Source organism: Kitasatospora sp. NPDC086009 (assembly GCF_044540385.1).
Lineage (GTDB): Bacteria > Actinomycetota > Actinomycetes > Streptomycetales > Streptomycetaceae > Kitasatospora.
The window spans coordinates 965-116307 of the sequence record NZ_JBITSA010000011.1; the positions used below are offsets into that span (position 1 = coordinate 965).

The 115343-nt window shown below is 73.9% G+C and carries 91 protein-coding genes, 1 tRNA gene and 2 pseudogenes (1 of these 94 cut by a window edge); 50 read left to right on the top strand and 44 right to left on the bottom strand.

What is annotated here, in order from left to right; translation table 11 throughout:
* Positions 1-977: 977 nt before the first annotated feature.
* Positions 978-1865 carry a tetratricopeptide repeat protein gene (locus tag ACIF6L_RS24360; RefSeq protein ID WP_352296141.1) on the top strand — a complete coding sequence of 296 codons (888 nt, stop codon included), beginning with the start codon at positions 978-980 and terminating at the stop codon, positions 1863-1865.
* Positions 1866-1973: 108 nt separating this feature from the next.
* Here ACIF6L_RS24360 and ACIF6L_RS24365 read toward each other — a convergent pair whose 3' ends face one another.
* The gene (locus ACIF6L_RS24365; protein ID WP_329490156.1) at positions 1974-3344 is read right to left on the bottom strand and encodes a DUF1015 domain-containing protein; all 1371 of its coding nucleotides are present in this window, start codon (positions 3342-3344) and stop codon (positions 1974-1976) included.
* A 172-nt stretch (positions 3345-3516) separates the two neighbouring features.
* Here ACIF6L_RS24365 and ACIF6L_RS24370 point away from each other — a divergent pair, with 172 nt between their 5' ends.
* Positions 3517-4194 carry a tetratricopeptide repeat protein gene (locus ACIF6L_RS24370; RefSeq protein ID WP_396491133.1) on the top strand — a complete coding sequence of 226 codons (678 nt, stop codon included), beginning with the start codon at positions 3517-3519 and terminating at the stop codon, positions 4192-4194.
* A 16-nt stretch (positions 4195-4210) separates the two neighbouring features.
* Complete coding sequence (locus ACIF6L_RS24375) at positions 4211-5254, top strand: HAD-IIA family hydrolase (protein ID WP_359808231.1); 1044 nt, start codon at positions 4211-4213, stop codon at positions 5252-5254.
* A 78-nt stretch (positions 5255-5332) separates the two neighbouring features.
* On the opposite strand, the gene ACIF6L_RS24380 is transcribed toward ACIF6L_RS24375, so the two are convergent.
* Positions 5333-5680 (bottom strand): alkyl sulfatase C-terminal domain-containing protein, encoded by a 348-nt coding sequence (locus ACIF6L_RS24380; protein WP_352296101.1) that lies wholly within the window; start codon positions 5678-5680, stop codon positions 5333-5335.
* 157 nt (positions 5681-5837) lie between these two features.
* Between ACIF6L_RS24380 and ACIF6L_RS24385 the strand changes: the two genes are divergently transcribed.
* The 4 genes from ACIF6L_RS24385 to ACIF6L_RS24400 all read left to right on the top strand — a co-directional run bounded on the left by ACIF6L_RS24385 (position 5838) and on the right by ACIF6L_RS24400 (position 9073).
* Positions 5838-6800, top strand: a complete 963-nt coding sequence (locus tag ACIF6L_RS24385; protein WP_396491134.1) for a histone H1-like repetitive region-containing protein — start codon at positions 5838-5840, stop codon at positions 6798-6800.
* On the top strand, positions 6793-7110 hold the full coding sequence (locus ACIF6L_RS24390) for a hypothetical protein (RefSeq protein WP_396491135.1): 318 nt from the start codon (positions 6793-6795) through the stop codon (positions 7108-7110). Before ACIF6L_RS24385 ends, ACIF6L_RS24390 begins: the two co-directional genes overlap by 8 nt.
* 27 nt (positions 7111-7137) lie before the next feature.
* On the top strand, positions 7138-7944 hold the full coding sequence (locus ACIF6L_RS24395; RefSeq protein ID WP_396491198.1) for a TlyA family RNA methyltransferase: 807 nt from the start codon (positions 7138-7140) through the stop codon (positions 7942-7944).
* A 226-nt stretch (positions 7945-8170) separates the two neighbouring features.
* Entirely contained in the window at positions 8171-9073 is a 903-nt protein-coding gene (locus ACIF6L_RS24400; protein WP_352296109.1) for an NAD kinase, read from the top strand.
* Between the two features lie 62 nt (positions 9074-9135).
* On the opposite strand, the gene ACIF6L_RS24405 is transcribed toward ACIF6L_RS24400, so the two are convergent.
* Positions 9136-10647, bottom strand: a complete 1512-nt coding sequence (locus ACIF6L_RS24405; protein ID WP_396491136.1) for a PLP-dependent aminotransferase family protein — start codon at positions 10645-10647, stop codon at positions 9136-9138.
* A 137-nt stretch (positions 10648-10784) separates the two neighbouring features.
* On the opposite strand from ACIF6L_RS24405, the gene ACIF6L_RS24410 reads away from it, so the two are divergent.
* The 3 genes from ACIF6L_RS24410 (at position 10785) to ACIF6L_RS24420 (ending at position 14645) form a co-directional block, all read left to right on the top strand.
* Entirely contained in the window at positions 10785-11480 is a 696-nt protein-coding gene (locus ACIF6L_RS24410; protein ID WP_396491137.1) for a YitT family protein, read from the top strand.
* Between the two features lie 76 nt (positions 11481-11556).
* Positions 11557-13290: a DNA repair protein RecN gene (gene recN / locus ACIF6L_RS24415; RefSeq protein WP_352296144.1), complete on the top strand. Its 1734-nt coding sequence runs from the start codon at positions 11557-11559 to the stop codon at positions 13288-13290.
* A gap of 185 nt (positions 13291-13475) precedes the next feature.
* Positions 13476-14645: a glycosyltransferase family 4 protein gene (locus ACIF6L_RS24420; RefSeq protein ID WP_359808221.1), complete on the top strand. Its 1170-nt coding sequence runs from the start codon at positions 13476-13478 to the stop codon at positions 14643-14645.
* Between the two features lie 78 nt (positions 14646-14723).
* Here the strand turns inward: ACIF6L_RS24420 and ACIF6L_RS24425 are convergent, their stop codons facing one another.
* A complete protein-coding gene (locus ACIF6L_RS24425) occupies positions 14724-16718 on the bottom strand; it encodes a glycoside hydrolase family 15 protein (RefSeq protein WP_359808220.1) in 1995 nt (664 codons plus the stop codon).
* A 725-nt stretch (positions 16719-17443) separates the two neighbouring features.
* Here ACIF6L_RS24425 and ACIF6L_RS24430 point away from each other — a divergent pair.
* The 10 genes from ACIF6L_RS24430 to ACIF6L_RS24475 all read left to right on the top strand — a co-directional run bounded on the left by ACIF6L_RS24430 (position 17444) and on the right by ACIF6L_RS24475 (position 31668).
* Positions 17444-19120, top strand: coding sequence for a CTP synthase (locus ACIF6L_RS24430; protein ID WP_329490166.1), 1677 nt, complete (start codon positions 17444-17446; stop codon positions 19118-19120).
* Positions 19121-19288: 168 nt separating this feature from the next.
* Complete coding sequence (locus ACIF6L_RS24435; protein ID WP_396491138.1) at positions 19289-19927, top strand: NUDIX domain-containing protein; 639 nt, start codon at positions 19289-19291, stop codon at positions 19925-19927.
* A gap of 356 nt (positions 19928-20283) precedes the next feature.
* Entirely contained in the window at positions 20284-22695 is a 2412-nt protein-coding gene (locus ACIF6L_RS24440) for a tetratricopeptide repeat protein (protein ID WP_396491139.1), read from the top strand.
* 261 nt (positions 22696-22956) lie between these two features.
* A complete protein-coding gene (gene ald / locus ACIF6L_RS24445; protein ID WP_329490170.1) occupies positions 22957-24072 on the top strand; it encodes an alanine dehydrogenase in 1116 nt (371 codons plus the stop codon).
* Positions 24073-24698: 626 nt separating this feature from the next.
* Complete coding sequence (locus ACIF6L_RS24450; protein WP_380392235.1) at positions 24699-25766, top strand: ParA family protein; 1068 nt, start codon at positions 24699-24701, stop codon at positions 25764-25766.
* Entirely contained in the window at positions 25763-26446 is a 684-nt protein-coding gene (locus ACIF6L_RS24455; protein ID WP_352296123.1) for a hypothetical protein, read from the top strand. The genes ACIF6L_RS24450 and ACIF6L_RS24455 overlap by 4 nt, the downstream gene beginning before the upstream one ends.
* Positions 26447-26631: 185 nt before the next feature.
* Entirely contained in the window at positions 26632-27657 is a 1026-nt protein-coding gene (locus ACIF6L_RS24460; RefSeq protein WP_396491140.1) for a segregation and condensation protein A, read from the top strand.
* A gap of 425 nt (positions 27658-28082) precedes the next feature.
* Entirely contained in the window at positions 28083-28676 is a 594-nt protein-coding gene (gene scpB, locus ACIF6L_RS24465; protein WP_380392224.1) for an SMC-Scp complex subunit ScpB, read from the top strand.
* A gap of 69 nt (positions 28677-28745) precedes the next feature.
* Complete coding sequence (locus ACIF6L_RS24470) at positions 28746-30251, top strand: pseudouridine synthase (RefSeq protein WP_396491141.1); 1506 nt, start codon at positions 28746-28748, stop codon at positions 30249-30251.
* Between the two features lie 433 nt (positions 30252-30684).
* A complete protein-coding gene (locus tag ACIF6L_RS24475; protein ID WP_329490175.1) occupies positions 30685-31668 on the top strand; it encodes a helix-turn-helix domain-containing protein in 984 nt (327 codons plus the stop codon).
* A 16-nt stretch (positions 31669-31684) separates the two neighbouring features.
* On the opposite strand, the gene ACIF6L_RS24480 is transcribed toward ACIF6L_RS24475, so the two are convergent.
* The 3 genes from ACIF6L_RS24480 to ACIF6L_RS24490 form a co-directional block, all read right to left on the bottom strand.
* Positions 31685-32047: a DUF952 domain-containing protein gene (locus tag ACIF6L_RS24480; protein ID WP_329490176.1), complete on the bottom strand. Its 363-nt coding sequence runs from the start codon at positions 32045-32047 to the stop codon at positions 31685-31687.
* Positions 32048-32156: 109 nt separating this feature from the next.
* A complete protein-coding gene (locus ACIF6L_RS24485; RefSeq protein ID WP_396491142.1) occupies positions 32157-33737 on the bottom strand; it encodes a mucoidy inhibitor MuiA family protein in 1581 nt (526 codons plus the stop codon).
* A gap of 3 nt (positions 33738-33740) precedes the next feature.
* The gene (locus ACIF6L_RS24490) at positions 33741-35915 is read right to left on the bottom strand and encodes a DUF4139 domain-containing protein (protein ID WP_396491143.1); all 2175 of its coding nucleotides are present in this window, start codon (positions 35913-35915) and stop codon (positions 33741-33743) included.
* A 402-nt stretch (positions 35916-36317) separates the two neighbouring features.
* Here ACIF6L_RS24490 and ACIF6L_RS24495 point away from each other — a divergent pair, with 402 nt between their 5' ends.
* From ACIF6L_RS24495 to der, 3 genes are all read left to right on the top strand, one after another.
* Positions 36318-37403 (top strand): prephenate dehydrogenase, encoded by a 1086-nt coding sequence (locus ACIF6L_RS24495; RefSeq protein ID WP_329490179.1) that lies wholly within the window; start codon positions 36318-36320, stop codon positions 37401-37403.
* 300 nt (positions 37404-37703) lie between these two features.
* Complete coding sequence (gene cmk, locus ACIF6L_RS24500; RefSeq protein ID WP_329490180.1) at positions 37704-38417, top strand: (d)CMP kinase; 714 nt, start codon at positions 37704-37706, stop codon at positions 38415-38417.
* A gap of 260 nt (positions 38418-38677) precedes the next feature.
* Positions 38678-40129, top strand: coding sequence for a ribosome biogenesis GTPase Der (gene der, locus ACIF6L_RS24505; protein ID WP_329490181.1), 1452 nt, complete (start codon positions 38678-38680; stop codon positions 40127-40129).
* A gap of 200 nt (positions 40130-40329) precedes the next feature.
* On the opposite strand, the gene ACIF6L_RS24510 is transcribed toward der, so the two are convergent.
* Both ACIF6L_RS24510 and ACIF6L_RS24515 read right to left on the bottom strand, forming a co-directional pair.
* Positions 40330-40992, bottom strand: a complete 663-nt coding sequence (locus ACIF6L_RS24510; protein ID WP_396491144.1) for a hypothetical protein — start codon at positions 40990-40992, stop codon at positions 40330-40332.
* A gap of 260 nt (positions 40993-41252) precedes the next feature.
* On the bottom strand, positions 41253-42095 hold the full coding sequence (locus ACIF6L_RS24515) for a hypothetical protein (RefSeq protein ID WP_329490182.1): 843 nt from the start codon (positions 42093-42095) through the stop codon (positions 41253-41255).
* 793 nt (positions 42096-42888) lie between these two features.
* Between ACIF6L_RS24515 and ACIF6L_RS24520 the strand changes: the two genes are divergently transcribed.
* The 7 genes from ACIF6L_RS24520 (at position 42889) to ACIF6L_RS24550 (ending at position 49256) form a co-directional block, all read left to right on the top strand.
* Entirely contained in the window at positions 42889-43680 is a 792-nt protein-coding gene (locus tag ACIF6L_RS24520) for a transglycosylase family protein (protein ID WP_396491145.1), read from the top strand.
* Positions 43681-44037: 357 nt separating this feature from the next.
* Positions 44038-44439, top strand: a complete 402-nt coding sequence (locus tag ACIF6L_RS24525) for a transglycosylase family protein (protein WP_396491146.1) — start codon at positions 44038-44040, stop codon at positions 44437-44439.
* 204 nt (positions 44440-44643) lie between these two features.
* Positions 44644-45285: an alpha-ketoglutarate-dependent dioxygenase AlkB family protein gene (locus ACIF6L_RS24530; protein WP_396491147.1), complete on the top strand. Its 642-nt coding sequence runs from the start codon at positions 44644-44646 to the stop codon at positions 45283-45285.
* 323 nt (positions 45286-45608) lie between these two features.
* The gene (locus tag ACIF6L_RS24535) at positions 45609-46469 is read left to right on the top strand and encodes an acyl-CoA thioesterase II (protein ID WP_352297673.1); all 861 of its coding nucleotides are present in this window, start codon (positions 45609-45611) and stop codon (positions 46467-46469) included.
* 183 nt (positions 46470-46652) lie between these two features.
* The gene (locus ACIF6L_RS24540; protein ID WP_396491148.1) at positions 46653-47441 is read left to right on the top strand and encodes a DUF1684 domain-containing protein; all 789 of its coding nucleotides are present in this window, start codon (positions 46653-46655) and stop codon (positions 47439-47441) included.
* A 310-nt stretch (positions 47442-47751) separates the two neighbouring features.
* The gene (locus ACIF6L_RS24545; RefSeq protein WP_396491149.1) at positions 47752-49050 is read left to right on the top strand and encodes an MFS transporter; all 1299 of its coding nucleotides are present in this window, start codon (positions 47752-47754) and stop codon (positions 49048-49050) included.
* Positions 49051-49182: 132 nt separating this feature from the next.
* Positions 49183-49256: transfer RNA gene (locus ACIF6L_RS24550), tRNA-Pro, on the top strand.
* 282 nt (positions 49257-49538) lie between these two features.
* Here the strand turns inward: ACIF6L_RS24550 and ACIF6L_RS24555 are convergent.
* Positions 49539-49730, bottom strand: a complete 192-nt coding sequence (locus tag ACIF6L_RS24555; protein WP_396491199.1) for a hypothetical protein — start codon at positions 49728-49730, stop codon at positions 49539-49541.
* On the opposite strand from ACIF6L_RS24555, the gene ACIF6L_RS24560 reads away from it, so the two are divergent.
* Positions 49644-49841 (top strand): hypothetical protein, encoded by a 198-nt coding sequence (locus ACIF6L_RS24560; protein ID WP_396491150.1) that lies wholly within the window; start codon positions 49644-49646, stop codon positions 49839-49841. The two genes, ACIF6L_RS24555 and ACIF6L_RS24560, sit on opposite strands and share 87 nt — an antisense overlap.
* A gap of 141 nt (positions 49842-49982) precedes the next feature.
* Here the strand turns inward: ACIF6L_RS24560 and ACIF6L_RS24565 are convergent.
* Positions 49983-50030: pseudogene (locus ACIF6L_RS24565) on the bottom strand (hypothetical protein); the annotation flags it as partial.
* A 266-nt stretch (positions 50031-50296) separates the two neighbouring features.
* Positions 50297-51241 (bottom strand): alpha/beta fold hydrolase, encoded by a 945-nt coding sequence (locus ACIF6L_RS24570; RefSeq protein ID WP_396491151.1) that lies wholly within the window; start codon positions 51239-51241, stop codon positions 50297-50299.
* 86 nt (positions 51242-51327) lie between these two features.
* Here ACIF6L_RS24570 and ACIF6L_RS24575 point away from each other — a divergent pair, with 86 nt between their 5' ends.
* Both ACIF6L_RS24575 and ACIF6L_RS24580 read left to right on the top strand, forming a co-directional pair.
* On the top strand, positions 51328-52110 hold the full coding sequence (locus ACIF6L_RS24575; protein WP_396491152.1) for a TetR/AcrR family transcriptional regulator: 783 nt from the start codon (positions 51328-51330) through the stop codon (positions 52108-52110).
* A 113-nt stretch (positions 52111-52223) separates the two neighbouring features.
* Positions 52224-52428, top strand: a pseudogene (locus ACIF6L_RS24580) (serine/threonine-protein phosphatase); the annotation flags it as partial.
* 95 nt (positions 52429-52523) lie between these two features.
* Here the strand turns inward: ACIF6L_RS24580 and ACIF6L_RS24585 are convergent.
* The 6 genes from ACIF6L_RS24585 to ACIF6L_RS24610 all read right to left on the bottom strand — a co-directional run bounded on the left by ACIF6L_RS24585 (position 52524) and on the right by ACIF6L_RS24610 (position 60452).
* Entirely contained in the window at positions 52524-53108 is a 585-nt protein-coding gene (locus ACIF6L_RS24585) for an SRPBCC family protein (protein ID WP_396491153.1), read from the bottom strand.
* A gap of 74 nt (positions 53109-53182) precedes the next feature.
* The gene (locus ACIF6L_RS24590; protein ID WP_396491154.1) at positions 53183-54529 is read right to left on the bottom strand and encodes a carotenoid oxygenase family protein; all 1347 of its coding nucleotides are present in this window, start codon (positions 54527-54529) and stop codon (positions 53183-53185) included.
* A 69-nt stretch (positions 54530-54598) separates the two neighbouring features.
* Positions 54599-55039: an SRPBCC family protein gene (locus tag ACIF6L_RS24595; protein ID WP_396491155.1), complete on the bottom strand. Its 441-nt coding sequence runs from the start codon at positions 55037-55039 to the stop codon at positions 54599-54601.
* 48 nt (positions 55040-55087) lie between these two features.
* Complete coding sequence (locus ACIF6L_RS24600) at positions 55088-56530, bottom strand: MFS transporter (RefSeq protein WP_396491156.1); 1443 nt, start codon at positions 56528-56530, stop codon at positions 55088-55090.
* Positions 56531-56575: 45 nt separating this feature from the next.
* The gene (locus ACIF6L_RS24605; RefSeq protein ID WP_396491157.1) at positions 56576-57031 is read right to left on the bottom strand and encodes an SRPBCC family protein; all 456 of its coding nucleotides are present in this window, start codon (positions 57029-57031) and stop codon (positions 56576-56578) included.
* Between the two features lie 715 nt (positions 57032-57746).
* Positions 57747-60452, bottom strand: coding sequence for an AAA family ATPase (locus ACIF6L_RS24610; protein ID WP_396491158.1), 2706 nt, complete (start codon positions 60450-60452; stop codon positions 57747-57749).
* 768 nt (positions 60453-61220) lie between these two features.
* Here ACIF6L_RS24610 and ACIF6L_RS24615 point away from each other — a divergent pair.
* The 3 genes from ACIF6L_RS24615 (at position 61221) to ACIF6L_RS24625 (ending at position 65426) form a co-directional block, all read left to right on the top strand.
* Positions 61221-62150 carry an alpha/beta hydrolase gene (locus ACIF6L_RS24615; RefSeq protein WP_396491159.1) on the top strand — a complete coding sequence of 310 codons (930 nt, stop codon included), beginning with the start codon at positions 61221-61223 and terminating at the stop codon, positions 62148-62150.
* 559 nt (positions 62151-62709) lie between these two features.
* Entirely contained in the window at positions 62710-63030 is a 321-nt protein-coding gene (locus ACIF6L_RS24620; RefSeq protein ID WP_396491160.1) for a hypothetical protein, read from the top strand.
* Between the two features lie 1115 nt (positions 63031-64145).
* Positions 64146-65426, top strand: a complete 1281-nt coding sequence (locus ACIF6L_RS24625; RefSeq protein WP_396491161.1) for an RICIN domain-containing protein — start codon at positions 64146-64148, stop codon at positions 65424-65426.
* Between the two features lie 363 nt (positions 65427-65789).
* On the opposite strand, the gene ACIF6L_RS24630 is transcribed toward ACIF6L_RS24625, so the two are convergent.
* The 6 genes from ACIF6L_RS24630 to ACIF6L_RS24655 form a co-directional block, all read right to left on the bottom strand.
* Positions 65790-66062 (bottom strand): hypothetical protein, encoded by a 273-nt coding sequence (locus ACIF6L_RS24630; RefSeq protein WP_396491162.1) that lies wholly within the window; start codon positions 66060-66062, stop codon positions 65790-65792.
* A gap of 378 nt (positions 66063-66440) precedes the next feature.
* Positions 66441-67103 (bottom strand): hypothetical protein, encoded by a 663-nt coding sequence (locus ACIF6L_RS24635; RefSeq protein ID WP_396491163.1) that lies wholly within the window; start codon positions 67101-67103, stop codon positions 66441-66443.
* A gap of 494 nt (positions 67104-67597) precedes the next feature.
* A complete protein-coding gene (locus ACIF6L_RS24640; RefSeq protein ID WP_396491164.1) occupies positions 67598-68035 on the bottom strand; it encodes a PPOX class F420-dependent oxidoreductase in 438 nt (145 codons plus the stop codon).
* 203 nt (positions 68036-68238) lie between these two features.
* Positions 68239-68412, bottom strand: a complete 174-nt coding sequence (locus ACIF6L_RS24645; protein WP_396491165.1) for an RICIN domain-containing protein — start codon at positions 68410-68412, stop codon at positions 68239-68241.
* Positions 68413-68759: 347 nt separating this feature from the next.
* On the bottom strand, positions 68760-69164 hold the full coding sequence (locus ACIF6L_RS24650) for a hypothetical protein (RefSeq protein ID WP_396491166.1): 405 nt from the start codon (positions 69162-69164) through the stop codon (positions 68760-68762).
* 212 nt (positions 69165-69376) lie between these two features.
* On the bottom strand, positions 69377-69604 hold the full coding sequence (locus tag ACIF6L_RS24655) for a hypothetical protein (RefSeq protein ID WP_328954395.1): 228 nt from the start codon (positions 69602-69604) through the stop codon (positions 69377-69379).
* Between the two features lie 517 nt (positions 69605-70121).
* On the opposite strand from ACIF6L_RS24655, the gene ACIF6L_RS24660 reads away from it, so the two are divergent.
* The 3 genes from ACIF6L_RS24660 (at position 70122) to ACIF6L_RS24670 (ending at position 72741) form a co-directional block, all read left to right on the top strand.
* Positions 70122-70325 carry a cold-shock protein gene (locus tag ACIF6L_RS24660; protein WP_030918248.1) on the top strand — a complete coding sequence of 68 codons (204 nt, stop codon included), beginning with the start codon at positions 70122-70124 and terminating at the stop codon, positions 70323-70325.
* A gap of 365 nt (positions 70326-70690) precedes the next feature.
* A complete protein-coding gene (locus ACIF6L_RS24665) occupies positions 70691-72229 on the top strand; it encodes a DEAD/DEAH box helicase (RefSeq protein ID WP_396491167.1) in 1539 nt (512 codons plus the stop codon).
* A gap of 131 nt (positions 72230-72360) precedes the next feature.
* On the top strand, positions 72361-72741 hold the full coding sequence (locus tag ACIF6L_RS24670) for a CBS domain-containing protein (RefSeq protein ID WP_396491168.1): 381 nt from the start codon (positions 72361-72363) through the stop codon (positions 72739-72741).
* An 824-nt stretch (positions 72742-73565) separates the two neighbouring features.
* On the opposite strand, the gene ACIF6L_RS24675 is transcribed toward ACIF6L_RS24670, so the two are convergent.
* The 3 genes from ACIF6L_RS24675 to ACIF6L_RS24685 form a co-directional block, all read right to left on the bottom strand.
* Complete coding sequence (locus ACIF6L_RS24675; protein ID WP_396491200.1) at positions 73566-73844, bottom strand: MerR family transcriptional regulator; 279 nt, start codon at positions 73842-73844, stop codon at positions 73566-73568.
* Between the two features lie 1366 nt (positions 73845-75210).
* A complete protein-coding gene (locus tag ACIF6L_RS24680) occupies positions 75211-75642 on the bottom strand; it encodes an Hsp20/alpha crystallin family protein (RefSeq protein ID WP_396492576.1) in 432 nt (143 codons plus the stop codon).
* 351 nt (positions 75643-75993) lie between these two features.
* Complete coding sequence (locus ACIF6L_RS24685; protein WP_396491170.1) at positions 75994-76386, bottom strand: winged helix-turn-helix transcriptional regulator; 393 nt, start codon at positions 76384-76386, stop codon at positions 75994-75996.
* 110 nt (positions 76387-76496) lie between these two features.
* Between ACIF6L_RS24685 and ACIF6L_RS24690 the strand changes: the two genes are divergently transcribed.
* The gene (locus tag ACIF6L_RS24690; RefSeq protein WP_396491171.1) at positions 76497-77327 is read left to right on the top strand and encodes an enoyl-CoA hydratase/isomerase family protein; all 831 of its coding nucleotides are present in this window, start codon (positions 76497-76499) and stop codon (positions 77325-77327) included.
* Positions 77328-77362: 35 nt separating this feature from the next.
* On the opposite strand, the gene ACIF6L_RS24695 is transcribed toward ACIF6L_RS24690, so the two are convergent.
* Positions 77363-78634: an FAD-dependent monooxygenase gene (locus tag ACIF6L_RS24695; RefSeq protein ID WP_396491172.1), complete on the bottom strand. Its 1272-nt coding sequence runs from the start codon at positions 78632-78634 to the stop codon at positions 77363-77365.
* A gap of 221 nt (positions 78635-78855) precedes the next feature.
* Here ACIF6L_RS24695 and ACIF6L_RS24700 point away from each other — a divergent pair, with 221 nt between their 5' ends.
* A complete protein-coding gene (locus tag ACIF6L_RS24700; protein ID WP_396491173.1) occupies positions 78856-79746 on the top strand; it encodes a LysR family transcriptional regulator in 891 nt (296 codons plus the stop codon).
* A 102-nt stretch (positions 79747-79848) separates the two neighbouring features.
* On the opposite strand, the gene ACIF6L_RS24705 is transcribed toward ACIF6L_RS24700, so the two are convergent.
* On the bottom strand, positions 79849-80838 hold the full coding sequence (locus ACIF6L_RS24705; RefSeq protein ID WP_396491174.1) for an AraC family transcriptional regulator: 990 nt from the start codon (positions 80836-80838) through the stop codon (positions 79849-79851).
* A 424-nt stretch (positions 80839-81262) separates the two neighbouring features.
* Here ACIF6L_RS24705 and ACIF6L_RS24710 point away from each other — a divergent pair, with 424 nt between their 5' ends.
* From ACIF6L_RS24710 to ACIF6L_RS24725, 4 genes are all read left to right on the top strand, one after another.
* Positions 81263-81394, top strand: a complete 132-nt coding sequence (locus ACIF6L_RS24710; protein ID WP_396491175.1) for a hypothetical protein — start codon at positions 81263-81265, stop codon at positions 81392-81394.
* A 97-nt stretch (positions 81395-81491) separates the two neighbouring features.
* The gene (locus tag ACIF6L_RS24715; protein WP_396491176.1) at positions 81492-82760 is read left to right on the top strand and encodes a YcaO-like family protein; all 1269 of its coding nucleotides are present in this window, start codon (positions 81492-81494) and stop codon (positions 82758-82760) included.
* Complete coding sequence (locus tag ACIF6L_RS24720) at positions 82753-83811, top strand: GNAT family N-acetyltransferase (protein ID WP_396491177.1); 1059 nt, start codon at positions 82753-82755, stop codon at positions 83809-83811. The genes ACIF6L_RS24715 and ACIF6L_RS24720 overlap by 8 nt, the downstream gene beginning before the upstream one ends.
* 208 nt (positions 83812-84019) lie before the next feature.
* Positions 84020-84379 (top strand): UBP-type zinc finger domain-containing protein, encoded by a 360-nt coding sequence (locus tag ACIF6L_RS24725; protein ID WP_396491178.1) that lies wholly within the window; start codon positions 84020-84022, stop codon positions 84377-84379.
* 5 nt (positions 84380-84384) lie between these two features.
* Here the strand turns inward: ACIF6L_RS24725 and ACIF6L_RS24730 are convergent, their stop codons facing one another.
* The gene (locus ACIF6L_RS24730; protein WP_396491179.1) at positions 84385-85329 is read right to left on the bottom strand and encodes a DUF5996 family protein; all 945 of its coding nucleotides are present in this window, start codon (positions 85327-85329) and stop codon (positions 84385-84387) included.
* Positions 85330-85481: 152 nt separating this feature from the next.
* Positions 85482-86369, bottom strand: coding sequence for an NAD(P)-dependent oxidoreductase (locus ACIF6L_RS24735; protein WP_396491180.1), 888 nt, complete (start codon positions 86367-86369; stop codon positions 85482-85484).
* A gap of 53 nt (positions 86370-86422) precedes the next feature.
* Between ACIF6L_RS24735 and ACIF6L_RS24740 the strand changes: the two genes are divergently transcribed.
* A complete protein-coding gene (locus tag ACIF6L_RS24740; protein ID WP_396491181.1) occupies positions 86423-86809 on the top strand; it encodes a winged helix-turn-helix transcriptional regulator in 387 nt (128 codons plus the stop codon).
* A 187-nt stretch (positions 86810-86996) separates the two neighbouring features.
* Here ACIF6L_RS24740 and ACIF6L_RS24745 read toward each other — a convergent pair whose 3' ends face one another.
* The 10 genes from ACIF6L_RS24745 to ACIF6L_RS24790 form a co-directional block, all read right to left on the bottom strand.
* Positions 86997-88778: a hypothetical protein gene (locus ACIF6L_RS24745; protein WP_396491182.1), complete on the bottom strand. Its 1782-nt coding sequence runs from the start codon at positions 88776-88778 to the stop codon at positions 86997-86999.
* Positions 88775-90904: a hypothetical protein gene (locus ACIF6L_RS24750; RefSeq protein WP_396491183.1), complete on the bottom strand. Its 2130-nt coding sequence runs from the start codon at positions 90902-90904 to the stop codon at positions 88775-88777. Before ACIF6L_RS24750 ends, ACIF6L_RS24745 begins: the two co-directional genes overlap by 4 nt.
* Positions 90901-93441 carry a hypothetical protein gene (locus tag ACIF6L_RS24755; RefSeq protein ID WP_396491184.1) on the bottom strand — a complete coding sequence of 847 codons (2541 nt, stop codon included), beginning with the start codon at positions 93439-93441 and terminating at the stop codon, positions 90901-90903. Before ACIF6L_RS24755 ends, ACIF6L_RS24750 begins: the two co-directional genes overlap by 4 nt.
* On the bottom strand, positions 93438-97184 hold the full coding sequence (locus ACIF6L_RS24760; protein ID WP_396491185.1) for a tubulin-like doman-containing protein: 3747 nt from the start codon (positions 97182-97184) through the stop codon (positions 93438-93440). The genes ACIF6L_RS24755 and ACIF6L_RS24760 overlap by 4 nt, the downstream gene beginning before the upstream one ends.
* A 117-nt stretch (positions 97185-97301) precedes the next feature.
* Positions 97302-99665, bottom strand: coding sequence for a VWA domain-containing protein (locus tag ACIF6L_RS24765; protein WP_396491186.1), 2364 nt, complete (start codon positions 99663-99665; stop codon positions 97302-97304).
* 87 nt (positions 99666-99752) lie between these two features.
* The gene (locus ACIF6L_RS24770; protein ID WP_396491187.1) at positions 99753-100334 is read right to left on the bottom strand and encodes a Pycsar system effector family protein; all 582 of its coding nucleotides are present in this window, start codon (positions 100332-100334) and stop codon (positions 99753-99755) included.
* A 3-nt stretch (positions 100335-100337) separates the two neighbouring features.
* Positions 100338-102008: a hypothetical protein gene (locus tag ACIF6L_RS24775; protein ID WP_396491188.1), complete on the bottom strand. Its 1671-nt coding sequence runs from the start codon at positions 102006-102008 to the stop codon at positions 100338-100340.
* Entirely contained in the window at positions 102005-104905 is a 2901-nt protein-coding gene (locus ACIF6L_RS24780; protein WP_396491189.1) for a hypothetical protein, read from the bottom strand. Before ACIF6L_RS24780 ends, ACIF6L_RS24775 begins: the two co-directional genes overlap by 4 nt.
* The gene (locus tag ACIF6L_RS24785; RefSeq protein WP_359837068.1) at positions 104898-105803 is read right to left on the bottom strand and encodes a hypothetical protein; all 906 of its coding nucleotides are present in this window, start codon (positions 105801-105803) and stop codon (positions 104898-104900) included. The genes ACIF6L_RS24780 and ACIF6L_RS24785 overlap by 8 nt, the downstream gene beginning before the upstream one ends.
* A gap of 77 nt (positions 105804-105880) precedes the next feature.
* On the bottom strand, positions 105881-106603 hold the full coding sequence (locus ACIF6L_RS24790; RefSeq protein ID WP_329490224.1) for a Crp/Fnr family transcriptional regulator: 723 nt from the start codon (positions 106601-106603) through the stop codon (positions 105881-105883).
* A 771-nt stretch (positions 106604-107374) separates the two neighbouring features.
* Here ACIF6L_RS24790 and ACIF6L_RS24795 point away from each other — a divergent pair.
* Positions 107375-108592 carry a hypothetical protein gene (locus ACIF6L_RS24795; protein ID WP_396491190.1) on the top strand — a complete coding sequence of 406 codons (1218 nt, stop codon included), beginning with the start codon at positions 107375-107377 and terminating at the stop codon, positions 108590-108592.
* A 93-nt stretch (positions 108593-108685) separates the two neighbouring features.
* Complete coding sequence (locus ACIF6L_RS24800; RefSeq protein WP_396491191.1) at positions 108686-110950, top strand: tetratricopeptide repeat protein; 2265 nt, start codon at positions 108686-108688, stop codon at positions 110948-110950.
* A 167-nt stretch (positions 110951-111117) separates the two neighbouring features.
* Here ACIF6L_RS24800 and ACIF6L_RS24805 read toward each other — a convergent pair whose 3' ends face one another.
* The 3 genes from ACIF6L_RS24805 to ACIF6L_RS24815 all read right to left on the bottom strand — a co-directional run bounded on the left by ACIF6L_RS24805 (position 111118) and on the right by ACIF6L_RS24815 (position 113401).
* Positions 111118-112347 carry an MAB_1171c family putative transporter gene (locus tag ACIF6L_RS24805; RefSeq protein WP_396491192.1) on the bottom strand — a complete coding sequence of 410 codons (1230 nt, stop codon included), beginning with the start codon at positions 112345-112347 and terminating at the stop codon, positions 111118-111120.
* Complete coding sequence (locus ACIF6L_RS24810) at positions 112340-112747, bottom strand: ParH-like protein (protein ID WP_380382303.1); 408 nt, start codon at positions 112745-112747, stop codon at positions 112340-112342. The genes ACIF6L_RS24805 and ACIF6L_RS24810 overlap by 8 nt, the downstream gene beginning before the upstream one ends.
* A 234-nt stretch (positions 112748-112981) precedes the next feature.
* Complete coding sequence (locus ACIF6L_RS24815; RefSeq protein ID WP_329490229.1) at positions 112982-113401, bottom strand: XRE family transcriptional regulator; 420 nt, start codon at positions 113399-113401, stop codon at positions 112982-112984.
* Between the two features lie 539 nt (positions 113402-113940).
* Between ACIF6L_RS24815 and ACIF6L_RS24820 the strand changes: the two genes are divergently transcribed.
* Positions 113941-114354: a hypothetical protein gene (locus ACIF6L_RS24820; protein WP_396491193.1), complete on the top strand. Its 414-nt coding sequence runs from the start codon at positions 113941-113943 to the stop codon at positions 114352-114354.
* Between the two features lie 12 nt (positions 114355-114366).
* Positions 114367-115343: the 5' portion of a KGGVGR-motif variant AAA ATPase gene (locus ACIF6L_RS24825; RefSeq protein WP_396491194.1), read on the top strand. The gene runs 1774 nt beyond the window's last position; 977 of the gene's 2751 nt are visible here — the first part of the coding sequence; it begins with the start codon at positions 114367-114369; its stop codon lies off the right edge, out of view.

The window sequence follows — 115343 nt, forward strand, 5'->3', positions numbered from 1 at the left end:
GTGACGACCGCCCCTCCGGCGGCGGTTTCCGCCGTGACGACCGCCCCTCGGGTGGTGGCTTCAACCGCGACCGTGACGACCGTGGCGGTTTCCGCCGCGACGACCGTCCGTCCGGCGGTGGCTTCAACCGTGACCGTGACGACCGTCCGCGTCGTGACGACCGCCCCTCCGGCGGCGGTTTCCGCCGTGACGACCGTCCCTCGGGTGGCGGTTTCAACCGCGACCGTGACGACCGTCCGTCCGGCGGTGGCTTCCGCCGTGACGACCGCCCCTCGGGTGGTGGTTTCCGCCGCGATGACCGTCCGTCCGGTGGTGGTTTCAACCGTGACCGCGATGACCGTCCGCGTCGTGACGACCGTCCGTCCGGTGGTGGCTTCCGTCGTGACGACCGTCCCTCGGGTGGCGGTTTCAACCGTGACCGTGACGACCGGCCTTCCGGTGGCGGTTTCCGTCGTGACGACCGCCCGAGCGGCTTCAACCGCGACCGTGACGACCGTCCGCGTCGTGACGACCGCCCCTCGGGTGGTGGCTTCCGCCGTGACGACCGTCCCTCGGGTGGCGGTTTCAACCGCGACCGTGACGACCGTCCGTCCGGCGGTGGCTTCCGTCGTGACGACCGCCCGAGCGGCTTCAACCGCGACCGTGACGACCGTCCGCGCCGTGACGACCGCCCCTCCGGCGGTGGCTTCAACCGTGACCGTGACGACCGTGGCGGTTTCCGTCGCGATGACCGTCCGTCCGGTGGCGGCGGTTTCCGTCGTGACGACCGCCCGAGCGGCTTCAACCGTGACCGTGACGACCGTCCGCGCCGCGACGACCGTCCGTCCGGTGGTGGCTTCCGCCGCGACGATCGCCCCTCCGGCGGCGGTGGCTACCGCCGTGACGACCGTCCCTCCGGCGGCTACAACCGCGACCGCGACGACCGCGGCGGCCGGGACTACGACGACCGCCGGGGCAACTTCGAGCCCGTCAAGCGGCTGCCGATCCCGGAGGACGTCACCGGCTTCGAGCTGGACGCGGATGTCCGCCAGGAGCTCAAGAGCCTGCCCAAGACGCTCGCCGACGATGTCGCCCGCAACCTGGTGATGGTCGCCCGCCTGCTCGACACCGAGCCGGAGGAGGCCTACCAGTACTCGCGCGTCGCGCTGCGGCTCGCGTCCCGCGTGCCCGCCGTCCGTGAGGCGGCCGGCTTCGCGTCGTACATGACCCAGCGCTACTCCGAGGCGCTGACCGAGTTCCGCGCCGCCCGTCGGATGACCGGTCGGGCGGACCTGTGGCCGGTGATGGCGGACTGCGAGCGCGGTCTGGGCCGCCCGGAGCGGGCGCTGGCGATGGCCGGCGAGGCCGAGGTCAAGCAGCTGGACAAGGCCGGTCAGGTCGAGATGCGCCTGGTCGCGGCGGGTGCCCGCGGCGACATGGAGCAGTTCGAGGCGGCGGTGGTCACCCTGCAGAGCCCGGAGCTGGCCTCCAGCGCCGTGCACCCGTGGACCGCGCGCCTGCGGTACGCGTACGCCGAGGCCCTGATCGCGGCCGGCCGGGGCGACGAGGCCCGCGACTGGTTCGCCAAGGCCGCCGAGGCCGACACCGACGGTGCCACCAACGCGTCCGAGCGGCTGGCCGAGATCGACGGCCTGGAGTTCGTCGACGCGCTCGACCCCGAGATCGAGGACGAGGTCGCGCGGGACGAGGCCGAGGACGAGGCTCCGGCCCCGGCTCCGGCGAAGTCGCGCGGCGGCGTGCCGGACGAGCGGGAGATCTTCGAGGACGAGGAAGACGTCGAGGAGTTCTACGACGAGGACGACCTGGAGATCGACGAGGACTTCGACGGCGTGGTGCCGGAGCGGTCCACCGACGCCAAGGGCTGACGCGCGGCCAGTAGGTGAGTGAGGCCCTGCCTCACCCCGGGAAACTCCGGGGTGCGGCAGGGCCTCACTGCTGTCCGGGCGCGACCGGACGGCCCGGCCGCAGGACGCTCAGCCCAGTTCGAGACTGCGTAGGACCAGCCCGGTGGCCGGCTTCGGGCCGAAGGACGTGGACTTGCGGGGCATGGTGACGCCCTGCTCGGCGAGCCGGCGGACCACGCTCTCGCGCACCGGGTGGAGCAGCACCGCCGTGCCGCCGGTTCGAGCGGCCTCGCGCTCGGCGGACACGGCGGTGTGCAGGTAGCCGATGTCGTCCGGGCCGTCGGGGACCCGCCAGGTGTGGTCGAGCAGGGCGGCGTGCAGCACGGTCGCGTCCAGGTGGCGCCACTCCTCCGGCCGGTCGTGGGGCACGCTGGCGTCGAGCAGGGCCTCCTCGGGCTCGCCGATCAGCCAGTAGACGCCGTCGCCGCCGGTCAGCACGAACCCGTTGCCGCCCTGCCGCTTCTGCTCGGCGAGGGCCTGGAGGGCGGTGGCGAGCGGGCCGGGTACCTCCTTGATCCGCCACTGGTCGCCCAGCTTCTCCAGGGCCGCGGCGATCGGCAGCCGGTACAGCACCCGATGGATCGCGCGGACCCGCAGCGGGTAGCGGGCGGTGTCGACCAGCAGCACCAGGCCCCGGTCCCAGGGGCTGCGCGGCAGGTGGCGGTGCTCCCGCTGGAGCCGCAGGTACATCTCCCAGCGGTGGTGGCCGTCGGCGATCAGCGCCCGGCAGGTGGCCAGGTCGCGGCTGATCTCGGCGATCCCGGCGGGGTCGGTCACGGCCCACAGCCTGTGGTGGGTGCCGTCGGTGGTGGTCGTGGTGAGCAGCGGGTCGTCCTCGACGGCCCGTTCGATCACCCCGGCGGCGCCCCCGTTGCCCCGGTAGGTGAGCAGCAGCGGTTCGAGATTGGCGCGGGTGGTGCGCATCAGACCGACCCGGTCCGCCACCGGCCGGGGCATCACGTCCTCGTGGGGGAGGACGACGCCGGCCTCGCTGCCGCTGACGGCGAGGGCGCCGATCAGGCCGCGTTGGAGCAGCTCCGGGGAGTCGCCGGTGGCGGGGACCCGCTGCTCGTAGACGTACAGCGCCGGCTCCGGGTCGGCGGCCAGGACCCCCTCGCGCTGCCAGGCGCGCAGCAGCCGGGCGGCGTGCCGGTAGCGGGTGTCGCGGTCGGGCCGGTCGCCGGCGTCCTCGGGTTCGGGGCGCGGCAGGATCAGCCGGACCACGTTGTGCGGGTCGGCGGTCTCCAGATCGAGCCGGCGGCCGGGGTCGACGACGTCGTACGGCGGTGAGGTGACCGCGGCCAGGGCGCCGACCCGGTCGGGGACGTAGCGGAGGCCGCGGAAGGGGGAGAGGGACAGACCTGCGGTGGCGACGTGGCCGGGGTTACCGGGGCCGCCCTGCGGAGACTCCGCTCCGCTTTCTGCACTGGGTGTGCTCATTCTGGGCATCGTAATCGGGTACGCGTTGTTCAGAGATCGGAACACCCGTGCCGGTCCGGAGCGGGCGGGTGTCGTGACCGAGGGCGAGGTACGGCGTGAGAGAGCGCAGTGGGCGGTCGACGCAGCGTTGTGCGTCCCGCGAGGCGGTCGGCGCGGGCGGCGAGGTGGGCGCATGAGTGGTGGGCAGGAGCGGTTGGACGGCGGCGGCGGGGCGGACGGCTCCGCGGACGGTGTGATGAACGGGTCGGCGGGCGCCGGGAGTTCGGGCGAGGGCTTCGACGGCCCCGGGGGCGGGGCGGAGCAGGGCCGGGCCGGGGAGCCCGCGGGGGACGTCTACGAGTGGTTCCGCCGGGGCGGGAAGCTGCTGGCCCAGGGGCATCCGGCGGCGGCCGAGCAGTTGCTGGCGCGGGCGGCCGCGGCGGAGCCGCACTCGCGCAGCATCCGGGAGATGCTGGCGCGGGCGCAGTTCGACGCCGGTTCGTACGCGGCGGCGCTGGAGAACTTCCGGGCGGTGGCCCTGGCCGATCCGTCCGACGACTACGCTCAGTTCGGGTGGGGCGTCTCGGCGGCCCGGCTGGGCGACTTCGAGACGTCCGCCGAGCACCTGGCCCTGGCCGTCGCGATGCGGCCGGACACCGACCACTACCGGTCCGCGCTGCGGCAGACCCGGGCGACCCTGGCGGCCCGCGCCGGGGCGTTCGGCCCGCTGCTCCCGGGGGCGCCGGGGTACACCGGACCCCGGCCGTCACCCGGCGGGCTGCCGGCGGCCGCCGACCGGGGCGCGGGGGACGACGAAGTCCCCGGCGGCCGGGCCCGGGACGAGACGGATGACGGGAAATCGACGCAGTGAATGAGGTAGCGAAGGCATGACCGAGACGGCCACCACCGAGCGACGGACCGCCCCCGGCGGCAGTGAGCGCCCGCTCACCGAGGCGTACGACACGGCACTGCTGGATCTCGACGGCGTGGTCTACGCCGGGCCCGACGCGATCGACCACGCGGCGGACTCGCTGGCGTCGGCGCGTTCGGCCGGGATGCGGTTGGCGTACGTGACCAACAATGCCTCCCGCCCGCCGCGGGTGGTGGCCGCGCACCTGACCGAGCTGGGGGTGCCGGCCGAGCCGGACGACGTGATCAACTCGGCGCAGGCGGCCGCCCGGGTCGTCGCCGAGAAGGTGCCGGCCGGGTCGAAGGTCCTGGTGGTCGGCGGCCTGGGCCTGGAGGAGGCGCTGGCCGAGCGCGGCCTGGTGGCCGTCCGCACGCTGGCCGAGGAGCCGCTCGCGGTGGTGCAGGGCTTCGACGCCTCGGTGGGCTGGACGCACCTGGCGGAGGCCTCCTACGCGGTGCGGAGCGGGCTGCCGTGGGTGGCCTCCAACACCGATCTGACGGTGCCGACCGCGCGCGGGATCGCGCCGGGCAACGGCGCGCTGGTGGCGGCCGTGCGCGCGGCGACGGGTGTGGAGCCCGAGGTGGCGGGCAAGCCGCTGCCGCCGATGCACCGGGAGACCGTCCTGCGGACCGGTGCCGAGCGGCCGCTGGTGGTCGGGGACCGGCTGGACACCGACATCGAGGGCGCGTTCAACGGCGGCGTCGACAGCCTGCTGGTGTTCACCGGGGTCACCACGGCGGCGCAACTGCTCTCGGCGCCGGTGGAGCACCGGCCGACGTACCTCGCGGAGGACCTGCGGGGGCTGCTGGTGGCGCACCCGCCGGTCGCCGTGCAGCCGGGCGGCGGGTTCGGCTGTGGCGGCTGGGTCGTGGTGGCGCAGGACGGGGTGCTGAAGCTGGAGAGCACCGGTTCGGACCGCTGGGACGGCCTGCGGGCGCTCTGCGCGGCGGCCTGGACGGCACTGGACGCGGACGGCGGTCCGTCGGACGGGCGCAAGGCGCTGGCCGAGCTGGGGTTCTGAGCCCCGGGGCCGGCCGGGCGGTCCGGGCGGCCGGCCCCACGAACGGCTGCCGGGGCGCGGGCCGGTCGAGCCGCCCGGTCAGAGCAGTGTGCGCAGCCGCAGCAGGTCGCGGAAGCCGGCCTCCAGCCGGACCCGGCCACTGGCCCAGGCCGCCGCGAAGTTGAGCGTGCCGCCGACCAGGGCGACCAGGTCGTCGCTGCTCATGGTGAGCCGGATCTCGGCCTTCGTGGCGGGCGGGCCGGGTGCCTCGGTGACGTCCTCGATCCGGCCGTCGCGCAGCCGGCCGGTGAAGGTCAGGTCGAGGTCGGTGATCCGGCAGGTGAGGGAGCGGTCGAGGTCGGCCGCCTTGCGGACGTTGCCGGTGGACTTCGCCAGGTTCCGGCTGAGCTGCTCCAGTGCCGTCCGGCACTCCTCGGCGTTGGCCATGGCGGCTGGTCCACTCCCTGTGCGACGGCGGCGGTCACTGCGGGGCCACGGTACCGCAGGCGGGTTTTGGCGGTAGCGTCGTCGGTGGGGTGCCCGGAACCGGTCCGGGTACCGACGGCGACGGAGCGATGCGCGCAGGCGCTAAGGAGGCACCCGGATGCTGCCGAAGACGGTGCGGGGAGCGGTGGAGGTCGCCGCCGGGCTGGTGGAGGAGGTCGGCAAGCGGGTCGTCGGGACGGCGGCCGGGCTGCTGGAGATGAGCGGGGTCGACGTCGCCGAGGTGGAGCGGCGGTTGGGCGGGCCGTTCCCGCCGTCCGCGAAGTCGCTGCAGACCCTGGCCGAGGAGGCGGTGACCGCCGGCCGGGCCGGGGTGGACCTGGCGGTCGGCGTGGCGCGCAGCGAGGTGGAGAAGGCCTTCGAGAAAGTCGGCGACCAGGTGACCAAGGTCGGCGTGGTGCTCGCCTACCTGGAGAGCAAGCTGCGCGAGGTCGAGGAGGAGGCCGTTCCGGCCGCGTCGCCGCAGGAGGAGGAGCCCGGCACGGCGGCGCCGGCGCCCCGCGCCGACGCCCTGTTCGGGCACGGCTGGGAGCTGGACGACGAGCCGGCGGCACCCGCGGCGCGGGTGGGCGGCGAGCCGATAATGGCCGAGCGGGTCGAGGTCGACGAGCCGGTGGAGACCGATCCGCCGGTGCCGCCGGCGGTGGCGACGAAGCCGGCGGCCGAGAAGCCCGCCGAGCGGAAGCCCGCGGCGAAGAAGCCGGTGGCGAAGAAGGCCGCCGCGCAGAAGCCCGCCGCGCAGGTACCTGCCGCGCAGAAGCCCGCAGCGCAGAAGCCCGCAGCCCAGGCGCCCGCCGTGAAGAAGGCTGCCGCGAAGAAGGCTGGCACCAAGAAGCCCGCCGAGCAGCAGCCCGCCGAGCGGCAGCCCGCCGCCAAGCAGGCCGCGGCGAAGAAGGCTCCCGCGAAGCGGACCGCCGTCAAGAAGACCGCCGCCGCGACCACCGAGCGGGTCGCCGCGAAGAAGGCGGCGCAGGCCGCCGGCCAGGAGCCGCCCGCCAAGAAGCGGACCGCGACCAGGAAGACCACCGTCCGCAAGAGCAGCACCAGGAAGCCCGATGCCTGATCCCGGCCCGGGCACCGCCCCCGCGCCCGTCATCCGCCCGGCGGACCCGGCCCGGGACCTCGCCGCGGACTCAGCCGCGGGCGCCGTCCCGGACGCCTTCCTCGGCATCGATGAGCCGCTGCCGCTGGGCGTCGAGCAGACTCCCACCGGCCACCCGGCCGTCGACGCCGCGCTGGCCCGGCTGGAGGCGTTGGACGGGGTGCCGACCGAGGCACACGTCGCGGTGTACGAAGATGTTCACCAGCGGCTGACCGACACGCTGGCCGCGCTCGACCAGGATCGACCCGCTGGGTCCGACCGTTCGCGATGACCCGTAGGAGCTGAAACACCAGTGGCAGTGGCACGACGCCGTCTCGACGCGGAGCTGGTCCGCCGCAAGCTGGCCCGGTCGCGCGAGCACGCGTCCGAGCTGATCGCGGCCGGCCGGGTGACCGTCGGCGGCACCACCGCGACCAAGCCGGCCACCCAGGTGGAGACCGCGGCGGCGGTCGTGGTGGCGAACGACGAGAACGACCCCGACTACGTCTCGCGCGGCGGGCACAAGCTCGCCGGGGCGTTCGCGGCCTTCGTCCCGCAGGGCCTGGTGGTCGAGGGCCGCCGGGCGCTGGACGCGGGCGCCTCCACCGGCGGCTTCACCGACGTGCTGCTGCGCGCCGGGGCGGCCGGCGTGCTGGCGGTGGACGTCGGCTACGGACAGCTCGCGTGGTCGCTGCAGAGCGACGAGCGGGTGACGGTGATGGACCGCACCAACGTGCGCGAGCTGACCCGGGAGCTGATCGGCGGTTCGCCGGTCGACCTGGTGGTCGGCGACCTCTCGTTCATCTCGCTCGGCCTGGTGCTGCCCGCGCTGGCCGGCTGCGCCGCCGAGGACGCGGACCTGGTGCTGATGGTCAAGCCGCAGTTCGAGATCGGCAAGGAGCGGCTGGGCAGCGGCGGCGTGGTGCGCAGCCCGCAGCTGCGCGCCGAGATGATCCGGCAGGTGGCCGGGAAGGCGTTGGAGCAGGGGCTGGGCGTGCGGGCGGTCACCGCGAGCCCGCTGCCGGGGCCGTCGGGGAACGTCGAGTACTTCCTCTGGCTGCGCCGGGACGCCCCGCCGTTGGACCCGGCGGAGGCGGACCGGGCCGTCGCCGAAGGCCCCCGGTAGGGTGCTCTGCGGACGTCCGGTCCGTCATGCTGAGTGACGCGGCCGCACCGGGCCGAGGGCGACCCGGCCGACGTAGGGAGAGGGCAGCGGGCATGAGCGAGCGAACCGTGGGGGTAATCCCGGCCGAGATCCGGGGGAGAGCTGTCGAGGGGTACGCGTCGCCCGCGGCTACCGTGGGGAGACGGGGGCACCTCGGAGCTGTCGGGACGGGCGGAGAGGGGCGCGCATGAGTGAGGGACGTACGGTCTTCCTGATCGCGCACACCGGCCGGGAGGCCGCGCTGCGCAGCGTCGAGGGCCTGGTGCACGGCCTGCTGAAGGCGGGCATCCGGATCAGGCTGCTCGCGGCCGAGGCGGTCGACCTGGACCTGCCCGACGGCATCGAGCGGGTGGCCGGCGGGCCCGGCGCGGCGGACGGCTGCGAGCTGATCCTGGTCGCCGGCGGGGACGGGACGCTGCTGCGCGGGGCCGAGCTGGCCCGTGAGCACGGGCTGCCGATGCTCGGCATCAACCTGGGCCGGGTGGGCTTCCTCGCGGAGGCCGAGCGGGACGATCTCGCGGTCGTGGTGGAGCGGGTCGTCGACGCCGAATACGAGGTCGAGGAAAGGATGACGCTCGACGTGATCGTCCGGACCAACGGCGATGTGGTCCACCAGGACTGGGCGTTGAACGAGGCCTCGATCGAGAAGGCGTCCCGGGAGCGGATGCTGGAGGTGGTGACCGAGGTGGACGGCCGTCCGGTCTCCAACTTCGGCTGCGACGGGGTGGTCTGTGCGACGCCGACCGGTTCGACGGCGTACGCGTTCTCCGGCGGCGGCCCGGTGGTCTGGCCCGAGGTGGAGGCCCTGCTGATGGTGCCGATCAGCGCGCACGCGCTGTTCGCCCGGCCGCTGGTGGCCTCGCCGGACTCGGTGCTGGCGGTCGAGGTGCAGCCGAAGACCCCGCACGGCGTGCTCTGGTGCGACGGGCGGCGCTCGGTGGAGCTGCCGGCCGGGGCCCGGGTGGAGGTCCGCCGGGGGCAGACGCCGGTGCGGCTGGCGCGACTGCACCGCGCGCCGTTCACCGACCGGCTGGTGGCGAAGTTCGCGCTGCCGGTGACGGGTTGGCGCGGCCGGGCCGAAACGCACTGACGGAGGGGCCCGGGCCGCCGGTTTCGATCACCGGCGGCCCGGGCCTTCGCCGTGGGCGGCCCTCAGACCGCCAGCGGCTGGCTGTCGTCGCCCGCGCTCCAGCGGCCGCCGACGGCGGCCCGGGCGGCGACCTCCGCGAGGCGTTCGACGGCGGCGGGCACGGCCGCGGCGGGGAGGGTGAGCGGGATCCGGATGTGGTGCTCGAAGGCCCCGTCCGAGCCGAAGCGGTTGCCCGCCGCGATCCGTACGCCGCCCTGCTCCCCGGCCTGGGCCAGTGCCGCGCCGGACAGGCCCCCGGTGGAGACCCAGAGCGCGAGCCCGCCGGGCGGAGCGGCGTAGTGCCAGGCGGGCAGCCGCTCGCGCAGCGCGCGGGCGAAGGCCTCGGCGGTGGAGCGCAGCCGGTCCAGCTGGTGGGCGCGGACGGCCGCCAGCGGCTCGCCGAGCAGCTCGGCGGCGATCAGCTGGTCCAGCACCGGGGCGCCGACGTCGCTGTAGACCCGGGCGGTGGCCAGCCGGCGCACCAGCGCGGGGGCCGCCCGGACCCAGCCGATCCGCAGGCCGCCCCAGAGCAGTTTGCCCGCCGAGCCGACGGTGACCACCTGGGCGGACCGGTCCAGTGCGGCCATCGGGCGGGGGAGCACGGCGTCCGGCGCGAGGCCCCAGCCGAGCTCGGCGGTGGTCTCGTCGGCCAGCACGATCGTGCCGGCGGCCCGCGCGGCGGCCAGCAGTTCGCGGCGCTGCTCCTCGGGGACGAGGGCGCCGGTGGGGTTGTGGAAGTCCGGGATCACGTAGGCGGCCCTGGGCGTGGCGCCGCGCAGCACCCGGCGCCACTCGGCGAGGTCCCAGGAGGGCTGCCGGGACGGCCCGCCGGGCCAGCCGTAGGGGACGGGCACCAGGCGCGCCTCGCCCAGGCGCAGGGCCTGCAGCGTGTGCGCGTAGCTGGGCGCCTCGACGGCGACCCGGTCGCCGCGGGAGATCAGCGCCTGCCGCACCAGGTGCAGCCCGCCCATCGCGCCGATCGTGATCAGGATCTGGTCGGGGGTGGTCGGCAGGCCGCGCTCGGTGTAGCGCCGGGCCACCGCCTCGCGCAGCACCGGGACGCCGGTGGGGTAGTTGCCGTGCCCGGCGGCGTACGCGGGGAGCTGTTCGACGGCCCGGGCGGCCGCCGCGCCGAGGAAGGGCTGCGGGGCGGGCAGCGCGGCGACCCCGAGGTCCAGCGTGCGGCCCTGCTCGTCCGGCGGCACCGGGTGCAGCGCGTCGCCGGGCGGCGGGGCGCCCTCGGGCAGGGCGGTCCAGCTGCCGGATCCGCGCCGGCTGTGCAGGTACCCCTCGGCGCGCAGCGCCTCGTATGCGGTGGCCACGGTGGTGCGGCTGAGCCGCAGCGCCAGGGCCAGCTCGCGCTCGGCGGGGAGCCGGGCCCCGACCGGCAGCCGGCCCTCGGTGACCAGCAGCCGGACCTGCCCGGCCAGCGTCCGGTAGGCGGGGCGGCGGGCGGCGGCCGGCTCGGGCAGCCGGGCCGCGTCGAGCAGCCGGGCCAGTGCGGCGGCGGTGACGGTGCTGTGCCAGTCGGCCATGGCTGATCAGTCCACTTGCTCGGAATTGGCCCTGGAAGGGGTCGCTTTGGCCTGCCCATCATGGCAGGGCGGCCATCGAGTCCGCCACCGTCGCGGGCCGGGCCCGTACGGTGCAGCACCACCTGCGGGAGAGCCCGATGGCCACCACGACCACGCGACCGACCACCCCCGCGCCCGCCGTCACGGCGCGGCGCCCCTCCCTCGCCGTCCGCCTGCTCGGCGACACCCACGCACTGGGCCGCCGCCTCCCGCAGCTGCTGGTCGGGCTCTCCCTCTACGGGGCGAGCATGGGGCTGATGCTGCGCTCCGGGCTCGGCCTCGACCCGTGGGACGTCTTCCACCAGGGCCTGCAGCGCACCGCCGGCCTCTCGGTGGGCGCCTGGGTGACCATCTGCGGCGCGCTGGTGCTGCTGCTCTGGATCCCGCTGCGCCAGCGCCCCGGGCTCGGGACCGTGGCCAATGTGCTGATGATCGGCGCGGCGATGGACCTCACCCTCCGGGTGACCGGCACGCCCGGACCGCTGCCGGCCCGGATCGCGCTGATGGTCGGCGCGATCGTGCTGAACGGCCTGGCCACCGGCCTCTACATCGGCGCGCGCTTCGGCCCGGGCCCGCGCGACGGCCTGATGACCGGCCTGCACCGGCGCACCGGCCGGTCGCTGCGGCTGATCCGGACCGGAATCGAACTCACCGTGCTGGCCGCCGGAGTCCTGCTCGGTGGTACCGCGGGCGTCGGCACCGTCGCATACGCGCTGGCCATCGGCCCGCTCGCGCAGATCTTCCTGCCCTGGTGCACCGTGTCCGGCCCCGCCGAAACGCCCCGGAAGGGATGAACTTGAGGGGCGTGGAGTTGCCGCTCGTCGCGCGCCGGGGCCGGAACCTCGTAAGGTCGTCACCGTGTTGGACGAGATGCGGATACGGGATCTAGGGGTCATCGACGATGCGGTGGTCGAACTGGCCCCCGGCTTCACCGCCGTGACCGGTGAGACCGGTGCCGGCAAGACCATGGTGGTGACCAGCCTCGGCCTGTTGCTCGGTGGCCGGGCCGACCCCGCTCTGGTGCGCAACGGCGCCGGACGAGCGGTCGTCGAGGGCCGCCTCGAACTGCCCGAGGGCTCCCCGGCGGCGGTCCGCGCGGTGGAGGCCGGCGCCGAACTCGACGACGGCGCGCTGCTGATCAGCCGGACCGTCTCGGCCGAGGGCCGCTCCCGGGCGTACGTCGGCGGCCGGGCCGTGCCGGTCGGGCTGCTGGCCGAGCTCGGCGAGGACCTGATCGCCGTGCACGGCCAGACCGACCAGCAGCGGCTGCTCCGGCCGGCGCGCCAGCGCGGCGCCCTGGACCGGTACGCGGGCGAGGCGGTGGCCGAGCCGCTGGCCCGCTACCGCGAGGTCTACCGCCGGCTGCGGGAGGTCTCGGCCACCCTGGAGGAGCTGACCACCCGGGCCCGCGAGCGCGCCCAGGAGGCCGACCTGCTGCGCTTCGGCCTGGACGAGGTGGCCGCCGCCGAGCCCGTCGCCGACGAGGACGTCGAACTGGGCGCCGAGGCCGAGCGGCTCGGCCACGCCGACGCGCTCTCCTCCGCCGCCACCCTGGCCCACGCCGCGCTGGCCGGCGACCCCGCCGACCCGGAGGCGCTGGACGCCGGCACCCTGCTGGCCCAGGCCCGCCGCGCCCTGGACGCCGTCCGCCACCACGACGAGCGCCTCGCCGGCCTCGCCGACCGGCTGAACGAGGTCGGCTACCTGCTGGCCGACGTCGCCGGTGACCTGGCCGGCTACGCCGACGACCTGGACGCCGACCCGGTCCGGCTGGCCGCCGTCGAGGACCGCCGGGCCGTCCTGGCCCAGCTGCTGCGCAAGTACGGCGGCCCGGAGAACTCCCTCGCCGAGGTGCTCGCCTGGGCCGACAACGGCTCCGCCCGGCTCGCCGAGCTCGACGGCGACGACGAGCGGATCGACGAACTCGGCGCCCAGGAGACCGCGCTGCGCGCCGAGTTGGCCGAGCTCGCGGGCGAGGTCTCGACCGCCCGGCAGGCCGCCGCCGGCCGCTTCGCCGAGGCCGTCTCCGCCGAGCTCGCCGAACTCGCGATGCCGCACGCCCGGGTGACCTTCGCGATCGCCCAGGTCGACGACCTCTCCGGCATCGAGGTCGACGGCCGCACCGTCGCCTACGGCCCGCACGGCGTGGACGAGGTCGAGGTCCTGCTCGCCCCGCACCCCGGGGCGCAGCCCCGCCCGATCGCCAAGGGCGCCTCCGGCGGTGAGCTGTCCCGGGTGATGCTCGCCGTCGAGGTGGTCTTCGCCGGCGCCGATCCCGTCCCCACGTACCTGTTCGACGAGGTGGACGCCGGCGTCGGCGGCAAGGCCGCGGTCGAGATCGGCCGCCGGCTGGCCAAGTTGGCCGAGTCGGCCCAGGTCGTGGTGGTCACCCACCTGCCGCAGGTCGCCGCCTTCGCCGACCGCCACCTGGTGGTGGTGAAGACCAACGACGGCACCGTGACCCGCAGCGGCGTCAAGGTGCTCAACGACGAGGAGCGGGTGCGCGAGCTCTCCCGGATGCTCGCCGGCCTGGAGGACTCGGAGTTGGGCCGCGCCCACGCCGAGGAACTGCTGGCCGCTGCCCGGGCTCCGCGCCACCGTTAGCCTCCGCCGCCCGCCCGGCGGCCCTCCGGCGGACCGCGACGCGCCCCCCGTGGCGCCGACTGTCCAAGAGGGCCGCCGACCTGGCATGGTGGCGGCTGGACACTGGCTTTCCAGTCCCGAGCGCCGTCGGCGGGCAATCCTCGCGACGCGGCGCGCGAACCTGATCGAGTCGGATGCGAGACGACGTGGACCATTCCGCCGCCCGGGCCACCGCGGCCGCCCCAGAACCGGGTCAGCTGCACGTGGTGCTCGTCCTGGCCGCCAGTACCGGCGGCATCGGTGCGCACGTGCGCTCCCTGGCACAGGGCCTGGTCGCGCACGGAGTGACCGTCACGGTCTGCGCGCCCGCCGGTACGGACGCGTTGTTCGGCTTCTCCCGCACCGGAGCCAGGTTCCACCTGGTCGACATCACCCCCACGGCGGGCGCCCGCAGCGACGCCACCGCGATCGGCGAGCTGCGCCGTGCCTTCACCGGCGCCGACGTGGTGCACGCCCACGGCCTGCGCGCCGGGCTGCTGTCGGACCTGGCGCTGCGCACCGCCGGCCGCTTCCCGGGACTGCGCCCGGAGACCCCGCTGGTGGTCACCTCGCACCACGCGCTGCTGGCCACCGGCATGGAGCGGCGGCTCCAGCGGCTGATGGAGCGCCGGGTGGCCCGGGCCGCCGACCTGGTGCTCGGCGCCTCCTCCGACCTGGTGGCCCGGGCCCGCGAGCTGGGCGCCACCGACGCCCGGCTCGGCCCGGTGGCCGCCCCGCCGGTGCCCGAGGGCCGGCTGGAGCGGGCCGAGGCCCGGGCGGCGCTGCTCGGCGACGGCCCGGACCGTCCGCTGCTGCTGGCGGTCGGCGGACTCGTCCCGCAGAAGGCCTTCGGGGTGCTGCTGGACGCCACCCGCGAGCTGGCCGGGCTCGATCCACGGCCGCTGCTGCTGATCGCCGGCGACGGCCCCGAGGCCGCCGGGCTGCGTGAGCGGGCGGCCGCGGAGAAGGCCGAGGTCCGGCTGCTCGGCTACCGCACCGACGTGCCGGACCTGCTGGCGGCGGCCGACGTGCTGGTGGTCTCCAGCCGCTGGGAGGCCCGTTCGCTGGCGGTCCAGGAGGCGATGCGGGCCGGCGTCCCGGTGGTGGCCACCGCCGTCGGCGGCATCCCCGAGCTGGTCGGCGACGCCGCCGTGCTGGTCCCGCCCGGCGACGCGGCGGCGCTCGGCCGGGCGGTGCGCGAGCTGCTGGCCGACCCGGAGCGCCGCCGGCGCCTGGTGGCCGCCGGCCGGCAGCAGGCCGAGACCTGGCCGGACGAGGCCGCCACGGTGGCCCAGGTGCTCAGCACCTACGACGAGCTGGTGCAGCGCACCCCGTAGCCGGGCCGAGCGGCCGGTCCGAACCGCGACGGGCGGGACCGGGCCTGCCCGGGCCGTGGCCGCCCGGGCAGGCACCGCTCAGACCGTGGCCTGCTCGGCCCGGTCGACGGCCGGGGCGTCCGGCTGGGCGGAGAGGTAGGCCCCGCCGCAGGCGGTCAGCCGCAGCGCGGTGTCGATCAGCGGGACGTGGCTGAAGGCCTGCGGGAAGTTGCCGACCTGGCGCTTCTCCCGCGGGTCCCACTCCTCGGCGAGCAGGCCGAGGTCGTTGCGCAGCGACAGCAGCTTGTCGAACAGCTCGCGGGCCTCCTGCACCCGGCCGATCATGGCGAGGTCGTCGGCCAGCCAGAACGAGCAGGCCAGGAACGCGCCCTCGTGGCCGGAGAGGCCGTCCACGTTGTTGCCGCTCTCGTCGTGCGTCGGGTAGCGCAGCACGAAGCCGTCCTCGGTGGAGAGCTCGCGCTGGATCGCCTCGATGGTGCCGATCACCCGCTTGTCGTCCGGCGGGAGGAAGCCGACCTGCGGGATCAGCAGCAGCGAGGCGTCCAGCTCCTTGCCGCCGTAGTACTGGGTGAAGGTGTTGCGCTCCGGGTCGTAGCCCTTCTCGCAGACGTCGCGGTGGATGGTCGCCCGCAGCGTGCGCCAGCGCTCCAGGTGGCCGTCGGAGGGGGCGTCCTCGGGGTTCTGCTCCAGCAGCTTGATGGTCCGGTCGACCGCCACCCACGCCATCACCTTGGAGTGGACGAAGTGCCGGCGCGGGCCGCGGACCTCCCAGATGCCCTCGTCCGGCTCGGTCCAGTGGTCCTCCAGGTAGTCGATGAGCCGCAGCTGGAGGTGGTGGGCGTGGTCGTTGCGGACCAGCCCGGTCATGTGGGCCAGGTGCAGGGCCTCGACGACCTCGCCGTAGACGTCCAGCTGCAGCTGGCCGGCGGCGCCGTTGCCGACCCGGACGGGCTGGGAGCCCTCGTAGCCGGGCAGCCAGTCCAGCGAGGACTCGGTGAGCTCGCGCTCGCCGGCGATGCCGTACATGATCTGCAGGTTCTCCGGGTCCCCGGCGACGGCGCGCAGCAGCCACTCGCGCCAGGCCCGGGCCTCGTCGCGGTAGCCGGTGCGCAGCAGCGAGGAGAGGGTGATGGCGGCGTCGCGGAGCCAGGTGTAGCGGTAGTCCCAGTTCCGCTCGCCGCCGATGTCCTCGGGCAGGGAGGTGGTGGGGGCGGCGACGATGCCGCCGGTGGGGGCGTAGGTGAGGCCCTTGAGGGTGATCAGGGAGCGGATCACCGCCTCGCGGTAGGGGCCCTGGTAGGTGCACTGGCCGGCCCACTCGTGCCAGAAGTCCGCGGTGGCGTCGAGCATCTCCTCGGCGTCCGGGGCCTTGGGCGCGTCCAGGTGCGAGGCCTGCCAGGTGAGCGCGAAGGCGATCCGCTCGCCGGCCTGGACGGTGAAGTCCGCGTAGGTGGTGAGGTTGCGCCCGTAGGTGTCGGCCTCGCCGTCCAGCCAGACCGAGTCGGGGCCGGCCACGGCCACCGTCCGGTGGCCGCCGTCGGCCTGCTCGACGCGGTGCACCCAGGGCACGACGCGCCCGTAGCTGAACCGCATCCGCACCGCCGAGCGCATCCGGACGGTGCCGGACAGGCCCTCGACGATCCGGATCATCTGCGGGACGGAGTCCCGGCCGGCCAGTGGGCGCGGGGGCATGAAGTCGATCACCCGGACGCTGCCGCCCCGGGAGTCCCACTCCTGTTCCAGGATCAGTGAGTCGCCCCGGTAGCGGCGCCGGTCGGCGGGGACGGCCGGCGCGGCCGCGGTGGGCGGGGGGACCCGCAGGTCGCCGGTGTCGGTGTACCGGACGTGTGGGGTGTCGGGGGCCGGCGCGGGGGTGGCCGGCAGCTCGGCGGCCATCACCTCGGCCGGGCCGATCCGCCAGAAGCCGTGTTCATCGGTGCCCAGCAGGCCGGCGAACACCGCCGGCGAGTCGAAGCGGGGCAGGCACAGCCAGTCGACCGCTCCGTCCCTGCTGACCAGGGCAGCGGTCTGCATGTCCCCGATGAGTGCGTAGTCCTCGATACGGCCGGCCACGTGGATCTCCAGTTCGCAATGTGGTCACGACGCATCGGCGATCCGGGGAGAGCCAGCGGGTCTGCGGGGCCGGGGGTCACCCCGGGACGTCCGGCCTGCCGGGGGTGGTGGCAGGCCTTGCTGGAGTGTCCGCGCGGGGCTCGGTCGAGCCCCAGGGTGGGTGGGGGGGTGCTGGATAACGGGGAGGTCCGGTCGCGCATCGGGGACCGAGAGGTGTCCTTGCCCTCCCACGCCCTCCGCTTGCTCGTGCTGTCGGCGATGCGTCCGTGCAGCTTACGACGGACGAAAGGGGCGAAGCACGCGGGCGCAGCCCTGCGTGGCGCCACAATTCGGCGGAAATGCCGTGCATCGTGGGGGAGCCGTCAAGGATGGCTCGGAAGGATCACCTCCGGATGGTCCGTCGGGAGGGGGCTCCATGACCCGCCCGAGCGCCGCGGAGTGGCCCGCTCGGGCCGGTGGTGCGACCGGTGTGACGCGTGCGCCGGGTGGTGCGCCGGTGGTGCGCCGACGGAGTGGTTCCCGAGCGCCGCGAGCGGGCCGGAACGCGTCCGGGCCGGGGCACTGATACCCTGGTATCCCGTGGACCGGTGGGATCAAACGCCCCGGACCAGCCGAACCGACGACTCATCGAGTGCCGTGCACCACACCGCACTCCCGTCGCGCCAGGCGAGCCGAGAGCTTCCCGCCCACGTCACCTTCGACACGCGACCCACGGGAGCCCCCTCTTGGCACAGCCCCATTCCGGCAAGGCATCGAACGGCCGCGCCGTGACGACCAAGCACCTCTTCGTCACCGGGGGTGTCGCCTCTTCGCTCGGCAAGGGCCTCACCGCCTCCAGCCTGGGCGCCCTGCTCAAGGCCCGCGGACTCCGCGTGACGATGCAGAAGCTCGACCCGTACCTCAACGTGGACCCGGGCACCATGAACCCGTTCCAGCACGGCGAGGTCTTCGTCACCGACGACGGTGCCGAGACCGACCTCGATGTCGGCCACTACGAGCGGTTCCTCGACACCAACCTGCACGGCTCGGCGAACGTCACCACCGGCCAGGTGTACTCGACGGTCATCGCCAAGGAGCGCCGCGGCGAGTACCTGGGCGACACCGTCCAGGTGATTCCGCACATCACCAACGAGATCAAGGCCCGGATCCGCCGGATGGCGACCGAGGACGTCGACGTGGTGATCACCGAGGTCGGCGGCACGGTCGGTGACATCGAGTCGCTGCCCTTCCTGGAGGCCGTCCGCCAGGTCCGTCACGAGGTCGGCCGGGACAATGTGTTCTTCGTGCACGTCTCCCTGCTGCCGTACATCGGCCCCTCGGGCGAGCTGAAGACCAAGCCCACCCAGCACTCGGTGGCCGCGCTGCGCAACATCGGCATCCAGCCGGACGCCATCGTGCTGCGCGCCGACCGCGAGGTCCCGCAGGCCATCAAGCGCAAGATCTCGCTGATGTGCGACGTGGACGAGGAGGCCGTGGTCGCGGCCATCGACGCCAAGTCGATCTACGACATCCCCAAGGTCCTGCACGGCGAGGGCCTGGACGCGTACGTGGTACGCCGGCTGGACCTCCCGTTCCGCGACGTGGACTGGACCACCTGGGACGACCTGCTGCGCCGCGTCCACGAGCCGCAGCACATCGTCAAGGTCGCGCTGGTCGGCAAGTACATCGACCTGCCGGACGCCTACCTGTCGGTGACCGAGGCGCTGCGCGCCGGCGGCTTCGCCAACAACGCCCGCGTCGAGATCAAGTGGGTCACCTCCGACGACTGCGAGACGCCCGAGGGCGCCCAGGCGCAGCTCGGCGACGTGGACGCGATCTGCGTCCCCGGTGGCTTCGGCGACCGGGGTGTGGACGGCAAGGTCGCCGCGATCACCTACGCCCGGGAGAACAGGATCCCGCTGCTGGGCCTCTGCCTGGGCCTGCAGTGCGTGGTCATCGAGGCCGCCCGCAACCTGGCCGGCCTGCCCGAGGCCAACTCCACCGAGTTCGACGCGGCCGCCAAGTACCCGGTCATCTCCACCATGGCCGAGCAGCTGGCGATCGTCGACGGCAAGGGCGACCTGGGCGGCACGATGCGGCTGGGCCTCTACCCGGCCAAGCTCGCCGAGGGCTCCATCGTCCGTGAGGTCTACGGCGGCGAGCAGTACGTCGAGGAACGCCACCGCCACCGCTACGAGGTCAACAACGCGTACCGCGCCGACCTGGAGAAGACCGGCCTGCAGTTCTCCGGCCTCTCCCCGAAGGGCGACCTCGTCGAGTACGTCGAGTACCCGCGCGAGGTGCACCCCTACCTGGTGGCCACCCAGGCCCACCCGGAGCTGAAGTCCCGCCCGACCCGCCCGCACCCGCTGTTCGCGGGTCTGGTCAAGGCGGCCATCGAGATCAAGACGGCCGCCCAGTAGTCGGTACCCGGTAGTCGGTACCCACTGCTCGGCGCCCGGTGGTCGGCGCCGAGCAGTGGGCGCCGGCCGGGAGTAGTCGTCGACACGTCACCGGACGGCGGCCCCGCGATTCCCGCGGGGCCGCCGTCCGGCGTTAGATTGTGTCGTACTGACGAAAAGGGGAGAGCGATGGACGACCAGAGCATCTTTGACGTGGCCGAGGAGTGGGAGACCCGGGGGACCGCGACGCCCTTCCAGGGCAAGGTCACCGGCGTGCGCTCCGAGGAGGTCCGGATGCCCGACGGCGGCTGGGCCCGCCGCGACTACCAGACCCACCCCGGCTCGGTCTCCGTCCTGGCGCTGGACGACCAGGAGCGGGTGCTGGTCCTGCGCCAGTACCGCCACCCCGTCCGCCAGCGGCTCTGGGAGCTGCCGGCCGGCCTCCTCGACGTCCCCGGCGAGAACCCGCTGCACGCCGCTCAGCGCGAGCTGTACGAGGAGGCCCACTGCAAGGCCGACACCTGGCGGGTGCTGGTCGACTTCTACACCTCGCCCGGCGGCACGGACGAGGCGCTGCGGCTCTTCCTCGCCACCGACCTCACCGCCGCCGAGGGCGAGCGCTACGAGGCGCACGGCGAGGAACTGGAGATCGAGACCGCCCGGGTGCCGGTCGCCGAGCTGATCCGGCTGATCCACGCCGGGGAGCTGCACAACCCCACCCTGATCACCGGCACGCTCGCCGTGCATGCCGCGCTCACCGGGCCCGGCGGCCTGGACGCGCTGCGCCCCGCCGACTCGCCGTGGCCGGCGCGGCCCTTCTCGGCGTGACACCTCCGGCGTGACCTCGGCGCGGTGCTGCTTCGTGGGGGTGACGACTCCGCGGTGCTGCCTCGCGCCGTGACGCTTCTGCGGTGCTGCTTCGTGGGGGTGACGACTCCGCGGTGCTGCTTCGCGCGGTGACGCTTCTGCGGTGCTGCTTCGTGGGGCGCTGCTTCCTGGGGTGACCTTCCCAGCGGGCCGGTGGACGGCGCGTCACCCCGCGGTTGACCCGCAGGGGTGACTTACCGGTTCGTACGACCGGATGTCACCTCGGCGGAGCCGGACGGTCGAACTACGCTTCGCAGACAGGGCGCCCGTCCCGGGCCGCCTCCGCTGAGCGCTGGGTGACGTCGGGAGTGGCACGGGTGGCGAGGAAGACGGCGACCATGGACGCGGGGCCCGGCGTATCCGTCGAGGACGTTCCCGGGCTCGACCGGCTGCCCGCCGGTCCCGCGCTGCTCGTCGGCCGGCGTGCCGAGCTCGCCGCCCTGCGGGCCGCCGCCGCACGCCCGGCCGAGGGCCGCAGCCGGGTCCTGGTGCTGGCCGGCCGGCCCGGATCCGGGCGGACCACCCTGGCCGTCCGGTTCGCCCGCACGGTCGCGGCCGACTACCCCGACGGTGTGCTGTTCGCCCGGCTCTCCACCCCGGACGGCGGCCGGGTGCCGCCCGCCAGGGCCGCCCGCCGGCTGCTGGAGCAGCTCGGCGCGGACGTCGCGGGCGTCCCGCTGCCCGGCGCCGTCGAGGACAGCCGGGACGAACCGGCCTGCGTCGCGCTGCGCGAGGCGCTGGCCGGGCGGAAGGCCCTGCTGCTGCTGGACGACGTGCGGGACGCCGGACAGCTCTGGCCGCTGCTCGCGGACGAGCCCGGCTGCCTCGTCCTGGCCACCACCGCCGGGCCGCTCACCGGCATCGAGGACATCGACCCGGTCATCCTCGGCGGGCTCGACCGGCAGGCCTCGGGGGAGCTGCTCGGGGACCTGGTCGGCGGGACGAGGATCAGCTGCGACCCGGTCGGCGGGGCCGACCTGGCCGAGGCCTGCGCGGCCCGGCCGGCGGCACTGCGGCTGATGGCGGGGTGGCTGCGGGGCAATCCGAAGCTGGCGGTGACGGATGCCGCGAAGGAGCTGGCGCGGGCGGTGCGGGAGGCCGACGCCAAGCCGGCGGGGGGCGCGAAGGCGGCCGGTGGGGTGCATGCGGCCGGGGAGACGGCTTCCGGGGGGAAGGAGACCGCCCGGGGCGGTCCCGGCGCGTCCGGTGGGCCGGGGCGTACGAAGGGCGGCGCCCTGCACGCGGGGGCCGGTGCGGGGGTCGGTGCGGGGCCCAAGGCCGGGACCGGGGCGGACGGGCGGGCTCCGGGCGGCGCCGGGGCCGGGGCCGGTCCGGCGGACGGGAAGGGTGTCAGGCGTCCAGCCGGGCCCGCGCGGGGCGGAGCGAAGCGCGGCGAGCGGCGCGGCGGGACGCAGCCCGCGGAGCACGTTTCCGCGCCGGCTCCGGAGCAGGTCCCGGCCCCGGAGCGGCCCGGCCGGCCGGGCGGCGCCGGAAAACCGGGGACCGCCGGTGCCGCTGCGGGCGGTGCAGTCGGTACGGCCGGGACGGCCGGTACGGTGGGCTCGAAGGCCGAGCAGGTGGAGTCGGCCGCTGCCGCCGTCCCGGTGACGGACCCCGCGGCCTGGGTGAAGCCCGGGCCCGAACCTGCCGAGCCCGTTCCGGTGCCGGACAACGATCCGCTGATCGGCGCGTTCACCCTGCTCTACAGCACGCTGTCGGCCGCCCAGGCGCGGATGCTGCGGGCGCTCACGCTCGCACCGGGACAGACGGCCGACCTGCGGACCGCCTCGGCCCTGGTCGGCTGCCCGGCGCCGGAGGCCGCCACCATGCTGGCCGCGCTCGCCGAGCGGGAGCTGCTCGGTGCGGAGCCCCCCGCCGCCGACGGGACCCCGCGCTACCGGGTGCCCGGCCGGCTCTACCCCCGGCTGGTCCGGCTGCGGGAGAGCGAGGACCGGCCCGCCGAGGTCGAACTGGCCCGGGCCCGGCTGCTGGAGCGGCTGGTCCGGCTCACCGAATCCGCCCGCGCGCTGCTCGACCCGGCCGGCGGCCCCGGCCCCGACCCGCTGCCCGGCCCGCTCCGGCTGCGCTCCGCCGCCGACGCCCGGCAGTGGCTGCTCGGCGAGCGCGACGTCCTGCTCGGCGCGGTCGCCGACGCGATCGGCCAGGGCGATCTGGACGGCTCGGCCGGCCGGCTGGTCACCGCCCTGCTCCGGGCGCTGCCGCTGACCGGCGCGGCCGCTCCCGCCGACCTCTACCAGCTGCACGAGCAGGTGCTGACCGTGGCCGAACGCCACGGCAAACCGCGCCGGGCCGCCGCCGCGCTGCTCAATCTGGGGGACCTCCAGGCCGCGGCCGGCCGCTGGGAGCAGGCCTGCGCACACTACCGGGCGGCCCTGGAGCACGCCCGGTCGGCCGACGACGAGGCGCTCTGCGCCCGGGCCCTGGAGGGCGCGGCGGGCTGCTACCGGGCGCTCGGCGAGGCGGTTCGCGCCGCCGACTGGTACGGGCGGGCGCTCGCCCTGCGGCAGGCGATGGGCGACCACGCCGCCGAGGCCCGGCTGCTCGCCCGGGTGGCCGAGGCGCACACCGCGCAGCGCCGGTTCGAGGAGGCCGAGCGGGAGTACCGGGCCTCCCTGTCGGTGCTGCGGAGGCTGGGCGACGAGCGCGGGCAGCAGGTGGTCGGCGACGCCCTCGCGGAGCTGCGGGAACGCCTCGAAGCCGGGTGGTAGGGGCGGGTTCCGGAGTATTGTCGGAGATGCCTGGTTGGCATTGCTTTGGCGGGAAGATCGCTGGGGAAGCCTACGAACCTGCCAATGTGTCCGGCAGATTTGTTCGCTTTGGAAGGCTGACACGCCGCCTGGGCTTCATTACACTCGAACTCAGTCGCGCAGCGATCCATGCCCCGGTGTCGTCCGGAGGCTTCCCCACGTGCGCGTCGCCCGCCGGTCTTCTCCGGTAGGGACCCCCATGGCAAGAGGACGTGTTTAGCCGTGAAGGTCGGCATCCCCCGCGAGGTCAAGAACCACGAGTACCGCGTGGCCATCACGCCCGCCGGCGTGCATGAGCTCGTCCGCAACGGACACGAGGTCTACATCGAGGACAACGCCGGTCTCGGCTCCTCGATCCCCAACGAGGAGTACGTGGCCGCCGGCGCCACCATCCTCCCCACCGCCGACGAGGTGTGGGCCACCGCCGACCTGCTGCTGAAGGTCAAGGAGCCCATCGCCCAGGAGTACCACCGTCTGCGCAAGGGCCAGACCGTCTTCACGTACCTGCACCTGGCGGCCGACCGCGCCGGCACCGACGCGCTGGTCGCGTCCGGCACCACCGCGATCGCGTACGAGACCGTGCAGCTCGCCAACGGCGCCCTGCCGCTGCTCGCGCCGATGTCCGAGGTCGCGGGCCGGCTGGCTCCGCAGGTCGGCTCGTACCACCTGATGCGCCCGGCCGGCGGCCGCGGCGTGCTGCCCGGTGGCGTGCCCGGCACCCACCCGGCCAAGGCCGTCGTCATCGGCGGTGGCGTCTCCGGCTGGCACGCGGCCACCATCGCCATCGGCATGGGTTACGAGGTGACCCTGCTCGACCGCGACATCAACAAGCTGCGCGAGGCCGACAAGGTCTTCGGCACCAAGATCAAGGCCATCGCCTCCAACGCCTTCGAGCTGGAGAAGGCCGTCCTGGAGGCCGACCTGGTGATCGGCGCCGTGCTGATCCCGGGCGCCAAGGCCCCGAAGCTCGTCACCAACGAGCTGGTCTCCCGCATGAAGCCGGGCTCCGTGCTCGTCGACATCGCCATCGACCAGGGCGGCTGCTTCGAGGACTCGCACGCCACCACGCACGCCGAGCCGACCTTCCAGGTCCACAACTCGGTCTTCTACTGCGTGGCCAACATGCCGGGCGCCGTCCCGAACACCTCCACCTACGCGCTGACCAACGCCACGCTGCCCTACATCGTGGAGCTGGCCAACCGCGGCTGGAAGGACGCGCTGCGCCGTGACCCGGCGCTGGCCAAGGGCCTGAACGTGCACGAGGGCCAGATCACCTTCGGCGCCGTCGCCGAGGCCTTCGGCCTGGAGTCCGTCTCCCTGGAGAGCGTGCTCGCCTGATCTCGGGTTCCCCCCGGTCCGGGACGGTCCGCGCCACGCCGGCGCGGACCGCTCCGACCTGGGCCGTTCCCGGTGGGACGGCCCGTAGGCCCCCGACCCTTCCTCCTCGTCCGCCAGCGGGCCGGAGGTCCTCGGATCGGGGGCTTCGCCATGCCCGCGAACGGCGCCGACGCGGGCGGGTGGGCGGCGTCGCCGGGGGCGGGTGAACGGTGCCGACGCGGACGCGTGAACGGGGGTGGTCGGGGTGGGTGAGCGGCGCCGATCCGGACGCGTGAACGGGGGTGATGTGGGCGGGTCGCTCTGTCGTCAATTTCTGTGGGTCGTGTCACCCGACCGCAGAAACGTTAGGGTCAAGGGCCCGCGCATCCCTTGACAGAGGGTTGCCCGATAGTCGACACATCCTGCCCACTACCGTGGATTGTGTTGCTGCGAACGCCTTGAACGGCCTAGAGTCGCAAACCGTCGGCATGCTGCCACGCTGACGAATCGACATAGAGTCCTGGATGCCCAAGGAGGTAAGACGACTTGTGAATGAGTCGACATTTGCTCCCGGGGGTGGTCAGCCAGGACTGGCGGAGCACACCGCCGTCCAGCCGAGTGAGGAGTCCGGGGCCCGGCAGGCCACCGTGGGCTCGGCCGAGGTCGGCTCGGTCGCACTCCGCACTTTCGAAGCACGACAGAACACAGCACAGGTGACCACGGTGACCGACTACGACGTCGACCTGCCGGCCCACGGCCTGGCCTACGGCGAGTTCGCCTACGGCGCCTACGACGACCCGGACGCCGAGTACGAGCCGGACCCGGAGTACGCCGCCACGCTGGCCCCCGACGCCGCGCGCCAGCGGCGCGAGCGGGTCGGCCCGACCGGCCGTCCGCTGCCGTACTTCCCGATCCCCGCGCCGGTGGCCGAGCACGGCCCCGCGCAGATCATCGCGATGTGCAACCAGAAGGGCGGCGTCGGCAAGACCACGTCGACCATCAACCTGGGCGCGGCGCTGGCCGAGTACGGCCGCCGGGTGCTGCTCGTGGACTTCGACCCGCAGGGCGCGCTCTCGGTCGGTCTCGGCGTCAACCCGATGGAACTCGACGTCACCGTCTACAACCTGCTGATGGAGCGCGGCCTGACGGCCGATGAGGTGCTGCTGAAGACCGCGGTGCCCGGCATGGACCTGCTGCCCTCCAACATCGACCTCTCCGCCGCCGAGGTGCAGCTGGTCAGTGAGGTGGCCCGGGAGTCCGCGCTGGCGCGCGCCCTGAAGCCGCTGCTGCCCGACTACGACTTCGTCATCATCGACTGCCAGCCCTCGCTGGGCCTGCTGACGGTCAATGCCCTGACGGCCGCTCACAGCGTCATCGTTCCGCTGGAGTGCGAATTCTTCGCGCTGCGCGGTGTCGCGCTGCTGACCGAGACGATCGAGAAGGTCTGCGAGCGGCTCAACCCCGAGCTGCGCCTGGACGGCATCCTGGCCACCATGTACGACTCGCGCACCGTGCACAGCCGTGAGGTGCTGGCCCGGGTCGTCGAGGCGTTCGGCGAGCACGTCTTCCACACCGTCATCGGGCGGACCGTGCGCTTCCCGGAGACCACCGTCGCCGGTGAGCCGATCACGACGTACGCGACCAACTCGGTCGGTGCCGCCGCCTACCGCCAGCTCGCCAGGGAGGTGCTCGACCGGTGCCGCCCCGCCGAGTGAGTCTCCCGGGTGCCGACGAGCTGTTCCGGACCACCGGCGGGATGGCGCTGTCGCCGTCCCTCGCGCCGCGTCCGGCCGCCGAGGCGCCCAGACCGGAGACCGCGCGGGCCGTCAACGGTGCCGGCCCGGACGGCGCCGAGGGCGCCGACGACGGCACCGGCGGTGCCGCGGGTCGTGCGACCGGAGGCGCCGCGAACGGCGGCGAGGCCGGTCGGCCGCGCGAGCACCACTCGGCGGGCGGCGCCTCGGTGCCGGCCCCCGCCCAGCCGGGCGGGGCCCAGGGCATCGGGCAGTCCGGCGCGGCGGGCAGTACGGCCGGGGGCGCGGCGGGTGCCGCGCAGGCCGGTAAGACGGCTCAGGGCGGCCGTGGCGCCGCTCCGGCGCCGCGCCAGCACGCGGGTGCCACCGAGGACCAGGCGGGCGCCACAGGGCGCCCCAGGCCGCGTGGACGGGCACCGCGCCGCCCCACCGGGCGGGAGCGGCACGACGAGAAGATCACCGTGTACGTGTCCGCCGAGGAACTGATGGACCTCGAACACACCCGGCTGGTGCTCCGCGGTGAGCACGGGCTGGCGGTGGACCGCGGCCGGATCGTCCGGGAGGCGATCGCGGTCGTGCTGGCCGATCTGGAGCAGCGCGGCGAGGCGAGCATCCTGGTGCGGCGGCTGCGCGGGCGCTGAGGCCTGCGGGGTGCCTTGCGGCGCTTGTGGTGCCGGTGGTGCTGGTGGGCTCGTGATGCCTCTGGGGGGCGCTGGGCCGGTGGTCCGGCGTTGTACCGGTGACCGGCGGCGCCCGGCGGTGCGTGCGGCGTGTCGGCGGCCCCGGCGCGGGGCGGGCGGCGGCCGCCGGGTGAAGATGGACCGTCATGCCGAGCACCCCCGAATCGCCCGCCGCCGGGTCCGTCGCTGCCGATGGGACCGCCGGATCCGATGCGTTCCTCGGGGTTGGCGGGTCGGGTGGGGCCAATGGGCCCGTCAGGTCCGGTGAGACCGTCGAGGCGGGCGTTCGCGTCGCTGCGGGAACCGATCCAGGTACGGCAGAGGGGTCGGCCGCGGCAGACGGGCCGGGGACGGCCGCCGGTTCGCCCGGTGGTGGCTTCCGGGTGCGGCTGGAGAACTTCGAGGGCCCCTTCGACCTGCTGCTGAGCCTGATCTCCAAGCACAAGCTGGACGTCACCGAGGTGGCGCTGGCCACCGTCACCGACGACTTCATGGCGCACATCCGGGCCATGGGCGCGAACTGGGACCTGGACGCCGCGACCGAGTTCCTGGTGGTCGCCGCGACGCTCCTCGATCTCAAGGCCGCCCGGCTGCTGCCGGCCGCCGAGGTCGAGGACGAGGAGGACCTCGCCCTGCTGGAGGCGCGCGACCTGCTCTTCGCCCGGCTGCTGCAGTACCGGGCCTACAAGCGCGCGGCGGCCCTGTTCGGCGACCGCTGGGCCGCCGAACTGCTCCGGCGCCCCCGGACCGTCGGACTGGAGCCCCACCACGCGCAGCTGCTCCCCGAGGTCGTGATCAGCATCGGCACGGAGCGGTTCGCGCAGCTGGCGGCGCGGACGATGGCGCCCAGGCCGGAGCCGGTCGTCTACGTCGACCACATCCACAGTCCGCCGGTCAGCGTGCAGGAACAGGCCGGGCTGGTGGTCGGGCTGCTCACCGAGCTGGGCGAGGCGTCCTTCCAGCAGCTGGTCGCCGACGCGCCGGACACCCTGGTGGTGGTCGCCCGCTTCCTGGCCCTGCTGGAGCTGTACCGGGAGCGGGTGCTCGCCTTCGAGCAGCCCGAGGCCCTGGGTGAGCTGCTGGTGCGCTGGGTGGCCGAGGAGGACCGGGGTGTGGTCGAGGTGACGGACGAGTTCGACCGGCCGGCCGGTGAGCAGAAGGAGGAGCGATGACGACTGGGGCGGACGGCGGGGAGCGGCGGGTGCGGCGTCCGCTCGGCGTGCCGGGGCAGCCGAGGGCCCAGGAGTGGCTGGAGCCGGCGCCGGGGGTGGTCGGGGAGGCGGCGGCCGGGGAGGGGGAGGTCGCTGCCGCGCCCGTGGTTCCCGTGACTCCTGGTGCTTTCGCTGCTCCTGGTGGGGCGGCTCCTGGTGGGGCGCGGGGGGTCGAGCCCGGTCCGGTGGCGTCCGAGGCCCTGGTGGTGCACCAGAAGTCGGCCCCGTCGACTTCCGGTGCGGGGGGAGGCGTGCGGGTGTCCGCGGCGCCTGTGCCTGTGCCTGCGCCTGCGCCTGCGCCAGCGCCTGCGGCGCCCGCGTCCGGGCCCGTCGGGCTTGAGGCGGCGGACCGGCCCGGGCTGAGGGCGGAGCTGGAGGCGATTCTGATGGTCGTCGACGAGCCCGCCCGGGAGGCCCACCTGGCGTCCGTCCTCGAACGGTCGCGGGAGGAGGTGGCGTCGGCGCTGCGTGAGCTGTCCGCCGAGTACACCGCCCAGGGCCGGGGCTTCGACCTGCGGCTGGTCGCCGGCGGGTGGCGGTTCTACACCCGGGCCGACTGCGCGGCGGCCGTCGACCGCTTCGTCCTGGACGGCCAGCAGGCCCGGCTGACCCAGGCTGCGCTGGAGACTCTGGCGGTCGTCGCCTACCGGCAGCCGGTGTCCAGATCACGGGTCTCAGCCGTCCGTGGTGTGAACTGTGACGGCGTGATGCGTACCCTGGTACAGCGAGGACTGGTGGAAGAGGCCGGATCCGAGCCCGAAACAGGTGCGATCCTGTATCGGACGACGAACTACTTCCTGGAACGGATGGGGCTCCGCGGCCTGGATGAGCTGCCGGAACTCGCTCCCTTCCTGCCCGAGGTCGACGACGTGGAAGCGGAGTCCCTGGAGGGCACGATGATCGCGGAGGCGGTCGCCGCCGCTGCCGCGCAGGCTGCGGACGGCAGTGGCGAAGCCGATCGGGCTCCGCTCGATCGATAGGGGGGCGGTGAGGTCGGCCGAAACGACCGCACAGCCCAATCCCAGACGGAACGACGTACGGACACTTTGATGCGTAGCAGTGGCAACGGCAGGAACAGCAGCGGCGGCGGCGGCGGTCGCGGCGGACAGGGCGGGGGCCGGAGCGGCGGCGGCTCCCACGGGGGCGGCGCGGGCCGTGGCGGATCGGGCGCTCCGCGCGGGGGCTCGTCCGGCGGCGGCTCGCAGGGCGGCGGTTCGTACGGCGGGGGTTCCTACGGCGGTGGCTCCGGCTCCTCGCGGGGCGGGTCCGGTTCGTACGGTTCGGGTTCGCGCGGCGGCTCGTCGAGTGGTGGTTCCTACGGCGGTGGCTCCGGCTCCTCGCGGGGCGGGTCCGGTTCGTACGGTTCGGGTTCGCGCGGCGGCTCGTCGGGCGGCGGGTCGTACGGCGGCGGGTCCGGCGCGTCGCGTGGCGGGTCCGGTTCGTACGGCGGCGGCTCTGGCGCGTCGCGCGGCGGGTCCTACGGCGGCGGGTCCGGCGCGCCGCGTGGCGGGTCCGGTTCCTACGGTCGGCGTGACGACCGCCGGGACGACCGGCGCGACGACCGCGGCTTCCTGGACCGCCCGCTGCGGCCCGAGGAGCGGCGCTACGACCGCCCCGAGTTCGGCGGCGGCCCCAACGCCACGCCGGCGCGCGGCGGCTACTCCGGGCGCCGTCCCAACCCGGCACCGCGGCCGCGCCGTGAGGGCCAGGGCGCCCCGGGCGACCCGCGCCGTCAGCCGCAGCGCTCGCGCGAGCTGCAGGCCAAGATCGAGGACGCCGTTCTGGCCCGGCACGACAAGCCGGCCGTGAACCTGCCGAAGACCGCCGGCGAGCCCGAGGGCGAGCGCCTGCAGAAGGTGCTGGCCCGGGCCGGCATCGGCAGCCGCCGGGCCTGCGAGGAGCTCATCGAGCAGGGCCGGGTCGAGGTCAACGGCAAGCGCGTCACCGAGCAGGGCAAGCGGGTCGACCCGCAGAACGACGAGATCAAGGTGGACGGCCTGACCGTCGCCACCCAGTCGTACCTGTTCTTCGCGCTGAACAAGCCGGCCGGCGTGGTCTCCACCATGGAGGACCCGGACGGTCGCCAATGCCTCGGTGACTACGTGACCAACCGGGAGACCAGGCTCTTCCACGTCGGTCGTCTGGACACCGAGACCGAGGGCATCATCCTGCTCACCAACCACGGCGAGCTGGCCCACCGCCTCACCCACCCGCGGTACGGCGTGACCAAGACCTACCTGGCCGCGATCCAGGGACCGATCCCGCGTGACCTGGGCAAGCAGCTCGCCAAGGGCATCGAGCTGGAGGACGGCTTCGCCCGGGCCGACAGCTTCAAGGTGATCTCCAACGTCGGCAAGAACTACATGGTCGAGGTGACCCTGCACGAGGGTCGCAAGCACATCGTCCGCCGGATGCTGTCCGAGGCCGGCTTCCCGGTCGAGAAGCTGGTGCGCACGCACTTCGGCCCGATCGCGCTGGGCGACCAGAAGTCCGGCTGGCTGCGTCGTCTGACCAACCCCGAGGTCGGTCAGCTGATGCGCGAGGTCGGCCTGTAGGAATCTGTGGACCGGTCGATAGAGGGGTTCCTCTGTAGACCGGTCGACATATTCTGGCGATCTCTGTAGACCGGTCTGCATAGTTGGGGGCGTTTCTGTGGACCGGTCTGCATAATCGGGGGCCGGTTCTGTAGACCGACCGACATATTCGCGGAGCGTGTCTGTAGACCGGTCTGCATAATCCGCGCGAGCGGGACTGCGTCGGTAGACCGGTCTACATATTCGGTTGTTTCGGGAGGGTCTCCCCGTCGAGTGGCGGGGAGGCCCTCCTGCTGTTCGGCGGGTCCTGCTGTGAGCAAGGACGCATCGCCTAGTCATCGCCTTGTCAGCGCGATGATCCGTGGCCGAAGATTGCCACCTGACCACGACCCGCCGAGTGGCGGGACTGCGCCACCGGGGGCGCGGGCGGGAGTCGAGACGGGGGAGCGGCGTCGTGTCCGATGCACCACTCAGCACACTGGGACTGGCCGCGCCGGACGGTCAGGTCTACGCGGCGCTGGTGGCCAACCCGCAGTCCACCGCGGAGGACCTCGCGACCTGCTGCGGTCTGACACTCCAGCAGAGCGTCCGCGCGCTGGACCGATTGGCACAGCAGGGCATGGCGACCAGGGCGCCGGTGGACCGCCACCGCTTCCTCCCGGTGGCGCCCGATGTCGCGATCGGCACGCTGATCGGCCATCGCGAGTCCGAGCTGCGGCACGCCAGGGCCGAGATGCACCGGCTGATGGACGCCTTCCGGGAGGCCTCGCGCTACACCGACCCGGCGCACTCGGTCGAGGTGCTGACCGGCGGCGAGGCGATCGCCCAGCGGCTGGAGCACATCACCGAGACCAGCCAGTACCAGGTCCGCGGCTTCGACTGCCCCCCGTACATCCAGGACCCGGTCGCCAACATCCCGCTGCAGCGCGAGCGGATGCGGGAGGGGCTGCGGTTCCGGACCATCTACGACCGGGAGGCGGTCGCCTGGCCCGGTCGGCTGGAGAAGAACATCCTGGCCGGCGTCGCGGACGGCGAGGAGGCGAGGGTCCGGCCGGTGCTGCCGATGAAGATGATCATGTCGGACGACCGGATGGCCATCATCCCGATCAGCGTGGGCGACAGCGTCCTCGACGCGGCCTACGTGATCCACCCGTCGGCGCTGCTCCAGGCCCTGGACACGCTGTTCGAGGCGGAGTGGGAACGGGCGGTCCAGCTCCAGTCCGCGATCGGCGCCGCCGAGGGCGCGCTGGAGCCGGAGGCCGACCACCGCAAGCTGCTCGGCCTGCTGGCGGCCGGCCTCACCGACGAGTCGATCGCCCGCTCGCTCGGCTGGAGCGCCCGGACCACCCAGCGCCGGCTGCAGAGCCTGATGCGCGAGCTGGGCGCCACCACCCGCTTCCAGGCCGGAATGGCGGCCCGGGAGCGGGGCTGGCTGTAGCCGGGCCGGTGGCGGTTCAGCTCCAGGGCGTGAGGTTCGCCCAGTGGCCGTCCGGGCCGCGCTCGACCTTCTCCAGGCCGACCACGGCGGACCGGTTCAGCCGCCCGTAGATGTGCGGGAACAGCACACCGGGGGTGGCTCCGGGCGGCGGTGCGCCGTTCGGGGCCTCCCACTTCACCATCGGTTCCACCAGCGACTCCTCGATCAGCAGCACCATCAGCGGACCGGGAGTGTCGGCGTAGAAGGCGTTGGCCACCGCGAGCGCCGTCCGCTCGTCCGCCGAGCAGTGGATGAACCCGTCGGTGAGCAGCGAGGCGGTGGCGTACGGCCGGCCGGGGTCGGCCAGCCAGTCGTCGAGGGGGGCGAGGTGCAGGATCATGTTCCTGTTGTACCTGAACGGTCGTCACGGCGAGGGCGCGGCCGACCGGGTTCGGGCGCCGGTGTCACAGGTGATGGTGTCGCAGGCAGTGGGGTCACAGGCAGTGGGGTCACAGGCCCGCCACCTTCGCGGAGGCGGAGATCTCGTACACCAGCGTCACCGTTCGGCGGGCGCCCGGGCCGAGCGGGAGGTCCCAGCGGACGATGCCCTCGGTGTCGAAGGCGTCCGGAGCCGGGGAGCACTCCTCCTTGCGCAGCCGCACCTCGACCGCCGAGACCTCGGAGACCGGTACCCGCTCGCGCACCGTGACCAGCTGCTCGTCCCGCTCCTCCGGGCCCGAGAAGCGCGAGATGTGCAGCCGGACCGTCCGGGTGGTCACCGAGCGCTGGGTGAGCCCCGCGGTGCCCTGCCGTTCGTCGGTCTCCCGGACCACCCGGTAGCCGTCCGAGCTGCCGAACGCCAGCTCCGCCTCGGCGCCTGCGGCGGTGAAGGGCAGCTCGCCGCGGCCGGTGAAGCCGCTGCCGCGGATCAGTTCCACCGGGCCGGCGAGCAGCGCGTGCCCGGCCGCGTTGCGGAACCGGACCACCTGGGTCACCAGCGGCGACAGCTCCGGGGCGCAGGCGTACTCGCCGGTGGCGGGCGCGGTGAAGGAGCCCAGCGGCACCCGGTGCGCCCGGCCGTCCGAGGGCACGGTGGCCGGCGTGGGGGCCCGCAGGATCCGGACCTCGCCGCCGTCGTCCACCCCCGGCACGGCCTCGGACGGGCCGAGGGTGCTGATCGTCTCCTCGCGCAGTTCGACCTCGACCGTGCGCCGCTCCTCGGCGCTGCGCTCGCGCAAGGCCAGCACGTCCTCGCTGATCGCGGGCGGTGCGGTGGCCAGTGCCGAGCGGGCGGTGGAGAAGGTGAGCCGGGCGCCCGTCCAGTCCTCGCCGGTGCGCTGCCAGACCACCGCCTCGGACTCCAGGTGGAGCGACCCCTCGGCGAGGGTGGCCCGGTAGGAGGGCCGCCAGACTGCGCACGGCACCAGGTGGCTGACGGTCAGCCGGGCGGGTCCTGCGGCGGCCGCCTCGACGGTGAGGTCCAGGTGGGCGACCAGCTCGGCGGGCGCCTCCTCGGCCTCGTCGAGGGCCGTCCGGGCCTCTGAGCGCTCGACCTCCAGGTCGCGCAGCCGGGAGTGGGCGGCCCGCAGCTCCTCGCCGTACCGCTCGCGCTCGGCGTCCACCCGGTCCAGCTCGCGGGCCCAGCGGGCCCGTTCGACCTCGCCGGCGCCGGCGCCCTCGCCGACCTCGCGGAGCAGGTCGGCGGAGAGCTGGGCGAGCAGGGCCAGCCGGGCCTCCAGGCGGTGGCGCAGCTGGTCCTCCTGGCGGGCCCGCACGTCGAGCTCGTGGACGCGGTGGCGCAGCGCTGAGTCGTCCGGACCGGGCGCCAGCGGGGCGCGCGGGGTCCAGGCGCGGACGATCCGGGCGTCCAGGACGCGGGGGCCCGCCACGCCGGGCGACTCGGCATCGGCGGGGACGAGGCCGGTGGCTTCGGCCCGCAGGGTCCGGTCGACGGCGAGCGCGGTGATCGGGCCGAGGCGCAGCCGCTGGACGCCCGCGGCGAGGTCGACGGTCACGGCGCGCTCGACCTGGCTGCGGTCCTCCAGGCAGGTGACGGCGGTGACCGGGAGGGGGATGGTGTCGCTGCTCATCGTTCAGTTCCTCCGGTTTCCACCGACGATGGCCTTTCCGGCCGGGATTCTGATCTGGTACCCGCCGTCGAGTTCGGCCCGCCCGCCCGGCGGCAGTTCGACCCGCCAGAGCCGGCTGCTCGGCGGGCACTCCGGGGAGGGGACGGCGGGCGCGTGCCAGTCGGCCCGTTCCTCGATCCGGATCTCGCTGTCCGGGGTGACCGGCACACGCTCGCGGACCTCCACGGTGACGGCGTGCCCGAGCCGGTTCGCGAGCTCCACGTGCACCCGGTGGTCGAGCACGGTGCTGGTGTTCAGCATGCCCGTGGTGGACTCGTGTAGCTCGGTGCGGCGCGCGACCTCGACGCTCTCGGTCACGCCGGTGCCGAGCCGGCACGTCCCGCCCGGCGCGAGGGTGGGCAGGGCGGCGGTGAGCAGGAACTCGTCGTCGACGGTGACCTCGACCGGACCGGCCAGCACGGCGTGGGCCGTCCCGTTGGCCAGTACCAGCGTCCCGTACACCTTCTCCTCGACGGAGGGGACGGTGACGTACTCGGGCCGGACGGTGACCGGGATCTCGCCGATCGTGACCGTGTGCCAAGTGCCGTCGGACGGGATGTCGGCGGGGGCGGCGGCGTCGAAGCGGTGGTCGAAGGAGCCGGCCGAGGCGCGCGGCGGTACGGCGTGGCGGGGGAGCGGCAGGCCGCTCAGGGTGGAGCCGGTGGGGGTCGGGCGGGTCGGGGCCGTGGGGTGGAGGGTGCCCCGGCGGGCGGCGGGCTCGTCGGGGCCGGCCAGGACGAGCGTGGGGTAGTCGAGCAGCGTGGCGCCCGGGGCGGGGGGAGCCGGGGGCGCGAGCGGGGCCGCGGCGGCGCCGAACTCGTCGGCGAACGCGGCCTCGGCCGCCCCGCCCGTGGCGGAGCGGCGCGCGGAGCGGTCCCGGCGGCCGAGCGGCGCGGGGGCCGCGGCGGCCGCCGGCGGGGGCAGCGGGGCACCGGGCTGCGGGGCGCCGGGCTGCGCGGGCGGCGGCCCGCCGTAGCCGGCGAAGCCGAGGGACGGGGCGGGCGCCTCGAAGGCCTGGACGCCGCCGCGGGTGCCGCCCGCCAGGGGTGCGCCGCCCGGTGCCATCGGGGCGGGGGGCGGTACGGGGCGCGGGAGCGGGGCGGCGGCCCCGACGGGGACCGGTCCGCTACGGCGGGGCTCGGGGCGGGGGCCCACCGCGTCGTAGCCGGTGAAGAGGTCGCTCAGCCCGGCCGGGGGCTCGCGCCAGCCGGAGGGCGGCGGGGCGGGCTGGCTGCGGCCGATCCGCAGCGAGCGCAGCTTCGGCAGGTCGGTGCGCCGTTCCAGGTCGGCGGTGGAGAGGGCGAGGCGGACGCCGGTCCAGTCCTCGCCGGTCCGCTGGGCGACGGAGGCGCGCAGGACCAGCCGGCCGGTGTCCGAGCCCTGCTGGTAGGAGAGCCGGTAGGCGGGCACCCAGCGGGCGGCGGGGACGCCGTACTCGAGTTCGATGTCGATCTCGGGGGCGGGTGCGGTGTCCTCGGGCCGGGAGTTCGCGGGCGCGGGAGCGGTGAGGGTGAGCAGGACGGTCGCGGAGGTCTCGACCGGCCGGGCCGGTCCGGCGGTGGACGAACGCGCCAGCCGGTCGGCGAGCGTCTCGGTCGCGTGCTCGGCCCGTTCGAGCTCCTCGGCCAGCTCGTCGGCGCGGAGGTGGAGCCGGGTGAGCCGCTCGTCGACGAACTCGGCCAGCTCCAGCCAGGCGTCGGCGGGCGTGCGGCGGAGCGGTTCGTCCCGGCGGTGGGCCGGCGGGACGGCGCGCAGCGCGGTCGTCTCCGCGATGGTGTCGAGGACCAGGCGCTGCCGCTCGCGGACGGCGGACTCGTGTTCCCGGGCGGCCTTCAACCGGCTGTGGAGCTCGGGGAGTTCGTCGAGGGAGCGGAGTTCGGCGACCGGTTCGAGGCGGGCCTCGGTGACGGCGGTGCCGGGCGGGCCGGAGAGCACCCGGGCCCGCAGCGACCGCCCGTCGAGCACCTGCGGCAGCCCGGTCAGCCGCAGTCGCCCGCCGGGCGGCAGGGCCACCCGGGCGCGCCGGCGGCAGACCGCGCCGACGGCGTGGACCACGACGGAGTCGAGCTCCGACGGATGGGCCGGTACCGCGGTTCGGTCGGACTGCTGTTCGTCGTCTGCCCTGTGCTGGTCGTCCACCCGGCCTACCCCTTCGTTCGCGCCGCTCGCGCCGACGGCGCGCTGCCGCCCCCTGGGCGGTCAGTCTGCCTCGCATCGGCGCGGGCGTCCTCGGATTTCGCCCGTGCTCGGCGTGTACGGCGTGCGTGTGCGGCGGTGTGTGTCCGCGCGTGTGCGGTGCGTGCGTGCTGGTGCGGTGCGTGGTGCGGTGTCCTGTGGTCGCGGTGTGTCGTGTTCGCGGTGCGGTGCGGTGCGGTGCGGTGCGCGTGCGATGTGGTGCGCGTGGTGTCGCGTCAGGGGGGACGGAGCCGGTGGCCGCGCGGTTGCGGTCGGCGGGGGTGGACTGTGGCCGCGGGGGTGGTGGGGATGCGAGAGGATGGGCGGGCACGTCCAGGCCAGCCCCTTGAGGAGAGCCACCCCGCCATGCGCACTGCCGCCGTCGTCGGTACCGGACTCATCGGCACCTCCGCCGCCCTCGCCCTGACCGGACGCGGGCTGACCGTTCATCTGGAGGACGCCGACCCGGACGCGGCCCGTACCGCCGCGTCGCTCGGCGCCGGCACCACCGAGCCGGCCGACGGTCCGGTGGACCTCGCGATCATCGCGGTGCCGCCCGCCCTGGTCGGCAAGGTGCTCGCCGACTGCCAGCGGCGCGGACTGGCTCGCTGGTACACCGACGTGGCCAGCGTCAAGGACGGGCCCAGGGCCGAGGTGGCCGCGCTGGGCTGCGACACCGTCCACTACATCGGCAGCCACCCGATGGCCGGCCGCGAGCGCTCGGGCCCGCTGGCCGCGCGCGCCGACCTGTTCGAGGGCCGGCCCTGGGTGCTCACCCCCACCGCCGACACCGACACCGAGACGCTCAACGCCGTCCTGGAGCTGGTCGCCCTCTGCGGCGCGATGCCGATCGTGATGGACGCCGCCGCGCACGACCGGGCCGTCGCCCTGGTCTCGCACGCCCCGCAGCTGGTCTCCTCGCTGGTCGCGGCCCGGCTGGAGAAGGCCGACGAGACGGCCATAAGGCTCTCCGGCCAGGGTGTTCGGGACGTCACCAGGATCGCGGCCTCCAACCCGGGCATGTGGGTGGACATCCTCTCCGCCAACGCCGGCGCGGTCGCCGACATCCTGGAGGAGGTCGCCGTCGACCTCGGCGAGACCGTCGCCGCCCTGCGCTCGCTGCAGGCCACCGAGGAGGGCGAGCGCCGAGCGGGCGCGGCCGGGATCGAGACCGTGATGCGCCGGGGCAACGCCGGCCAGTCGCGGATCCCCGGCAAGCACGGTGCGCCGCCGACCCGGTACGAGACGGTGGCGGTGGTCCTCGGCGACCAGCCCGGCGAGCTGGGCCGGCTCTTCGGCGAGGTCGGCGCCGCCGGGGTCAACATCGAGGACGTCGTCATCGAGCACTCGTCGGGGCAGCAGGTGGGCTTCGTCCAGCTGTCGGTCGCGCCGGGCGCGGTGACGCCGCTCACCGTGGCGCTCCGGGCGAGCGGCTGGAGCGTCCGGGACTGAGGACCGGTACCCGAGGGGCCGGTGCGCGGCCGCCGGTAGGGGTGCCCGGCCGGTGCGGGGGCCGGATCAGGGGCCGGTTCGCGGGTCGGTACGCGGGCCGGTGCGGGTGCCGGTCCGCGGGCCGGTGCGGGGGCGGCGGTACGCGGCCGGCACGGGGCCGGTTCCGGTGGAACGGAGCACCGGGGCGGGGTCTGGCGCCGGTCCATTAACCTGGAGGGAGACATCCCCCGGTTTCAGGCTGTGCGGCTCGCGCCGTACAGGATTCAGGTTCGGGCTCAGGCCCAGAGAGAGGTTCGCCCCGTGGACACTGCCGACCGAGCGCACGCCCCGGTCGTCGTCGCCATCGACGGACCCTCCGGCTCCGGCAAGTCGACCGTCTCCCGGGCGGTCGCCGCCCGGCTGGGGCTGAGCTTCCTGGACACCGGCGCCATGTACCGGGCGCTGACCTGGTGGATGCTGGCCAACGACGTGGACATCGACGACCCGGAGGCCGTGACCGTGGCCTGCGGCAAGCCGGTGATCGTCTCCGGCACCGACGCGGCCGGCCCGACCATCACGGTGGACGGCCAGGACGTGTCCGGCCCGATCCGGGGGCCCGAGGTGACCGCGCAGGTCAGCGCCGTCGCCGCGGTGCCCGCCGTGCGGACCCGCCTGGTGGAGCTGCAGCGCGGCTGCGCCGAGGTCGCCGAGCGCGGCATCGTCGCCGAGGGCCGGGACATGGGCAGCGTGGTGTTCCCGGACGCCACCGTCAAGATCTTCCTGACCGCCTCGGTGGCGGCCCGGGCCGAGCGGCGGGCGGCCGAGCTGCGCGCCAAGGGCGTCGACGAGGCCACCATCGCCGAGATGGCCGCCGACCTGGTCCGCCGGGACAAGGCGGACTCCTCGCGCGAGACCGCTCCACTGACCCAGGCCGCCGACGCCGTCCTGGTGGACACCAGCGAACTCAGCCTGGAGCAGGTCATCGGCACGATAATCATGCTGGTGGAGGAGCGGGCCGGGCTGTCGGCGGTCTGAGCCGCCACCGGGCGCCGCCCGGGGGTCCCGTCCCCCGCGCTGTCCGGGATCCATCACTCCGGGCCCACCGCCCGGTGCACACCCTCCGCGGCCTTCGCCGGTCGCGGCCCGCTGTTCGGGAGCGCCCACGGGGCGCCTCCCTGGAAGTACGGAAGCGCCCGCGGGGCGCCTTCCTCGAAGTACTCGCGCTGCCCCGACCGGGGCAGGTACGCACGGCACGCCCCTGGGAAGGGCCGCGCCGGGAAACGGAAAACACGAACATGACCGCAGAGCACTCCGCCACCGAGCACGGTGAGCTGGACGCCGCCGAGTACGCCGAATTCATGGCGCTCGCCGCCGAGGAGGGGTTCGACCCCGAGGACGTCGACGGGCTCGGGGGCGCCGACCACGCGCCGCTGCCCGTGCTGGCCGTCGTCGGCCGCCCGAATGTCGGCAAGTCGACCCTGGTGAACCGCATCATCGGCCGCCGCGAGGCCGTCGTCGAGGACAAGCCGGGCGTCACCCGCGACCGGGTCAGCTACGAGGCCACCTGGAACGGCCGCCGCTTCAAGGTCGTCGACACCGGCGGCTGGGAGATCGACGTCCTCGGCATCGACGCCATGGTGGCGGCGCAGGCCGAGCTGGGCATCGAGACCGCCGACGCGGTGCTGTTCGTGGTCGACGCCACCGTCGGTGCCACCGACACCGACGAAGCCCTGATCAAGATCATTCGCCGGGCCGGCAAGCCGACCGTGCTCTGCGCGAACAAGGTCGACGGCCAGTCCACCGAGGCGGAGGCCGCGTACCTGTGGTCGCTCGGCCTCGGCGAGCCCTTCCCCGTCTCCGCCCTGCACGGCCGCGGCTCCGGCGACCTGCTCGACGCCGTCATGGCCGCCCTGCCCGAGGCCCCGCCGCAGACCTTCGGCGTCGCCGCCGGCGGCCCGCGCCGGGTCGCGCTGATCGGCCGGCCCAACGTCGGCAAGTCCAGCCTGCTCAACAAGGTCGCCGGCGAGGAGCGGGTGGTCGTCAACGAGCTGGCCGGCACGACCCGTGACCCGGTCGACGAGATGATCGAACTGGGCGGCAAGACCTGGAAGTTCGTCGACACCGCCGGTATCCGCCGCCGGGTCCACCTGACCGCCGGCGCGGACTTCTACGCCTCGCTGCGCACCTCCGCCGCCCTGGAGAAGGCCGAGGTCGCGGTCGTGCTGGTCGACGCCAGCGAGACCCTGGCCGAGCAGGACACCCGGATCATCTCGATGGCCGTCGAGGCCGGGCGCGCCGTCGTCATCGCCTACAACAAGTGGGACCAGCTCGACGAGGAGCGCCGCTTCTACCTGGAGCGCGAGATCGAGCGCGATCTCGTCCAGGTGCAGTGGGCGCCCCGGGTCAACGTCTCGGCGAAGACCGGCCGGCACATGGAGAAGCTCGTCCCGGCCATCGAGACCGCCCTCGCCGGGTGGGAGACGCGCATCCCGACCGCGCGCCTGAACGCCTTCCTCGGCGAGCTGGTCGCGGCGCACCCGCACCCGATCCGCGGTGGCAAGCAGCCGCGCATCCTGTTCGGCACCCAGGCGGGTACCCGCCCGCCGCGCTTCGTGCTGTTCGCCTCGGGCTTCCTGGAGGCCGGGTACCGCCGCTTCGTCGAGCGCCGGCTGCGTGAGGAGTTCGGCTTCGTCGGCACGCCGATCTCGATCTCGGTGCGGGTGCGGGAGAAGCGCAAGCGCAAGTAGTCGCCGCCGCTGCGCCCGGTCGGCCGCCGCGCCCTAATGGCGGGCCGGTCGGCCCGGTGGTCCGGTGGTCTGTCGGCCGGGGGGTCGACGGAACGCTTGGACAGGAGGGCCCCCGCCGTTTCGACGGCGGGGGCCCTCCTGCGTGCGGGGGCGGGTGCTCCGGCGGGTGCGGGCCGGTGCGGGCCGGTGCGTGGGACGGGTCAGTGCTGGTCGCTGCTGCGGCCCGGGGGGAGCGAGAGCAGGTTGCGGTGGCGTCCGCCGGTGGCCGGACCGGCGGTGCTGCCGCTGCCGTTGCTCATCACCGGCGCCGGTGCCGGTGCCGGGGCGGGCATCGGGTGCGGCACGGGCCCCAGGTAGCCGGCCGCGACCCAGCCCTGGCCGTTGGCGAACTGGGCGGCGGGCTGGGCGGGTTGGCCGACCTGGCCGAGCCCGTCGCTGGTGGGGTCCGCGGGAGTGTGCGGGGCCCCGGTGTGCTGGGTGCCGGTGTGCTGGGTGCCGGTGTGCTGGCTCGCGGTGTGGTGGGCGTGGTTGGTGTGGGTGCCGCTGCTGTGGGTGCCGGTGCTGTGGGTGCTGCCGGTGTGGTGCCCGGTGTGGCCCTGGCCGTTCTGCTGGTTCGGCATGAACTGGGGGAGGCCGGCGGCCTGGCCCGCGTACGTCTGGAACGCCTGGTGCTGCGGCGGGTACGGACGGGGCTCGGCGAGCACCGGGTAGCCGTCGCGGACGGCGAAGCCCGCGAACCTCAGGTTCTCCTCGCCCGAGCGGTCGCCGGGCAGCGCGCGGAACAGCCGCCGGTACTCGGAGTACAGCTCGTCGTAGATCGGCGTGGCCGAGTGCGGGTGCTCAGCGTCGAACGACGGGCGCATGCCCGGGATCACTCGGGGGGCGGTGGTGGACCGGCGGTGGGATGCGGAGACGTCGTAGCTGTACACACAGGGGCCAACGAGCGAGTCCCCCGGGGGATGCGGGGTGCCCGGCCCCGGCCGGAAGGTTGGCCTGTGCCGGTCGGGGTGCGGACCGGTCCGTGGCGGGCCTTCCGGCCGGGGCGGGCTCCCGGCAGGGGGTTCGGCCGGGGTTGGGCTTCCGGCCGGGGCGGGGCGAGGCGTGCCGGGGGTGTCGGGGAGGCTCAGGTGCCCGCGAGCGGGAGGGAGGCGCCGACCACCTGTCCCAGGGCGACGGCACGCTCCAGCGCCTGGCGCAGCAGGTCCTCGCGCGGCTGCCGGCCCACCATGCCCGCCGGGACCGCGTACATGGTCACCTCCGTGAGCTGGTTGGCGGCGAACCTCCAGGCGTCGGTGACCTGGAGCGGCTGGTGGGCCTGCCACCAGCCGGTGCTGCCCCCGGCGGCCGCGGGCTGCAGGATCGCGTGCAGCTTGCCCATCGCCACCAGGACGGACCAGCCGGCCAGTTGGTCCGGCGTCTTGTCGAGGTCGGTGACGGGCTGGAAGCCGGCGTCCTGGAGGAGGTCCAGGAACTCGTCGGTGCCCGAGGTGTTGCCCGGCCGGCCGACCGGTCCGGTGGGCTCGACGACGACCGCGGCGTGACCGGTGTCGCCGTGCAGGACCAGCCCGCAGGTGATGCCGAGGATGGCGGCCTGGCCGGGCGCGGTGGCCTGGGCGCCGGCGGACTGGGCCGGGTTCGGGACGGCGGGTCCCGGGATCGCGGGGCCCGGGACGGCGGGCGCCTCGGTCTGCGCCTGGCTGATGCTGCGCACCGCGCCCACCAGCTGCTCCTCGGAGACCGGCACCACCTGGGAGGGGATGCAGCGGGCATGGGCGAAGGCGAGCACCGCCGTCTCCTCGCCGACGAACAGCACCGTGCTGGTGGGCTCCTGGAGCGAGTCACCGGGGGTGCGGCAGGACGTGCACTCGTAGCTGTCGGGCGTGTGGGCGCCGCCGAGCAGGCGGTCTGCCTCGTCGTCGCCGATCTCGGATCGGACCTCGTCGCTGACGGCGAGCATGCGCGGCACTGGGACTCCTCGGTTGTCGGGTTCGCCGGCGGTCAGGGGTGACGCGGGCGGGGGAGGGGAGCGGGTGGTGGGGCTGGGTGTGGCTGGTGCAGTAGGTGGAGCGGGTAGCGCTGGTGGGGCTGGTGGGGCTGGAAGAGCTGGTGGATCGGGTGGAGGGCCGCTGGGGTGGGCGCTCGGGTCGGGCCGGGGTCGGTCGTGGGGGTGGGACCGGGTTGGGACGGGGCGGGACGGGCGGTGGGGCGAGGGGCCTTTCCGGCCGCCTTTACCAACGGACCCCTGTGGCAGGGGTCACGGGTGGACACCGAGGGTGACGGGAATTGCCCCTGATCCGACCGCGTGACGTGGTCGAATGCTCACAATCTGTCGATGTCGGCGGCAGGAGTGCCGGAATGAAACCGTGAGGTGGGTCACGGCCGGGCAATGTTTGATCTAGGAAATGACGGTTATATCGGACATTCTGGACATGCTTGCATGGTCATTACCGCCGGTAACGCCTTGCTGAGCTGGGCAGACCGTCGGGTGTTTGGTTCCGTGGCGACCTGACTCGTAGCTTCATTGGCGGTGCAACGAGCACCACCCGGGTTCACCTCCGACGCACAGCCCACCGGCTCACCCCGGCGCGGGCCGTGCCCACCGATGCGACCGCTCGATCTGGTCGCCGGTGCGTGGTGGGTGGCCGGGGCGGCGCGGCACGTCCGACACGTGCCCGGCCGCCCGATGGACGCGGCGAGCGATTCGACTCCTTCGAGGGTCTGGTTCCGCATGCCCGCCCGGGGCTGTCGAGAGGAACCTCATGACCTTCCGTAACGAGACCGCCGCTGCCACCACCTCCACCGTCACCAAGCGCAACCGCGTTCGGATGGCTGTTGTCGCGGGTGCCGCTGTCGCGGCCCTGCCGGTGGCCGGCCTCGTCACGGCCAACTCGGCCTCCGCCGCCTCCGTCTCGACCTGGGACGCGGTTGCCCAGTGCGAGAGCGGCGGCAACTGGGCCATCAACACCGGCAACGGCTTCTACGGCGGCCTGCAGTTCACCTCCAGCACCTGGGCCGCCTTCGGTGGCACCGCCTACGCCGCGCAGGCCAACCTGGCCACCAAGGCGCAGCAGATCTCCGTCGCCGAGAAGGTGCTCGCCTCGCAGGGCCCGGGCGCCTGGCCCGTCTGCTCCGTCAAGGCCGGTCTGACCAAGGGCGGTACCCCGGCCGCCGTCGACACCTCCGTCGCCGCGAAGCCGGCCGCCACCGCTGCGCCGAAGGCCGTCGAGGCCCCCAAGGCCGCGCCGAAGACCGTCGAGGCCCCCAAGGCCGCGCCCAAGGCTGCCGAGGCCCCCAAGGCCGCGCCGAAGTCCTCGGACGCCGCCGCCTCCTGGAAGGCCGAGAAGCCGGCCAAGCCCGCGAAGCCCGCCGCTCCGGCCTCGAACGACGCCAAGCCGGTCACCGGTGGCAGCTACACCGTGAAGGCCGGTGACACCCTCAGCACCATCGCCGCTGCCCAGGGCACCGACTGGCACGAGCTGTACAACGCCAACGCCAAGGTCATCGGCGGCAACCCCGACCTGATCTTCCCGGGCCAGACCCTGACCGTCTGACCTTTCGGGGACTGTCTGATCCCCGGGGACCGTGTGATCCCTCGAGGTCGGCCGACTTCTCGGGTCCGACGGACCTCTCGGGTCCATAAGGATCCCGCCCGTCCCTCGTGCCCTCTGGTCCGTCGTGCCCTCCGGTGCGACCAGGGCCGCCGGTTCGGCCGGGCCGCCTGTTCCAGGTGGCCGCCGTACTCCGGACATGCTGTTCGAACGGCCGCTTCTCCGCTGTGCGGGGGAGCGGCCGTCGGCGTGTCCGGCGCGTCGGGACGGGCCGGGGAGAGGTGCGCTTAGGGTCGGCTGCTGTGCCTTCTCAGCGTTCATAGGATCAGCCGTGAATCCTTCGTACCGACCGGTCACCCGGTGCGGTCCTCGGCTGCCGGCGCCCTCCTCGCGCCCCTCGTCGCCCTCGTCCTCGCCGTCGCGCTCGCCCTCGTGCTTCTGCCGGCCGCAGCGCCGCTCCCGGCCGGCCGGGCCCGGGCCGCTTCGACGGTGGCGGACATGATCTGGGACGAGCTCGCCGAGTGTGAGAGCGGCGGCGACTGGCGGGCCGCCACCGGCAACGGCTACTTCGGCGGCCTGCAGATCTGGCCGCCGACCTGGGAGGAGGCGGGCGGTCTGCGTTTCGCCGACCGCCCCGACCGGGCGAGCCGGCGCCAGCAGACCACCGTGGCCGAGGAGATCCTCCATCTGCAGGGGTGGGAGGCGTGGTCGGCCTGTGCCCGGGAGATCGGGATGATCGGTGGAGGCTCCGACCGCGACTGATCGGTCCTGCGCCCGCTCGCCCTGCCGGCCGCCCGGTGGGTGCGGGAGGATGGTGGCGTGATCCAGGGCGAACTGTTCGGTACGGGTTCCGGGCGCGACCTCGGGTCGGGTGCCGGTCGCGTCCCGGGGTCCGGTGCCGGTCGTGACCTCGGGTCCGGTCGCGACCTCGGGTCCGGTGCCGGGTCGGGCGCTGACGGGGCTTCCGTGCCCGAGCGGTCCGAACCGGCGCCCGGCGCGGTGCTCGTCCCCGGCTGGCTCGACGCCGAAGCCCAGCTCCGCCTGGTCGCCGCGTGCCGGGAGTGGGCCCGGCCGCCGGCGGGGATGCACGCCGTCCGGATGCCGACCGGCGGCATGATGTCGGTCCGCATGGTCGCCCTGGGCTGGGACTGGTACCCCTACGGCTACCGTCGCGTCGCGGCCGACGGCGCACCGGTCAAGGCGTTCCCACCGGAGCTCGCCCGGCTCGCCCGCGGCGCGGTCGACGCGGCGTACGGCGAGGCCGTCGACATGATCGCGGGCGCCGCCGGGTACGAACCGGACATCGCGATCGTCAACCACTACCCGCACGGCGCGAAGATGGGGCTGCACCAGGACCGCGACGAGCGCACGGACGCGCCCGTGGTCTCGCTCTCCCTCGGCGACACCTGCCTCTTCCGGCTCGGCAACACCCGCACCCGCACCCGGCCGTGGACCGACCTGGAACTGCGCAGCGGTGACCTGCTGGTGTTCGGCGGACCGGCTCGCTTCGCGTACCACGGGGTGGTGCGCACGCTGCCCGGCACGGCGGATCCGGCGCTCGGGCTGACCGGCCGGCTCAACATCACCGTCCGCCAGTCGGGTCTGTGACGGCGGCGCGGCCGGCGTCCGTGCGCGGAGCCTTCGGCGTCCGGGCGGTGCTCGCGGTGTCCCTTCGCGGCGCCGGCGGTGCCCGGTTACGGCGCTCGCGGTGCCCCGTCTGCGGCGTTCGCGGTGTCCGGGCGGAGCTCCTATGCCGGCATGTTCGAAGCGATGGGCCCTCGTTCGAGTGAATCGGTGGAGGGGTGCGGGGTCGAGGGGAATGCCCTGGCTCGCTGAAGGATTCGACTGGGCGGGAGAATTCGATAGAACGGGCGTCGGCAGCCGGGCGGGCACCTCCGTCCGGGCCGGCCACCCGGAGAGGAAGCGCACGCATGGGTACCCCTGTCGACGAACTCGTCGAGCTGCTGGACCTTGAGCAGATCGAACTGAACATCTTCCGCGGGCGCAGCCCGGAGGAGGCGCTGCAGCGGACGTTCGGCGGCCAGGTCGCGGGCCAGGCGCTGGTGGCGGCAGGGCGCACGGTGGACGGCGACCGCCCTGTCCATTCGCTGCACGCCTACTTCCTGCGCCCCGGTGTGCCCGGCGTGCCCATCGTCTACCAGGTGGACCGGATCCGGGACGGCCGCTCCTTCACCACCCGCCGGGTGCTCGCCATCCAGGGCGGCCGCTCGATCTTCGCCCTCACCGCCGACTTCCACGTCCCCGAGGAGGGCAGCATCGAGCACCAGTACCCGATGCCCGCCGTCGCCGCCCCCGAGGACCTGCCGAGCGCGCTGGAGGAGGTCGGGTCCCGGCTCGGCGAGCTGCCCCCGTTCATCAGCCGCCGCCAGCCCTTCGACATCCGCTACGTCGACCGGCTGCGCTGGACCAAGGAGGAGCTGGCCGGCGTCGAGGCCCGCAGCGGTGTCTGGCTGCGCACCAACGGCGCCCTGCCCGACAACCCGCTGATCCACGTCTGCGCGCTCACCTACGCGAGCGACATGACGCTGCTCGACGCCGTCCGCGCCCCCGTCGAGCCGCTCTGGGGCACGCGCCACTTCGACATGGCCTCGCTGGACCACGCGATGTGGTTCCACAGACCGTTCCGGACCGACGACTGGCTGCTCTACCAGCAGGAGTCCCCGATAGCCCACGGCGCCCGCGGTCTCGCGCGCGGGCAGATCTTCGACCGCCACGGGCAGCTGGTCGTGTCCGTGGTGCAGGAGGGGCTCTTCCGGCCGCTGAAGGGCTGACCCGCCCCTCGGCGCCCGGGTGGGGCCCGCCGTCCGTCCCGTCGGACCTGCCGGGAATGATCCACCCCGGTGATCGGCGTTGACGTGATGACGGACACCGCACGGGTGGTGCCGGACTGTCCCCCGGGCCCCGGTGCCCGGCGGACAGTCCGGCGGGCCCGGACCGACTGGGAGGGCACACCGATGACGGCGACAGCCGCGGAGGACTGGAAGCACTGGAGCGAGGGCCGCGCTGCGGCGGTGAGCGCCCGCCACGGCCAGCTGGCGCTCACCGGTACGCACTGGCTGGAGCCGGACCCCGCCGGGATACCCGGCGTGCCCGGCCGCTGGTGGGCCGACGCGGAGGGCGTCCGGCTCCGGGCGACGGCGTCCGACGGCATCACCGTCGCGGGCGCGGCCGCCCCGGTCGACGGCGAGGTGCTGCTCCGCCCGGACACCGACCCGGCCGCGGACACCGCCTCGGTCGGGGACGTGCTGCTCGTCCCCATCGAGCGCGAGGGTGAACTCGCCCTGCGGGTCTTCGACCCGGCCTCGCCCGGGCGGCACTCCTTCGCCGGCATCTCCGCGTACCCCTACTCGCCGGAATGGGCCGTGCCGGCGCTCTACACCCCCTTCGAGGGCGAGGCCCGGGCCGTCCTCGTCCCCAACGCGGACGGCAAGGACCGCCCGCTGACCCTCACCGGCCGGATCTCCTTCACCGTGGCGGGCGAGCACCGCACCCTGACGGTCGGCAGCGCGGGCCGCGGGCTCAGCGGGGTCATCGCGGACGCGAGCAGCGGCGCGGACACCTACCGCTTCCGCTTCATCAGCCTTCCCGAGCCCGACGCGGACGGCCGTACGGTGCTGGACTTCAACCGCGCCTACCTGCCGCCGTGCGCCTTCGCCGACCACTTCATATGCCCCTTCCCGCCGCCGGGCAACCGGCTGGACTTCGTGGTCGAGGCGGGCGAGAAGCAGGTCCTGACCCGGTAGCCGCCGCCACCGCCGTCGCTGCCGCGGCTCACCGGGGGTGCGGCCGGCCGGTGAGGCCGCCCAGCCCAGCGGGGCCGCGGCCGCTCGGCCAGGACCCCGGTGGGCTGGGCGCGCGGGCGGAGGTCGAATATGGGGGGCTGTGTCGACCAATCATCCTGCCAATTCGGATGCCGCGCCGCCCGCGGCCGCCTCCGCGCCCCCGGTACCTGTCGTGCCCCGGGCACCTGTCGTGTCCCCGGTTCCCGCGGCGCCCCCGGGGCCGGCCGCGCCCCCTGGGGGCCCCGAGGGTGATCCCTCCCCGGCCCCGGCCGTGAAGCCCCCCGCCGCGTCCGTCGAACCCCCCGCAGCGTCGGCAGAGCTCCCCGCCTCGTCCGCGCGCTGGTACCGCAAGGCCTTCGCCGACCTCAGCCCGCTGCGCGACAACGTCGACTACCGGCGCGTCTGGTTCGGGCAGGCGGTCTCGTCGATCGGTCAGCAGATGACCGCCGTGGCCGTCTCCGTCCAGGTCTACGACATGACCGGCTCCAGCTTCGCCACCGGCCTGGTCGGGCTCTTCTCCCTCTTCCCGCTGGTCGCCTTCGGCCTCTACGGCGGCGCGATCGCCGACACCGTGGACCGGCGCAAGCTCGGCCTGATCGGCTCGGCCGGCCTCGCCGCGGTCTCCGCCGTCCTCGCCGCCCAGGCCTTCGCCGGGCTCGGCCTCGTCGCCGTGCTCTACGCCGCCGTCGCCGTCCAGGCGGGCTTCTTCGCACTGAGCTCGCCCGCCCGGTCGGCGATGATCCCCCGCCTCGTCCCGAGCCACCAACTCCCAGCCGCCAACGCCCTGAACACCGTCAGCATGAACCTCGGCCTCACCGTCGGCCCCATGCTCGGCGGCGTCCTCATCGGCGCCTGGGGCACCCAGGCCGCCTACCTGGTCGACACCGTGGCCTTCGCCGCCACCCTGTACGCGATGTGGCGCCTGCCCGCCATGCGCCCGCTCGGCGACCGCCGCGGCCGCGCCTCCGTCCTCGACGGCCTGCGCTTCCTGCGGGAGCAGCCGAACCTGCGCACCAGCTTCCTGGCCGACCTGGCCGCGATGATCTTCGGTATGCCGCGAGCCCTCTTCCCCGCCATCGCGGTCACCTTCTACGCCGGCGACGCCCGCACCGTCGGCCTGCTGGTCGCCGCCCCAGCGGTGGGCGCCCTGACCGGCGCCCTGTTCTCCGGCTGGGTCGGCCGGGTCAACCGCCAGGGCGTGGCCGTCCTCGCCGCCGTCGCGGCCTGGGGCCTCGCCATCGCCGCCTTCGGCCTGATCCACAACCTCTGGCTCGGCCTCCTCCTGCTCGCCGTCGCCGGCTGCGCCGACACCGTCAGCATGATCTTCCGCAACACGATGATGCAGGTCGCGGCCCCCGACGAGATGCGCGGCCGCCTCCAGGGCATCTTCATCGTGGTCGTCGCCGGCGGCCCCCGCCTCGGCGACTTCGAGTCCGGCACCGTCGCCTCCCTCACCAACCCCGCCACCTCCGTCATCAGCGGCGGCCTGGCCTGCGTCGCCGCCATCGCCCTGCTCGCCGCCCGCCGCCCCGCCTTCCTCCGCTACGACGCCCGCCACCCGACCCCCTGACACCACCGCCATACCTGGCAGCGAGCACCCCCCGACGTGCTGTATTGTTTTCCACGTCGCCGAGACAACGGCGACAAGGTCGAGAAGCCCCACAGCAGAGCCCCCCAGGCCCCGCCGAAGGCACCGAGACCACGGGACGTGGCGCAGCTTGGTAGCGCACTTGACTGGGGGTCAAGGGGTCGCAGGTTCAAATCCTGTCGTCCCGACTGTGAAGTCGGTTGTGAGAGCCGGTACTTGGGAAACCGAGTGCCGGCTCTTTCTGTTGTTCGGTCAGCTGGTGGTCGCACGGTGGTCTCCGGGCCGCATCGGCCACGGTGTCGCTGGTCCTTCGGTTCGTGCCTGCTGGTGTGCGGGCAGTTGCCGGTGGGGGCGGGGGTGCTGGTGCCAGGGGCGACGGGCGCGGCAGGCGGGTCGGCCGAGGGCGGTGCGGTCGGCGCTGTCGAGGATCCAGGCGACGGCGTCGACGGCCGCGCGGGCGGCGAGGAGCGTCAGGTCCGGGTAGATGTCCGCGCGGTGGACAGGGTGCGGTGACGCAGGGTCTTGGAGATGACGGGCAGGGGGACGCCTGCGGCCGTGGCGAAGCTGGCGGTGAGGTGGCGCAGGTCGTGCAGGGCGATGCGGGGGACACCGGCCTTGTCGCAGAGCAGGTGGAAGCGGTCGAGGACGTTCTTGGGGTGCAGGGGGCGGCCGTGGCGGTGGAAGACGTAGCCGCCGCTGCCGGTGATGTCGCCGAGGGCGCGGGTGTCGGCGCGGTGCCGGAGCCGATCATGACTTCGGCGAGGTCGGCGTAGAGGGGGTCGGTGGCGTGGGTGAAGCGCAGGAAGCGTCCGGCCTGCTCCTCGGTCGACAGGCGTCCGGGGGTGAGGCAGGGCGCGGGAGGAGCGGTGGTTCGGCGACGCCAGGCCGGGCAGCCCGCCGTGGGCGAACCGGTCGCGCCAGGCGCGGACCGTTTCCAGGCGCAGGCCCGTCTCGCGGGCGATGCGCGCGTTGGAGCGCCCCGTGCCGCGTGCAGGACGATCTTCGCCCGCCGCCGTAACCGGTACGGGGTCTTGCGGCCGTAGGCCATCTTCTTCAACCGCTCGCGCTCGGCGGCGGTCGCGACTGTCGGGCGGGCCGGGGCAACGGGCGTGACAGACGGGCCGATCGGGGGAAGTGGATCACGACGGATGGCATCCTGCCGCGTCCGGCGCCTCAGCGATCCGGCAGGATGGCCACCGTGCCCACGACGCCGGAGTGCACCGGGCTGTCACTCGCCCAGCGGCTCTCCGAACACGCCTGGCCGCAACTGATGGGCCGTCATGTCGCTGACCTGGCGGGCGATGTCGGTCCACAGGGCGGCGGGGAGGTCGTGGCAGACGCCCGGGTAGGTCACCAGGCGGGCGCCGTCGATGGCCCGGGCGGTGGCGCGGCCCGCGCTGACGCGCAGGATCGGGTCCTGCTCGCCGTGCAGGACCAGGGTGGGTCGGCGTAGCTCCCTGAGCCTGGGCCCGTGCCACTGGGCGCCGATCTGGCGGCTCTGCGCCTTGTTGTCGCGCGGGCCGCTGTCCACGTCGGCCTCGACCCAGGCGCGGGCCGCGGCCTCGTCGAAGGGGTAGCCGGGGGAGGCGATGCCGCGCCAGACGGTGAGGGCGGCCTCGATGTCGCCCTCGCGGCCCTCGGGGAACTTGCTCCGGGCGAGCTTGGCGAGCAGGCCGAACCGCAGATAGCGCAGGACTCCCAGCCCGGAGACATCGCTGGGCAGCGCCGCCGAGGAGGTGACGCTGAGCACCCGTTCAGGGTGTCGCAGTGCGATCCGCTGGGCGATCGCGCCGCCCAGGGAATGGCCGAAGACATGAGCTCGCTCCCAGCCGAGTTCGTCCATCACGGCGATGGCGTCGTCGGTCATGTCCTCGGAGGTGTAAGCGTCCCCGCGCTTGGCGAACAGGGCCTTGAAGGGGTTGGTGGCGGCGGTGTCCGGCATCCGGGTCGACTGGCCGGTGTCGCGCTGGTCGTAGCGGGCCACCGCGAACCCGGCGACGCCGAAGGCCTGGCACAGTCCGGCCGGCCACCAGAACCGGGCGGTGGCCAACCCCATGATCAGCAGCAGCGGTTCGCCCTCGGGGCCCTTCAGTCGGTCGAAGGCCACCTGCACGTCGCCGTTGTGCGCGTACCGGGTCGGCGTCCACTCCTGCTGCGGCTGCACCTGGGGCATGTCGACCCTTTCATCTACTGCGATCTACGTTCGCAGTTAATACGGCCTAAGATACTGCATACACCGTTCGCAGAAAAGGAGAGGTCATGACCGAGCCGTCCGCCCACAGCATCTGGCTGCGCCCCGAACGCGCCGGACGCGGCCCGACGCCCACGTTCGATCGCGACCGCATCGCCGCCGCCGGGATCGCCCTGGCCGACGCGGACGGCCTGCCCGCCGTCACCATGCGGGCCGTGGCGGTCGCCCTCGGGGCCGGGCCGGCATCCCTCTACCGCTATGTGGCCACCCGCGACGAACTGCTGGAACTGATGATCGACCAGGTCAACGGCGAGATCTCCTACGACGCACTCGGCTCCGGACACTGGCTCGACGACCTGCTCGCCCTGGCCCGGCAGAGCAGGAGCGTCTCCCTCGCGCACCCATGGCTGCTGGACGCGACCGCGGCGAGGACCCCGGTGGGGCCGCACGCGGTCACCTGGCTGGAGCACGCCCTGGCCGCGCTCGCCGATGTCGACGTCAGTCCCCGGACCAAGCTGGAGGCCATCGCGATCCTCAATGCCGTCGTCTCCACCCTGACCCGCGCCGAGGTGATCCAGCGTCTCGCCGGGCAGACCATCCCGCAGTGGCAGCAGGCTCAGGCGGAATATCTCACCCAGGTCGCCATGGCGGGCCATCACCCGCACCTCGCCACCGCCCTGATCGGGCAGCCGCCCGAGGCCGAGGATCCATCGGAATCGCTCTTCGACCGCATCCTCACCCGCGTACTCACCGGGCTCCTTCAGCCCGACGACATCGGAGCGGCCTCCATGCGCGGTCGGGCGGAGGCAGAGTCACCCGCGGCCAGTCCGGGGTCGACCACAACCTCCTGACGCCTCATCGGGAGAGTCATGCCCGAGCTCTCGCCTCCCGCGACGCTCCGCCCCTCACCATGACCATCTGCGAGAGTGGCGACAGGCAGATTCGGCGGCACCCCGGGAGATCCCGGGTGCAGGAGGCCGCGCACGCGCTGGCGTACCTGATCGTCGCCGACCGGCGTTTCACCGACCTCTACCACTGGGGCAATCGCACCACCGACGTGAGCCTGGCCGCCGAGATCCAGGGCCAACTGCTGCCCTCCGCCCCCTCCTGCGAAGCCCCCGAGTTCGTTCGCCCTCGCCTGCGCACTCGCCCCGGCCGCCGAAATCGCCGCATCACCCACACCAGCACATCCGCCACGAGCCGTCCCTCCTCGGCCTCCGACCCGGCAGTGGCCGGGGTCGGAGGCCGAGGAGGGACGGGCGGGTTACCGGGCGGTTTCGGCCTCGGCTTCGTGCTTGAGGTTGGTGACCCAGTTGTGCAGGGAGTTGTCGAGGGCGGCCTGGAGCAGGGCTTGATGGGCGGTGACCGGTTCGCCGGTCCAGGACTCCTCGGTGTGGACGAGGACGCCGTCGGGGGTGGGTGTGAAGGTCCAGACGTGGACGGCGGTGATGCCCTGGGCGGGGCCGCCCCAGACGAGGCGCCTGCCGGGGGCGACCTGCTGGACGGTGGAGGTGATGTCGAGGCCTTCGGTGCTCCAACGGAACACCGAGCCGGGGCGCAGACGGCCGGGGGTGTCCTTGGCCATGCGCTCGACGTTCGGCTGCCAGGCGGGCCAGTTCTCGACGTCGGCCTGGAGCTTCCAGACGGTGTGCAGCGGGGCGTGGATCAGGACGTCGGTGCGGGTGATGACCGGAGCCTTTTCGTCGATCCGCACGTCCGCCGGGTGCTTGGCTGCCGCCCCGGCCGCCGTGGCGGGGCGGTCTGCGGTGAGGGCGGAAGCGGCGGGTGTGCTGACGAGGAGGAGTGCGAAGGTGACGGCTGCGGTCTTGGCTGCGGCGGGTGTACGCATGGCAGTGCTCTTTCGTGGCGAAGGTGGGTCTGCTTGGGCGGTCCCGGGGGCGGCGGGGCGCCTCCGGGACCGGGTCAGAGGGTGCGGTCGGGGATCCAGGAGCCGTGGATGCCGGCGGTGACCCGGCGGGGCAGGTGGACGGTGGCGATCCGGTCGAGGCCGGAGGCGTCGAGCACCAGCAGCTGGGAGGCGTCCTGCTTGAGGTCGGAGACGACGGTGAGGAGGTAGCCGTCGTCCTCGCGGGTGGCGCCGGCCGCCGGGACGAAGACGGCTTCGCTGGGCAGGCGGGCGTCGCCCGCCTGGTGGATGCGGCGCTCGCCGGTGCTGCGGTCGTACTTGACGATGCCGTAGCCGCCGACGCCGTGCTGGTCGGGGAAGGAGATCGCGTACTGGTAGCGGTGCTCGGCACCGAGGAAGTCCTCGTTGAGCGTGGGGAACTCGATGGCCAGGTCGTCGATGACGCGTTCGTCGACCCGGCCCGTGGTCAGGTCGATGACCCAGCGGCGGTTGTGGGAGCGGGTGTTGGGCTCGCTGCCGCGGCCGGGAGCGCCGACCCACCAGTTCCAGGAGAGCCGGAAGCCCTCGCGGTCGACGGTGGGGCCCTCCAGGACGATGCGGCCCGCGGCGTCCTCGTAGGCGTTGGCGGCGTGCAGCATGTTGCCCGGCTCGACGGGGAACCAGCGGATGCTCCCGGCGCCGTCGGCGCCGCGCGGCATGACGCCGATCCGGGCCGGCTGCGCGTCCTGCCAGGAGTAGGGGATGCCGGAGTGCTCGGCGGGGTCGAAGGTCACGGTGCCCTCGACGAAGACCACGTGGTTGCGGGTGAGCGCGAAGTCGTGCTTCAGGACGGCGGTGGCGCCGGGGACCTCCGCGCTGTGGGTGACGTTCCCGTCCGCGTCGGCGACGTAGTACGTCAGGAACGGCGGGAAGGGCGAGGAGCCGAAGAAGTGCAGTTCGCCGGTGACCGGGTCGCTCTTGGGGTGGGCGGTCATCGCGCTGCGCAGTTTGCCGCCGAAGTCGAAGGGGCCGATGGTGTCGAGGTCCCCGGTGAGTTCGAAGGGGAGGTTCGCCTCGCACAGGGCGAGCAGCCGGCCGGCGTGCTCGATGACGTGGGTGCCGGCGGTGGAGGCGGTCAGGTCCGGGCCGTTCTCGGTCATGTAGGGGGCACCGTCCAGGGCGGGCGTGCGCACCCAGCGGTTGCGGTACCACTCGGCGCGGCCCTCGCGCAGCCGGATGCCGTGCACCATGCCGCTGCCCTTGAACCAGTGGGTGGGGGTGACGCCGGGCTTGGGGTTGTGGCTGTTGCGGATCAGGCGGCCGGTCAGCTCCGGCGGCAGGGTGCCGTCGACGGTGAGTTCGGTGGCGGTCAGTTCGTCGGCGGCCGGCTCGTAGTGGCCGGTCAGGAAGGGCTTGGCGGTCACGGTCGGTTCCTCGTGCTCTCGGTGCGGTGGTGCAGGGGGCGGGTCGGGCCGGGTGCGGGTGTCCCGGTGTCAGGAGCGCTTCTCCGCGCGGTTCTTGAGGCAGCTGAGCCAGTCCTCCAGGGAGGTGCGCAGGGCGTCGCGGAGCTGGTCGGCCGCGGCCTCGACGGGTGCGCCGCTCCAGGACTCCTCGGTGTGGACGAGCACCCGGTCGCCGATCTGCTCGAAGGTCCACACGTGGACGCCTTCGATGCCGTTGGCCGGGCCGCCCCAGACGATCCGGGCGCCCGGCACGAGCTCCTGGACGGTGGAGGTGATGTCCAGCCCATGGGTGCGCCAGGTGAACGAGGTGCCTTCGGCGAGCGGTCCCTCCAGCCGGGCCTGGTCGATGTCGGTGTTCCAGACCGGCCAGTCGTCGATGCGGGTGTGCAGGGACCAGACGGTCTCCAGCGGTGCGTCGATCTCGCTGGACAGGCGGACGATGACGGGGGCGGTCGTGTCGATGGTGAGCACGGTGGTTCCTCTCGGTAGGTGGGGGTGGAGCGTGGATAGGTCGGGTGGTCAGGGCCGGGCGCGGGCGGAAACCGGCGGAGCCGGGGTCGGGCTGGCCGCGGGGCGGGCGGGGGAGCGCCGGACCAGGCGGCCCGCGAGGAGGGCGGTGGCGGCCAGGGCGGCGGCGCAGAGGCCGAAGGCGGTGCGGTAGCCGGCGGTCAGCGCCTCCGGGTGGGGCCGGTGCCCGGTGGCGTGGGCGGTGACGGTTCCCGCGACGGTCGCCAGGACCGCGAGCCCGACGGCGCCGCCGACCTGTCGGGTGGCGTTGACCAAACCGCCCGCGAGGCCTGCGTCCGCTCCGGTGGCGCCTTCGACGGACACGGCGGTCAACTGCACGAACGCAATGCTCAGGCCGAGTCCGACGAGGGCGCTGGGGCCGAGGACGTCGGTGAGGAAGCTGCCGTCGGCGCTGATCCGCGACAGCCACAGCATCCCGGCCGCCTCGGTCAGCAGGGCGCCGACCACTGCGGCCCGGCGGCCCACCCGCCGGGTGAGGGCCGGGGCGAGCGCGGCCCCGAGCATGTTCGCCCCGGCGAGCGGGAGTTGGCCGAGTCCCGTCGTCAGCGGGTCCTCGCCGAGGACTTGCTGCTGGTAGAGCGGCAGGAAGTAGAACAGCGCGATCCACGTCGAGCCGAACAGGCCCATCAGCAGGTTCCCGGCCGTCACGCCCCCGCCGGCGAACAGGCGCGACGGCACCAGGGGGGCAGGATTGCGGCGCTCGACCCGTAGGAAGACCAGCGCGAGCGCGGTGGCGGCGGCGAACGCGGCGAGGACGCGGGTGTCGGTCCAGCCGAGGCGGCGGGCCGTGGTCAGGCCCCACACCAGGGCGGTCAGGGACAGCGCGCTGGCGGCGGTGCCGGCGAGGTCGAACCGGGCCGCCTCTTCGCGGGCGGTGGCCGGGACGAACGCGACCGTCGCCGCCAGGACCGCGAACGTCCCGATCGCCACCGTGTGGAAGATCCACGGCCAACCCCAGGCCTGGGTCAGGAGCCCCCCGAGGACCACTCCCGCCGCGCCGCCCGCAGCAGACACCGCTCCCCAGACCGCGAGTGCCCTGTTCCGGCCGGGGCCCGGTGGATACAGGCCCATGGCCAGGGCGAGAGCGGCGGGGGCGACGGCCGCCGCGCCGGCTCCCTGGACGGCGCGGGCGGCGATGAGGGCGCCGGGCGAGGCGGCCAGTGCGGCGGTGACGGAGGCGGTCCCGAACGTGCCCAGGCCGACGAGCAGCACGCGGCGCCGGCCCAGCAGGTCGGCGGCGCGGCCGCCGGCGAGCAGCAGCGCGCCGAAGGCCAGGCCGTAGGCGTTCACCACCCAGGTGGTGGCGGCGTCGGAGAGCCCGACACCGTCGCGGATCTGCGGCAGCGCGACGTTCACGATCGAGGTGGCGAGCATGACGGTGAACTGGGCGGCGGCCAGTACCGCGAGGACGGCGCCGTGGGGTGGTTTGCGCATCAGGGCTCCTGGCGGGCCGGTGGGGAGGGGAACGGGCGGCGGGGTTCAGCGCGTGGTGCGCTCGGCGGCGGACTTCAGGTGGAGGAGCCACTGGAGCAGGGACTGGTCGAGTGCTTGCCCGATGCCCGCGGGGTCGGTCCGCACGGGCGGGCCGTCCCAGGACTCCTCCGTGGCGACGAGGGTCGCTCCCGTCAAGGGCGTGAACGTCCACTGGTGGATCGCGGTGATGCCCTGGGTCGGGCCGCCCCACAGGATCAGGCGGGGCGCGTCGACCGCGTACACGGTGGAGGTGATGTCCAGTCCGGCGGTCCGCCAGTGGAACACCGCGCCCGTCGTCAGCGGGGTCAGCGCCCGGGCCTCGGCGATGTCCGGTTGCCAGCGCGGCCAGTCGGGCACGTGGGTCAGCAGGTCCCAGACGGCGGTGGCCGGGGCGCTGATCGGCAGTTCACGACGGGCGACGACGGGAGCGGCCCGGTCGATGCCCGAGGGCGTGTTGTCCATGGGGTCGAGTCTCGTCCGGGGGGCCTCGGTCCCTCTTCGGTGAAAGTCGCCTAGACGGTTGCCTAAGTCGCCCGGTGACGGTGACGGTGCTAAGGCGGGGACGGTGCCGGGGCGGTGACGGTGCCGGGGCTCTTGCGCCGCACGCCCGGATGGTGACTGCGGCCGCCTCTCGGGGCGTTGCGGTGCGCGAGGTCGGGCGGGTCCGTGCTTCGCCCGGGCGGACGGTCGTCCGGCCCGGGGGTCACCGCCCGTCCGCCTCCGCGGCGGTGGGCAGGGCGGAGTCGAGGAGTCGGTCGGCGAGTCGGAACAGGTGGTCGCCGGGGCGGAGGTCCCATGGCGGCGGCGGGGACCTGCCCTCCGTCGAGGGCGACGAACAGCTTGCCCGCCGTGTCCCCCGGGGTGGGCTCCTCCGCTTCGCGCAGCTGCTCCGCGAGCCAGGAGTGCACCTCCTCCTTGTCCGCGACGGTCGCGGTGTCGACGAGGTGGTCGGCGTCGGGGGACCCACGGGTGACGTCGGGGCGGCACAGCCGCGGTAGCCAGGTGTGTCCACGTCCTGCCGGGTCAGGTCGAACAGGCCCGGACGTGGCGGAAGCCGACCGCGCGCACCGGTGGCCGACCCGCCGGAGGCGGGCCCCTGCCGCCGTGGGCATCCGGGCCCGCCCACCTCCCCGCTTCCCGGCCGCTGACCAGCGGAACGGGGGAGACGGCCGGAACGCTAGGACGCCCGGCCGAGCACGTCGGCGAGCTGGCGGCGGGAGGTGATGTCGAGCTTCCTGAAGACGCTCCGCAGATGGGCGTCGATGGTGCGGGGGCTGAGGAACAGACGGTCCGCCACCTCCCGGGAGGTCGCTCCGGTCGCCACGAGCCTGGCGATGTTCAACTCCTGGCCCGTCAGCACCTCCATGACGCCGAGCACGGAGGACCTGGCGTGTTCACCCGCGGCGGCCAGCTCGACCCGGGCCCGTTCGGCGAACCCCTCCGCCCCGATCGCGGTGAACGACTCGTGAGCCGCGCGCAGCGCGTCACGCGCCTCCGGACGGCGGCCGTCACGGCGCAGCCACGCCCCTTGGTGCAGGAGGGCCCGGCCGTGCCAAGCCCGCAGGCCGGCGGCGCCCAGCCTGGCCACCGCCTCGGCGTGCAGTGCCTCCGGGTCGTCCGACAGCAGGGCGGCGAGGCTCGCACGCACGCCCAGCGCCCAGTCGCTGCCCGCCGCGGACGTGTGGTCCGACAGCCGCGCGAACGCCTCGCGGGCGATGCCGTCCTCGCCGCACCGCACGGCCGCCTCGACCAGTTCGGGCAGCGCGAGGCTGGAGACCCCCAGTTCGCCGTCCGTGAGGGCCGACCGGGCCGATGCCAGCGCCGCCCGGTGGTCGGCGACCCCGTTGGCGTAGAGCGCAGCCGCCGCATGGGCGGTCGCTGTCAGCATGCCCTTGCGCCGCGCGTGCGACTCGGCGAGGACCTGGTCGATCAGAGGCTGCGCCTCGGCGGCCTTCCCCCGTAGCGCGGCGGCGTAAAGCCGGCCGTACCAGTGGGGAGGAGCTCCGGTCGCCTCGGCTATGCCGTCGGCCTCGCTGTTCAGGGCCGAGGCGGCGACCAGGTCACCGCGTTGGACGGCCGCCATCGCCTGCATCCAGAGCCCGACCGGGAGGATCACCAGCGCTCCGCCGACGCGGGCGGCCTCGACGGCCCGGGTGGCGAGCTGCTCCTCCAGGGCGACGTCCCACAGTTCGATGGCGAGCAGCGCCGCGAGCGACAGACGGCGCGCCCAGAGCGGATCGGTGACGTCCGACAGCAGCTCCAACAGCCCCGGCACGACCGCGAGGTCACCGTCGAGGTAGCCGACGAGCGCGTCGAGCAGTTCGTCGCCGGTGGAACGTTCCCCCAGCGCGGCGGGTGCCCGCCGGGCCGCCTGGAGCGCCTCGCGCGCGGCGGGGGAGGCGCGGCCGACGACCAGGCCCGCCTGCAGGGCGTCCAGCAGGTGGAGCCGGGCCCGGCGGGGGTCGAGGCCCGCGGCCACGATGAGGTGACCGACCGCGTCGGCCGCGCCGTCGCGGAAGAACGCCGCCTGTCCGCGCACGAGTTCGGCCTCCACCCGGCCCGTGCCGTCGATCGGACCGCCCTCGGCCGCCTCGACCAAGGTGACCGCGTTCTCGAAGGAACCGGCCTCCAGCGCGGCCCGCGCCGCGGCGAGGCTGCGCCCGGCCCGCAGCCGGGGATCGGCTGTGAGGGCCGCGGCCTGCTCCAGGAACGCGGCCTCGGCCGCGGCACCGCCCCTGCTCCGTGCGCGCTCCGCGCAGCGGAGCAGATCGGCCGCGACCTCCTCGTCGGGCCGGGACGCGGCCTGCGCCCGGTGCCACGAACGCCGGTCGGGCGCCGTGAGCGGATCGGTGACGTCGGCGAGCGCCCCGTGGACGCGGCGTCGCTCGGCCGACGACGCGGAGGTGTACACCGCCGAGCGCACCAGCGGGTGCCGGAACCGGGACTGCCCGCCCAACTCGATCAGATCCGTCGCTTCGGCTTCGGACCCGGCTTCCGGCCCCACGTCCAGCAGGTCGGCCGCCCGCCACAGCAGATCCGGATCGCCCGTCGGTTCCGCGGCGGCGACGAGGAGGAGAGTACGTGCGCCCCGGGACAGTCGGGAGACTCGCTCCTGGTAACTCCGTTCGATGCGGTTGGCCGGCGAGACCGGGGTCGGCAGCCCGAATCCGCCGGCCAGACCGGCGGGACCGAGCCGGCGCGGCAGCTCCAGCAACGCCAGCGGGTTTCCGCGCGCCTCGGCGAGGATCCGTTCGCGGACTCGCTCGTCCAAGGGGCCCGGGAGACCGGAGGAGAGCAGGACCCGTGCGGCCCGGTCGGGCAACCTCGACAACGTCAGTGCGGTCAGCCCTTCGAGCTCACGGACCACGTGCGGGTCGCGGACCCCGAAGACGATTGACACCGGCTCGTCCGCGATCCGCCGGGCCATGAACGCCAGTACCTGTGCCGATGCCCGGTCCAGCCATTGCGCGTCGTCCACGACGCACACCACGGGCTCCTCGCCCGCGGCGTCGGACAGTAGGCCCAACAGACCGAGGCCGACGGTGAAGCGGTTCGGTGTGCCACCCTCCCGCAGCCCCATGGCCACGGCCAGATCCTCCCGGTGGGCGGAGGGCAACCGTTCGATCCGGTCGTGCAACGAGCGAGTGAGCTGGTGCACCGCTGCGTAGGCGAAGTCCGCTTCGAACTCGGCCCCGTTCACCCACAGCAGCCGCACACCCTCCAACTCCTCGGTGACGTGGCGCAACAACGTGGTTTTGCCGATGCCCGCCTCCCCGCGAACGACCGCCGCGCCGCCGCGCCCCGCTCGCGCGGCAGCGAACAGCTCGACAAGAGCGACGCGGTCGGTGGGCGGAAAGTACTCAGCGCCAGTCACAAGAGCCACGCTCGAATCATGTCACGCCCCCTGAGCTCGACAGATGCGGGAGACCAGGAGCTGTCGGGGAGCGCTCCGCGCCCCGTAGTCGCCACCTGACCGCGTGGTCCGCGGCGATGCGACCGACTCACCGGTGCGCGTCGAAACCACCCACCACCGCATGAACCGGGGCACCTCACGATCGTGTGATCAAGCGGCCTGCGGGCCGTCCTCCGGGCGTGTAAGCGATCTCGTGTAAGTGCCATGTGGCTACTTGACGATCTCACTACGACTGAAGCCCCGGCCACGTCGACGCGCCACCCTCGCCACTCCGGCCCGCACGCGGCTCAGCTCGGCACGCTGCCGGGTCTTTTGGCAGCCGAACACACGACGGCCCCGTCGCACGCCGCCCGCGCCGCGCCTACGGCTCCGGTTCCAGCCCAGCAACGGCAAGGACTCAGGCAACGGCGGAACATCAACGGCGGCGACGGTGATCCGCGTGGCCGACGCTCCCAGCCGGCCAACTGTCGCGGGAGGGGCATGACCCAAAAGGCAGCCGACGTCAGATGACTGAGGTGCCGCTGCGGCGCCCAGCGGAACAGTGGACGGGAAAGCCCGGCCGCCCGGTGACCGGACCTACCGCAGGGCGGGCAGGGCGTCTGGAAAGCCGCGGCCGAGGGTGGCCGAGGCCCTCCCCGCGCGAGCACAACGACAAGGCGACCCGCTTCCAGGAACCGCGGGTAGCCCTCGACGGGCGAGGGAATGCAAGCACCCCCAACTGACAGGAAACTCTGCCCCATGCCCAGGACGGACGTCCGCTTCGACAGCGCCGGCATCAGAATCGCCGCACACCTCTACATTCCCGACAACGCTGCCCAGGGTCCGCTCCCTGCGCTGGTGGTCGGTCACCCCGGAACAGGAGTGAAGGAACAGACCTCCGGCACTTACGCGCGACAGCTTGCGGAGCGTGGATTCCTCACCCTCGCCTTCGACGCGGCCCACCAGGGCGAGTCCGGCGGCCTTCCACGAGGGCTGGAGGACCCGGCCCAGCGGGTGGAGGACTTCAAGGCCGCGGTGTCGTACCTGCTCACCCGCGAGGAGGTCGATGCGGAGCGGATCGGCCTGCTCGGTATCTGTGCCTCGGGTGGCTACTCACTGGCTGCCGCGAGCGGTGACAGTCGGGTGCGGGCGGTGGCCACGGTGAGCACCGCCGACCCCTCGCGCCAGTTCCGGTTGGGGGCCGACGGCAGCCAGGACCCGGCTGTTTTCCGGACTCTGCTGGTGGAAGCCGCCCGGGCCCGTACCGCCGCTGCCCGTGGCGAGGAGCCCGGCGTGATGACGATGTTCCCGCAGACCGCCGAGCAAGCACGCGCCCTGGGCGGTGAGCACGGCGTCGAGGGGTTCGAGTACTACTGCACCACGCGTGGCGCGCACGAGCGGTCCGCCAAATTCCTGGCCTGGGAGAGCGTCGACCGGCTCGCCGGCTACGACCCGTTCTTCGCCGTCCCGCTGATCGGCCCCCGCCCAGTCCTCCAGATCATCGGGGAGCGAGCAATCACCGCCTGGATGGCCGTCGAGGCACACCAGCGTGCCACCGGCCCCAAGGAGATCCACTGGATCAGCGGAGCCAGCCACGTCGACCTCTACGACAAGGCCGAGTACATCGACCCCGCCGTCGGCAAACTCACCGCCTACTTCGCTCGCCATCTGGCCGGCGTCACCGACTGACGGTCCAGGCGGGGCCACCGGATCCCCGCCGAAGAACACGGCAGAGAATCTGCGGAAGGGTGCTCCTGCGCCAGCTCTCATGCCTGCTGCGAAACCTCCCCCAGGCGGCCCCCGCCGTGTGAACGCGTCCGACGCGGCCAGCGGAAGTGCGGGAAGAGGTCAACCGCCTCCCATTCGTCGCACGCATAAGACCCCCGGGTGCCACCGCGAGATATGTGCGAAAGCCCTGAAACCCCCGGGAAAGGAATGAAGTCGAATTCTCACGTCAAGCGCTGGCGACTGCTTCCAGTCGCGCTCGTCGCGGCCACATCCGTCCTCTTCTTCTCCAGCTCGGCAGCGTTCGCCGCAGAACCCGGCGAGAGCAACGGGTGGAGCCAGGAGATCGAGAACAACGCGCCGGTCTACTCCGACGGAGACATGTCCGAAGCCCGTGACGGCAACACGCTGGTCCAGGTCTGGCGCGGGTGGACCAACAACAACGTCTACATCTCCGTGAACCACGGAGCCCCCGTCCAGATGGCCGGCGCCCAGACGAACGTGGCGGGGCACGGACAACCAGGTGAACGTCATCCGCCAGAACTACGGCTCCGGCAGCTGGCAGTCCCAGGAGATCCTGCCTGGAGTGCTGACAGATGCCCAGCCGGCGATTGCGATGGCGAACAACGGGCGGGGCCAGATAGCGGTTCGCCAGCAGGGGACCCAGCGGCTTCAGTTGGCCTCGGTCTTTGCGACCGGCGGCTGGACTGGCGGTTGGAGCGCTGAAGTCAACGGCTTCGTCGCCCGGTACGGTCCCACACTCGTCGCGTACGCCGCGACCGTCTACCTCCTCGCTACCACGGCAAGCGGAAGCATCTGGTGGAAGCAGTCCCGCCAGTTCTGACCCTCTGGACCGGCAGGCTTTCGCTCAGTCCGAAGCGCCCGCGAAGGGGCTGTCGCGCGGCCGGGCCCTCCACGCCCGGCTCCGGACGCGACGGTTGTCACGATCCCGACTGGCGGGGAACCTGCGCTTGTCCGAGCGCGCCTGTGTCCTGTCCCCACAGCGCACATCCCCGACCTCCCGCGCACCTGCGAACCTGGCACCGGAGTCCCACTCCTCGACGTCCATGCCCTCGTCGCGCAGTTCAGCGGGTCGTACGTCACTCCCGCAAGGCGTGCACCACGCGGGCTTTCGACAGTTCTCGCATATTCGTCCTCGGTGAGCTCGAGCGACCGCATCCCACCGTTGTCATGGTCCTCCGGCCGATCAGGCAGTCGAGATCACCGAAGCAGCGCGAGCACCGCCTCCTTCGGTACCGAGTGACTGAGCACCCCTCCAGAGGATCCCCACCCTACGTGGCTGACGACGTGAGGACGGTCTGACCTGCACCGCTACTCGACAGCTGTGGATAGCCGGCCGGGAGCACACCAGGTACGGGCACCTGGCGGATGCGCCGTGCGGCGGCCGGTCAGCGGCATGGCGTCGGGACCGAGCTGTCGGTGCGCCGGCTGTTCTGCGACGACAGCGGGCCAGCGGGTGACGTCCGCGGAGCAGGTCGAAGGGCTGATCTTGCCGCTACGGTCGGCGCACGCGCGTCCCGCAGCGGATGCTCGCGGCACTGGGTGTGGTCCTGGCAGCCCGCGCGGTGGCAGGTCCGGGGCTGCTGCTCGGTGTGCGGTGAGGCCGTCCGCCCCGCCCCGCCGGCCAAGAGGACACCACTTCCATGAAGTCCTGGAACACCCACGACCACCGCATCGCCGACACCGGGCACGGCATCATAGTGGGGATTTCCGTCATTTCACGGATGGAAGGTGGCTGATTTGAAGGAATGCCTCCTCACTGGCGGTAACTGTGTGAATACTTTGTGCATCGCATCGTGATGGGACGTGCGCACGGGCCTTGGAAGCTCCGGCTCGCGTCGTCGTTCCGTTCGAAGCGTTTCTCCCGGCAGTTCGCACCAGCACCTCCAGTCATGCCGCTGATGGCCTCTCGCGCACGGGCGGCAGGAAGGAAATCGCATGTCCCTCCCCTCGACACTGCGGCGCTGCGGCGCCGCGGTGGCGGCTGCGGCGCTCTTGCTGTTCGCCCCGACGCCGGCGCCGGCGTCGGCTGTCGACTTCGGTCTCGGCGGCAACGTGTCCCTCGGCTGGTCGGTCCCCAACGCGCCCTCGGGGCATCTGACCAACATCACCTTTCCGATGGCGGTCAACCCGGCGAGCGAGCAGACCGGCCTCTACTACGCCCAGCAGTTCAGCGTCGCCAACGGCCGGACCGGTTACACGGGCCTGCAGCCCCAGCCGACCAGCGGCAACACCCAGCAGTTCCGTGCCATCTTCTCGGTGTTCGCCTCCGGCGGCGCCGGCACCCCCGGAGACACCTCCAGCAACGACCCCAACTGCCGACCGGGCGCCGACGGCGACGCCGGCCAGTCGTGCTCCGTCCTCTTCAACGCCGTATACGGCCACACCTACAACCTCACGGTGAAGCGGACCGCGAGCACGTCCACCACCAACACCTGGACCGGCGACGTGTACGACTCCGCCAACCCCCAGCAGCTCGTGGCCCACATCGGCAGCTGGACGGTGCCGAGCGGTCTGCTCACCTCCTCGGGCAGCGGGTTCGTCGAGTACGTCTACTACAACGCCGCCGGCACCTGTGCTCAGAACACTGTGTCCGACGCCTACTTCGGCGGCCCCAGCAGTACGGACGCGGGCGGCCTGTCCGGCGTGGTCAACAACGTCTACGAGTACGGCAGCTGCGCGGGTCAGTCCAATTTCGCCAGCACGCCGTCGGGGTCGGGCCAGCACGTCGTGCGCGGCTTCACCAGTACCAGCCCCATCAAGGGCTCGGCCTCCGGTCTCTGCCTGAACTCGCCCAGCCAGGAGCCCTGGGGCGCGCAGACGAACATCGTGGCCTGTGACGGCACCGGAAAGCAGATCTGGAAGTTCCTGCCCGACTCCCCGAGCGTGTCCACCTCCCCGGTGCCCACCACCCCCCTCAGCCCCCAGGGCGTGATCCAGGGCTTCCTGCGCCTGGGCGCGACGGACCCCCGCGGCTACGACGTGTGCCTGGACAACAACGGCGAGAGCACTCCGGGCGGCAAGGTGACCGTCTGGGGATGCGGCTCCCACAACACCAACCAGCAGTGGCGGCTCTACCCCGACGGCACCCTTCGCGCCGCGGGCTCGGGTCTGTGCATCGATGTCGCGGGCGGCGCGACCGGCAGCGGCAGCCTGCTCGTCCAGCAGACCTGCAACGGCGGCAACGGCCAGAAGTGGGTCCGACAGGCCAACCCCTGATCCGGATGGCCCCGGAGCGGCCCAAGCCCGACGGCGTCGTGGACGCCTGAACCGTGCGCGTACGCATAGGCGGCGCCCTCGCCCTGATGAAGGCGGGGGCGCCGTGGTGTACCGGGGAGGGTCAGGGCGGGATGCCGTCGATGATGTCACGGGCCCCCTGAGCGCCCCGGCCGATCTGACGATCACCCTCTCCTCGTCCGCCGCCACAGCGGCCCGGGCCCGCGACAACCCCGGCACACCCCCCCGGATCACCCCATCAACTCACCCAACGCCCGCAACGCCCGATCTATATCCACGACTTGAGGAAGCAAGCACTGGCTCGGCCAGTACGACGAAGCCGCCCCCGTCGCGGTCCGCGATGCGTCAGCCCAGAGCGATCGGCCCTTGCAACCGGTAGAACTGGCCGCTGGTGGGCGGCCCGTCGGGATTCGTATCCGCCGCCGGCGGCGGCGGGAACCCGACCCCCACGACGGGAGCCGATCCGGTCATGAGGGAGCGCGGAGCGATCACTTCCTCCCCGTCGACCACGACCTCGTCCTCGATGCCTTGCTCGGCTGCCGCCTGGGAAAGGATCTCCGCGACTTCTTCCGCGCTCTGGTCCTCACAAGGGGCGATGCGCACCACGTCGTCATTCACGATGCTCTCCAGCTGTCGGGGGAACCGAGGCGGTACCCATACCCATAGTCGTCAGCGCACCGCGCCCGGCCGCCCTCGCAATGCGAGAGAGTCCCAGCTTCACCCATATGAGTGCTGCTGGCATTCACGACGGGCGCGGTTGTGGCCCATCGATGCCCCTGCCGACGAAGCCCACCGCACCGAGGCTCGGGGAGCTCCTGCCACGCGTGGGCTGTCACTCTGCGCTACGCCCCGACTGCAGGGCCGCGGGCGAGCGGAGCGGGACCGACGACTATCGAAGGGCGGGCCGGTAAGATGGGCTGCCGGCCCGCCCTTCGCGACATCACTGCCCGCCGAGCGGACTGGTGGCCCGTGACGCGACGAGACGGCTGTCGCTGCTCAGTTCAGCTTGTTCAGGAGCCAGGAGCCGAGCTCCTTGGTGATCAGCGACTTCCCCGTGTTGGCGGCGCCGAGGGTGCTCTCGTCGAAGTCGTCGTCGTTCAGTCGGCTGGTGAAGTCGCCGCTGACCAGCTTGAACTTGATGGGCCGCAGCGGCCAGCCGCCCAGCCGCCGCAGGTCGGTGCTCTCCTCCTCGAAGGGCGCGCTGCCGTTGTAGGAGAAGTAGGTCTGAGTCCGGTGGTCCTGACGCTCCACTTCCATCTTCGTGAGGGCGTGACGAGCCGCCAGGGCGCCCCGGCCGATGCCGCCCACGGTGAGCAGGCCGTCGCCGTCCCACTCGTAGGCCGCCTGGTGGATGGCTCCGATCACCGCCTGCGACTGGTCGGCGAGCCGGGTCACGCCTTTGTTGTAGCCGACCAGGATGAGGTCGTAGCCGCGTGCGCGCAGTTCCCCGAGGAACGAGTACGAGGGGTCGTCGACGCCGGCCTCGAACGCGGCGAGGTCCGTCGGTTTCGTGGCCTCGGCGTGGGCCTCGGGCGTGGTGAGGTCTGCCGGGCCCTTGCCCTGGGCGGCGAGAATGAGCGGCTTGACGAGGGTGCTGCCGTTCGCGGGAAACACCCGCGCCGTGCCGTTCTTCAGGGTCCATTCCTGGGCCGATGCCATGGGTCCTCCTGCAGGTGGAAGGGGGCGGCGCCACTGCGGGCGGCGCCGTTGTCGCCGATCTTGTCTACTACAGGGCCGAGGCCCCAAGTGACGGCCGTCCGGGTGGTGTTCGGGCAGCAGCCAGACTTTTCGCCAGTCATGAGCAGACCAACCTTGACCCACCGGCGCGAGGCCGGGGACGGGAAGATCGAAGCCCCGGACAGAAGCTGTGGGGCCCGGAAAGTCATCGCCGCTGGTCAACCTGCGTATCGGTACTCGTCGATGACACCGCCGAGAACGCGGGTGCGCGGGAGTCGGCGGCCCGCGAGGTCGCCCACGGCGGTGGGAAGCGCAGGGATCCTGTGCGCCTGCCGGGGTCGGCGGCCATGTTCCGGGCCTGTTGTCCCCCCCAGTACCGGGTGGGGTGGGGGGTGACGCCGGCGCTGGCCGGGCGCCGCGTCGAGACTCGTTTCACCTGCGGCGATGACTTTCCGAGCCAGACAGCCGCCGTCGGGTCAGTCGGCGAACCGGGCGGCCGCCGGCAGCGGTTCGACGCCGACGACGCGGCGGATCCGGGCGGGCTCGATGAAGACCGTGACCCGCCGCTCACCCGGGACCCGCCAGCCGTACCGCTCGACGCCGAGGTACTTGTGCGCGAGGAGGTCCATCTGCCGGTCGGCCTGGTCGCCGGTCACGAACTCGACAGCCCGGCCGTGGATCTGGATCCGGTCGAAGGGATCGGCCGGATCGGCGTGGGAGAGGCACACGCGGGGGTCGTGGCGCAGGTTCCGCTCCTTGGTCCGGCCGAGGGAGGTGTTGAAGAAGACCCGGTCACCCTCGATGCCGATCCACATCGGTGTGACGTGCGGCGCGCCGTCCGCCCCGGTGGTCGCCACGAACCAGATCCGCGGTTCCGCCACGCGCGCCCGGATCTCCGCCGTCCATCCGCTCATCGGCCCTCTCCCGCTTCGGTCCTGTGGCGGCCCGGCGTCTCCCTGTCCGGCCGGGCCCGTCCGACGTTCCGTCAGCGTACTGAACCGGCAGGCGCGCTGTCGCCGGGCGCGCTGTCGGTGAAGCGGCGCGGGGGAGGCCGGTGAGAACGCCGCGGGCACGTTCTCACCGGCCGGACGGCGCAGCCCGGCGGCGGCGCACGGACTCAGGCCCGCACGAGGTCCCACACCTGGTTGGCGGCACCGGTGTTCGGTGCCTGGACCACCGCCGAGCCGGCCCCGCCGGACGCGGTCAGGGCCATCCCGGAGTGGGCCAGGGTGATGCTGGATCCCCTGCCGTGGTCACCCCAGGTACGGAAGGCCTCGTTGAGCCGGACCATGTCCCCCGCACTGGCCGGGTCGGCCGTGTTCGCGGTGCACGCGTACTGGATGAGACCGGTGGTCGCCGTGCTCGCACCCGGTACGTCCAGGCACTTCCCACTGTGCTGTGGCCAATGGGGGCCCCGGTGCTGACCGCACTGGTGACGGGCGCCCTGATACTCGCCTTCTGGCTAGCTGACCCGGGCCGGGGGCGTCACAGCGGCCCGGCCGGCCTCGACCGGTCGCCGGCCGTTCAGCTGGGTGCGGGTGTGCGTCGGTGATCCCCGGCCAGCGGCGGCCGGTGGACAGGATGACGAGGAACTGGCCGCCGCCCGCCTCGCCACGTCCAACGCCTCTGTTAGGACTTCTAAGCGGCGGCGGTTCGACGTGCCGGTCGGGTGCGCCGCGGTGCGGGGCAGATCGGAGCAGTCGTGAGGGCCGGGGCATCGCCTGGATCGTGTGGGCCGGCGGTGACGAGGAGGTCGGTTCCGAGGGGGGCTACGGTGAAGCCCGCGGCGCCGAGGATCTCCGACAGGGCGAGTATGAGCGCGTTGCGGATGCCGCGGAACTCGGTGCGCCCGGCGGCGTCGGCGGGATGCGGACAGGCCTGGAGGGAGGGGCCGATCAGGTCCTGGCCGGGACTCCAACCCAGCACCAGGCCGGCCCCCGGGCGCTGCCGAATGGAGAGCCCGGCCGCCTCCGGCGGTGTTGGCTCGAACCCCCGGAGGGAAAGCACTGCGCAGACGGACTCAAACAGATGTTTGTCATCCACACCCGGAGATTATCGCCTGCCCGGCCCGCTGCCGGCCCTCAATGGCGTATCGTCACATGTCTTTTGTGCCACAGCGGGTGGGGTTCCAGGGCCGGACCGGTGGTCTCCGTTCGACCTGGGCCAGGGTGTGCGCGCCCCTGGATGGCGCTCCGTCCAGGGGGCGCACCGTGTGCGCTGCGGCGTTCGCGGCTGGGAGCCGCTGGCGTCCTGGGTCAGAGTTTGAACATGGCGGCGTAGGGCTGGGTGATGCGTTCCTGGCGCGATCCGAAGTCGACGAGTACCGCGATGTCGCTGTCGCCTTCGACGCCGATGGCCCGGCCGAGGCCGTAGGTGTCGTGGGTGACGCGGTCGCCGACGGCGAAGTGCTTGCGCGGTGCTTCGATCCGGGCCTTGAAGGGACTGGTGGGCAGGACGCGGCGGACTGCTGCAGATTTCGTCATTCCCTGCAGTATGCGCCGGAAATCGCGGGAGCGGGTCCTTCCGGCGCATTCAATTTCGCAGTTGCGGCAGGAATTTCGCGTAAGCCGTCCAGTACGCCCCCGGATGGCGGTGGTGGGCCTGGCGTATCGCTTTCGTGGGTCTCTCGCGGTTGGGGCAGGCGCTCGGCGCCCGCGCGACTCACCCTCCGAGGAAGGGCCAGTGGTCGACGCCGAAGGGGCGGGGTGCGTTTTCAATCTGGCTGCCGCGCAAGCGTGTTGACCGTCTTGGCGCCTCGCGGCCGGCGGCCCCGAGGAAGGGGCCGGGCGGAACCGGGGGTGAAATATCCGCCCGTGGTGGGCCCGGGCCTGCTACAGTGTTCTTAGTTGCAGTAGTGGTTCCCATGAACTTTGTGTGCGCCTGCCGATGTATCGCAGGCGCCTTTTTGTTTCCCGGCTCTTCCCCGGGTGGGTGCTCATCGCGGCGACTCGGAGCGCGCACTGTGCACGCTTCGGACAGCCCCTTGAAGGAGATTTCTTTATGGCTAATGGCACTGTGAAGTGGTTCAACGCGGAAAAGGGCTTCGGCTTCATCGAGCAGGAGGGTGGCGGTCCTGACGTGTTCGCCCACTACTCGAACATCAACGCCAACGGCTTCCGTGAGCTGCTCGAGGGCCAGAAGGTCGAGTTCGACGTCACGCAGGGCCAGAAGGGCCCGCAGGCCGAGAACATTCGTCCGCTGTAGTTTCTGCCACGGCACCCGCCTGGTAGCGAGGGGCCCGCACCGCGTACTTGATGCCCGGTGCGGGCCCCTCGGCATTGCGCCACCACGCTTTCCCCGGCCGTTTCCGGCCCCCTGGCTCCGCCGCCGGCGGCCATCCCCACGCGAGACGCCCAGCGCCGCGTCCGGATCGGCGCCCTGCCGTGACACCCACGGTTCGAGGTTCTTCGCTCCCGCCCTCCGCGGTGAGCGTCGACCTGAGGTGACGTGCCGCACGGTTTCACCGTCCACGCCCCGCACCACACTTTCGGCCCGTTCCCTCAAGGCCTCCTGCCGGCGCCCCGCGCTGCGGAGCCTCCTTGCGACGTGCCGCCCCAGGAAGGTTTCCCATGAACCGCTCCAGCCGCTCCTCGTACCAGAACGCCTCCTCCTCCCGTTCCGCCTCCTCCTCCCGTTCGGGCGGCGCCTATGGGTCCCGCGCCGGCGGCAGCTCCTTCTACGGTGACCGGCCTGCCGGCGGCCGGAGCTCCCGTCAGGGCGCCTCCGTTCAGGGCGAGTTCGCGATGCCGGTCAGCACCACCCCGGCGCTGCCGGCCGTCGAAGCGTTCGACGAACTGGACATGCCCAAGGCCCTGCTGTCCGTGCTGACCCGCCAGGGCGTCACCACGCCGTTCCCGATCCAGGCCGCGACGCTGCCGAACTCGCTGGCCGGCCGTGACGTCCTCGGACGTGGCCGCACCGGCTCCGGCAAGACCATCGCGTTCGGCCTCGCCGTGCTGGCCCGCACCGCCGGCCGGCGCGCGGAACCCCGCCGCCCGCTGGCCCTGGTCCTGGTCCCCACCCGCGAGCTCGCGCAGCAGGTCACCGACGCCCTCACCCCCTACGCCCACGCGGTGCGGCTGCGGATGGCGACCGTGGTGGGCGGAATGTCGATCGGCCGCCAGGCACAGGCACTGAACCGCGGGGCGGAGGTCGTGGTGGCCACCCCCGGCCGGCTCAAGGACCTGATCCAGCGCGGCGACTGCCAGCTGGACGGCGTCGGCATCACGGTGCTCGACGAGGCCGACCAGATGGCCGACATGGGCTTCCTGCCGCAGGTCACCGAACTCCTCGACCAGGTCGCCGAAGGCTGCCAGACGATGCTGTTCTCCGCCACTCTCGACCGCAACGTCGACCGCCTGGTGCGACGCTTCCTCAAGGACCCGGTCACCCACTCGGTGGACCCGTCCGCGGGCGCGGTCAGCACCATGGAGCACCACGTGCTGCATGTGCAGAACTTCGACAAGTCCGCCACGATCGCCCACATCGCCTCCCGCGAGGGCGGGGTGATCATGTTCATCGACACCAAGCACGGCGCGGACCGCCTGGTGCTCGACCTGCTCGCGAACGGGGTGAAGGCCGCGGCCCTGCACGGCGGCAAGTCGCAGCCGCAGCGCACCCGCACCCTGGAGCAGTTCCGCACCGGTCAGGTGACCGCGCTGATCGCGACCAACGTCGCGGCCCGGGGCATCCACGTCGACGGGCTCGACCTGGTGGTCAACCTGGACCCGCCGGCCGACCACAAGGACTACCTGCACCGTGGCGGGCGCACCGCCCGGGCGGGCGAGTCCGGCACCGTCGTCACGCTGGTGCTGCCCAACCAGCGTCGCGAGATGGCCCGGATGATGACCACCGCCGCCATCACCCCCGTCACCACCCGTGTCAGCGCCGGCGACGAGGACCTGGCCCGCATCACCGGCGCCCGCGTCCCCACCGGCATCCCCACCGTGATCGCCGCCCCCGTCGTCGAACGCCCCCGACGCAGCACCTCCACGAGCCGCAACCGCCGCAGCCGCCCGGCCGCAGACGCCCGGGTCACCGCCGGTCGCGAGGGCCAGGGCTCCTCCGGCCGCCGCCGGGCACCCCGCCGCGTCGCCCTCGCCGCCTAGAAGTCAAGCGCGGGCCCGAGCCGTGCCCACGGTCCGGGCCCGCCCCCGGCGGACCCCGCCGGCCGTCCCACCGTCGTCCGTGCCCCGACCACCGCCGGCCCCGGCGGACACGACACCAAAGGAGTCCGCCGATGACCCTCACCCTGGACCGCACCGCCACGACCGCCACGGTCCGCGACCTCATGACCCAGCCCGAGCTCCAGATCAGCGACGACGTCATGCTCGACGTGGCGATCCACATCCTCGACAGCTCGGGCGCCGACCACCTCCTGGTCCGCGACGACGACGGCCGCTGCGCCGGGCTGCTGACCCGCCTGCACCTCGCCCCGTTCCAGGCCCGCTCCTGGACCACCGCACGGACCCCGGTCCGCGACCTCGTCCTCGGCGGGGCCCCGTTCGCCACCGCCGACATGCCGGCCGCCGTCGCAACCGCCGCCATGCGTGCCCGGGGCCTGGCCGTGTGGCCGGTGGTCGACCACGACGGCCACGCCATCGGCCTGCTCAGCCTCTGAACCGGGCTGCCGGCGCCGGCGTCGGCGCACCGGCAGTCGTTGCATCCGCCTGGAGGCGCTTCGCCTCCGCTCTAGGCCCGTCCTCCGCCCCAGAGCCCTCTCCAGGCTGTGGACCCAGAGGGACGGCGGGGTGTTCACGGGATCCTGGATCCCTTTGGCCGAAGCGGACTCTGCGGGGTATCGATCACCAGTTTCCGCAGGACAGAGGGTGTCTCCAGGGCGCTGCCCACCGCGGTGTCCAGGAGTGGGCCGGTGTCCCGGTCTACTTCGCCCATCGCGTCGAGCACGTGGCCGTCCGTTCCCGGCCGCAGGCGGAGGGCCAAGGCAGGACGGTGACCGAACTCTGCGGGGATGGTCACCGGGTGCTTCTTGCGGCCCGGTCTCCGCGGGCCGGGGCGCGCCCGCGTTGCGGGCGGCTGACCTGACGGTCCACACCCGTGCCGGGGCGGCTGGTGACCCGCCGACCACCCGCCCAGCGCAAGGGAACGGAGCGCCGACAGGAAGGCCCGGGCGATCCGGTCCCGGGTGCCGGTCGGTCGGGCGCAGTGGGAGCGCGGGCCCGGTACGGCCAACGAGAAGTAAGCCACCGGCCCACGCCGCAGGGCGCGTGTCATGAGCCGGCAAACCGTAGTGGATGAACGACCCGGAGGTGAATTCCGACGGGGCGGAGAGCTGTCCACCGGGTGGCGTGGAGCCGGCCTGCGCCGGTGAGGGGCCGTGCGGGTGGGAGTGGCCGGCCGGTGGTCGACGGGCTGGTGGCCCGGGGCGGCCTGCGGTGAGCACCTGTCGCTCACCGCGGGCCGGTCTCGTCGGCCGTGGGTGGGTCAGGTGTCGGCTGCGGGTTCCTGTCCGGCGTCGCGGCGGAGCTGTTCGTTGATGCGCAGGGCTTCTTCGAGTTGGTCTTCGAGGATGATGATGCGGCAGGCGGCGTCGACGGGGGTGCCCTGGTCGACGAGGTCGCGGGCGCGCATGGCGATCCGTAGCTGGTAGCGGGAGAAGCGGCGGTGTCCGCCGTCCGAGCGCAGGGGTGTGATGAGGCCCTGGTCGCCGAGGGCGCGTAGGAAGCCGGGGGTGGTGCCGGTCATCTCGGCGGCGCGGCCCATGGTGTAGGCGGGGTAGTCGTCGTCGTCGAGGGAGCCGGGGGTATGCGGTCGGATGGCTGTCGTGGTCACTGCACCTCTTCTTGTTGTGTCGGGGGACGCGCTGAGGGGCCCCGGGGCCATAGTGGCTCCCGGGGCCCCGAAAGGATTTACACCATCTACCGGCTCTCGGGCCGGGTTTCATGTGTCCGCACTGCCCCGGGGGAAGGGGCGTGCGGGGATCGCGTATGCGTGACCGGAAACCACCGTCCTTGCCTTGGGGTCTTCGGAATCCGCCCGGGTCGGTTCCTCACGGGCCGGGCGATCCTGATGGCGCTCTCTCCCCTCCGTTCATCCTCTGTACTGGCCGGTTACTGCGTACTGCGGGTACTTCCAACTGCTCGGTACTGCGACCTGCTCGGTACTGCTCATACGGGTACTGCGGTACTGCGGTCCTGCGAACTGCGGGGTAGCGCCAGCTACCCGGTACTGCTACGGCGGTCCTGATGGTCCGCCGGTTCCGGCAGCCAGCCCCGTTGCCCGTCCTGCTCAACCACTCGGCTTGGAACCCCACTGCCGGACTCCCAGCACGCGCGGCCCGCAGTCTGGGCGCCTTCACTGGGGTACCGCGTACTTCGACTGCCGGTACTTCCGAACTCAACTTCACCTACGAGTAATGCACTTGCCGTACTGCGGTACCGCTGGGTGGTGGCCCCTGATACCTGCGGGCCACCTGGCCCGGTCGCCAGCCCCGTCGCCGTCCTGCACCTGCCGTGGCTCCGGGACTCCGCTACCGCGCCGCCTTCTTCACGCCCACCTGCCCGGCGTGTCCTGCGAACTGCTCAACTGCTGGTACTGCGAAGTACTGCCCTTGCTGAACTGCGGTACCGCCGGGTAGCGGCCCCTGATACCTGCGGGCCGCCCGGCCCGGCCACCGGTCCCGTCGCCTTACTGCACCATCCCTGGCTTCAGAACCCTGCAACCGTGCCGACCTGCGAACTTCTGCACTGCGGCCAGCCAGTTCGTGTCTGGCTGGTACCTCTCGACTGCTTGCTACGAGAGAAACACTAACCGCGGTGCGCGGCAATGTCTACTCCAGCGGGCACAGATTTTCCGCGTCGGTCGGAGAGGTACTTCACGCCCCGCGCGCGGCGGGGTGGCCGGATCCGAGGGTGCGGCATGGACCCGCCGCACCGACAGGGCGTCGACCGGATCGCCCCTGGCCCCCAGGACGGGAGCGTCCAGCGGCTCGACCAGTTCGAGCAGAACCACGATGCCCACGGGTCAGCCGTGCCCGCCCGCGGCCGCGGGCGGGCGAAGCCCGGCAGGGCGCGGTGGCCGGTCGGTGCGGCAGGAACGGGGGGCGGACATCGACGCCGCATCGCCGGGGTCAGGCGGAGATGGCCTCGCGTGCGCCCTTGGCCGTGATGGCGATCTTGCGGGGGCGGGCCTTCTCGCTGATCGGCACGCGCACGCTCAGCACGCCCTGGTCGTAGTCGGCCTCGATCCGCTCGGTGTCCAGTGCGTCCCCCAGGAACACCTGCCGGGAGAAACGGCCCAGCACCCGCTCGTCCGCCAGCACCTCCGCGCCCTGCGGCACCCCGGACGCGCGCTCCGCGCGCACGGTCAGGACGTTGCGCTCCACATCCAGGTCGATGGTCTTCGGGTCGATGCCCGGCAGGTCCAGGCACAGCACGAACACCTCGCCGTCGCGGTAGGCGACCAGCGGCATCCCCGCCGGCTGGGAGACGGCGCCGACCAGCTGCTGGGTGAGCCGGTCGAGGTCGCGCACTCCGCGCAGGGAGTCGGTACGCATCAGCAAGGGGATCAGCTCCTCACAGTCGTGAACGGTCACGGGTGCCCACGGACGCCATGACGCCGGATCTGACCGGCGCTGTCCTCCCGCCTGGGCACCTCGACGAGAAAGTTATAGCGACGCCAGAGCTTTCTTGACAAGCAAGGGCTCAACTTTGGCGAGCAGGGTGCGCGCGACCCTTGGCGCGCTGCTGTCCGAAGGTCGCGGGTCCATCTGAGTACGCCCACCAGGGAGTTCGCGCTGCCGCGGCCCGGCCGCCAGGCCGACATCGGGCGAAGGTGCAGGCACAAGCCCCCCGGATCACCTTGCGCCCCTCCTGCTGACCGGGGGGCCCATGACCAGCAGCCCCGCCGACTACTAGGCGTCAGCCGCGGTGTCGTACGCTCGCTGACGTTCCTGGATCTCCGCGCTGTGCTCGACGGTCCAGTCGTAGAGCCGGCCGAACGGCTCGCGCAGGGACTCGCCCAGCGGTGTGAGCGAGTACTCGACGCCGACCGGTGAGGTCGGCAGCACCGTGCGGTGGATCATGCCGTTGCGCTCAAGACGGCGCAGTGTCTGGGTGAGGACGCGTTGCGTGATGCCCTCCAGGCTGCGCTTCAGTTCATTGAACCGGGTCGGCCGTTCCAGCAGTGCCATCGCCATCATCGACCACTTGTCCGCGATCTGATCGAGGATCGGCCGACTGGGGCAGTCCGCCCGGAAGACCGTCCGTGCTTCGGCGTCGGAGCGGTGCGGGCCGGTGTCCTTCATGATCCCAGGTTCTCCCAAAGTGCGTTCTTGACCGTCCGGGTGCCGTCGCCGACGGTAGGTATGCATGGCAAACCTACAGGCCCATCGGTTACCGGACGGGGAACCTCATGATGAACGATGTCTACTCGACTCTGCGTGTCAGCAGCCGGCACGGCGTCGCCCGGATCGTCCTCGACAGTCCCCCGGTGAACACGCTCGGAACGGCGATGATGCGCGACCTGCGGGCGGTGCTGACGGACCTCCGGGAGGATTCGTCCGTCCGCGTCATCGTCTTCTCAAGTGCCGACCCGGAGTTCTTCATCGCCCACGTGGACATGCGCATCGGGGACGAGCCGGACGCCCTTGAGGAACTCGCCGCATCGGCGCCGGCGGGCGCCAACGTGTTCCAGGCGATCGGCGAGTTGATCCGCCACCAGCCGCAGGTGACCATCGTGAAGCTGGCCGGGAAGGCCCGCGGGGGCGGGGCGGAATTCGTGGCCGCGGCGGACATGGCGTTCGCCGCCACGGAGACCGCAGGACTCGGTCAGATCGAAGCGCTCATGGGCATCGTTCCCGGGGGAGGCGGAACGCAGTACCTCCGGGACCGCGTGGGACGCAACCGCGCGCTGGAGGTGATCCTCACGGCGGACCTGTTCGACGCCGAGACGGCAGCGTCGTACGGCTGGATCAACCGGGCCCTGCCGGCCGCCGAGCTCGACGAGTACGTCGACGGCGTCGCCCGCAACATCGCCGCGCTGCCCGACGGTGTCATCGAAGCGGCCAAGCGTGCGCTGCCCGCCGATGACTTCACGGTAGGACTGCTCCGCGAGAACAGTGCCTGGGCCTCCACGTTCACTCTGCCGGCCGCTCAGCACCTGATCAGCGGTGGCCTGGAGAACGGGGCACAAACACCGGCCGGCGAACGCGACCTGGAGGGTCTGCTGCGGGGCCTCGCGCGCTGATGGCGGACCTCGTCCGCGAGCCCGGTCGGTCCGGCTCACCCACGGAGCGGCTCCTGCTCGGCGGCGGCGATGGCAGGGACGACCGTCCAGGAGGGGTGGGTGTTGACCTGGGTCACGGTGGCCCCGCCCAGCTGCTTGTAGCGGGCCGCGATCTCCTCGGCCTCCCCGACGGGCAGCACCCCGCCGCGCTCCTCGGCTCGGGCGATGGTCTCCTCCGGTCCCAGGCCGCGGTTGGCCAGCACGATCGCGTTCACGGCCGGCCGACGCATCCGGTCGTAGCGGTCGAGCGCGGCCACGGCGTCGTCCTCGCGCGCCAGGCACCAGGCCAGCACCCGGCTGTCGACGACGGACTGCGATCCTCCGTTCATGCCCATGGGGAACATCGGGTGCGCGGCGTCGCCGAGGAGGGTGACCCGTCCGAAGCTCCAGCGCGGCAGGGGGTCACGGTCGATCATCGGGTACTCGACGATCACCGGGGAGCGTTCGGCGATCGCCGTCAGGTCGATCCAGGGCAGGTTCCACGAGGACAGCCCGGCGCGGGCCTCCGCCGCGGGGACGCGACGGCCGGGGCCGCCCGCGGGCGGGGCGGACTGGCGGTGCCGCACCTCCAGCACCCAGTTCACCAGGGCGTCGGCGGTCGCGGTCGCGGGGTCCTCGATCGGGTAGGCGACGAACTTCGCGCCGGGGGTGCCGCCGGCCACCACGATCGAGCGGCCGTCGAGGACGTGCGGGAGCTGTGCGACCCCGCGCCACATGTGGACGCCGTTCCCGTTCGGGGGGCTCTCGTCCGGGTACAGCCGGCTGCGGACCACGGAGTCGATGCCGTCGGCGCCGACCAGCACGTCGGCGTCCTCGACCACGGGCAGACCGCTCGACCGGTCCAGGAAGTGGGCGCGGACGCCGCCGGCGCTCTGCTCGAAGCTCCGGAACAGCAGGCCGGTGCGGACCGAGTCCGGCCCCAGTCGCTCGCGTACCGCCGCGAGCAGCAGCAGCTGGAGACGGCCGCGGTGCACGGAGTACTGCGGCCAGTGGTACCCGGCGGCGCGTCCCAGCGGTTCCTCCCAGACCGTCCCACCCGTCCGGTCGCGGTAGCTCAGCAGCTGCGGGGGCAGTGCCACGGACGCCAACTCGGCGTCCAGCCCTAGTTCGGAGAGTTCCCGGACGGCGTGCGGCAACAGGTTGATCCCGACGCCGACCGCCTCGACGGTGCGCGCCGCCTCGTACACCCGGGGTGCGAAGCCGGCGGCGTGCAGGCTCAGGGCGCAGGTCAGTCCGGCGATGCCGCCGCCGACGACGGTCACTCTCATCTGCCTGTCCTCGCCCTTCGCCGGAGTTCACGGGGCCGGCCGACACCCTGCCACCAGCCTCGGGGAGCCGGCCGCGCGCGTCCAATACGCAGCGGTGATGGCGGTCGTCACGGTCGCTGATCGCACCGGTAATCGTCGTACCGTCATACCGCTGCGGCCGCAGGCCGCGACGGGGCAGCGCAACCCGGCTTTCCAGTGGCGGAGTTGATAGTTTGTCTGCCATGGAGCTCCGCACGCTTGAGTACTTCGTCGCGGTGGCGGAGGAGCGGTCGTTCACGAAGGCGGCGGCCCGCTGTCATGTCGTGCAGCCCGCGATCAGCCAGCAGATCCAGGCCCTGGAGAAGGAGTTGGGGGAGCCGCTGTTCGAACGGCTGCCCCGGCAGGTCGTCCTCACCTCCGGCGGCGCCGCGCTGCTGCCGCACGCCCGTGCCTGTCTGGCGTCGGCCGCGTCGGCCGTCCTGGAGTTCGCGGACCGCTCGGGCTTGCTCGGCGGCTCGTTCGCGCTGGGGACCGTCGGCGGTCTGGAGGGCACCGCCATCCCCCGGCTGCTGGGGGAGTACCACCGTCGGTACCCCCGGGTCGCGGTGACTCTCGCCGGGGCGTCGAGCCCGTCGCTGCTGGCGAAGGTCCGTGACGGGGAGATCGACGCGGCCGTGGTCGCGGGACCGCCGGACGGCGAACCCGCCGCCGTGGCCTCGCGCGTGCTCCTGGAGGACCGGATCGTCGCGGTCCTCCCCGCCGGAAGCCGGCCCGCGAACCGTCCGATGACCCTCGACGAGGCGGTCCGCGGCCCGCTCATCAGCTACAGCCCCGACAGCGGAGTGCACGCGTTCATCCGCGCGGCCTTCGCCGCGCAGGGGCTGCGGCTGGACATCGCCTACGCGACGAACGACGTCGCCCTCCAGCTCGCGCTGGTCGCCGAGCGGATCGGTATCGCCCTGACCTCCCGTGCGAGTCCGGTCCTCGCCGCCGACCGGCGCTTCGTCGTCGTTCCGCTGGAGCCCGCCATCCGGTTGCGGAAGGTGTTCGTGTGGCGGGCGGGCACCCGGCCGTGTGCGCCCCTGCGGGCCTTCCTCGACCTGTGGACGGAGCTGTCCGACCGACCGGCGTGAGCCGGGGCTGCCACCGGGGACGACGTCCGCGGGCGCGGGCGGTCGCAGACCTGCACGGGCCGACGCGGCGCCGGCGCACCGCCGGACCGGGGCACGAACGGGCTACGCCCGGAAGGGCGGTGACGGTTCGGCGCCGCCCTCCCGTACCGTGCGGCGGTAGTGGAGCGGGGCCATCCCCGTGACGCGTTTGAAGGCGTTGCTGAAGGCGCTCTCCGAGGAGTAGCCGAGGGCGGCCGCCAGGGCGGCGACCGACCTGTCGTCGTACCGCAGACCGTGTCGGGCCAGCCGTATGCGCCAGTTGCAGAGGTAGGTCAGGGGCGGAGCGCCGGCGACGGTCCTGAACCGAGTCGCGAAACTGGTGCGCGACATGGCCGCCGCCGTGGCCAGCTCGGCCAGGGTCCACGGGTGGGCGGGGTCTTCGTGCATGAGCCGCAGCGCCGGGCCGATGCGCGCGTCACCCAGCGCCCGCAGCCAGCCGGTGGGGAAGGCGTGGGCCTCGCGCATGAAGGCGCGCAGGACCTGGACGAAGAGCAGCCGGGCCAGGTGGTTCGCCGCGAACGTGGCGCCGGGCCGGTCCGCACGCATCTCGTGGAACGCCTGGGTGAGGAGCCAGCAGGCGGCCGCAGCCTCGGGCGTCGTGGCCCGCAGGTGCATCAGGGGCGGCAGAGCGTCGAGGAACAGGTCCCTCCCGGCGGCTTCGAGCTCGATGTGACCCCCGACCGCGACGGTCTCCGGGGCGCCCGGAGGCCCTGTGTGGTGGAAGGGCTCCACGGTCGCCCTCAGCAGCGGCAGGGCCTCGATCGGAGGCAGGCCCGGTGCGCTCGCCAGCACGTACCGCCGGTCGCCGGCGAGGACCACGACATCGCCCGCCTCCAGCAGGACCGGCGTAACGATCCCGTCCATCAGCAGCCAGGAGGTGCCTTCGAGGACCGCGTGCAGCTTCAGCCCGCCGGGCGCGGGAAACGCCAGCGACCAGGGGCCGGTGAAGGTGAGGCCACGGGTCAGCGAACAGCGGGCGCCGGCCAGTTCGAGTGCCGCGGCGATCGGGTCGCCCCCCATCGGGTGCGGGGACGGCGCGGGCAGGAGGTCCATGGCGGGACTGTCGCGCAATCCGCAAGGGGCGGGCAACCGTCCTCCGACCACCGGGAACCAGGCGCCGACCGGGGCCGGAACGCGGGCCCGTCGCCCGTGCGGGCCCCGGGGGATGCCCCTCCGGTCGGCGTCCGAAGGCCGGCGGGGCCCTTCGGCGGTCGGACACCGGGAGAGTGACTCCTTTCACCCGAACGCGGTATCCGGCAGCGGCGGTCCCGGACGGGGCTGCCCGGCTCCCGGGGAACGGCGTGGACGGCGGCGCGCCCGTGTGCGGACTCTCGCGCAAGTTACCCGTACGGACGAGCATTCACATGCGGCGACCAGTCGGTCACGATCGGTTGCGGCGCACACGCACGCTGTGCTGTGCGACCGGAGTCGGGCCGCCGACCGGTGGCCGGCTCCCCAGTTCCAGGAGGTAGTTCCCATGGGCGGATTCCAGGACCGCGACAAGTTCCACCCGGACGAGGTCGTGCTGTCGGTCGCCGAGCAGCGCATCATCGCCGAGATCGCGAAGGACGGCCAGGCCGACTCGGGCGAGTCCACCGACGAGGGCTGACACCGATCCGAGGGCATGAACAGCCAGGGGCGCCGGGCCGCGGTGGTCGCACACCGTCCACCGCGGGCCGGCGCCCCACCGAGCAGACGGGACGGCCGTGACCACCACCCCCACGCACACCGCACCTCCCCAGTCCGGGGAACGCAGCCTCCTCCCCGACGCGGCGTCCGGACGGGCTGCGGCCGCGATCGCGGCCCTGGGACTGGAGGCCGATCTCGCCCCGATCCTCGACGGCAGCCCCGGGACCTGGCGGTGCGTCCTGCGCCGAGCCGGAGTACCGCTGCGCACCGGGCTCGGACTGGGCAAGGGCGGCCGGGCGGAGGCCCGGGCGGGTGCGCTGTTCGAGGCCCTGGAACACTTTCTCAGCGGGGTCGACGGACTGGTCGGCGCGCCGATCCGGTTGGCCGGCGCCCACGGCGTCGCCCATGGTCCGCTCCGACCCGACATCGCCGCCGCGCTGCTGGTCCAGGCGCCCGATCACCCGCTGGGATGCCTGCCGTACCGGTCGCTGGACGGCGGCCCGGACACCGACGTCCCGCTCTTCCTGTCCATGCCCGAATACCTGAGACCGGCGGGCGACGAGCTGCGCCGGGAAGTCGGCGACTCCTACGACTACCGGTCGGTGGGCCGCTACTCGGTCAACAACGGCTGGGCCGCCGGGGCCGATCCGGTCGAAGCCGCCGTGCACGCGATCAACGAGCTGATCGAGCGCGACGCGCTGTCCCTGCTGCTGATCGGGCAGTTCCTGCGGGAACGGCCGCGACGGCTGGTCGTGGTCGACCCGGCGACGCTGCCCGCCGACCTCACCGCCCTCCTCGACTTCACCACCGCCCGCACCGGCCGGCCGGTGCACCTGATCGACATGACCACCGACCTGGGCGTGCCGGCGTACACGGCCTACCAGGCGCCGCCCCCGAGGCGGCCCGCGCGGATCTGCGGGTGGGGCGCGTCGCTCTCCCGCCGGTACGCGATCTCCAGAGCGCTGAGCGAACTCGTCCAACTGCACAGCACCATCGGCCTGCGGGAGGAGTACGCCGATCTGCTGCCCGCGCAGCGCGACGACACCGGCCCCTACCCGGGGCTGCACGCCTGCTACCTGTCCGACTTCGGCACCGCCCTGGAGGCCGCCGAGGTGCGCCCGTTCGAGCCGACGGCGGCGCCGGACACCCCGTACGGGCACCTCGACCGACTCCTGGGGCTTCTGCGGGAGCGCGGCTTCGCGGCGTACCAGCGCGACCACCACGTCACGCCGGACGCCGCGGTCGTCAATGTGCTGGTGCCAGGGCTGGAGCGGTTCATGCTGGTCACCGACGGCCAGGTCGTGGTGCCCGGTGGGCGCGGACTCGCGGAGGCCCGCGGTGAATGAGCCGGTGTGGCGCCCGCTCGCCCGCTCCGACGCGCGCCGCACCGCGGAGCTGCTGGCCGTCTGCGAGCGCGCCGACAGGACGGGCGACCGGCGGGGCGAGCAGGACGTCCAGGACGGCTGGGCCGCTTCGGGTATCGACCTGGCGGCCGGCACGATCTCCGCCTGGGCCGGACCGGAGCAGGTGGCACACGCGGTCACGCGGACGCGGGAACAGGCGGACCCCGTCCACGAGATGACCGTGGAGCTCGCGGTCCACCCGGCCCACCGGACCTCGGAGACGGCCGACCACCTCCTCACCTGGTGCCGTCGTACGGCCGCCCGGAGGCACCGGGAGCGGTTCACCGGCGCCCCGTTGGAGCTCCACGCCCGGACGCACGGCCGTCAGCGGTGGCTCGCGGGGGAGTTGGATGCCGCAGGGTACCGAAGGGCACGCAGCTACCGGGGCATGCGGATCGACCTGGCGCAGTACGCGGCGGCGGCCGCGCCGTTGCCGCTGCGCGGCACCGCGATCGTGCCGTTCGAGGACCGGTACGACGCGGAGCTGCTGGCCGCCCGGAACGAGATCTTCGCCGACACCTGGGGCAGTGTGCGGATGACGGCGGCCGTCTGGCGTCATTCCGTGACCGGTAGCCCGTACTTCCGCCCCGCGTCGTCCTTCCTGTTGCTGTCCGTCGAGCGCCGGGAGATCCTCTGCTACCTGCTCTGCACCGAACTCGCCGTCGCGGGCACCGAACGCGAGCTCTACCTCGCCAACGCGGGCACCCGCCCGGACCTGCACGGCCGAGGCCTGTACCGCGCCGTGTTCACCCACGCGCTCGCCCGGGCGAAGGCCCTGGGCTACCGGTGGGCCGTCGCGGACGTCGACTCCACCAACACCATGGCGGCCGGAGGCTTCTACGACCGCGTAGGCCTGCGCACCTTCCGCACCTGGACCGGGCACGTGCTGGAACTCGCGGGTACGGCGGAGAGCGGCCCCGTCCGAGGCGGTCCGGTAGCCGCTGCCCGGGCCGGGGCGAGCGGTCCGGCCCACGAGGGGACATCCGCGCGGTAGCGGCCCGCCGGCCGGCGTCGGCCACCGCCGCGGGCCGCGTCGCCTCCCCTGGCGCGGACCGGCTCCGTACGGCTGCACCGCCCGCTGCTGCTCGTCACGGAATCTTCGTGCGAGCCGGTTGGTTGGGATGGGGGCAGACGGTCCGAGGGCTTGGGCGTCGACGTGCCGAACCGGCTCCGGGCCGAGCCTTCATCGGGAGGTGTGTCCCATGACTGACAGCCCGATCCGGGGGATAGATCCATCCGCGCAGCCGAGCGGGGACGGGTGCGTGGAGTGCCTGGCAGGGGACGGGCCGGGGTGGTGGTTCCACCTGCGGCGCTGCGCGGAGTGCGGGCACGTCGGATGCTGCGACTCCTCACCCTCGCAGCACGGCACGAGGCATGCCCGAGAGGCGGGGCACCCGTTCCTGGCCAGCTTCGAGCCCGGTGAGGCGTGGTTGTGGGACATCGAGACCGAGCAGTACTACGAGGGGCCGGAACTGGCACCGCCCGCCGCCCACCCCACCTCGCAGCCGACTCCCGGCCCGCGCGGCAAGGTCCCTGCCGACTGGCAGCTTCACCTGCACTGACGCGCTCAGAACGGCAGGGTCGGCAGTCGGGGGTCCGTGATTCCACCCGGGCATGCGAGGCGGTCGACGTCCCAGCCGGCCCGGACGGCCCCGGCCTGGTAGGCGCTCTCGTAGAAGGCGAGTACGGTCGCTCTCGGATCGGCCTCGGCCCGGGCCGCGTCGTAGCGCAGTACCGCCAGGTGGCTGTCGGTGAGCGCGATCCACTGAGCAGATGCGGGTGCCAGCGGGTGTTCGGCCAGGTGCGCGGGCTCGGGAGTCGTGTAGGAGTAGAAGGCCGGTTCGCCCAGGTCGGCATCGCCGAACCAGAACCCGAAGCTGATCAGCTCCCGGGAGTACGCCTCGCGGGTCACGGGGTCCGTCTGCGCCGGCTGGTCGAGGGCGCGTCCGGAGAAGCGGGTGTGGGCGATGTCGAGTGAGTGCCAGAAGAGGTGGACCGGGCTGACCTTGCCCGAGAAACGCGCCGCGAACTCCTCCAGCACCAGCCCGACCTGGCTGAGCACCTGCCAGGAGCGATTCGCCTGGACAGGATCGTAGGTCGCGTGCTCGACGTCCTGGGCGAACGGACGGTCGGAGTCGGGCAGCCGGTAGGGCCGGGGGTCGTGGATCTCCACCTGGACGCCCAACGCTGCCAGGGTCTCCAGGGTCTGCTGGTAGAAGGAGGCCACGGACTGGCCGAGGAGCGGGAAGGAGTCCGTCCTGCCGTCCGCCATCGCGACGACCAGCCGGTGGTCGACGAAGTCGAAGTCGATGGTGAAGATCGGGTTGCCGTCGACCTGGCCCATGGGCCGGGTGGTGATCCCACGCCCGGTGAGGTGGAACGGCACGTTCCACCAGTGGTTGCGCCGCACGCTCGCCGCCAGGCGGACCTTGCCCACCACCTGTGCGTAGCGGTGCAGCGTCTCCTTGGTGTCCCGCCACTCGGCGAGCGGCATCGCCGGGAACAGCTCCATCGGGTCCCTCCTGACCGTCGGCCCTTGTTCCATGATGAGCACGGTGGCCCGGACGCGCAGCGGTGGGCGAATCCGGCGGCCGTCCTGGAGACCGGGCCGGGGGGGTACGGCGCGCGCCGACGTCGAGCAGCCGGCCCGGTCGGTGGTCGGGGTCAGTGGCGGCCCAGGATTTCGGCGAGGCGGCTCACTCCGTCCTCGCCGTGGCCGAGGGCGATGGTGCGGCGGACCAGGCCCTCGGCGGCGCGCATCAGTCCGGACTCGATGCCGTGCGACTCGGCGGTGTGCACGACGTGGGCCATCGTGGAGACCGCCGAGGTGAGCGGGTTGATCGCGCCCGAGTAGCTGCCGCTGTCGAAGTCCTCGGCGAACTCGGCGAACAGCGGGGGCAGGATCGCACCGATTCCCTGGGCGAACGGCGCCAGCTCCCGCCCGGCGATGCCCTCGGCCTTGGCCAGCGCCAGCGCGTGCACGAAGCCGGCCATCGCCGTCCAGAAGATGTCCAACAGTGCGATGTCGAAGCCGGCCGCCCGGCCGATCTCCTCGCCGAGGTGGGTGTGGGTGCCGCCGAGCGCCGCCAGCACCGGCGCGTACCGCTCGTAGAGGTCGGCGGGCCCGCTGTGGATGAAGACCGCCTCCGGGGAGCCGATGCTCGGGGCCGGCGTCATGATGGCGCCGTCCAGGTACCCGATGCCGTGCTGCACCGCCCAGGCGGCCGTGGCCCGGGCGCGGTCCGGCGAGTCTGCGGTCAGGTTGACCAGCGTCCGGCCCTTGAGCGCGGCCTCCACCTCCTCGCGGTGCAGCACGGCGTCCGAGGCGTCGTAGTTCACCACGCAGATGACGGTCAGCTCGCTCGCGGCCACGGCCTCCTCGGGCGTGGCCGCGCTCACCGCACCACGGGCGACCAGTGCGGCGTCCCGGCCCGGGGTGCGGTTCCAGACCGTGGTGCGGACGCCGGCGTCCAGGAAGGCGCCGGCCAGGGCGCGTCCCATCGGCCCGAGACCGAGCACGGTGACGGTGGGCCGGGTGAGGTTGGTGGGCATACTTCATCTCCTGTAGACATGGTGGTGGACAGCGATGACTCCGGGGGGAAGAGATGACGCGCGGTCAGGCCGTGAACCCGAACGTGTGCGGGGTGACCGCCGTGGTCGCCGTGATCGACGGCAAGTGGAAGACGTCCCTGCTCTGGCTGCTGGAGGCCGGCCCGCAGCGCCCCGCCGAACTGCGCCGACTGCTGCCCGGCCTCAGTGAGAAGGTCCTCACCCAGGCCCTGCGCGAGATGGAGTCCGACGGCCTGGTGCACCGCGAGGTGTGCGACGTCCTTCCGCTGAAGACGGTCTACTCCCTGACCGACTTCGGCCGCCGACTCTCCGACGCGCTCGGCCCGATCTCCGACCTGGGCCACGAGCGCCTCGACCGGATGGCGGCCGAGCGGGCCGAGCAGGTGGAACAGGTCGGACAGGTCGAACTGCCGGCCTCCTGACCTGCTGTCCTCTCCCTTCGCCCTTCTGGGTACCAGTCTCGTCGCGCTGCGCCTCGCTGCCCAGTACGCACAAAAAGGTGGCTACCGGGTAGGGGCGCGTCGCACCACACCCACTGCCACGTGCGGCCTCGCACGTGGCAGTGGGTGTGGTGCGACGGCTCGTGGGCTCCGGCCGGGTGTGGGTGGGTCAGAGGATGTGGTAGATCGCGGCCGCGAGGATGACTACCAGGCCGAGCACGGTGCCGCAGAGGATGAGGATGTTCCGGCCCTGGGGGTCGGGTGGGGGCGGAGGGGGCCGGCGGGGTGGGGACGGGACCGGGGGCGGGGTGGGGCGTCGGTCGGGTGGTGGGGGGTCGGGCGGGGCGGAGGGGCGTGGCGGGTCGGTGGGTGGGGTGAGGGTGCCGGGGGGGAGTTCGTGGAGGAGGCGTTGCCACAGTTCGGGTGGGAGGTCGGGGGGTGCGGCCTTGGCGCCGGGGGGTGGGACGAGGTGGCGCAGCAGCTCGTGTTCGACCGCGGTGCCGTCGTAGAGGAGTGCGCTCAGCAGGGCGTCGAGGGCCGGTGCGTGGCGCCGGTCGCGGACGTGCGGGGTGACGGCCCACTGGAACAGCCAGGCGGCGCGGTGGGCGAGTTCGGCGGTGGACTCGGCGGACGGGTCGGGCCGGCCCCGGTCGGTGCGGTAGAGGTAGAGCCGCTGGTCCAGGACCTCCGCGCAGAGGCGGTGTTCGTCCTCCGGGTGCCGCTGGGGGCTGCGGCGGTGGAGGACGAGCAGCAGGCGGCGGGTGGCCGGGTCCGGGAGGTCCTCCTCGCGCAGGATGTCGAGCAGGGGCCGGTCGCCGATGCCGTCGGTCAGCCGTAGCAGGTAGGGCAGCAGGTCGTTGGTCGAGCCGGGCCGGCGCAGGGCCCGGCGCAGTTCTTCGGTGGGCGGCACCGCCGGCGGGGCGGGGCGCTTGGGCGGGACGTAGACGGGCTGGTCCTCGGGGCCCGGGTCGGGATCCGGGGCGGGGTCCGGGTCGGGGACTGGGGCGGGGCCCGGGGTGGGATCCGGTCCGGCCGCCCGGACGCCGAGGGTGCGGGCGAGGCGCCGTAGGCGCTCCTCGGCCGGCCAGCTCGCGGCGTCCCGCAGCTCGCCGGTCAGTTCGGGCAGACCGGCCGCCCGGCGGCCGGTGGTCTCCAGACAGCGTTCGACCAGGCGGGCCGCCAGCTCGTGGGCGAGGTCGGCCTCGGGGCGGCGCGGGTCCACCCGGGAGCGGGGCTGCTGCTGCCCGGAGTCGGTCGCCCAGTCGGCGACCCAGGTGACCAGCAGGTCGTGGCGATCCGTCACGTCGTAGGTCGCGAAGGTCCACGGCTGCTGGAGCCAGGTGTGGCCGAAGATCTCGTGCAGGCCGCTGATCACCGCGGCGGACGGGTTCCGCTCGGGCCAGCCCGGCAGGGCGTCACTGCGCAGGGAGAGACGGTGCCGAGGACGGCGCAGCAGGGCCGCGGTGGCGACGGTGAGCGCGTCGGTCACCCCGGCGATCCGGGCCGGCGTGTCGGCCCAGGTCTGTTCGGCGCTGTCCCGCAGCAGGGCCCGGGAGACGGGCGGGCAGCGGTCGGTGGCCTCCTCGGCGAACCGCTTCGTGCCGAACGACCAGTCGCGCAGCGCCAGGGAGAGCCGGGCGCCGAGCACCTCCTGGTGGCCGAGCAGCAGGTGGCAGGCGGTGTTGGGCCGCCCGCCCAGGTCGGCGGTCGGCCACCGCCGGATGACCGCCGCCTCCCCGCGCTTGGTGACCGTCCGGACCAGGCTGGGGCGCAGCGCGCCGTCCACCCTGAGCAGCGGGGCGAGCTCGCGGGCCAGCTCCTCGGCGCGTTCCGGCGGGCAGGACCACGCGGCGGCGGCCATGCCCGCGCCGCGCCGCCCCAGATTGCCCTGCCAGCGGAACACGATCTGGTCGACGGTGCTGTCGGGTGCAGTGGCGCCCGGGGCGCTCATCCGGTCACCTCCCCGGGGGCGTGGCCGTCGGCCAGCTCGATGATGCCGTGCATGGCGAGCAGCGAGATCAGCGGCTCCAGCACCCGCTGCGCCCGGACGCCGCGCGGGTAGCGGCTGTCCTCCTGTCGCCCGCCGGTGGCGGAGGAGATGTGCAGGGTGCAGTGCAGGGCGGTGTCGAAGGGGCGCAGCCAGGCCTTCCCGGCGTGGCGGTGCAGCAGCGCGTACACGTCGCGGCTCTCCTCAAAGAGCCGTCGGCGGCTCAGCGGAAGGTGGCCGGGCTCGGTCAGCCAGCGGTCCACGGGGGGCTCGGAACGCAGCAGGTCGGCCTTGGCGACCACGACCGCCGAGGGGACGGTGAGGTACGGGCCGTTGCGGGGGATGCGGTCCAGGGCGGTGGCGAACGCCGGGTCCCCGTCCCGGTTGACGTGCAGGCCGAGCGCGGTGCGGATCTCGTCGAGCTGCGGCAGCGGCATGGCGAGGGTGGGGTCGACGACGAAGACCAGGGCGTCGATGCCGAGGAGGAACCGCAGCAGCGCGTCGGTGCGCAGGAGGTCCTCGCCGGCGAGGTCGAAGAAGGCCAGCGGGCGGACCCGGCCGCGCGCGTCGGTGATCAGCAGGGACTCCACGAAGCGGGCGGAGTCGCCGGCGCCGAGCCCGGCGGTGTGGGCGAGCACGTTGCCGTCGCGCAGCGGCACCACGCGGTCGTTGAGGAAGCTGGCGTGCTGCTCCGGGTTGACGGACTGCCAGCTGACGCCGTAGGGCTTCAGCCGGTCGTCGGCGATCTCGGCGATCATCTGGGTCAGCAGGTGGCTCTTCCCGGTGTTCGACTGGCCGATCATGGCGACGGTCAGCGGACGCCCGTTGGTCAGGTAGGGGACGGGGATGTGGTGCGGCGGCGTCGCCGGACCGCCCTCGCAGAGCTGGAAGGCGCCGCGCAGCTCGTCGGCGAGCACCCGCGGGTTCTGCTGGTCGGCGAACCGGTAGGGCTGGAGGTCCTGGACGGCGTCGGGCACGTAGAGGGCGTTCGGGTCGAACCGGATGGGTTCCAGGCAGTAGGGGCAGAGCACGCCGCCGGGGTCGGCGGCCGGGTACCCGTACGGCGCGCCGTCCGGGCCGGCCGTCGCGTCCTGGTCGGCGGCCGCCGGGGCGCCGTACCCGGGGAGCGCGGCGTACCCGGGCAGCCCGGTGTCGCCGGGGTGCTTGAGTGCGACGGCCCGGTCGAACTCGGCGCGGTGCCGGCCGAGGCCGTCGCCGCCGGCGGTGCGGCCCGCGCCCGGGCGCCGGTCGGGCGCGAGCAGGCCGAGGAGCGCGGCCGGGGCGGGCCGGTCGGCGGCGCGGGGGGCGAAGGAGGACCGCATGGTGTGGGCGAGCGAGCGGTGGTCCGCGAGGTCGGCGGGCTCCCGGTCCGGGTCGCCGGGCCGCCCGGTGACCAGGCGGTACATCACCTGGGCGGTGCTCCAGAGGGCGTCCCGCGGGTCGGTGTGCCCGGTGCCGCCGCGCACCTCCGGCGAGGCGTACGGCGCGGGGCCGCGCGGGGTGCGCGGCCGCCCTGTGTGGGCCACCGCGTCCAGGCCCCACAGCTGGACGGCCCGGCCGTCCCAGCGGACGGCGGCGGGGGTGATGCCGTGGTGGACGAGGCCGAGTTCGGCGAGCAGGGCGGTGGCGTCGACGAGGTCCCGTTCGACGGTGCGCAGCTGGGTGACGGCGAGGCCGTGCAGCCGCTCGGCCGGGGTGCCGCGCGGCGGCCGGTAGAGCACGAACGGCTCGGCGACGTCCAGGTCGTAGCCGATCACCACGGGGAAGAGCCGGGCGAACTCGGTGTCCCCGAACGTGCGGTGCAGCCGCAGGGCGGTCGCCGCCTCGGTGTCGAGCGCGTCGCGGGCGGCGTCCGTGACCCCCGTGCCGGGGGGCGCCGCCGCCCGGACCTGCACGCACTTGACCGCGCCGTCGAGCAGGGTGTTCCGCATCAGGGGGGCGTCGCGGACCACCGGCCCGGTCGGGTCGGGGCCGAACCTCGCGGTGGCGAGCAGGCGTCGCCCGGCGGGCGTCAGGTAGGGCAGGTCGACGCCCTTGGGGCGGCCGGGGTCGCCGGGGCTCCGCGGCCGGACGGGCCCGGTGGTGCTCACCACTGCTCCTCCTCCTCGGGCAGCGAGACGTGCCGCTGCCGGACGGTCTCGACGACGCCGGCCCGCAGCGCGGTGAGCCGCAGCTGCCCGGCGTAGCGGCCGGCCGCCGTCCGGACGTCCCGGACCTCGGGTCGGCCGGGCGAGGTCCGGTGCCCGCCGGAGCCGTCCTGGGCGGCCTCCGGGGCGAACCGGATCAGGGCGACGGCGTCGGGGTTGCGGCTGAGCAGGTCCAACTGCTCGGCCGAGTTCAGCTGCAGCAGGCCCTGGCCGTCCTGGTCGGGGCCGGCCGCGTCGGCGGCCCGGCGGATGTCGATGCCGAGCAGCCCGGCCGGGCCGCTGCGGGCCCGGTGCGGCGCGGCGAACGGCGGGGCGGGCAGGACGTCGTTGCGCCGCAGGTGGTCACGGGCCACCGCGAGCAGCTCGCGCACCCGCTCGGCGATCCGCTCCTGGGCGGCGTCGCCGGCGTGGCCGCGCTCGACCGCGCCCCAGTAGGGCTCCAGGGCGGTCAGCGTGGCGTCCGTGAGGTCGCCGGCCAGGGTCGGCACCAGGTCGGGACCGCCCTTGGCCTCCCCGCGCTCCAGCCAGCGCGGGCCCGCGGCGGCGGTGCCGGGCAGGGGCCCCGCCGGGTGGAAGGGGTCGGCCGTTCGGGCCTCCTCCCGCCGCTCGCTGCCGCCTCCGGAGGGGACGCTGGTCCAGTCGTACTCGTCGGGTTCGTCCGGTTCGGTCGGCTCGTCGCCCTGGTGGTGGTCGCCCCGCCCGTACGGGGTGGACGCGTCGTTCCCGGGCTCGTCGTCGGCGGTACGGCCGAGCCAGTCGTCGTCGCTCTCCGCCATGGCCTCGGGCGGGTCGGCCCCGAGGTCGCGGGTGGCCTCCTCCTCGGCGGCGGTGACCGAGGCGCGGAGCACCCCGACCACCGACAGCGCCGCGTCGGCGCAGTACCGGCGCTCCTCGACGGCCCAGAACTCGCGCAGGGCGCGGGCGAGGAGCTCGTCCAGGCCGTTCAGTCCGTCCTGCAGCGGTGTCACACCGCGTTCCAGGCCCCAGCGCTGGGCGTGGTCGTGCCAGGTGCGCAGCAGCAGCCAGCCCCCGAGCCCGAGCCCGGCAGGCAGACCGAGCGCGCCCGCCCAGACCGGCAGTCCGGCCGCGCCGGCGGCCGCGGCCGCCACCGCGGCCCCGAGGAGGGCGGCCACGCCGAACCGGCCGGCGTCGGAGGCCCGGCCCGGGCCGCCGGGCAGCCGGGTGACGGCCCGCAGCATGCCGAGCACGAGCAGCACCGGGACGGTGAGCGCGGCCGGCAGCGCCGGCCAGGTCCAGAACCCGCCGAGCGCGCCGGCCAGCCCGGTCAGGGCCAGCACGCCGGAGCCGGGCGGGTCGGGCGGCAGCGGACGGTCGGGTGGCGCGGCCTCCCGCAGCCGGTCCAGTTCGGCGATCCGCGGGGCGTTGGAGAGCGGCTGCACCTGCTCGGCGAGCAGCGACAACTGCTGCTCCACCGAGCGCAGCGACAGGCCGTCGCGCAGCAGCCCGAGGGCGAGGCTGCGCAGGCTCTCGCCGATCTGCTCGCCGGTGGTGGTGGCGGGATCCACGGCGACGCCCAGCCGGGCGAGCCTGGTCGCGGACTCGGCCGCGGACTGCGCGCCGACGGTGCCGCCGTCGCTGCGCAGCACCTTGCCGATCAGACTGCCGTAGCGGTCCAGCGCCGACCGGGCCCGGTCGAGCGCGGACTCCAGCTCACGGCGGCCGGCCCCGTTGACGAGCCCGGCCGGGCTGCCGAGGGTGACCAGTTCGGCCTCGGCGTCCGACAGCGCGTCGACGACCTCGTGGCGCACCCGAGAGGTCTCGCCGCCGTCGACCGGCCGCCCCGGGGTGCCGGTGGTGGAACCGGCGACCAGACCGGCGAGGGTGGTGGGCAGCGTGGCGCCGGTCAGGACGGTCGGACCGGAGGTGTGCGAGCCGGCGAAGCGGAGCAGCGCCTCGCTCCACGCCTGGCCGCGGACCTCGGGGGAGAGGCCGTGCTCCAGGACGCGCAGGGCCGGGGCGGCCACGCCGTCGGGCAGCGAGCCGAGCAACTCCAGTGTCTCGTCGAACAGTTCGGGCATCGCGAGGACGTCGACCAGGACGGCCAGGGCCTGCGGGTCGGTGGGCCCGGCCTGGTCGGCGGCGCCGTGACCGGCCTGGAGGTCGCCGGCCCAGAGCAGGCCCGCCTCGGGGGCGCGCAGGGTGGCGGGGCGCACCAGCCGGCGCTCCGCCGGGAGGTCCTCGTCGGAGCGGGCCGGGAGCCCGCCGACCAGGAGGCAGAGCACCCGCACCCGGCCGGGCGTGCGGTAGCCCATGATCTGCTCGAACCGGGTGCGGTGCTCGTCCAGCCCGGCGGGGGTGTCGACCACCAGGAAGCGCTGGTCGTGCGGTTGGACCAGGCCCTGCGTCGCGAGCCGGGCCGAGACGGCCGCCCGCAGCACGGCAGGGTCCTCGCCGGCGAGTTCGGCGGTGCGCAGATCGAGGTGGACGACCGGCGCGGACTGCGACAGGGGAGTGCTCAAGCGGGCTCACCGCCCCGGCGCTCCGTGCCCGGCTCGCCCGGCTCGTCCCACCAGGAGGTGGAGCGCGGCTTGTCGGGGAACTCCCGCGGGGGTTCGCCCCGGGCGGCGGACCGGTCGGCGCTGCGGTCGGCGTTGCGGTCGGTGTCCCACCCGGTGTCCCGGTCGCTGCCACGGTCGGCGCTGTGGTCGGTGTCCCACCCGGTGTCCCGGTCGGGGCCACGGTCGGCGCTGCGTTCGGTGTCCCACCCGGTGTCCCGGTCGGTGTGTCCCACGAACCCGGTGTCCGGGGCGGGCTCCTCCCGCCGGTCCGCCGGTCGGGGGGAGGGCTTCGTCCAGTCGTCGTCGTACGCGGCCCCGGAGCGGTCGGCCCGGTCGGCCCGGTCCTCGTACGGGTTCCGCTCCCCGCCGGCGGTGCCGTGGCGGTCGTCGTCGTCGTACGGGTCCCGCTCGCCGCCGGTGCGCTTCGGGGCGGGCTCCCAGCCGCGCGCGCGGCCCCGGCCGTCGGGCCGGTCGGCCGGTCGGGCGGTGCCGAAGTCGTCCTCCTCCCGCACCGGCGGGACGCGGGTGCCGTACGCGTCCTCGTCGGTGTCCTCGACGGCGCGCGGGGACAGCTCCCCGCGCTGGATGACGTCCAGCAGCGTCTCCAGGTTCGGCTGGACGGCCCGCTGGTCGCCGAACTCCAGCTTCAGCGCGGCCGGCAGGGTGTCCGCCCAGAACTGCCAGAGCGGGCGGAACCAGCCGTCGACCCGCTCCCCGCCGATCTCCCGGCGGGACCGGAGCATCCGCAGCTGCTGCGGGGCGATCTGCTCGACCAGCCGGACGAACAGCGGGTCCGGCCGGCTGGCGGAGCGGGTCAGCCCCGCCGGGCGGGCCGCCATCAGCCGGCTGCAGTAGTCCTCGACCGTCCGTTCGTCGTCCAGCACCGTCCAGCGCTCGTAGGCGCGCAGCAGCTCGGCCCAGCTGGAGACCCCGTTCTGCTGCTCACCGAGCCGCAGCCGCACGCCCGGCACGTCCACGCCGCGGTCGCGGAACAGCCGCAGCCGGATCAGGTGCGGGGAGTCCTCCGGCCCCTCCAGCACGTCCACCTGTCCGTTCCAGAGCAGGCTGAGCAGCCGGTGCAGGATGAGCCGGCGGTCGGCCTCGGTGGAGACCAGCCAGTCGTCGCGGTGGCCGAGCCGCTGGCGCCAGCGCAGGACGTCGTCGCTCTGCTCGTTCTCCTTCGCCTTGGCCCACTGGCGCAGCATCTTGCGGGCCTCCGGCACCTGGGTGAGGCTCATCTCGCTGCGGAACAGCACGACCGTGATCGACTGCGTCTCGACGCCCCGGAACTCCGCCCGGGCGTCCTTCGGCAGCCGCAGCGCCTTGCGCAGGAAGTCCTCCACCTCGTCCGCGGACTTCACCCGCGGGTACGTCACCAGGGCCTTGAGCGGGCCGGTGCCCTCGGGCACGAACCCGGCCGGCAGCAGCCCGGCCAGCTTGCGGCCGAACTGCTCCAGCGCCTCCTTGCTGACCTGCTCGGCGTCCTCCGTGCTCCCGGCCGCCGCGGCCAGCAGCACCCCCATGGCGGGCAGCAGCGGGCGCTCCTCCAGCTGCTCGCCGCTCTCCGCGAAGAGCCGCTTGACGCCCGCCTCCACGGCGGTCTTCACCTCGCCGACCGCGTTGCCGGGGTTGCGCCGGCTGAGCGCGTTGGCGGAGCGCCACTCCTCGCCGCCGACCAGGCGCATCAGCAGCGCGGCCTCGTCCTCGGTCTCGGGCAGGCCCTCGCGCGCGGTGAGGCGGGTCACCAGGTCGTCGTAGAAGTGCTTGAGGTCGCGCTGCGGCGGCAGCAGGTAGGAGACGCCGGTGCGGTCCTCGTAGAGCGTCTGGGACTGCTCGGCGAACGCCCTCGGCTCGTCCCGGGCGTGGTTGCGGAAGGCCGTGGCGAGCCGGCCGACCTCGGCCTCCAGCGCGCGGGCGGTCGGCTCCCAGCGCTGCTGCTGGCTCTTCCAGCCCTCGTGCCACAGCTGCCGGCTGCGCCAGCGGTACCAGGCGTCCTGGGCCCGCAGCACGGCCTGGACCTCGTCGTCGCCCCAGCGCGGCTGGGCGAGCCCGCCCATGCGGCGCCGGATCCTCGGGGCGGACGGCGGCTGCTCCCGGGTGCCCGGCGGCAGCGGGGGCGTGTGGGTGCGCTGGTCGAGCAGGCCGAGAAAGCCGAGGCGGGCGAGGTCGTTGCCGTCCTGCGGCACGCCCCGCACGATCCGCTGCACGGTGAACGGGTCGACCTTCGCCAGCAGCCGGTCCACCGCCCTGCGGGGCGCGAAGTCCTTGGCCATCTCGGCGGTGCGGACCGCCACCTGCCGGGCCAGGTTGGCGAGTTCGGACTGCATGTCGCCGAGCCGGGCGGCCAGTCCGGCCTCGATGGCCGAGCTGCCGCGCGGCTCGGGAGACGGCGGCTGGATCTCCAGGGCGGGCCGCAGCAGGAGCTCCTCCAGGCCGGAGTCGGTGAACATCTGCTTCACCAGCTCCTCGGCGGAGTGGCCCGGGCGGTGCGTGCGGTCGTCGAGCTGCTGGACGGAGGCGCGCAGGATGCGGCCGGAGACGAGCGAGGCCAGTTCGTCCACCGGGGCGGTCATCGAGGCGACCAGGCTGGTGGAGACGCCGCGGCGGCCGATGCCGGACGGCGCGGTGGCGGCGCGCTGTGTGCCGCGGTTGATGAAGCTCGCGGCGAAGGTCTGGTAGTCGTCGTCGGCCCGGGTGCGGGCGGTGCGGCCGTCGCCGAGCTCGGTGCCGATCAGCGACATCACCAGCGACACCATCGAGCGGCGCAGGTCGTCCGGCCGGATGCCGGCGGTGCGGTTGAACAGGAAGGCCGTCGGCAGGATGCCGGTGCGCAGCCGGATCGGGGCGGTGTGCGGGTAGCGCACGCGCAGCGTCAGGTCCTCGTCCAGGTCGCCGAGTTCGGCTCCCTCGACCGGGGCGTTCTGCTCGTCGACCAGGCGGAAGAGGTCGACCAGGGCGCGGGCCGAGTTGAGTTCCGCCTCCCGGCCGCCGCCGCTCGCCGCCGGGAACGCGGAGGGCATCACCACCAGCGGGTAGATCTTGACGCCGTCGAAGCCCTTCTCCCGGAAGGCGTGGTTGATCAGGTACAGGTAGTCCAGGAAGATCCCGGCGCCGGTGCCGCCCGCGACGGAGAACGCCACGAAGACGTCGCAGCCGGAGACCGGGCCGCCGCCGAGCTGGCTGAGCACCCCGCCGGAGCGGGCGAGCGCGTCGATGGCCTGCATCAGCGGTTCCAGGACCGGGTCCAGCCCGCCGCGGAGGGTGCCGAACAGCCCGGCGCGGCCGACGGTGGGCAGCTGGCCGGCGCCGTTCTTCAGCGGTACGACCCGCGGCTCGTTGTTGCGGGGCGGCAGCCAGGCGGCCGTCTCGTCGGGGAGGCTGGCCCGCAGCATCTTGGTGACGTCGGGCGAACTGTCGAAGTTCGGCAGCAGGTCGTGGGTGGAGCGCGAGGTGCGGCTGAAGACGGGGCGCAGCGCCGGGGCGGCGGAGGCGTGCGGCAGCCTCGACAGGTCGGTCTCGCTGAAGTCGGCGTAGACGAACTGCAGGCAGTCCGGCAGCTGGTAGGGGGCCATGGCGCCGAGGCCGGTCAGCGCCGTGCCGTCCGGCCCGCAGAGTTCGGCGCGCAGCCGCCGGTCCAGCTCGGCGCCGACGAGGCCGCCGGTGCCGCCCAGGCCGACGAAGAGCATCGGCTGGAAGATCTTCATGTGTTCCGCCTCCATCCGGCCGCGCGGTGCGGCCGGTTCGGGTGTGGGGTGGGGCGAGGTGGACGTGCGTGGGGTGGGCGTGGGTCGGGGTCGGCGTGGCTGGGGCGGGCGCCCGGGTCAGAGGTAGTCGGAGGACGGCGTGGACGGTCCCGTCGCGAACGGCCGGTCGTCGGACCGCGGTGGAGGCGGGGTCGGCCCGGTGCGGCGGCCCGCGCCGAGGCCGAGGCTCAGGCCGTCGGCGAGCGGAACGGGGGTGTCCGCGCTCAGCCGCGAGGGCGACCGGCGGCGGATCTCCAGCACCGCGCCGCCGTCCTGGCTGCGCTGCACCCGGTACGTGCCGCCGGGCCGGCGGACGATGCGCGGGTGCGGCCCGCCGACACCGCTCACCTCGAACTCGTACCAGCCGCGGGAGCCGGCGGACGCGGTGTGCTTCCCGATCTCGCGCCCGCCGTCGTCGAGCAGGAGCAGCTCCAGCCCGGCCGGGGTGCTGCGGTCGCGGGTGATCCGGCGACGGACCAGCAGGCCCAGCACGGCCAGCACCACGACGGCGCCGGCGAGCGCCAGGGCCCACCACCACTGCTCCAGGAAGGTCGGCGGCGGGGTGACGGTGAGGGACAGCGGGCTGTCGACCAGCACCCGGTCCCGGTCGGAGGTGTCGACGACGGTGACCTTGCCGCCCACCGTCACGCCGTCGTCGCCGAGCAGCCGGCCGAACGCCTTGGCGCTGCCCACGGTCAGGGTGACGTCGACCGTGCGCGACTCCTTGGGCGCCAGCGTGACCGAGCCCGGGGACACCGTCAGCAGGCCGGCGGCGAGGTCGGTGACGGCCGGGCGCAGGGTGTGCGGCACCGCGTCGTCGTTGCGCAGGGTCAGGGTGCCCCCGACGCCGTCCCCGGGGTGGGCGCTGGCGCCCCCGTCCAGCGAGAACGACGCGGTGACCAGCGGCACCGCCGGGGAGACCACCGAGGCGGCCGGGCGGTTCTCGTCGGCGGCGAGGCCGGAGGCGGTCAGGGTGCCGGAGGCGGTGATCCGGCCGGTGGCGCCGGCGGGGACGGTGACGGTGCCGGTGAACGTGGCATCGCCGCCCTTCGCGTCCGGGGCGGCGCCGTCGTCGGCCAGCGGGACCGGGACGGACGGGAAGCCCTCGCCCGCCAGGACGGCGGTGACGCCGAGGTCCTTGAGGTCCTGCTGGTCGGTGATCGCCAGGCCCTTGCGGGTCTGCAGCTTGAGCGTCACCACGGCCTTCTCGCCGGCCCGCGGCGACGGCGGGGTCAGCGTGATCGAGCTGTTCAGGGCGCCGCGCCAGAGCACGCTGACGCTGGCCAGCTGGTCCCGGTGCCCCTCGGGGGCGTCCAGGTGGACCCGCCAGTCGCCCGGCACCGGGTCGGTGATGCGCAGCGACTCGACGCTCTGGTCGCGGCCGGAGAACTCGAACGTCGAGTCGGGGTCGGACCCGGGCCCGGTGATCTGCTTCCCGGAGGGGTCGAAGTACGTGGCGGTGACCTGCGGGTCGCCCTTGTCGACCACGATGCTGCCGACGGTGGCGAGTGGGGAGATCCGCACGGGCAGGTCGGCCGGCGGGTGGCCGGTCTTGCCGGGCTCGGCGCGCAGGCAGTGGGCGGCGGCGAAGGCGGCCTCCAGCGCGGTGCCGACGGCGCCCGAGTCCTGCACCACCGAAGCCCGGGGCCTGGCACCGGGCAGGCTGACGCAGCCCTCCTGGAAGCCGCCGGCCGCCATCCGGTCCAGGGCGGCCCGGTCGATCTCCGCGCCGAAGCCGAGCGGCCAGATCTGGATGTTGGCTGCCTTGGCGGCGGCCAGTGCCCTGGTCAGCGCCTCCTCGCCGGCGGCCGCCCGGTGCGCCGGGTCCCCGTAGGCGGGGCTGTCGCTGACGTCCAGCCTGCCGTCGGTGAGGACGAACAGGACCCGGGGGACGGCCGGGTCGGTGCCGTCACCGAGCCGGCCGACGCCCTGGAGAACGGCGTTCGGGAAGTCGGTGCCCTGGCCCTCGTCGGGGGCGCGGCTGTGCAGCTTGGCGATGCAGGTGCCGATCCGGTCGCGGCCGGCGGCGTCGAGGACGGTCGGCGGGCAGACCTCGTCCACCGGGTGCTGGCCCGCGTTGTCCGCGCTGGCGAAGCCGAACACGCCCACCGTCGAGGCGGGGTGCACCTCGCCGAGGGCGATTCGGACGGCCGCGGCGCGCTCGCGTTCGAGGTCGGCGGGCTTGAGGCTGCCGGACTCGTCGACGGCGACGGCGTAGTTGACCGGGCCGATCGACGCCGACGGTGTGCCGGGCGCGGCCGCGGGCGCGGGCGCGGGCGCGGGATCGTCGGCGGCGGCCGGACCGGCGGGCAGGCCCGTGGTCAGCAGGGCCGCCGCCGCGACGACGGCCGCGGCGCGACCGAGGCGGTGGCGCGGCCGCCGGGGCCGGGCCGCGGCCGTCGTGGCGCGCCTGCGGGAGGGCCCGAGGGACAGGTGGTGCACCGTCATCTCCTCTGGATCAGGGTGCGTGCTCCCGGCCGACCGGTGTGGCCGGCCGGGGAGTCGGCGGGTGGGGGCAGGAGGGTGCGGTCAGGCGAGCAGCAGCCCGGCGGTGGTGAGGGCGGCGCCGGGCGCGAGGCAGCCGACGCCCCAGCGGATCCAGCGGTACTTGGCGGCGAGGATGGTGCTGACGTCGACGGCCTGGACGAGCAGCCAGCCGACCGGGTCGCGGCCCGCCGCCGCGACCCGGTCGGCCAGCGCCGTGCGGCCCTCGGCCGGCAGCAGGTCACCGAAGTAGGTGACGCCCTCGTGAGCGCGCTGGGTGCCGGTGCGGGGCAGGATCGCCCGCACCAGCGCCACGGCTCCGGCCGCCCAGAGCGCGCCGCCGAGGGCGAGCAGGACGGCGGCGAGGCCGGTGGGCCGGCCGTCCGGCCAGCTGCGGCCGAGCAGCAGGGCCGGCAGGCCGAGGGCGGCGGTGAGCAGGATCGAGGCCTTGGTGTCGGCCCGGCCGATGTCCTCGCGGACGGCGGCCAGCAGGCGGTCCGCGACGAAGCGGGCCTCGTCGGGGGCGGGTGCCTGCGGGGACGGGGATGTGGTCGGGGACGGGGACGTGGTGGAGGTGGCGGCGGGGGGCGGTATCGGGGGCACGGTGGTGGTGCGGGGGTCGGGCACGGCTCACCACCCGCCGTTCGGCGACCAGGGCCGGTCGTCGTCGCGGTCGTCGTCGGGGGCGTGGTCGGGGTCGTGATCGCGGCGCCGGCCCCGGTCGCGGTCCGGGCCGTGGTTGTCGGTGCGCGGGGTGCCGGTCCGGTCGGTCCGGGGCCCGGGGGCGTCGCGGGCCGGGGCGGGTTCCCAGTCGTCGAAGGCCTCGCTGGGCCGGCGTCGAAGCCGGGTGTCGGCGGCGGGCCGCTGCGGCGGAGCCGGGTCGGCCTCCAACCAGGAGGGCGTGTAGGGGCGTTGGCCGCCCGGACGGTCCGTCCGGTCGGTTCGGCGGTCGTCCGGCTCGGACCACCGGTTCTCGCGCTGCTCCGTACGGCGGTCGTTGCGGTGCGCGGCCCCTTCGTTCCGGGCGTCGCCGGGGCCGTCCGCCCTGGTGCTCCGATCGTCCCGGCGGTCGTTCCGGCGGCGCTCGCTCCGGTTGGTGTCGCTCCGGTGGTCGTCGCGGCGGTGGTCGTCGTGGCGGTCCGACCGGTCGTTCCAGCTGCTGCGGCGCTCGTCCCACCGGCTGTCGTTCCAACCGTCGGTCCAGTCGCTGTTCCGGTCGTCCTTCCGGTCGTCGTCGCGGCTGCCGTCGCGATCGTGCCGGCGGTCCGACCGGTCGTCCCGGTGCTCGTCCCAGCGGTCGTCCGGGCCGTCGTCGTGCTCCCGGCCGGGCGGCAGCTCGCGGCGCGGCGGTGCGGGCCGCACCGGCGGTCGGCCGAAGCTGCCCTCCACCCGGTACGCCCCGGTGCCCAGCAGCTCCCGGACCTGGCTCTCCAGCTCGGCGGACTGGATCACCCCCTTCTCGACCAGGTCCAGGGTGTGGTCGAGGAGTTCGCGCCGGTCCTGGCGGGCCTCCTGGCGCAGCAGCTCCATGAAGGCCCGGGCCTCCGCCGGGTTGTCGGCGAGCATGAAGCAGATCTGGCTCCACTCGCCGCCTTCGAGCATCACCCGGAACTTCTGCATCCGCAGCTGGAGCAGCTCACCGCTGTGGTGTTCGCCGGCCAGGTCGTGCGCGTGCTCCCGCTCGGCCATCGTCCCCCGGTGGTCGTCGTCCCGGACCTGCTCGGCCTGCGCGATCGCCTTGCGGTCCACCGTGAAGCGGATGTACAACTCGGCCCGCAGGCCGAGGTCGTAGCCCAGGTCGTCCCACTGGCCGTTGCGGCAGGCGGACTTGACGGCGCGGTCGGCCTCGGTCGCGGCGGTGATCGGGTAGCCCGCGCAGACCCCGCGCAGGCGCTCGGTGAGCGGGGCCCGCAGCCGGACGGCGACGTTGGTGACCTGCTCGTCCACCACCTTGAGGTAGTCGGTGACCGTCCACTGGATGTCGGCCTCGACCTCGAAGAAGGTGGTGCCGCCCGCGGCCGGGACCTGCAGCGACACCCGGGTCATATGGGTGCCCCGCGCCACCTCGCAGACCGTCACCGGCCGGGCCATGAACGGGCGGCCGACGTGCTCGCTGCCCCGGGCGGTGATGATGCTGTGGCCGCCGTTGCGGTAGAAGAGCACCTGGGCGACGCCGGCACCGGGCTGCGGGAGGCCGCCCTCCGGGCGCGGGTACTCCTTGAGCAGCGGGCCTGCCGGGTGCACCGAGGAGGCGCCGCCCCGGCCGGGGGACTTCCGGCCCGCCTTCGGGTCGTCCGTCATCGTTCGTCCTCCTCGGTGTCCCTGCGCTGCCGGTCCGTGCGCTGTTCGTCCGTGTGCCGCCGGTCCGTGCGGTTCGGGTCGGGGGCGGTGCGGCTCCGGTCCGGACGGCCGACGGGGGCGGGCCGGGCCTCGGGGGCGGGGCGGCCCTCGGTGGCGAGGTGCCAGAGGCGGCGGGCCGCCGCCTTGTCCAGCGGGGCGTCGGGATCCTTCATCATCCGGCGCAACAACCAGTCCAGGAGCTGCCGTTCGCGGTCCCCGCCGAGCAGTGACGGCAGCAGCGCGGCCAGGCCCCGCCGGGTGTCCGGGCCGCCCTCCAGGCCGCCGTCCTCCTCGGGGACGGCCCCGCGCAACCAGTACTCCAGGCAGTCCGTGGCGGCCTCGTGGGAGCGCGGGGTGCGCAGCGCCGTCCACATCAGGTCGGCCAGGGCCCGGACCCGGTCCGGCCGGGTCACGGCGAGGGCCAGCGGCAGCGGCCAGTCCAGGTGGTTCGCGAGGTCCGGCGAGGCCTCGCCGTCCCAGACCTCGCCGACCGTGGTCACCGCCAGCCGGACGATGGTGAGCAGCCCCAGGTCCTGGTGCGGCACGCGGCGGTCGGCCGTCCAGTCGGCGATCCGGCGCAGGACCGCCCGGTCGTCGGGGCCGGACAGCAGCCGGACGGCGCTGTGCGAGACGAGCGGCGCCTGGTCGTCGTGCTCGTCGGTGCCGATCCGGGCCAGCCGGTCCAGCGCCTCCTCCACCGGGGCGATGTGGCCGAAGCCGAGGGCCATCGCGGCGGTCCAGCGCAGCCGCACCGAGTCGGACCTCGTCCAGTCCCGGACCAGGGCCCGGACGGCGGGCCGGTGGCTCTCGTGCCGGGCGGTCTGGTCGAGCACGGTGGCCGCGAAGGCGCGGCGCTGGGTGGCGGGGGCGGTGGCCATCGGGCGGACCAGCTTCTCGTAGCCGGTGGCGAAGTCCCGGGAGCACAGCTCGCCCGAGGCCAGCGCGGCCCGGACCCAGACCTCGGGGCGCGGGTCGTCGGCGAGCAGCCGCATCCATCGGATCACCGGTTCGCGGGCCGGGTGGTGGCGGTCCCAGACCTCGGCGAGGACGGCGGCGGGCAGGGCGGCACCCCGGTAGCGGACGATCCGGGCGGGTGCGCCGACACCGGCCGTCTCCACCTCGCCGTCGGTCAACTCGGCCCGCAGGAAGGCGAGGTCGGAGGCCGGGTCGTCGCAGAACAGCGGCCGGGCGGGCGCGTTGGCGGGATCGCGGGCGACCGCGAACTCCCAGGTGAGCAGGTGCGCGGCCTCCGCGACGGTGCTGTGCGCCGAGCCGTTCAGGACGGCGAGGGCGATCCGGGACGCGGTGGGGTGCAGCACGGTGGCGGCCGAGCGGCCGTTGTCCCCGGCGGTGTCGGCGATCTCGCGGTCGGCGCCCGCGAACCACTGCTGCGCCTGCTGCGGGGCGAGGCTGGCGCAGCCGTCCAGCAGGTCCTGGCGGGTGAGCCGGCCGAGCACGTGGGCGGAGACCAGGTCGGCGAGCAGCTCGGCCTCGGCGGGGCGGAGGTCCTCCAGGCCGACGGCGGCGCGCACCTCCGGGTCGTCGACCAGTTCCTCGGCACGCCCGAACGCGTGGGGGTCGGTCCGGAACGGCTCCCCGGTGGACCCTGCTGCGGACCCGGTGGACCCGGGGGACCCTGCTGCGGACCCGGCGTCGGACTCCGCGTCGGACTCCGCGTCGGGGTGCTCGCCGCCCGCCCCGGCGGGCTCCGCCGCGAGGCGCTCGGCCAGCCGGGCCCGGAGCAGTTCCTCGGTGGGCGCCGGCGGGCAGATCAGGCCGTACCGCCCGGCGAGCAGCGGGGCGGCGGTGGGGCCGGCGGCGACCACCAGGACCGCGAAGGAGTCCCGGGCGACGAGGGCAGCGGCGAGCGCGTCGAGTTCGAACTCGTCGGGCGGCAGTACCGTGCGGCCCCCGCCGGACGGGAGTTCGAGCAGGTAGCCGCGGTCGCGGTGCTCGCCCTCGGCGACCACGGTGGTCAGCCGGGGCACCCGGGTGTCCGGCGCGATCCGGGAGACCCGGGCGGGCGGCTTCTCGCCGGCCGCCCCGCCGGGCTGCGCCCCGGCCGCGGGCTGGGCGGGGCCCGCCTGGGTCAGTTCGTCGAGCAGCGCCAGCGCGGTGCACGTCCGGCCGGTGCCCGGGGCGGCGGCGAGCACCAGCACGCGCTGGCGGCGCAGCGCCCGCTGGAGGCCCACGTACCCCTCCGGCTCGCGGTAGATCCGGCGGACCCGGCGCAGTTCCGCCTCCGGCACCGGGCCGCTGACCGCGCCGACCGCCTGCCGGCCGTCCAGGCTGAGGTGGACGTCGCCGATGTGGGCGCGGTGGAACACCGAGCGGTCGAAGAGGTTGTGGTCGCCGCCGACCTGGTAGGAGGACCGGGCCGAGCGGTGGGCGCGGGAGGTGGCGGCCATCCCGGTGGCGGCGCCGCCCTCGTCCTCCTGCTCGTCCAGGAGGCGGTCGCGGCTGCGCTCACGGAAGCGGCCGGCGGCGCGCTCGCGTTCGGAGCGCTCCTGCTCCTCGCCGTCCTGTTCGGCGCGCCCCGGCTCCTCCCGGTCCGCCTCGGCGCGCGGTGGACCGTCCCCGGTGCGCACCGGCTCGTCGCCGGCCGGCGGCTGCGGCCCGCGGTCCCGCTCGGGGCGGTCCGGCCCGGGACGCTCCCGGTCGGCGCGGTCGCGCCCGGGGCTGTGCGCACCGCGGCGGTCCCGGTCGCCCGGCTCGCGGCCGCGGTCATGGTGCCCGCGGTTCTCGGGCCCGCCGGCCCGGGGCTCCGGGCGGGCCTCCGGCCGCCGGGCGGCGCGCTCGCGCGGCTCCTCCGCCCTGCGCTCGGCGGGTGCCTCGGTGGTGCCGGCGGGCTCAGCCACGGCGGTCTCCCTCGGTGGTGCGGCCGATGTGGACCGGCGCCTGGTACGTGTTGTCGTGGTGCACCGAGAGGTCCCCGGCGACGGTGGTGCCGTGGGGCAGACCGGTGGCGACCGGGTCCGCGGCGGGCCCGGGGCGGGGCTCGGTCCGGTGCGGGGCGCTCCCGGCCGCGTGGTCCGGTGCGCCCGTCGTGCCGCCGTCGGCCGTCCCGCCGCGAGCCGGCTCCCCTGTGGTCGGCTCGTCGGCGGGCGGCCCCTCGGCGGACGTGCCGCCGCCCTCGGGTACCGGGACGGGCCGTGGCCTGCCCGGCAGCCGGAGCCAGGCGTGCACCCCGCCGTCCTTGAGCCGCAGTCGCGCCGGAGCGTAGTGCTCGGGGTCGACGAAGCGGCCGCCGTGGCAGACGACCTCCCGGTACAGGGAGTCGGAGACGACCACCACCAGGTCGGCCCGGTCGCGTTCGAGCAGCCGGCGCGCGGCGTCCGAGTCGGTGAGCCGGCAGGCGAGGTCGACGGCGTGGCCGCTGATCCCCTGGGCGTCGTGGGTGACGGGGCCGACGTGCAGGCCGATCCGGAGCCCGAGCGGCATCCGCAGGTCGCGGTTGTCCTGGCGCAGCTGCTCGTGCACCTCGGCCACCCAGACGCCGATGATCCGGGCCGGCGGGACGGTCGAGGCGATGGCCGCCAGGATGCCGTCGCCGCGGTCCTCGCGGTGGACGAGCCGGGCCGGCACCCCGGCCCGGGCGAACGCCCGGTCGAGGACGGCGTAGAGCTGCCGGCGCATCCGGGTCTTGCCCTGGTCGTCGTAGGACCCGGACCGCCGGACGTCCACGCCCACGACCAGCTCGTACACCGCGTCGACTGCCTGGTCGTCCACGTCCACCCCCATGGTTGTCTCTGCCACGCCGTCAGGATTGCCTGCCGCGCGCCGGGTTGTCTGTGACCGTTTACATGCGCCGTGCGGTGACGCCCGGCCGCGCCTCATGTGCGCCGTCGCGCCTCCGGCCGCTGCTCGGCCGGTCCCCGCGCGAGCAGTAGCAGCGGGGCGGGGGCGAGGATCTCGACCTGCCGGGTGCCGGTGCGCACCAGGCCCTGGTCGCGCAGGAGCCTGAGTGCCTTGGCCACCGCCTCGCGGGTGGCGCCGACGGTCGCGGCGAGGTCCTCCTGGGCGAGGTGGACGACCGCGGCGGCGCCGTCCCGGCCCGGCCGGGAGGTGGCGTCGGTGCCGGAGAGCTCCACCAGGCGGCGGGCGAGTCGCTGGACCACGGTGAGCGAGGCGAGCGCGGACCGTTCGCGGTCCGAGTCCCTTAGCCGGGAGGCCAGTTGGGTCATCACCTGGCTGCCGACCCGGGGGCTTTCGGCCAGGAACCGGCGGAAGCTGTCGCCGGGAATCACCAGGGTCTTGACGGGCCCGAGCGCCTGGACCGTCGCACTGCGCGGTCGCTGGTCCAACGCGGCCAGCTCGCCGATGAGTTCACCCGGTCCGCGCAGGCCGAGCACGAGCCGGGTCGCCCCCCGGTCGATGGCCGTGAAGACCATGGACCAGCCGGCCAGCACCAGCAGGACGTGCGTGGACCGGTCGCCCTCGGAGAGCAGGTGCTGCTCCGGCCGGAACGTGCGCTCGGCCCCGAGCGAGACCAGGGCTTCGAGATCGTGGGCGGTGAGTGTTCGGGCGAAGGGCTGGTCGCCGCCGAGCAGACCCATGTCACCTCCTGGTCCTCACCAACCGTCTTGATCCGCTCCGACGTTGGGAGATCGTAGACCTGCCGGAGGAGGAATTTGGCCGAATTTCTCGCGATGGGAGCGATGTGGTGCTGGAGGGATTCACGAGGCTGGTGTGACATCTCCGCGAGGAGTCGGCGGCGCCCGGACCGTACGGCGAACGGGCAGGTCGGCAAGGTGATCGCGGGAAGAGCGGCGCAGTTTGGGACACGATTCAGACATCTCTTGGCAACAGTGCGGTGTACACGCTCGATGCGCCGTCGTGCGCCCCCGCGCACTGCGTCCCGGGGGACGTCCGGCGAACCGGCCGGGCGGCCCCGGTCACGCCGGGTGGCCAGCGGCGGCGGGCGGGTCGGAGGTGGCCTGCGGGGCCGGGTGGGCGGGCCGTCCGGCGGCCCTCTCCACCGTTCCGGCCAGTCGAGTCCGGTCCCTTGACACGATCGGCACAACTTCACCACTCTTGGCCCATCGCCGAGCTGGTGTGGACGACTGACCCATGGTCATTCATCTCAGCTGATGGCGTTGTTGCCAGCCAGTCATCGAAGGAGGTGTGTGCCATGAAGAAGATCGTCGTCCGCAAGGCCGGCCCGGTTCGCCTCACCAGCGCGGCCCGTGCGCTGTACCTGCCGTGGTCCTGCGCCGTGCAGAACTGATCCATCCCCCCGGGCAAGGGGGCACACGGTGCCGGCCGGACCCACGTGCGGCCGGCACCGCTCCACCTCGCCCCTCCGCCTACCTCCCGCAGGAGGATCCGTGCACTCCTCCACGGACAGCGGCTCCGCCGCCCCGGGCGTCGACCTGGACCGTGCGGTGCCACTGCGTCGCCTCGTCTATCTGCAGGAGGCCGACGAAGTCACCATCGGCAGCCCGGAGACCGACACCTACGCCGTCTTCCCGCCCGACGGCGCCGAACTGGTCCGGATGCTGGCCGACGGCCGCACGCCCCGCGAGGCCGCCGAACGCTACGAGGCCGCGCACGGTGAGAGCGTCGACATCGCCGACCTGGTCGAGGCCCTCGTCGAGCTCGACCTCGTCCGCTCCGCCGGGGAACCGGTGGGACCGGACGGACCGGCGGGCGGTGCCACCCCGGTGCGCTGGCAGCGGCTGGGCCGGCTGGTGTTCAGCCGACCGGCCTTCGTCGGCTACGCACTCGTGACGGCCCTCGCCGTCGCCGAGATGATCCGGGTGCCCCGGCTGGTCCCGCGCGTCGACCACATCTTCTTCAGCTCGTCCTACACCCTCGTCGTGCTGATGCTGTTCGTCGGCCAGGTGCCGCTGCTCGCCCTGCACGAGGCCTTCCATGCGCTGGCCGGACGCCGGCTCGGCCTGCGCTCGCGACTCTCCGTCGGACGCCGGCTCGTCTACCTGGTCCTGGAGACCTCCCTCGACGGCCTGGTCGGCGTGGAGCGGCGGAAGCGCTACCTGCCCATCATGGCCGGCATGCTGGCCGACACCCTGGCGATCGCCGTGCTCACCCTCGTCGCGGACCTGACCCGTGACACGAACGCCGGCGTCGCGTCGATCTGCCTCGCGATGGCCTACGCCACCGTACTGCGCCTCGCCTGGCAGGGGTTCTTCTACCTGCGGACGGACCTCTACGTCCTGCTCAGCACCGTCCTGGGCTGCGTGAACCTGCACGCCGCCGCGGCCGACGTGCTGCGCAACGCCGTCCGGCGCGGCACCGGACGGCCGCCGCTGGACCTGTCCGTCCACCACCCGGTGGACCGCCGCGTCGCGCGCTGGTACGCCTGGCTGATGCTGGCGGGCTACGTGTTCACGCTCACGATGTTCGCCGGGGTCGTCGTACCGACGGCCTACCGGCTGCTGCACGACATGTGGCTGCGGCTGACCGGCCAGGCCTCGCTCGCCGGCCGGCTCGACTCGCTCGCCCTGATGCTGCTCAGCGCCGCGCAGACGGTGGCCGTCCTCGTGCTCGTCGCCCGCGAGCGGCGCGCCGCCGCCTCGGCCTGACGCCCGCCCCCGCCCGTGCGCGGCTCGCCGCCCCGGCCCGACGCCCGAACCGACCCCTCTCTCCTGCGCCACCGCACGAAAGGCAGCTGTGTCATGGCCGAGCACCGCCACTACTGGGTCCGCGCCGCCGGGCGTCCCGCCCGCGCCGACGCCCGCGAGCGGCTCGACCTGCCGCCCGTGCTCGCCCTGGTGAACGCCAACCGCCGGCTCCGGGGGCCCTACACCGCCGTCGGCGCGATCCTGCGCGCGATCGTCCCGGACGCGCTCGCCCGCTGCCCCGAGGCCGTCACCGGGCACGACATCGAGATCCTTTCCACCACACCGGAGTTGCGCGACCTGGTGCCGGCCACCCGGGAGACGCTGACCTCGCTGGCGGTGCCCAAGGAGCGCACCCGCTTCTACTCGGCGCTGCGCACCCTGCGGATCGCCCACGGCCTGGTCGAGTTCCTGGAGGCGTACCTGCGCGCGGTCGGTTCCGCCCCGCGCACGCTGATCGTCGACGACGCCCACGCGGCCGACCCCACGGACGCCGAGTTCCTCGCCGTCCTGCTGCGGCGCGTCGATCCCGCGCTGCTCACCGTGGTGGTCACCACCGGCGACGAGCCGCCCGCGAGCCCGGCCGGCCTCGGCAGCGAGGACCTGCCGACCGCGCTGGCCGCGTACTGCACGGTGGTCGGCCCGGTGGTTGCCTCGGTGGTCGTCCCGGCGGGGGAGGGCGGCGCGCCGGACCAGGGGCGGCCGGCGGGTTCGGTGAGCGAAGGAGGCCCGGCCGGGACGCCGTCGGCCGCCGTGCTCGGCCGCCGGCACATCGACGGGGACGGCGTGGGCGACGACCCGGACGAGCTCGCCGCCTACCTGGCCCTGCCGCCCACCGAGCGCGCCCGGCTGCACGACCTGCGACGGGCCGAGCTGGAGACGGCCGGGGAGTCCTCGCTGCGGCTCGGCGCCATCGCCTGGCACGCGGAGCACGGCAGCGACCCGTCCGGCGTCGGGGCGGACACGCTGCGCCACGCGCTCGACCACTGCATGGACCTCGGCTACTACCACGCCGTCCTGGACCTCGGCGAGCGCGGCCGGCGGCTGGTCACCCACGAGAGCCACCCCACCCACTGGTGGGCCTTCACCACCAAGATGACCACCTCCTTCGCCGCGCTCGGCCTCGCCGAGCAGGCGCTGCCGCTGTACGACGAGGCCCGGGCGCTCAGCTCCTCGCCCGAGGTCCACATGCAGGCCGCGTACGCCACGGCCATGCTCCACACCCGGCACTTCGGCGCCGACCGGCGCGACCACCAGCTGGCCCGGAGCTGGGTCAACCAGGCGATCGCCTTCGCGAAGTGGCACCCCGAACCCAAGGAGCGGGAGGCTCGGGTCGTGTTCAACCGCAACGGCCTCGCGCTGATCGAGGTCCACCAGGGCCGCCTGGACGCCGCGCTGGAGCTGCTGGACGCCTGCATCGCCCGGCTCGACGAGACCCTGGAGGAGCACGAGCACGCGCTGCACCGCTCCGTGCTGCGCTACAACCGCGCGCAGGTGTACGCGGGCCTGGGCCGCCACACCGATGCCGTCGCCGACTACACGGCGGTGATCGAGTGCGACCCCAACTACGCCGAGTACTACTTCGACCGGGGGATGCTCTGGCGCGACCTCGGCAGTCCGGAGCAGGCGCTGGCCGACTACGACCGCGCCATCCGGCTGTCGCCGCCCTTCCCGGAGGCGTACTTCAACCGGGCCGACGTGCTGGCCGAGGTCGGCGAGACCGAGGCGGCCGCGGCGGACTTCGGCTACGTACTGGAGCTCGACCCGGCCTTCGCCGACGCCCGGCTCAACCGGGCCGCCCTGCTGTTCGAGGCGGGCGAGCACGAACGCGCCCTGGGCGAGGTCGGGACCGGATTGGCGGCGACTCCGGACAGCCCGCAACTCCTCTGCCTGAAGGGTCAGCTGCTGGCGGCCGAGGGCGACCCCGCGGCGGCGTCCGAGGCCTGGCGGGCCGCGCTCGCCGCCGACCCCGAGTACGCCCAGGCGTGGGCCCTGCTCGGCGAACTCCGCTACGAGGAGGGCGACCTGGACGGCGCGAGCGCCGACCTGGCCCGTGCGGTCGAGCTCTCGGCGGACCCGGGCATGCGGTTCAACCTGGCCGTGGTCCACCACGACGCCGGACGCTACGGCGAGGCCCTCGGGCTGCTCGACGAGGTGCTCGGCGCGACCGAGGACGTGGACGCCCGCTTGCAGCGGGCCCGTTGCCTGATCGGGCTCGACCGGGCGGACACCGCCAGGGCCGACCTGGTCGCCTGCCTGGAGGCCGACCCCGGGTCCGCGGAGCAGGTGTACGAGCTGATGCCCGACCTGGCCCGGGTCTGAGCGGGGCCGGGTCTGCGCCGGGGCCGTTCCTGAGCGGGCCAGTTCCTGGTTCGGCCCGTTCCTGGGCGGGCCCGCCGGTGCCGCCCCGGCCGCCGGCGCGGCCCCGCCCACCGATGTCGCCCCGCCGCCCCGCCGCAGACGCCGGGCGGCGGGGCGGCCCCATGCCGTCAGTGCCGGAGCGCGGCGCGGTCCAGCTCGTCGCGCACCCGGGCGCGGACGTGCGCCACGGCGGGCGAGCCGGTGTAGGCGGCGGCCACCCGGACCAGCCAGGCCGCCTCCTCGTGGATGCCCGCCGCCACCGGGTGGGGTACGCACCCCTCGCCGGGGTGCCCGGCGAACCGGTGCCCGGCCCGGGCCGCCTCCAGGGCGGCCGCGATGGCGGCCGCCTCCACCACGGCCGCCAGCTCCTCCGCTTCGGCGGGGCCGACGGCCTCCGCCGCCCAGTGCCGCACCGCGGGATGCAGATAGGGGCGGAGGGCGAGCTGGCCGTCGCGGATCTCGATGATCCGCCGGTACAGCGCGAACTGGATGTCGCGGCGACGCGGCCCGCCGGCGTCGCCGAACAGCCCGGTCCGGGCGGCGAGTTCGATCTCCGGTAGCGCCGTCCGCAGCGCCGACCAGAGCGGACCGAGCCTGCGGTGATCGTGCCAGGCCCGGACGCGTCCGGCCCAGTCCGCCCAGCCGGACGCGGTCGCACCGGCGAAGCCGAGCGTCACGCAGACGGCGCCCGCCAGCGCGGACACTCTGCTCTCCGTGCCGTTCTCGTGACCCGTGGCGATGATGTTCGCCAGGTCGTGCAGGGTGTCCGCGGTCCACAGCAGGCCCGCCAGCGCGCTCAGCGCCATCAGGCGCAGGCCCAGCCGGAGGACTCCGCGCGGTAGGCACCGCGCGCAGCGCCCGATCAGGAAGCCGAAGACCGCCAGGCACCACGCGGTGTGGAGGGCGAACAACGTGACGTAGGCCGCCAGGACGGGCCGGCCCGCGGCGTCGACGCCGACCTCGGCGCCCCGTCGGACGGGCGAGGCGGCGAGGAAGAGGGCGACGCCCAGCAGGACGGTGACGGCCGTGAGGGCGGTCTGCCGCCGCACCGCGCGCCGCGCCGCCGCAGCCGGCCGGGTGGAGTACGCCATCATGGCCAGCGCCCCGGAGGCCGTGACCTTCAACTGGTCGGCGACCAGGGTGAGGTGGCTCGGATCGGGGAGCAGGGCGGCCAGCGCCGGACCGGTGGCGGGGGCACTCACCGCCATCCCCGCGCCGATCAGCGCCCCGCAGGCGTAGCCGTGGTGGAGCGCCGGATCGGACCGGCGTCCCCGGTCCATCAGGATCTTCCAGATCGTGCCCAGCAGCGCGACCGCACCGGCGAAGTACCCGGCGGCGTTGGCCAGCTGGTCACCCACGGCGGGCCGCGCCGGGCCGCAGCGGCCGGCCGAACACGTACCGTAACCGGACGACCTGGTCGGCGAGTTGGCCGACGGCGGTGGAGCGCGGCCGGTGCAGCGCGCGCTGTAGCGCGAGGGAGGCGACGAGCTCCGCCTCCTGCTCCATCCGCTGCGTGTAGCCGGACCGGCCGAGCACCCGGCGCACCAGGTCCTCCGGCAGCAGCGTCGTCAGCGCGGGCGACACGGCCGGGGCGGCCCCGGGGCCGCCGGTGTGCCCGCAGAGGAGGTGGCCGATCTCGTGCAGCACGATGTGCTGCTGGTGCAGCGCCGTGGTGTCGGCCGGGTAACCGATGTAGTCCGCCCGGTCGGTGGTGATCAGCACGCCGCACGGCGAGTGCTCCGGACCGGAGAGCGGCATCAGTTCGATGGGTCTGCCGCGCCGCACGGCGAGCGCCTCGGTCAGCGCCGGTATGCCGAACGGTTCCGGAATCGGTATCGACTCCGCGACCCCCCGACATCGCTGCCAGAGCCCCTGCTCAACCCCACCCGGATACCCCACGATTCGCCCCCCTGGCGGTCGACCGGGAGGTGATACTACGGACGCGGCAACGCCGAGGGAATCCGCTTCACCATCTCGGAGCCGCCGCGGCAGCTACCGGCCGCCGGCCTCGCGGCGGGCGATCGCCTCGATCATGTCGCTGATCGTGCCGAGCCCTTCGGGGGAGAGGGTCACCGCGCGCAGCGCCACGTCCCGAACGCCCGCGTTGCGCAGCGCACCGAGCAGCGCCAGCTCCTCGGCGATCCTGGCACTCTGCCGGTCGTCGAAGAAGTACGTCGGCGGCACCTGGAAGAACTGCGCCAGCGCCTCGAGGTGACGCTTCGTCGGGTTGTTCCGGCGGCCGGTCCGGAGCTGCCAGAGGTACGTCGCCGAGAAGCTCTCGCCGGTCGCCTCCCGACAGGCCCGGGCGACCTCCTCGTGGCTGTACGGCTCACGGTCGGGACGGCGGACCACGTCGAACAGCCGGTCCAGCTTCGCCGCGAGCGTGGACGCACCGGAGTCCGCATCGGGCACGGCACACCTCTTTCCTCACCCCGGGCGCACGCGTCGTCCGTGCGCGGATCGACCTCTCGCGAACCGAGCCCCCAGTCTAGTTGCTCCCCCACGCGGGGCACCGGCCCGGAGAGCAGCGTCCTGCGGGAGCAGGTGTGCGGCCCGAACCAGCCGCCCGGGCGCGAGGGCGCCGACTGATGACGAGGCGGTAAAAGGCGGCTGCATTGGTGGACCGCGACGAGATGGGGCGCCTTCCGATCTACCCCGGTGGACCTGTCGGCACTCGCACGCAGTGATGCGCTGCAAGGGTTGTGGACTGGCCTGGTGTTCGTATGGGTCAGGGCGATTGCCTGCTGGGCGAGGAGTCGAGGCCAGCGGAGGACCGAGCTGCCTCCGACTGCAAGTCAGCGTGGTATCAGAGAAACGGAGGCGGGGTGGACCGGTCGGACCGTGTCGAAACCAAGAGCCTCGGCTCGGTCGGGGGAGGTGCGGCTGTCTGGTGCATCTTGATCGTTCGTTTCATGCCCTTGACATGCTGTCGTGGTGCGATGATGTGCGGCATGGTGCTTCATGTGGGGGCGCATGCTCTCCGCAGACGACGGATGCAGCTGCGGGACAGTGCGGGCAGGGTGGCGGAGGGCGGGGACGCGGTCACGTCGTGCCTCCTGCTCTTCTATGCGGCGGAGTGCGCGCTCAAAGAGCGGGTGTTGATACGTAAGGGCCTTCGGGACACCTCACTCCTCGAACCGACTCATGATCTTTGGAAGCTGGCCAAGGATCTGGGGCTGCCACGGCGCCTCGGGGCGGCGCTGAGGGGAATGCAGAACTGTCGGACAGCAGGACAATCGGCGGTGAACGTGGCCATTGCCGATTTGCACCAGGCCTGGCGCTATGGTGTCAAACTGCATGTAGAGGACGAGAAGAGGGCCCGCGACCTCTTGGACGAACTCATCACATGGTGCGAGCAGGACTAGGGGGGCTGGGTCGTGGCGGAACTGGGAAAGCTGGAGATCATGGATAGCGGAATCGCGCCTCCCGGCCGTCTCTTCAGCTGGGTGGATGTTGATGATCACCTGACGAGACTGGCGACAGCTGGGGTATGGCCCGACTGGCTTGTCGCCGCAGATGGCTGGTGGGACTGCCTGGAGTTGGTGACCGCCAAAACCGTCGCGCCCGAAGCGGTCAAGAGCTGGCTGGACGAGGTATTCGGGACCGGGTCCGCAGGATGGGTTGATGGGGAACTGCTGCTTGGTCTCGATGACCCTCGCACTATGGAGTTCACCGGACTGAGAGTCGAACTCAGTATGGAAAGCGAGGACACCGGCGGGCGGGGGCGGCGTGTCCCGTTGCTTCGCGAGAAGCACATCACGCGCTATTTGGCCGAACCTCTCAGCAGGCCGGTGGAGCCATTCTTCGCCGATGATGTGCAAGTCCTGGCGTTCCACTCCTTCAAGGGGGGAGTCGGCCGCACGGTGCATGCAGTAGCCGTCGCCGACAGGTTGGCCAAGAATGGTGGAAAGGTCCTGCTGGTAGACGCAGACCTCGAAGCTCCGGGCATTACCTGGATGCATACGGAGCAGGGAGGGCAGTGTGACTTCTCCTACGAGGACTTCATTACCCTCCTCCAGGGTGCAGAGGGCCATGACTGGACCGGGGCGGTCGACGTCGCTGGGGCCTACCTTCCCAATCAGCAGGCGGGTCACTATCCGGGCGGCGGAAGCATCACGGTCATGCCGTCGAGCCGTCGGCCGACCTTGGTCCCGCCCCGGATCGAACCGGCGGATCTTCTCTCGCCCGGCCGTCCCGTGTACTTCGTGACTGAAGCGCTCGCGGCCCTGGGGGCGCGCCTCGGTGTCGACACGGTTGTCGTCGACCTCCGGGCAGGAGCGTCCGAGCTGTCCGCCCCAGTGCTTCTGGACCCCAGGGTCCAGCGCGTCTTCGTGACAACGTTGAGCCATCAGTC

Coding starts and splice junctions, on each gene's coding strand:
- ACIF6L_RS24365 (WP_329490156.1), bottom strand. CDS start 3,344: ATGAGCACACCCAGTGCAGAAAGCGGAGCGGAGTCTCCGCAGGGCGGC.
- ACIF6L_RS24370 (WP_396491133.1), top strand. CDS start 3,517: ATGAGTGGTGGGCAGGAGCGGTTGGACGGCGGCGGCGGGGCGGACGGC.
- ACIF6L_RS24375 (WP_359808231.1), top strand. CDS start 4,211: ATGACCGAGACGGCCACCACCGAGCGACGGACCGCCCCCGGCGGCAGT.
- ACIF6L_RS24380 (WP_352296101.1), bottom strand. CDS start 5,680: ATGGCCAACGCCGAGGAGTGCCGGACGGCACTGGAGCAGCTCAGCCGG.
- ACIF6L_RS24385 (WP_396491134.1), top strand. CDS start 5,838: ATGCTGCCGAAGACGGTGCGGGGAGCGGTGGAGGTCGCCGCCGGGCTG.
- ACIF6L_RS24390 (WP_396491135.1), top strand. CDS start 6,793: ATGCCTGATCCCGGCCCGGGCACCGCCCCCGCGCCCGTCATCCGCCCG.
- ACIF6L_RS24400 (WP_352296109.1), top strand. CDS start 8,171: ATGAGTGAGGGACGTACGGTCTTCCTGATCGCGCACACCGGCCGGGAG.
- ACIF6L_RS24405 (WP_396491136.1), bottom strand. CDS start 10,647: ATGGCCGACTGGCACAGCACCGTCACCGCCGCCGCACTGGCCCGGCTG.
- ACIF6L_RS24410 (WP_396491137.1), top strand. CDS start 10,785: ATGGCCACCACGACCACGCGACCGACCACCCCCGCGCCCGCCGTCACG.
- recN (WP_352296144.1), top strand. CDS start 11,557: ATGCGGATACGGGATCTAGGGGTCATCGACGATGCGGTGGTCGAACTG.
- ACIF6L_RS24435 (WP_396491138.1), top strand. CDS start 19,289: ATGGACGACCAGAGCATCTTTGACGTGGCCGAGGAGTGGGAGACCCGG.
- ACIF6L_RS24460 (WP_396491140.1), top strand. CDS start 26,632: ATGCCGAGCACCCCCGAATCGCCCGCCGCCGGGTCCGTCGCTGCCGAT.
- scpB (WP_380392224.1), top strand. CDS start 28,083: ATGGTCGTCGACGAGCCCGCCCGGGAGGCCCACCTGGCGTCCGTCCTC.
- ACIF6L_RS24470 (WP_396491141.1), top strand. CDS start 28,746: ATGCGTAGCAGTGGCAACGGCAGGAACAGCAGCGGCGGCGGCGGCGGT.
- ACIF6L_RS24480 (WP_329490176.1), bottom strand. CDS start 32,047: ATGATCCTGCACCTCGCCCCCCTCGACGACTGGCTGGCCGACCCCGGC.
- ACIF6L_RS24485 (WP_396491142.1), bottom strand. CDS start 33,737: ATGAGCAGCGACACCATCCCCCTCCCGGTCACCGCCGTCACCTGCCTG.
- ACIF6L_RS24495 (WP_329490179.1), top strand. CDS start 36,318: ATGCGCACTGCCGCCGTCGTCGGTACCGGACTCATCGGCACCTCCGCC.
- der (WP_329490181.1), top strand. CDS start 38,678: ATGACCGCAGAGCACTCCGCCACCGAGCACGGTGAGCTGGACGCCGCC.
- ACIF6L_RS24510 (WP_396491144.1), bottom strand. CDS start 40,992: ATGCGCCCGTCGTTCGACGCTGAGCACCCGCACTCGGCCACGCCGATC.
- ACIF6L_RS24520 (WP_396491145.1), top strand. CDS start 42,889: ATGACCTTCCGTAACGAGACCGCCGCTGCCACCACCTCCACCGTCACC.
- ACIF6L_RS24535 (WP_352297673.1), top strand. CDS start 45,609: ATGGGTACCCCTGTCGACGAACTCGTCGAGCTGCTGGACCTTGAGCAG.
- ACIF6L_RS24540 (WP_396491148.1), top strand. CDS start 46,653: ATGACGGCGACAGCCGCGGAGGACTGGAAGCACTGGAGCGAGGGCCGC.
- ACIF6L_RS24570 (WP_396491151.1), bottom strand. CDS start 51,241: ATGCCCCAGGTGCAGCCGCAGCAGGAGTGGACGCCGACCCGGTACGCG.
- ACIF6L_RS24575 (WP_396491152.1), top strand. CDS start 51,328: ATGACCGAGCCGTCCGCCCACAGCATCTGGCTGCGCCCCGAACGCGCC.
- ACIF6L_RS24585 (WP_396491153.1), bottom strand. CDS start 53,108: ATGCGTACACCCGCCGCAGCCAAGACCGCAGCCGTCACCTTCGCACTC.
- ACIF6L_RS24600 (WP_396491156.1), bottom strand. CDS start 56,530: ATGCGCAAACCACCCCACGGCGCCGTCCTCGCGGTACTGGCCGCCGCC.
- ACIF6L_RS24605 (WP_396491157.1), bottom strand. CDS start 57,031: ATGGACAACACGCCCTCGGGCATCGACCGGGCCGCTCCCGTCGTCGCC.
- ACIF6L_RS24615 (WP_396491159.1), top strand. CDS start 61,221: ATGCCCAGGACGGACGTCCGCTTCGACAGCGCCGGCATCAGAATCGCC.
- ACIF6L_RS24625 (WP_396491161.1), top strand. CDS start 64,146: ATGTCCCTCCCCTCGACACTGCGGCGCTGCGGCGCCGCGGTGGCGGCT.
- ACIF6L_RS24635 (WP_396491163.1), bottom strand. CDS start 67,103: ATGGCATCGGCCCAGGAATGGACCCTGAAGAACGGCACGGCGCGGGTG.
- ACIF6L_RS24640 (WP_396491164.1), bottom strand. CDS start 68,035: ATGAGCGGATGGACGGCGGAGATCCGGGCGCGCGTGGCGGAACCGCGG.
- ACIF6L_RS24645 (WP_396491165.1), bottom strand. CDS start 68,412: ATGGTCCGGCTCAACGAGGCCTTCCGTACCTGGGGTGACCACGGCAGG.
- ACIF6L_RS24655 (WP_328954395.1), bottom strand. CDS start 69,604: ATGACGAAATCTGCAGCAGTCCGCCGCGTCCTGCCCACCAGTCCCTTC.
- ACIF6L_RS24660 (WP_030918248.1), top strand. CDS start 70,122: ATGGCTAATGGCACTGTGAAGTGGTTCAACGCGGAAAAGGGCTTCGGC.
- ACIF6L_RS24665 (WP_396491167.1), top strand. CDS start 70,691: ATGAACCGCTCCAGCCGCTCCTCGTACCAGAACGCCTCCTCCTCCCGT.
- ACIF6L_RS24670 (WP_396491168.1), top strand. CDS start 72,361: ATGACCCTCACCCTGGACCGCACCGCCACGACCGCCACGGTCCGCGAC.
- ACIF6L_RS24675 (WP_396491200.1), bottom strand. CDS start 73,844: ATGGGCCGCGCCGCCGAGATGACCGGCACCACCCCCGGCTTCCTACGC.
- ACIF6L_RS24685 (WP_396491170.1), bottom strand. CDS start 76,386: ATGAAGGACACCGGCCCGCACCGCTCCGACGCCGAAGCACGGACGGTC.
- ACIF6L_RS24690 (WP_396491171.1), top strand. CDS start 76,497: ATGAACGATGTCTACTCGACTCTGCGTGTCAGCAGCCGGCACGGCGTC.
- ACIF6L_RS24695 (WP_396491172.1), bottom strand. CDS start 78,634: ATGAGAGTGACCGTCGTCGGCGGCGGCATCGCCGGACTGACCTGCGCC.
- ACIF6L_RS24700 (WP_396491173.1), top strand. CDS start 78,856: ATGGAGCTCCGCACGCTTGAGTACTTCGTCGCGGTGGCGGAGGAGCGG.
- ACIF6L_RS24705 (WP_396491174.1), bottom strand. CDS start 80,838: ATGGACCTCCTGCCCGCGCCGTCCCCGCACCCGATGGGGGGCGACCCG.
- ACIF6L_RS24710 (WP_396491175.1), top strand. CDS start 81,263: ATGGGCGGATTCCAGGACCGCGACAAGTTCCACCCGGACGAGGTCGTG.
- ACIF6L_RS24725 (WP_396491178.1), top strand. CDS start 84,020: ATGACTGACAGCCCGATCCGGGGGATAGATCCATCCGCGCAGCCGAGC.
- ACIF6L_RS24730 (WP_396491179.1), bottom strand. CDS start 85,329: ATGGAGCTGTTCCCGGCGATGCCGCTCGCCGAGTGGCGGGACACCAAG.
- ACIF6L_RS24735 (WP_396491180.1), bottom strand. CDS start 86,369: ATGCCCACCAACCTCACCCGGCCCACCGTCACCGTGCTCGGTCTCGGG.
- ACIF6L_RS24740 (WP_396491181.1), top strand. CDS start 86,423: ATGACGCGCGGTCAGGCCGTGAACCCGAACGTGTGCGGGGTGACCGCC.
- ACIF6L_RS24745 (WP_396491182.1), bottom strand. CDS start 88,778: ATGAGCGCCCCGGGCGCCACTGCACCCGACAGCACCGTCGACCAGATC.
- ACIF6L_RS24760 (WP_396491185.1), bottom strand. CDS start 97,184: ATGAAGATCTTCCAGCCGATGCTCTTCGTCGGCCTGGGCGGCACCGGC.
- ACIF6L_RS24775 (WP_396491188.1), bottom strand. CDS start 102,008: ATGACGGACGACCCGAAGGCGGGCCGGAAGTCCCCCGGCCGGGGCGGC.
- ACIF6L_RS24790 (WP_329490224.1), bottom strand. CDS start 106,603: ATGGGTCTGCTCGGCGGCGACCAGCCCTTCGCCCGAACACTCACCGCC.
- ACIF6L_RS24800 (WP_396491191.1), top strand. CDS start 108,686: ATGGCCGAGCACCGCCACTACTGGGTCCGCGCCGCCGGGCGTCCCGCC.
- ACIF6L_RS24810 (WP_380382303.1), bottom strand. CDS start 112,747: ATGCCGCTCTCCGGTCCGGAGCACTCGCCGTGCGGCGTGCTGATCACC.
- ACIF6L_RS24820 (WP_396491193.1), top strand. CDS start 113,941: ATGGTGCTTCATGTGGGGGCGCATGCTCTCCGCAGACGACGGATGCAG.